This is a genomic window from Streptomyces sp. NPDC048392 (assembly GCF_043200575.1).
Lineage (GTDB): Bacteria > Actinomycetota > Actinomycetes > Streptomycetales > Streptomycetaceae > Streptomyces.
Genome location: NZ_JBICYB010000001.1, coordinates 556,423 through 671,433 on the forward strand (window position 1 = coordinate 556,423; position 115,011 = coordinate 671,433).

The 115,011-nt window shown below is 72.3% G+C and carries 102 protein-coding genes and 2 riboswitches (1 of these 104 only partly in view); of the genes, 67 read left to right on the forward strand and 35 right to left on the reverse strand.

The genetic code is table 11. The features are described from left to right. Positions 1-131 precede the first annotated feature (131 nt). A complete protein-coding gene (locus tag ACGFYH_RS02390; RefSeq protein WP_393801243.1) occupies positions 132-1,652 on the reverse strand; it encodes a hypothetical protein in 1,521 nt (506 codons plus the stop codon). Between the two features lie 107 nt (positions 1,653-1,759). Next, on the reverse strand, positions 1,760-1,969 hold the full coding sequence (locus ACGFYH_RS02395; RefSeq protein ID WP_393801244.1) for a hypothetical protein: 210 nt from the start codon (positions 1,967-1,969) through the stop codon (positions 1,760-1,762). 132 nt (positions 1,970-2,101) lie between these two features. On the opposite strand from ACGFYH_RS02395, the gene ACGFYH_RS02400 reads away from it, so the two are divergent. Then, positions 2,102-3,076 carry a carbohydrate kinase family protein gene (locus tag ACGFYH_RS02400; protein WP_393801245.1) on the forward strand — a complete coding sequence of 325 codons (975 nt, stop codon included), beginning with the start codon at positions 2,102-2,104 and terminating at the stop codon, positions 3,074-3,076. Between the two features lie 159 nt (positions 3,077-3,235). Here ACGFYH_RS02400 and ACGFYH_RS02405 read toward each other — a convergent pair whose 3' ends face one another. Further along, positions 3,236-4,618, reverse strand: coding sequence for a cysteine desulfurase/sulfurtransferase TusA family protein (locus ACGFYH_RS02405; RefSeq protein WP_393801246.1), 1,383 nt, complete (start codon positions 4,616-4,618; stop codon positions 3,236-3,238). Between the two features lie 300 nt (positions 4,619-4,918). Between ACGFYH_RS02405 and coxB the strand changes: the two genes are divergently transcribed. The 4 genes from coxB (at position 4,919) to ACGFYH_RS02425 (ending at position 9,442) form a co-directional block, all read left to right on the forward strand. Further along, positions 4,919-5,911 (forward strand): cytochrome c oxidase subunit II, encoded by a 993-nt coding sequence (gene coxB / locus ACGFYH_RS02410; RefSeq protein WP_393801247.1) that lies wholly within the window; start codon positions 4,919-4,921, stop codon positions 5,909-5,911. Then, complete coding sequence (gene ctaD, locus ACGFYH_RS02415) at positions 5,908-7,644, forward strand: cytochrome c oxidase subunit I (protein ID WP_393801248.1); 1,737 nt, start codon at positions 5,908-5,910, stop codon at positions 7,642-7,644. The genes coxB and ctaD overlap by 4 nt, the downstream gene beginning before the upstream one ends. Beyond that, complete coding sequence (locus tag ACGFYH_RS02420) at positions 7,641-8,039, forward strand: cytochrome c oxidase subunit 4 (RefSeq protein ID WP_393801249.1); 399 nt, start codon at positions 7,641-7,643, stop codon at positions 8,037-8,039. Before ctaD ends, ACGFYH_RS02420 begins: the two co-directional genes overlap by 4 nt. Positions 8,040-8,167: 128 nt before the next feature. Further along, a complete protein-coding gene (locus ACGFYH_RS02425) occupies positions 8,168-9,442 on the forward strand; it encodes an Ig-like domain-containing protein (RefSeq protein ID WP_393801250.1) in 1,275 nt (424 codons plus the stop codon). Between the two features lie 106 nt (positions 9,443-9,548). Here the strand turns inward: ACGFYH_RS02425 and ACGFYH_RS02430 are convergent, their stop codons facing one another. Beyond that, positions 9,549-9,950, reverse strand: a complete 402-nt coding sequence (locus ACGFYH_RS02430; protein ID WP_393801251.1) for a hypothetical protein — start codon at positions 9,948-9,950, stop codon at positions 9,549-9,551. A gap of 189 nt (positions 9,951-10,139) precedes the next feature. On the opposite strand from ACGFYH_RS02430, the gene ACGFYH_RS02435 reads away from it, so the two are divergent. The 6 genes from ACGFYH_RS02435 (at position 10,140) to ACGFYH_RS02460 (ending at position 17,290) form a co-directional block, all read left to right on the forward strand. After that, a complete protein-coding gene (locus tag ACGFYH_RS02435) occupies positions 10,140-10,760 on the forward strand; it encodes a heme-copper oxidase subunit III (RefSeq protein ID WP_393801252.1) in 621 nt (206 codons plus the stop codon). Positions 10,761-10,826: 66 nt separating this feature from the next. After that, on the forward strand, positions 10,827-11,636 hold the full coding sequence (locus tag ACGFYH_RS02440; RefSeq protein ID WP_393801253.1) for a c-type cytochrome: 810 nt from the start codon (positions 10,827-10,829) through the stop codon (positions 11,634-11,636). Next, positions 11,633-12,691, forward strand: coding sequence for a Rieske 2Fe-2S domain-containing protein (locus tag ACGFYH_RS02445; protein ID WP_393801254.1), 1,059 nt, complete (start codon positions 11,633-11,635; stop codon positions 12,689-12,691). The genes ACGFYH_RS02440 and ACGFYH_RS02445 overlap by 4 nt, the downstream gene beginning before the upstream one ends. After that, entirely contained in the window at positions 12,688-14,325 is a 1,638-nt protein-coding gene (locus tag ACGFYH_RS02450; RefSeq protein WP_393801255.1) for a cytochrome bc complex cytochrome b subunit, read from the forward strand. Before ACGFYH_RS02445 ends, ACGFYH_RS02450 begins: the two co-directional genes overlap by 4 nt. 134 nt (positions 14,326-14,459) lie before the next feature. Continuing rightward, positions 14,460-15,524, forward strand: a complete 1,065-nt coding sequence (gene trpD / locus ACGFYH_RS02455; RefSeq protein ID WP_393801256.1) for an anthranilate phosphoribosyltransferase — start codon at positions 14,460-14,462, stop codon at positions 15,522-15,524. Between the two features lie 85 nt (positions 15,525-15,609). After that, positions 15,610-15,726: riboswitch (SAM riboswitch) on the forward strand. Positions 15,727-15,910: 184 nt separating this feature from the next. Then, positions 15,911-17,290, forward strand: a complete 1,380-nt coding sequence (locus ACGFYH_RS02460) for an aminotransferase class V-fold PLP-dependent enzyme (protein ID WP_393801257.1) — start codon at positions 15,911-15,913, stop codon at positions 17,288-17,290. A gap of 112 nt (positions 17,291-17,402) precedes the next feature. On the opposite strand, the gene ACGFYH_RS02465 is transcribed toward ACGFYH_RS02460, so the two are convergent. Together ACGFYH_RS02465 and ACGFYH_RS02470 are read right to left on the reverse strand one after the other, a co-directional pair. Continuing rightward, complete coding sequence (locus tag ACGFYH_RS02465) at positions 17,403-17,684, reverse strand: Lrp/AsnC family transcriptional regulator (protein ID WP_393801258.1); 282 nt, start codon at positions 17,682-17,684, stop codon at positions 17,403-17,405. Beyond that, positions 17,681-18,451 carry a rhomboid family intramembrane serine protease gene (locus ACGFYH_RS02470; protein WP_393801259.1) on the reverse strand — a complete coding sequence of 257 codons (771 nt, stop codon included), beginning with the start codon at positions 18,449-18,451 and terminating at the stop codon, positions 17,681-17,683. Before ACGFYH_RS02470 ends, ACGFYH_RS02465 begins: the two co-directional genes overlap by 4 nt. A 156-nt stretch (positions 18,452-18,607) precedes the next feature. Here ACGFYH_RS02470 and ACGFYH_RS02475 point away from each other — a divergent pair, with 156 nt between their 5' ends. The 5 genes from ACGFYH_RS02475 to ACGFYH_RS02495 all read left to right on the forward strand — a co-directional run bounded on the left by ACGFYH_RS02475 (position 18,608) and on the right by ACGFYH_RS02495 (position 24,068). Beyond that, positions 18,608-18,847 (forward strand): hypothetical protein, encoded by a 240-nt coding sequence (locus ACGFYH_RS02475; RefSeq protein WP_031030820.1) that lies wholly within the window; start codon positions 18,608-18,610, stop codon positions 18,845-18,847. A 62-nt stretch (positions 18,848-18,909) separates the two neighbouring features. Further along, a complete protein-coding gene (locus tag ACGFYH_RS02480; RefSeq protein WP_393801260.1) occupies positions 18,910-20,253 on the forward strand; it encodes an NYN domain-containing protein in 1,344 nt (447 codons plus the stop codon). A 264-nt stretch (positions 20,254-20,517) separates the two neighbouring features. Next, on the forward strand, positions 20,518-21,558 hold the full coding sequence (locus ACGFYH_RS02485; protein ID WP_393801517.1) for an NlpC/P60 family protein: 1,041 nt from the start codon (positions 20,518-20,520) through the stop codon (positions 21,556-21,558). Positions 21,559-21,790: 232 nt separating this feature from the next. Continuing rightward, positions 21,791-22,804, forward strand: a complete 1,014-nt coding sequence (locus ACGFYH_RS02490; protein WP_393801261.1) for an NlpC/P60 family protein — start codon at positions 21,791-21,793, stop codon at positions 22,802-22,804. 70 nt (positions 22,805-22,874) lie between these two features. Further along, complete coding sequence (locus tag ACGFYH_RS02495) at positions 22,875-24,068, forward strand: hypothetical protein (protein ID WP_393801262.1); 1,194 nt, start codon at positions 22,875-22,877, stop codon at positions 24,066-24,068. Here ACGFYH_RS02495 and ACGFYH_RS02500 read toward each other — a convergent pair. Further along, on the reverse strand, positions 24,025-25,293 hold the full coding sequence (locus ACGFYH_RS02500; protein WP_393801263.1) for a glycosyltransferase 87 family protein: 1,269 nt from the start codon (positions 25,291-25,293) through the stop codon (positions 24,025-24,027). The genes ACGFYH_RS02495 and ACGFYH_RS02500 overlap by 44 nt on opposite strands. Before the next feature lie 149 nt (positions 25,294-25,442). Between ACGFYH_RS02500 and ACGFYH_RS02505 the strand changes: the two genes are divergently transcribed. Then, positions 25,443-26,585 (forward strand): glycosyltransferase family 4 protein, encoded by a 1,143-nt coding sequence (locus ACGFYH_RS02505; RefSeq protein WP_393801264.1) that lies wholly within the window; start codon positions 25,443-25,445, stop codon positions 26,583-26,585. Positions 26,586-26,657: 72 nt separating this feature from the next. Here the strand turns inward: ACGFYH_RS02505 and ACGFYH_RS02510 are convergent, their stop codons facing one another. Beyond that, positions 26,658-28,493 carry an AMP-dependent synthetase/ligase gene (locus tag ACGFYH_RS02510; protein ID WP_393801265.1) on the reverse strand — a complete coding sequence of 612 codons (1,836 nt, stop codon included), beginning with the start codon at positions 28,491-28,493 and terminating at the stop codon, positions 26,658-26,660. A 310-nt stretch (positions 28,494-28,803) separates the two neighbouring features. On the opposite strand from ACGFYH_RS02510, the gene ACGFYH_RS02515 reads away from it, so the two are divergent. The 6 genes from ACGFYH_RS02515 (at position 28,804) to ACGFYH_RS02540 (ending at position 33,996) form a co-directional block, all read left to right on the forward strand. Next, positions 28,804-29,601, forward strand: coding sequence for a metallophosphoesterase (locus ACGFYH_RS02515; RefSeq protein ID WP_393801266.1), 798 nt, complete (start codon positions 28,804-28,806; stop codon positions 29,599-29,601). Between the two features lie 136 nt (positions 29,602-29,737). Then, on the forward strand, positions 29,738-30,178 hold the full coding sequence (locus ACGFYH_RS02520; protein WP_393801267.1) for an SRPBCC family protein: 441 nt from the start codon (positions 29,738-29,740) through the stop codon (positions 30,176-30,178). 175 nt (positions 30,179-30,353) lie between these two features. Beyond that, the gene (locus ACGFYH_RS02525) at positions 30,354-31,526 is read left to right on the forward strand and encodes an ArsA-related P-loop ATPase (RefSeq protein WP_393801268.1); all 1,173 of its coding nucleotides are present in this window, start codon (positions 30,354-30,356) and stop codon (positions 31,524-31,526) included. 65 nt (positions 31,527-31,591) lie between these two features. After that, entirely contained in the window at positions 31,592-32,146 is a 555-nt protein-coding gene (locus tag ACGFYH_RS02530) for a DUF5304 domain-containing protein (protein ID WP_393801269.1), read from the forward strand. A 54-nt stretch (positions 32,147-32,200) separates the two neighbouring features. Continuing rightward, on the forward strand, positions 32,201-33,154 hold the full coding sequence (locus ACGFYH_RS02535) for an ROK family glucokinase (RefSeq protein ID WP_393801270.1): 954 nt from the start codon (positions 32,201-32,203) through the stop codon (positions 33,152-33,154). A gap of 77 nt (positions 33,155-33,231) precedes the next feature. Further along, positions 33,232-33,996 (forward strand): endonuclease/exonuclease/phosphatase family protein, encoded by a 765-nt coding sequence (locus ACGFYH_RS02540; RefSeq protein ID WP_393801271.1) that lies wholly within the window; start codon positions 33,232-33,234, stop codon positions 33,994-33,996. Positions 33,997-34,011: 15 nt separating this feature from the next. On the opposite strand, the gene ACGFYH_RS02545 is transcribed toward ACGFYH_RS02540, so the two are convergent. Further along, complete coding sequence (locus tag ACGFYH_RS02545; protein WP_393801272.1) at positions 34,012-34,644, reverse strand: hypothetical protein; 633 nt, start codon at positions 34,642-34,644, stop codon at positions 34,012-34,014. Beyond that, positions 34,637-35,440: an alpha/beta hydrolase gene (locus ACGFYH_RS02550; RefSeq protein WP_393801273.1), complete on the reverse strand. Its 804-nt coding sequence runs from the start codon at positions 35,438-35,440 to the stop codon at positions 34,637-34,639. Before ACGFYH_RS02550 ends, ACGFYH_RS02545 begins: the two co-directional genes overlap by 8 nt. 187 nt (positions 35,441-35,627) lie before the next feature. Here ACGFYH_RS02550 and ACGFYH_RS02555 point away from each other — a divergent pair, with 187 nt between their 5' ends. The 5 genes from ACGFYH_RS02555 (at position 35,628) to ACGFYH_RS02575 (ending at position 40,477) form a co-directional block, all read left to right on the forward strand. Further along, positions 35,628-36,374, forward strand: a complete 747-nt coding sequence (locus ACGFYH_RS02555; protein ID WP_393801274.1) for a lysophospholipid acyltransferase family protein — start codon at positions 35,628-35,630, stop codon at positions 36,372-36,374. A gap of 42 nt (positions 36,375-36,416) precedes the next feature. After that, positions 36,417-37,658 (forward strand): MacS family sensor histidine kinase, encoded by a 1,242-nt coding sequence (gene macS, locus ACGFYH_RS02560; protein ID WP_393801275.1) that lies wholly within the window; start codon positions 36,417-36,419, stop codon positions 37,656-37,658. After that, complete coding sequence (locus ACGFYH_RS02565; protein WP_393801276.1) at positions 37,651-38,328, forward strand: response regulator; 678 nt, start codon at positions 37,651-37,653, stop codon at positions 38,326-38,328. The genes macS and ACGFYH_RS02565 overlap by 8 nt, the downstream gene beginning before the upstream one ends. 52 nt (positions 38,329-38,380) lie before the next feature. Next, positions 38,381-39,409 carry a 6-phosphofructokinase gene (locus ACGFYH_RS02570; RefSeq protein ID WP_393801277.1) on the forward strand — a complete coding sequence of 343 codons (1,029 nt, stop codon included), beginning with the start codon at positions 38,381-38,383 and terminating at the stop codon, positions 39,407-39,409. 72 nt (positions 39,410-39,481) lie between these two features. Next, positions 39,482-40,477: a 2-hydroxyacid dehydrogenase gene (locus ACGFYH_RS02575; protein ID WP_393801278.1), complete on the forward strand. Its 996-nt coding sequence runs from the start codon at positions 39,482-39,484 to the stop codon at positions 40,475-40,477. Here ACGFYH_RS02575 and ACGFYH_RS02580 read toward each other — a convergent pair. Both ACGFYH_RS02580 and ACGFYH_RS02585 read right to left on the reverse strand, forming a co-directional pair. After that, the gene (locus tag ACGFYH_RS02580; protein ID WP_393801279.1) at positions 40,429-42,345 is read right to left on the reverse strand and encodes an anthranilate synthase family protein; all 1,917 of its coding nucleotides are present in this window, start codon (positions 42,343-42,345) and stop codon (positions 40,429-40,431) included. The genes ACGFYH_RS02575 and ACGFYH_RS02580 overlap by 49 nt on opposite strands. A 97-nt stretch (positions 42,346-42,442) precedes the next feature. Then, positions 42,443-42,499 carry a trp operon leader peptide gene (locus tag ACGFYH_RS02585; RefSeq protein WP_133888555.1) on the reverse strand — a complete coding sequence of 19 codons (57 nt, stop codon included), beginning with the start codon at positions 42,497-42,499 and terminating at the stop codon, positions 42,443-42,445. 228 nt (positions 42,500-42,727) lie between these two features. Between ACGFYH_RS02585 and ACGFYH_RS02590 the strand changes: the two genes are divergently transcribed. Further along, a complete protein-coding gene (locus tag ACGFYH_RS02590; RefSeq protein WP_393801280.1) occupies positions 42,728-44,080 on the forward strand; it encodes a class II 3-deoxy-7-phosphoheptulonate synthase in 1,353 nt (450 codons plus the stop codon). 165 nt (positions 44,081-44,245) lie between these two features. Next, a complete protein-coding gene (locus ACGFYH_RS02595; RefSeq protein ID WP_393801281.1) occupies positions 44,246-44,479 on the forward strand; it encodes a bacterioferritin-associated ferredoxin in 234 nt (77 codons plus the stop codon). Positions 44,480-44,492: 13 nt separating this feature from the next. On the opposite strand, the gene bfr is transcribed toward ACGFYH_RS02595, so the two are convergent. Next, complete coding sequence (gene bfr, locus ACGFYH_RS02600; RefSeq protein ID WP_393801282.1) at positions 44,493-44,996, reverse strand: bacterioferritin; 504 nt, start codon at positions 44,994-44,996, stop codon at positions 44,493-44,495. 191 nt (positions 44,997-45,187) lie between these two features. Here bfr and ACGFYH_RS02605 point away from each other — a divergent pair, with 191 nt between their 5' ends. Then, a complete protein-coding gene (locus ACGFYH_RS02605; protein WP_393801283.1) occupies positions 45,188-45,835 on the forward strand; it encodes a sulfite oxidase-like oxidoreductase in 648 nt (215 codons plus the stop codon). A 19-nt stretch (positions 45,836-45,854) separates the two neighbouring features. On the opposite strand, the gene ACGFYH_RS02610 is transcribed toward ACGFYH_RS02605, so the two are convergent. The 5 genes from ACGFYH_RS02610 to thiO form a co-directional block, all read right to left on the reverse strand. Further along, positions 45,855-46,772: a deoxyribonuclease IV gene (locus ACGFYH_RS02610; RefSeq protein WP_393801284.1), complete on the reverse strand. Its 918-nt coding sequence runs from the start codon at positions 46,770-46,772 to the stop codon at positions 45,855-45,857. A 34-nt stretch (positions 46,773-46,806) separates the two neighbouring features. Then, the gene (gene pknB, locus ACGFYH_RS02615; RefSeq protein WP_393801285.1) at positions 46,807-48,795 is read right to left on the reverse strand and encodes a Stk1 family PASTA domain-containing Ser/Thr kinase; all 1,989 of its coding nucleotides are present in this window, start codon (positions 48,793-48,795) and stop codon (positions 46,807-46,809) included. Positions 48,796-49,048: 253 nt separating this feature from the next. Then, on the reverse strand, positions 49,049-49,846 hold the full coding sequence (locus ACGFYH_RS02620; protein WP_393801286.1) for a thiazole synthase: 798 nt from the start codon (positions 49,844-49,846) through the stop codon (positions 49,049-49,051). A 2-nt stretch (positions 49,847-49,848) separates the two neighbouring features. Beyond that, the gene (gene thiS, locus ACGFYH_RS02625; protein ID WP_393801287.1) at positions 49,849-50,049 is read right to left on the reverse strand and encodes a sulfur carrier protein ThiS; all 201 of its coding nucleotides are present in this window, start codon (positions 50,047-50,049) and stop codon (positions 49,849-49,851) included. Next, the gene (gene thiO / locus ACGFYH_RS02630; RefSeq protein ID WP_393801288.1) at positions 50,046-51,308 is read right to left on the reverse strand and encodes a glycine oxidase ThiO; all 1,263 of its coding nucleotides are present in this window, start codon (positions 51,306-51,308) and stop codon (positions 50,046-50,048) included. The genes thiS and thiO overlap by 4 nt, the downstream gene beginning before the upstream one ends. Beyond that, positions 51,306-51,417, reverse strand: a riboswitch (TPP riboswitch). (Overlaps the previous gene by 3 nt.) A gap of 424 nt (positions 51,418-51,841) precedes the next feature. Between thiO and ACGFYH_RS02635 the strand changes: the two genes are divergently transcribed. The 5 genes from ACGFYH_RS02635 to ACGFYH_RS02655 all read left to right on the forward strand — a co-directional run bounded on the left by ACGFYH_RS02635 (position 51,842) and on the right by ACGFYH_RS02655 (position 56,674). Further along, positions 51,842-53,122 (forward strand): NAD(P)/FAD-dependent oxidoreductase, encoded by a 1,281-nt coding sequence (locus ACGFYH_RS02635; protein ID WP_393801289.1) that lies wholly within the window; start codon positions 51,842-51,844, stop codon positions 53,120-53,122. 41 nt (positions 53,123-53,163) lie between these two features. Continuing rightward, positions 53,164-53,529 carry an Rv2175c family DNA-binding protein gene (locus ACGFYH_RS02640; protein WP_393801290.1) on the forward strand — a complete coding sequence of 122 codons (366 nt, stop codon included), beginning with the start codon at positions 53,164-53,166 and terminating at the stop codon, positions 53,527-53,529. A gap of 295 nt (positions 53,530-53,824) precedes the next feature. After that, a complete protein-coding gene (gene thiE / locus ACGFYH_RS02645; RefSeq protein ID WP_393801291.1) occupies positions 53,825-54,484 on the forward strand; it encodes a thiamine phosphate synthase in 660 nt (219 codons plus the stop codon). A 145-nt stretch (positions 54,485-54,629) separates the two neighbouring features. Beyond that, positions 54,630-55,553, forward strand: a complete 924-nt coding sequence (gene metF / locus ACGFYH_RS02650; protein ID WP_393801292.1) for a methylenetetrahydrofolate reductase [NAD(P)H] — start codon at positions 54,630-54,632, stop codon at positions 55,551-55,553. Positions 55,554-55,609: 56 nt separating this feature from the next. Then, positions 55,610-56,674 carry a hypothetical protein gene (locus ACGFYH_RS02655; RefSeq protein ID WP_393801293.1) on the forward strand — a complete coding sequence of 355 codons (1,065 nt, stop codon included), beginning with the start codon at positions 55,610-55,612 and terminating at the stop codon, positions 56,672-56,674. 50 nt (positions 56,675-56,724) lie between these two features. Here ACGFYH_RS02655 and ACGFYH_RS02660 read toward each other — a convergent pair whose 3' ends face one another. Next, positions 56,725-58,245: a phytoene desaturase family protein gene (locus tag ACGFYH_RS02660; protein ID WP_393801294.1), complete on the reverse strand. Its 1,521-nt coding sequence runs from the start codon at positions 58,243-58,245 to the stop codon at positions 56,725-56,727. 435 nt (positions 58,246-58,680) lie between these two features. Next, positions 58,681-59,310 (reverse strand): TetR/AcrR family transcriptional regulator, encoded by a 630-nt coding sequence (locus ACGFYH_RS02665; RefSeq protein WP_393801295.1) that lies wholly within the window; start codon positions 59,308-59,310, stop codon positions 58,681-58,683. Between the two features lie 185 nt (positions 59,311-59,495). On the opposite strand from ACGFYH_RS02665, the gene ACGFYH_RS02670 reads away from it, so the two are divergent. From ACGFYH_RS02670 to ACGFYH_RS02680, 3 genes are all read left to right on the forward strand, one after another. Beyond that, positions 59,496-60,092 (forward strand): SAV_6107 family HEPN domain-containing protein, encoded by a 597-nt coding sequence (locus ACGFYH_RS02670; RefSeq protein WP_393801296.1) that lies wholly within the window; start codon positions 59,496-59,498, stop codon positions 60,090-60,092. A 196-nt stretch (positions 60,093-60,288) separates the two neighbouring features. After that, positions 60,289-61,113 (forward strand): methyltransferase, encoded by an 825-nt coding sequence (locus tag ACGFYH_RS02675; protein ID WP_393801297.1) that lies wholly within the window; start codon positions 60,289-60,291, stop codon positions 61,111-61,113. 278 nt (positions 61,114-61,391) lie between these two features. Beyond that, the gene (locus ACGFYH_RS02680; protein ID WP_393801298.1) at positions 61,392-61,796 is read left to right on the forward strand and encodes a spore wall synthesis complex protein; all 405 of its coding nucleotides are present in this window, start codon (positions 61,392-61,394) and stop codon (positions 61,794-61,796) included. Positions 61,797-61,950: 154 nt separating this feature from the next. On the opposite strand, the gene ACGFYH_RS02685 is transcribed toward ACGFYH_RS02680, so the two are convergent. The 4 genes from ACGFYH_RS02685 to ACGFYH_RS02700 form a co-directional block, all read right to left on the reverse strand. After that, positions 61,951-64,341, reverse strand: a complete 2,391-nt coding sequence (locus ACGFYH_RS02685) for a DUF3488 and DUF4129 domain-containing transglutaminase family protein (protein ID WP_393801299.1) — start codon at positions 64,339-64,341, stop codon at positions 61,951-61,953. A 184-nt stretch (positions 64,342-64,525) separates the two neighbouring features. Next, positions 64,526-65,935, reverse strand: a complete 1,410-nt coding sequence (locus tag ACGFYH_RS02690) for a DUF58 domain-containing protein (RefSeq protein WP_393801300.1) — start codon at positions 65,933-65,935, stop codon at positions 64,526-64,528. Further along, the gene (locus tag ACGFYH_RS02695; RefSeq protein WP_393801301.1) at positions 65,935-67,008 is read right to left on the reverse strand and encodes an AAA family ATPase; all 1,074 of its coding nucleotides are present in this window, start codon (positions 67,006-67,008) and stop codon (positions 65,935-65,937) included. The genes ACGFYH_RS02690 and ACGFYH_RS02695 overlap by 1 nt, the downstream gene beginning before the upstream one ends. A 257-nt stretch (positions 67,009-67,265) precedes the next feature. Continuing rightward, a complete protein-coding gene (locus ACGFYH_RS02700) occupies positions 67,266-67,814 on the reverse strand; it encodes a beta-class carbonic anhydrase (RefSeq protein ID WP_393801302.1) in 549 nt (182 codons plus the stop codon). Positions 67,815-68,242: 428 nt separating this feature from the next. On the opposite strand from ACGFYH_RS02700, the gene rsmH reads away from it, so the two are divergent. The 16 genes from rsmH (at position 68,243) to ACGFYH_RS02780 (ending at position 86,221) form a co-directional block, all read left to right on the forward strand. After that, positions 68,243-69,199 carry a 16S rRNA (cytosine(1402)-N(4))-methyltransferase RsmH gene (gene rsmH / locus ACGFYH_RS02705; protein WP_393801303.1) on the forward strand — a complete coding sequence of 319 codons (957 nt, stop codon included), beginning with the start codon at positions 68,243-68,245 and terminating at the stop codon, positions 69,197-69,199. A gap of 60 nt (positions 69,200-69,259) precedes the next feature. Then, positions 69,260-69,823, forward strand: coding sequence for a septum formation initiator family protein (locus ACGFYH_RS02710; RefSeq protein WP_393801304.1), 564 nt, complete (start codon positions 69,260-69,262; stop codon positions 69,821-69,823). After that, positions 69,820-71,784, forward strand: coding sequence for a cell division protein FtsI (ftsI, locus tag ACGFYH_RS02715; protein ID WP_393801305.1), 1,965 nt, complete (start codon positions 69,820-69,822; stop codon positions 71,782-71,784). Before ACGFYH_RS02710 ends, ftsI begins: the two co-directional genes overlap by 4 nt. A gap of 195 nt (positions 71,785-71,979) precedes the next feature. Continuing rightward, complete coding sequence (locus ACGFYH_RS02720) at positions 71,980-73,500, forward strand: UDP-N-acetylmuramoyl-L-alanyl-D-glutamate--2,6-diaminopimelate ligase (RefSeq protein ID WP_393801306.1); 1,521 nt, start codon at positions 71,980-71,982, stop codon at positions 73,498-73,500. Positions 73,501-73,537: 37 nt separating this feature from the next. Continuing rightward, positions 73,538-74,953, forward strand: coding sequence for a UDP-N-acetylmuramoyl-tripeptide--D-alanyl-D-alanine ligase (murF, locus tag ACGFYH_RS02725; RefSeq protein WP_393801307.1), 1,416 nt, complete (start codon positions 73,538-73,540; stop codon positions 74,951-74,953). Continuing rightward, the gene (gene mraY / locus ACGFYH_RS02730) at positions 74,953-76,044 is read left to right on the forward strand and encodes a phospho-N-acetylmuramoyl-pentapeptide-transferase (RefSeq protein ID WP_393801518.1); all 1,092 of its coding nucleotides are present in this window, start codon (positions 74,953-74,955) and stop codon (positions 76,042-76,044) included. Before murF ends, mraY begins: the two co-directional genes overlap by 1 nt. Before the next feature lie 8 nt (positions 76,045-76,052). Beyond that, positions 76,053-77,477, forward strand: coding sequence for a UDP-N-acetylmuramoyl-L-alanine--D-glutamate ligase (gene murD / locus ACGFYH_RS02735; protein WP_393801519.1), 1,425 nt, complete (start codon positions 76,053-76,055; stop codon positions 77,475-77,477). Between the two features lie 76 nt (positions 77,478-77,553). Beyond that, positions 77,554-78,924 carry a putative lipid II flippase FtsW gene (gene ftsW, locus ACGFYH_RS02740; RefSeq protein ID WP_393801308.1) on the forward strand — a complete coding sequence of 457 codons (1,371 nt, stop codon included), beginning with the start codon at positions 77,554-77,556 and terminating at the stop codon, positions 78,922-78,924. Between the two features lie 6 nt (positions 78,925-78,930). After that, positions 78,931-80,025: an undecaprenyldiphospho-muramoylpentapeptide beta-N-acetylglucosaminyltransferase gene (murG, locus tag ACGFYH_RS02745; RefSeq protein ID WP_393801309.1), complete on the forward strand. Its 1,095-nt coding sequence runs from the start codon at positions 78,931-78,933 to the stop codon at positions 80,023-80,025. 25 nt (positions 80,026-80,050) lie between these two features. Then, a complete protein-coding gene (gene ftsQ / locus ACGFYH_RS02750; RefSeq protein ID WP_393801310.1) occupies positions 80,051-80,845 on the forward strand; it encodes a cell division protein FtsQ in 795 nt (264 codons plus the stop codon). Between the two features lie 287 nt (positions 80,846-81,132). Continuing rightward, a complete protein-coding gene (ftsZ, locus tag ACGFYH_RS02755) occupies positions 81,133-82,335 on the forward strand; it encodes a cell division protein FtsZ (RefSeq protein WP_393801311.1) in 1,203 nt (400 codons plus the stop codon). Next, entirely contained in the window at positions 82,332-83,060 is a 729-nt protein-coding gene (gene pgeF / locus ACGFYH_RS02760) for a peptidoglycan editing factor PgeF (RefSeq protein ID WP_393801312.1), read from the forward strand. Before ftsZ ends, pgeF begins: the two co-directional genes overlap by 4 nt. Positions 83,061-83,066: 6 nt before the next feature. Then, the gene (locus ACGFYH_RS02765; RefSeq protein WP_393801313.1) at positions 83,067-83,786 is read left to right on the forward strand and encodes a YggS family pyridoxal phosphate-dependent enzyme; all 720 of its coding nucleotides are present in this window, start codon (positions 83,067-83,069) and stop codon (positions 83,784-83,786) included. A 130-nt stretch (positions 83,787-83,916) separates the two neighbouring features. Next, on the forward strand, positions 83,917-84,558 hold the full coding sequence (locus ACGFYH_RS02770) for a cell division protein SepF (RefSeq protein ID WP_393801314.1): 642 nt from the start codon (positions 83,917-83,919) through the stop codon (positions 84,556-84,558). A gap of 81 nt (positions 84,559-84,639) precedes the next feature. Further along, complete coding sequence (locus ACGFYH_RS02775; RefSeq protein ID WP_007448661.1) at positions 84,640-84,924, forward strand: YggT family protein; 285 nt, start codon at positions 84,640-84,642, stop codon at positions 84,922-84,924. 55 nt (positions 84,925-84,979) lie between these two features. Further along, positions 84,980-86,221 (forward strand): DivIVA domain-containing protein, encoded by a 1,242-nt coding sequence (locus ACGFYH_RS02780; protein WP_393801315.1) that lies wholly within the window; start codon positions 84,980-84,982, stop codon positions 86,219-86,221. 291 nt (positions 86,222-86,512) lie between these two features. On the opposite strand, the gene ileS is transcribed toward ACGFYH_RS02780, so the two are convergent. Next, positions 86,513-89,659 (reverse strand): isoleucine--tRNA ligase, encoded by a 3,147-nt coding sequence (gene ileS, locus ACGFYH_RS02785; protein WP_393801316.1) that lies wholly within the window; start codon positions 89,657-89,659, stop codon positions 86,513-86,515. A gap of 581 nt (positions 89,660-90,240) precedes the next feature. Between ileS and ACGFYH_RS02790 the strand changes: the two genes are divergently transcribed. The 5 genes from ACGFYH_RS02790 (at position 90,241) to ACGFYH_RS02810 (ending at position 94,866) form a co-directional block, all read left to right on the forward strand. Continuing rightward, the gene (locus tag ACGFYH_RS02790) at positions 90,241-90,975 is read left to right on the forward strand and encodes a TraR/DksA family transcriptional regulator (RefSeq protein WP_393801317.1); all 735 of its coding nucleotides are present in this window, start codon (positions 90,241-90,243) and stop codon (positions 90,973-90,975) included. A 68-nt stretch (positions 90,976-91,043) separates the two neighbouring features. After that, positions 91,044-91,637, forward strand: a complete 594-nt coding sequence (gene lspA, locus ACGFYH_RS02795) for a signal peptidase II (protein WP_393801318.1) — start codon at positions 91,044-91,046, stop codon at positions 91,635-91,637. Positions 91,638-91,758: 121 nt separating this feature from the next. Then, entirely contained in the window at positions 91,759-92,703 is a 945-nt protein-coding gene (locus ACGFYH_RS02800) for an RluA family pseudouridine synthase (protein WP_393801319.1), read from the forward strand. Next, positions 92,700-93,185 (forward strand): GNAT family N-acetyltransferase, encoded by a 486-nt coding sequence (locus ACGFYH_RS02805; protein WP_393801320.1) that lies wholly within the window; start codon positions 92,700-92,702, stop codon positions 93,183-93,185. The genes ACGFYH_RS02800 and ACGFYH_RS02805 overlap by 4 nt, the downstream gene beginning before the upstream one ends. A gap of 94 nt (positions 93,186-93,279) precedes the next feature. After that, positions 93,280-94,866 carry a Na+/H+ antiporter gene (locus ACGFYH_RS02810; protein ID WP_393801321.1) on the forward strand — a complete coding sequence of 529 codons (1,587 nt, stop codon included), beginning with the start codon at positions 93,280-93,282 and terminating at the stop codon, positions 94,864-94,866. A gap of 42 nt (positions 94,867-94,908) precedes the next feature. Here the strand turns inward: ACGFYH_RS02810 and ACGFYH_RS02815 are convergent, their stop codons facing one another. Continuing rightward, the gene (locus ACGFYH_RS02815) at positions 94,909-96,033 is read right to left on the reverse strand and encodes a mechanosensitive ion channel family protein (RefSeq protein ID WP_393801322.1); all 1,125 of its coding nucleotides are present in this window, start codon (positions 96,031-96,033) and stop codon (positions 94,909-94,911) included. Positions 96,034-96,094: 61 nt separating this feature from the next. Between ACGFYH_RS02815 and ACGFYH_RS02820 the strand changes: the two genes are divergently transcribed. Continuing rightward, positions 96,095-96,739: a dienelactone hydrolase family protein gene (locus ACGFYH_RS02820; protein ID WP_393801520.1), complete on the forward strand. Its 645-nt coding sequence runs from the start codon at positions 96,095-96,097 to the stop codon at positions 96,737-96,739. On the opposite strand, the gene ACGFYH_RS02825 is transcribed toward ACGFYH_RS02820, so the two are convergent. From ACGFYH_RS02825 to ACGFYH_RS02840, 4 genes are all read right to left on the reverse strand, one after another. Next, complete coding sequence (locus tag ACGFYH_RS02825; protein ID WP_393801323.1) at positions 96,724-98,394, reverse strand: alkaline phosphatase D family protein; 1,671 nt, start codon at positions 98,392-98,394, stop codon at positions 96,724-96,726. The genes ACGFYH_RS02820 and ACGFYH_RS02825 overlap by 16 nt on opposite strands. Before the next feature lie 482 nt (positions 98,395-98,876). Further along, the gene (locus ACGFYH_RS02830; RefSeq protein WP_393801324.1) at positions 98,877-99,701 is read right to left on the reverse strand and encodes a thioredoxin domain-containing protein; all 825 of its coding nucleotides are present in this window, start codon (positions 99,699-99,701) and stop codon (positions 98,877-98,879) included. An 82-nt stretch (positions 99,702-99,783) separates the two neighbouring features. Beyond that, complete coding sequence (locus ACGFYH_RS02835; protein ID WP_393801325.1) at positions 99,784-100,494, reverse strand: hypothetical protein; 711 nt, start codon at positions 100,492-100,494, stop codon at positions 99,784-99,786. Positions 100,495-100,576: 82 nt separating this feature from the next. Further along, a complete protein-coding gene (locus ACGFYH_RS02840; RefSeq protein ID WP_393801326.1) occupies positions 100,577-101,917 on the reverse strand; it encodes a DUF2252 domain-containing protein in 1,341 nt (446 codons plus the stop codon). 201 nt (positions 101,918-102,118) lie between these two features. Here ACGFYH_RS02840 and dnaE point away from each other — a divergent pair, with 201 nt between their 5' ends. Further along, positions 102,119-105,658 carry a DNA polymerase III subunit alpha gene (gene dnaE, locus ACGFYH_RS02845; RefSeq protein ID WP_393801327.1) on the forward strand — a complete coding sequence of 1,180 codons (3,540 nt, stop codon included), beginning with the start codon at positions 102,119-102,121 and terminating at the stop codon, positions 105,656-105,658. Positions 105,659-105,754: 96 nt separating this feature from the next. On the opposite strand, the gene ACGFYH_RS02850 is transcribed toward dnaE, so the two are convergent. Next, the gene (locus ACGFYH_RS02850; RefSeq protein WP_052841490.1) at positions 105,755-105,922 is read right to left on the reverse strand and encodes a hypothetical protein; all 168 of its coding nucleotides are present in this window, start codon (positions 105,920-105,922) and stop codon (positions 105,755-105,757) included. 224 nt (positions 105,923-106,146) lie between these two features. Here ACGFYH_RS02850 and ACGFYH_RS02855 point away from each other — a divergent pair, with 224 nt between their 5' ends. From ACGFYH_RS02855 to ACGFYH_RS02870, 4 genes are all read left to right on the forward strand, one after another. Next, entirely contained in the window at positions 106,147-107,364 is a 1,218-nt protein-coding gene (locus ACGFYH_RS02855; RefSeq protein ID WP_393801328.1) for an NYN domain-containing protein, read from the forward strand. Positions 107,365-107,531: 167 nt separating this feature from the next. Then, positions 107,532-108,506, forward strand: a complete 975-nt coding sequence (locus tag ACGFYH_RS02860; protein WP_393801329.1) for an ABC transporter ATP-binding protein — start codon at positions 107,532-107,534, stop codon at positions 108,504-108,506. Positions 108,507-108,595: 89 nt separating this feature from the next. Next, a complete protein-coding gene (locus ACGFYH_RS02865) occupies positions 108,596-109,420 on the forward strand; it encodes an ABC transporter permease (RefSeq protein WP_393801330.1) in 825 nt (274 codons plus the stop codon). Between the two features lie 34 nt (positions 109,421-109,454). Beyond that, entirely contained in the window at positions 109,455-110,174 is a 720-nt protein-coding gene (locus ACGFYH_RS02870; protein ID WP_393801331.1) for an AAA family ATPase, read from the forward strand. Positions 110,175-110,392: 218 nt separating this feature from the next. Here ACGFYH_RS02870 and ybaK read toward each other — a convergent pair whose 3' ends face one another. The 4 genes from ybaK to ACGFYH_RS02890 form a co-directional block, all read right to left on the reverse strand. Beyond that, positions 110,393-110,902, reverse strand: a complete 510-nt coding sequence (ybaK, locus tag ACGFYH_RS02875; protein ID WP_393801332.1) for a Cys-tRNA(Pro) deacylase — start codon at positions 110,900-110,902, stop codon at positions 110,393-110,395. Positions 110,903-110,914: 12 nt separating this feature from the next. Continuing rightward, a complete protein-coding gene (locus tag ACGFYH_RS02880; protein WP_393801333.1) occupies positions 110,915-111,655 on the reverse strand; it encodes an LON peptidase substrate-binding domain-containing protein in 741 nt (246 codons plus the stop codon). An 11-nt stretch (positions 111,656-111,666) separates the two neighbouring features. After that, the gene (locus tag ACGFYH_RS02885; protein WP_393801334.1) at positions 111,667-112,704 is read right to left on the reverse strand and encodes a hypothetical protein; all 1,038 of its coding nucleotides are present in this window, start codon (positions 112,702-112,704) and stop codon (positions 111,667-111,669) included. 342 nt (positions 112,705-113,046) lie between these two features. After that, complete coding sequence (locus ACGFYH_RS02890; RefSeq protein ID WP_393801335.1) at positions 113,047-114,624, reverse strand: oxidoreductase; 1,578 nt, start codon at positions 114,622-114,624, stop codon at positions 113,047-113,049. Between the two features lie 200 nt (positions 114,625-114,824). Between ACGFYH_RS02890 and hisD the strand changes: the two genes are divergently transcribed. Further along, positions 114,825-115,011 carry the start of a histidinol dehydrogenase gene (gene hisD / locus ACGFYH_RS02895; protein ID WP_393801336.1) on the forward strand. Its footprint extends 1,139 nt past the window's final position, so only the first 187 of its 1,326 coding nucleotides appear in the window; its start codon is at positions 114,825-114,827; the stop codon falls past the right edge of the window.

The window sequence follows — 115,011 nt, forward strand, 5'->3', positions numbered from 1 at the left end:
CCCCGGGGTGGGGGCGCCGGGGCGGGCCCCCCCCACGGCGGGGGGGGGGGGGGGGGGGGGGGCGCGGCGCGGGGGGGGGGGGGGGCGCGGGGGGCCCCCCCCCCCCCCCCCCTTCTCCCGTGTCGTGGGTGTCACCGGCCCCCGGACGGAGCCGGCAGCCGCGCGCCCGGCTTGTGCACCGGGACCTTGCCGCCGTCCGAGCCCACGACCTTCCGGTCGCCGAGGGGCTCGTCGAGCGGCACCGTCCGCTCGTACTCCTTGGCGATCAGGATGCAGACCTTGTCCGGATGCGGCGTCTCGGTCACCGTGACGGTCACCTGGTCCGCGCTCTCCTTCGCCTTCGCGTCGTAGTCGGAGCACACCCCGCCCGTGAAGTGCACCGTCAGCTCGCCGTCGGCGGCGGTGTAACCGCTCACCCGTACGTCCCGGGGCTCCCCGGGCTTCGTGGCCGGCTCGTCGGACGGGGAGGGAGACGGCGAGGCGGGGGCCGCCGTGGTCAGGTACTTCGGGTCGACCGCCGGATAGGTGACCGTGACGGCGTTCTCCGCGCCCGGTGACCGCACCTCGAACAGCCAGGACGGCACCAGCGTCCGGTGCCCGCGTACCGGATGCGCGGCCAGCCCGAACACCGCGTCCTCGACCGTGGCGGTCCGCTTCCCGGAGTTCTCCGGCGCGCCGGTCGGCGGCTCACAGGCCAGGTCCGCGCGGTCACGGTGCGGTACGGGCCCGGCGCAGCCGCCGGCGCCCCCGACACCCGCGCCGGGTCCGCCGCCCGGCGCGTTCAGCAGCGCCAGCGTCTCCTTCGCGTCCAGGACGGGATACGTGTCGCCCTTGACCGGCGGCTTCACCTGCCCGTTGCCGCCGACCACCTCGCCCCGCGCGCCGACGACGACCCCGGTCGCCCAGCCGTACGTGGGCAGCCCGCCCACCTCCGGTGCCGCGTTCACGGTCCGCCGGGCGCCTACGACCTGGCTCGCGTCCAGCTTGGCGTCGTCCTGGCCCAGCGCCTTCAGTACCGGCGCCGCCGCCTTCTTCGCGGCCGCCTCGCTCACCGTGCCTCCGTCCGCCGGCGGGGCCTTGCAGACGGGGCCCTTCCCGCAGTTGTCGGTGCCGGGCGTGTAGCGGTGGAAGGTCCAGGTGCCCGGAGCCTGCCGGCTCACCGTGAGCAGCGGTCCGGAACCGTCCTTGGCGTTGCCGGCCTTCCACGCCCCGCCCCGGACGCGGGGCGCGCCCTCGATCCCCAGCGCCTCGGCCAGCCGGGCCACCTCGGCCTCGGTGACGTCGCCCTTCGCCCGGTACACGGGCGCCGAGCCGGGACCCTCGGGGAGCGGGCCGTCGGCGCGGTAGACGACGCCGTACGGGTTGGGCTCGCCGGGCGCGATGCCGTTCGGGCCGCCCCCGGAGGAGGCGCCGTGGTCGTCGAGGGGCAGCGCCGGGGGAGTGTCGTCGCCCGACGCGCCGGACGCCGTACCGCCGTCCGCGTCCCCGCCGGCGGCGGACGTGGCCAGGTAGGCGCCGCCGGCCCCCACGAGCAGGACGGCGGCGGCGACCGACGCGACCGCGGCCGCCGTGGGACGCCGCCGGGCGGGACGCCCGGGGCCGGCCTCGTCGGCGGCGGTGGCGTCGTCGTTGTCGGGTCGCTCGGTGTTCACCGCATCGCTCCTTCGGCTGTTGCTGGGGACAGCGATGGGACGCGGCGAGGCGGAATCCGGTTCCCGGGGACGGCACGCGTCGCCCGAACGGCCTCGAAGTCCGACGTTCAGTCGCCGTAGTCCGACATCGCCTCCAGCAGCCGGGCCGACGTCTGCGGCACCCGGACGCCGTGGATGAGCGAGAGGGGCACCGGGCGCAGGGAGAGGTGGACCGGCGCCGACCAGCGCGGGGTCATCCGGGCGCAGTCACCGCGCAGCGACGCCAGGTCGCCGTCCAGGTCGGCCGGGGCGGGGTCGGCGGTCCTCAGGTTCGTCATAACAGAACCGTAGACACGTCCCGTACCGCGAAGAAAGTTGTACTACCGGGTAGTTTCGCCTCCTTCGGCCGGGCGGCCGTCCCGGGTAGCGTGAACTGTCAACCCGCCTCCCTCCAGGAGAGAGTCCACGCCGTGCGCATCGCAGTCACCGGCTCCATCGCCACCGACCACCTCATGACCTTCCCCGGCCGCTTCTCCGACCAGCTCGTCGCGGACCAGCTGCACACGGTCTCGCTCTCCTTCCTGGTCGACCAGCTGGACGTACGCCGGGGCGGCGTCGGCGCGAACATCGCCTTCGGCATGGGGCAACTCGGCACCCGGCCGGTTCTGGTCGGCGCGGCCGGCCCGGACTTCGACGAGTACCGGGCCTGGCTCGACCGGCACGGCGTCGACACCGGCTCGGTCCGCATCTCCGAGACCCTGCACACCGCCCGCTTCGTCTGCACCACCGACGCCGACCACAACCAGATCGGCTCCTTCTACACGGGTGCGATGAGCGAGGCCCGCCTCATCGAGCTCAAGACCGTCGCCGACCGCGTGGGCGGCCTCGACCTGGTCTCCATCGGCGCCGACGACCCGGAGGCGATGCTCCGGCACACCGAGGAGTGCCGCACGCGGTCCATCCCCTTCGCCGCGGACTTCTCCCAGCAGATCGCCCGGATGAACGGCGACGAGATCCGGATACTGCTGGACGGGGCGACCTACCTCTTCTCCAACGAGTACGAGAAGGGGCTCATCGAGACCAAGACCGGCTGGAGCGACGCCGAGATCCTCGGCCGCGTCGGCCACCGCGTCACCACCCTCGGCGCGCGGGGCGTGCGCATCGAGCGGGCCGGCGGGGAGACCATCGAGGTCGGCGTCCCCGACGAGGAGCGCAAGGCCGACCCCACGGGCGTCGGCGACGCCTTCCGCGCGGGGTTCCTTTCGGGGCTGGCGTGGGGCGTCCCGCTGGAGCGGGCGGCGCAGGTCGGCTGCATGCTGGCGACTCTCGTCATCGAGACGGTCGGCACCCAGGAGTACCAGCTGAGCCGGGGGCACTTCATGGAGCGGTTCACCAAGGCGTACGGGGACGAGGCCGCCGTCGAGGTCCGGACGCACCTGGGCTGACTCCGGGTGCGGCGGCCACCCGGCCGCCTCACGAGGAGCATCGCCGGGTGCGGGTGCGGGTGCGGGTGCGGGTGCGGATGCCGGGTGCGGGCGCGTGAGGCCGGTCGCGCCCGCGCGGCGGAGCCGCATTTCGGCACGGCCCCGCGCCCCTTCCCGGCGTCAGCCGGTCCGGCGGACCACGTACGCCGTTCCCCTTTCCGCCGGCTCCTCGCCCACGTACTCCTGCCCCCGCATCTCGCACCACGCCGGGATGTCCAGACGGGCCGCCTCGTCGTCGGAGAGGACGCGGACCGTGCCGCCGACGGGGACGTCGCCGATGACCTTGGCCAGTTCGATCACGGGGACGGGGCAGCGCCTGCCCAGCGCGTCCACGACGAGGTCGGGGCCGGCCGCGCGGACGGCCTCCGTGGCGGCCGGCGCCCCCAGCCTCTCGCGCACCGCGGCCACCGTGCCCGGCAGCACCTCCAGGAACCGCTCGACGTCCGCGGCCGGGGTCCCGGACGGCAGGGACACCCGGACGTTGCCCTCGCTGAGCACTCCCATCGCCTTCAGGACGTGGCTCGGCGTCAGCGTGCCGCTCGTGCAGGACGAGCCGGACGACACGGAGAAACCGGCGCGGTCCAGCTCGTGCAGCAACGTCTCCCCGTCGACATAGAGACACGAGAAGGTGACGACCCCGGGCAGCCGCCGCACCGGATCGCCGACCACCTCCACGTCCGGCACCAGGGCCGGCACCCGGGCCCGGATCCGCTCGGTCAGCTCCCGCAGCCGGGCCGTCTCCGCAGCCGCCTCGGCCCGCACCGCCCGCAGCGACGCCGCCGCGGCCACGATCGCCGGAAGGTTCTCGAATCCCGGCGCCCGACCCGACTCCCGCTCGTCCCCGGCCCCTTGCGGCGCGAACCGGACACCCTTGCGTACGACGAGCAGGCCCACGCCCGAGGGCCCGCCCCACTTGTGGGCGCTGCCCGCGAGCAACGACCAGTCGCCCTCGACCGGCCCCCAGCCCAGCGACTGGGCCGCGTCCACCAGCAGCGGCACCCCCGCCGCCCGGCAGGCCTCCGCCACCCGGGTCACCGGCTGCTCGGTACCCACCTCGTGGTTGGCCGACTGCAGACAGGCCAGCGCCGTGTCCTCCCGCAGCGCCGCCGCGTACGCCTCCGGGTCCACCGCGCCCGTCCGGTCCACGGACACGTGCGTCAGACTCCCGCCGTCGGCCTCGTGCGCCTCGGCCGCATGCAGTACAGAGGAGTGTTCGACCGCTGACACGATCAGGTGACGTCCGACGCGCCGCCTCCCGGCCAGCGCCCCCGCCGTCCCCGTGTGCACCGCCCGCGTCCCCGAAGGGGTGAACACCAGCTCGTCCGGCCGGCACCGCACGCATTCGGCCGCCGCCTCCCGCGCGGCATCCAGCAGCAGCCGTGCCCGCCGCCCTTCCCGGTACAGCCGAGCGGGGTCGGCCCACCCCTCGTCGAGGGCGGCCGACAGAGCCTGCCGGGCAACGGGATGGAGGGGGGCGGCGGAAGCAGCGTCGAAGTAGGCCACACGCCAACGCTAGAACGTCCGGTGGCGAAGCGCCCCGAAGGGGCGCGGGGAACGGCCGCCAACGAGCACGACGCACCGTCAGCGGCGAAACAACCCCCCGGTCCCGCCCCCGTGGGCCCCCGCCCCACCCTCGAAGAGTGACCCCCGGCGCGTATGCCACCCTCCCCGCGACCCCCCGGAGGGCGTCGGCTAGGGTTTGGTCCGCATAAACATCAGACCCCTGCCCGACGCAGGGCGGCGACCGACCAGCGAGAAGGCCGCAGCCGAACAGCGCGGGCGAGACTCTCGGGAAGGCGCTACGTGAGTCCCAACGGCTCCGACCTCCCCCACGCCGCGGGCGGCGCGGGCGGTACCCCCACGCCGCGGCGCCCGATGCGGCGGAAGCTGCTGCAGGCACTGACCGCGGGACTGGTCCTGGCAACCGCCACCGGTTGCACATACGAGGACTTCCCCCGCCTCGGCTTGCCCACCCCCACCACGGAAGAGGCTCCGCGGATCCTCTCCCTGTGGCAGGGCTCCTGGGCTGCCGCGCTGGCCACCGGCGTGCTGGTGTGGGGCCTGATCCTGTGGAGTGTCTTCTTCCACCGGCGCAGCCGCACCAAGGTCGAGGTCCCTCCGCAGACCAGGTACAACCTGCCCATCGAGGCGCTGTACACCATGGTTCCGCTCATCATCGTCTCGGTGCTGTTCTACTTCACCGCGCGCGACGAGTCGGATCTCATGAGCCTCAAGAAGAAGCCCGACGTCACGGTCAACGTGGTCGGCTTCCAGTGGAGCTGGTGCTTCAACTACGTCGAGGACGTCTCCGGTTCCTCCGGTGACGCCAAGACCTCCAAGGAACTGGCCGCCATTCCGGACCGGTTCACGGAGGACTTCCCGGCGAACGCCGGCGGCACCTACGACTGCGGTACCCCGAGTACGCGGAACCCGCAGACCGACAACCCGGGCCCGACCCTCTGGCTCCCCAAGGGCAAGACGGTCCGCTTCGTCCTGACCTCGCGTGACGTCATCCACTCCTTCTGGGTGGTGCCGTTCCTGATGAAGCAGGACGTGATTCCGGGCCACACCAACGCCTTCGAGGTGACCCCCAACAAGGAGGGCACCTTCCTCGGCAAGTGCGCCGAGCTGTGCGGCGTGGACCACTCCCGGATGCTGTTCAACGTGAAGGTCGTCTCCCCGGAGCGCTACGAGCAGCACCTCCAGGACCTCGTGAAGAAGGGGCAGACCGGTTACGTTCCCGCGGGCATCGCGCAGACGAGCCACGAGAAGAACCGGGAGACGAACAACCTGTGAGCATCCTCAACGAACCCCAGGGTGCCTCGGCAGCGGAGGACTCGTACGAGAACGAGCTGCCGGTACGGCGCAAGCAGCCCGGCAACGTCGTGGTCAAGTGGCTGACGACCACCGACCACAAGACGATCGGCACGCTGTATCTGGTGACGTCGTTCGCGTTCTTCGTGATCGGCGGCGTGATGGCGCTGTTCATGCGCGCCGAGCTGGCCCGTCCGGGCCTGCAGATCCTGTCGAACGAACAGTTCAACCAGGCGTTCACGATGCACGGCACGATCATGCTGCTGATGTTCGCGACGCCGCTGTTCGCGGGCTTCACGAACTGGATCATGCCGCTGCAGATCGGCGCGCCGGACGTGGCCTTCCCCCGGCTGAACATGTTCGCCTACTGGCTGTACCTGTTCGGCTCGACGATCGCGGTGGGCGGGTTCCTGACCCCGCAGGGCGCGGCCGACTTCGGCTGGTTCGCCTACTCGCCGCTGTCCGACGCGGTGCACTCGCCCGGGATCGGCGGTGACCTGTGGATCATGGGTCTGGCCTTCTCCGGCTTCGGCACCATCCTCGGCTCGGTCAACTTCATCACCACGATCATCTGCATGCGCGCGCCCGGCATGACCATGTTCCGCATGCCGATCTTCACCTGGAACGTCCTGCTGACCGCGGTGCTGGTCCTGCTGGCCTTCCCGGTGCTGGCCGCGGCCCTGTTCGCGCTGGAGGCGGACCGCAAGTTCGGTGCGCACATCTTCGACGCGGCCAACGGCGGAGCCTTGCTGTGGCAGCACTTGTTCTGGTTCTTCGGGCATCCAGAGGTGTACATCATCGCGTTGCCGTTCTTCGGCATCATCAGTGAGATCATCCCGGTCTTCTCCCGCAAGCCGATGTTCGGCTACATGGGCCTGATCGGCGCGACGATCGCGATCGCGGGCCTGTCGGTGACGGTGTGGGCCCACCACATGTACGTCACCGGTGGCGTGCTGCTGCCGTTCTTCTCCTTCATGACCTTCCTGATCGCGGTCCCGACCGGTGTGAAGTTCTTCAACTGGATCGGCACCATGTGGAAGGGCTCGCTGTCCTTCGAGACACCGATGCTCTGGTCCGTCGGCTTCCTGATCACCTTCGCCTTCGGTGGTCTGACCGGTGTCATCCTGGCGTCGCCGCCGCTGGACTTCCACGTCTCGGACTCCTACTTCGTGGTGGCGCACTTCCACTACGTGGTGTTCGGCACCGTGGTGTTCGCGATGTTCGCCGGCTTCCACTTCTGGTGGCCGAAGTTCACCGGCAAGCTGCTCGACGAGCGTCTCGGCAAGATCACTTTCTGGACACTGTTCGTCGGCTTCCACGGCACCTTCCTGGTCCAGCACTGGCTGGGCGCCGAGGGCATGCCGCGCCGCTACGCCGACTACCTGGCGGCCGACGGCTTCACCGCGCTGAACACGATCTCCACGATCAGTTCGTTCCTGCTCGGCATGTCGCTCCTGCCGTTCTTCTACAACGTCTGGAAGACCGCCAAGTACGGCAAGCCGGTCAACGTGGACGACCCGTGGGGCTACGGCCGTTCGCTGGAGTGGGCGACCTCCTGCCCGCCGCCGCGGCACAACTTCCTCACGCTGCCGCGCATCCGCAGTGAATCCCCCGCCTTCGACCTGCACCACCCCGAGATCTCCGCGATCGACCAGCTGGAGAACGTCGGCCACGGTGAGAAGGCCCTCGCTGGCGGCAAGGAGGCCGGCAAGTGAAGATCCAGGGCAAGCTCTTCATCTGGCTGAGCGTCTTCATCCTCGTCGTGGCGGTCGTCTACGGCTACTGGTCCAAGGAGCCGGCCGGTACGACGGCGCTGTTCCTGGCCTTCGGCCTGGCCATCATGATCGGCTTCTACCTCGCCTTCACGGCGCGGCGGGTCGACGCCGGCGCGCAGGACGACATGGAGGCGGACGTCGCGGACGACTCCGGCGAGGTCGGGTTCTTCAGCCCGCACAGCTGGCAGCCGCTGGCGCTCGGCACCGGCGGTGCGCTCGCCTTCCTGGGCGTGGCGGTCGGCTGGTGGATCATGTACTTCTCGGCACCGGTGATCCTGGTCGGCCTGTTCGGCTGGGTCTTCGAGTACTACCGCGGTGAGAGCCGCACCCAGTAGCACGCGCCGAGCGCAGAGGGGCCCGGACACTCCGTCAGGAGCGTCCGGGCCCCTCTTCCGTCGTATCGCCCTCACTCTTCCGGATTACCCACCGTGCCGCCGTTGACGTCTCTCCCTAGCGTGAGGTCATGAGCAAATCGGTTCACTTCCAGGCGCGGGGGCGTACGGTCGTCGGCTGCACCCTGCTGGTGATCGCGCTCGGCGCGAGCGTCACCGCCTGCTTCGGCGGCGACGACCCGCTGTCCGCCACGCCCTACGACGCGGCCGGCCAGATCTCCTTCAACGGCCCCACGGACGCCGGGAAGAAGGCCGACCCGGACACACCCCTGGAGGTGGTCGCCGAGGGCGCCGACGGGCGCATCACGGACGTCACGGCCATGGACGCGACCGGCCGCTACGTCGCGGGCGAGCTGTCCGCCGATGGCGCCCGCTGGCACAGCACCTCACCGCTGGCCGCCAACGCCAGCTACACGGTGCGCGTCAGCACCGAGGACGGGGACGGGGCGCCCGGCCGCAAGGTGCTCACCTTCGAGACCGGGAAGCCCAGCGGCAAGAAGGCCCTGGGCGTCGTCTTCGGGCCCAAGGCGGGCGCGTACGGCGTCGGGCAGCCCATCACGGCGGAACTGAGCCGGCCGATCCGGGACACCGCCCAGCGGGCCACAGTGGAGCGCGCCCTGAAGGTGGACTCCACGCCCGCGGTGGAGGGCGCCTGGCACTGGGTGGACGACAAGAAGCTCCACTACCGGCCCAGGGAGTACTGGCCCGCCCACGCCACCGTCCAGGTCCACAGCAACCTCGACGGCATCAAGATCGGCGACCGGATGTGGGGCGGCAGGGCCGAGCCCCTGAAGATCACCACGGACGACCGCGTGGTGGCCGTCACCGACGCCGCCGCGCACACGCTGACGGTCTTCCAGGACGGCCAGGAGATCAAACAGCTCCCGGTCACCACGGGCAAGCCCGGCTTCGAGACCCGCAACGGAGTCAAGGTCGTCCTCGGCAAGGAACCCTTCGTACGCATGCGCAGCGCCACCGTGGGCATCGCCGAGGGCTCCTCGGAGTCGTACGACCTGCCGGTCTACTGGGCCACCCGGGTGACCTGGAGCGGCGAGTACGTGCACGCCGCCCCCTGGTCCGTCGGCTCCCAGGGCATGGCCAACGTCAGCCACGGCTGCGTCGGCATGAGCACCGCCAACGCGGAGTGGTTCTTCGACACCGTCCAGGAGGGCGACCTCGTCGAGGTCGTCAACTCCGGCGGCGAGACGATGGAACCCTTCGGCAACGGCTTCGGCGACTGGAACCTGGACTGGACCAAGTGGCGCACGGGCAGCGCCCTGACGGGCGGCAGTGGAAACGCCGCCGGCAACCAGGACACGGCACGCCTGCGCCCGACGGCTGTGTAGCGCCCCGAAAGAGGGCGGCGCCGTGCCGAGGTCCCGTCGCGCGGGCGCGATCGGCCCCCACCGGCCCGCGGTCGCCGGACGACGCGGCCGACGGGTTCCAGGCGCCCTAGACGCCCTGCAGCCTCTTCTCTCGCAACAGCGCCGCCAGCGCGGACGCGAACTCCACCGGCTCCACCGGCAGCGTCACGGCCGCCTCCGCCCGGCTCCAGGTCGCCAGCCAGGCGTCCTGCGGCCGGGCGATGAGCAGCAGCACCGGCGGGCACTGGAAGACCTCGTCCTTGATCTGGCGGCACATGCCCATGCCTCCCATGGGTACCGCCTCGCCGTCCAGGACGCAGACGTCGATCCCGCCCTTGTCCAGCTCCTTGAGCACGGCGGCCGGAGTGGCGCATTCCACGAACTCGACCACGGGCACGTCCGGAGCCGGCCGGCGGCCGGTCGCGAGCCGCACCTGTTCGCGGGTGCTGGAGTCGTCGCTGTAGACCAGCACCGTGGCGGTCGCCTGCATGCTTCCTCCGATACGCGGTGGAGACTGTCGTAGCCCGTTGGGCCGGATGCTACTCCCTCGACCACCCGGCCGACACCGGTTCGTTCGCTGCTTCGACGGGCCGTTCGATGGGCCATCCGGGCAGTACAGACAGGGTGAACACTCCGAACGGCACCCCCCGGGGTGAGGGCGGGATAAGCGACCGACATAATGTCGGTCGTGGCGACAGCAACGACAGTAGAAACCGGGCACGCGCACCCGTCGGTCAACCGGCCGAACCTCACCAGCGTCGGAACCATCATCTGGTTGAGTTCCGAGCTGATGTTCTTCGCGGCCCTCTTCGCGATGTACTTCACCCTGCGATCGGTGACGGGTCCGGACTTCTGGTCCGAGAAGGCCCACGCGCTGAACGTCCCGTTCTCCGCGACGAACACCACGGTCCTGGTGCTCTCCTCCCTCACCTGCCAGCTCGGCGTGTTCGCGGCCGAGCGCGGTGATGTGAAGAAGCTCCGGATGTGGTTCATCGTCACCTTCGTGATGGGTGCGATCTTCATCGGCGGTCAGGTGTTCGAGTACACCGAACTGGTCAAGAAGGACGGGATCTCCCTGTCCTCCGACCCGTACGGCTCGGCGTTCTACCTGACCACCGGCTTCCACGGACTGCACGTGACGGGCGGTCTCATCGCCTTCCTGCTGGTCCTCGGCCGTACCTACGCGGCCCGGAGGTTCACCCACGAGCAGGCGACCGCCGCCATCGTCGTGTCCTACTACTGGCACTTCGTCGATGTGGTCTGGATCGGCCTGTTCGCCACGATCTACCTGATCAAGTAGTCGCGGCACGCACCCGCGCAATACCCAGAAGCATCGACGCAGAAGATCCTGACACCGGGGTAATCCGTGAAAAAGCTCTCCGCACGACGACGCCATCCGCTGGCGGCACTCGTCGTCCTACTCCTCGCGCTGGCATGCACAGGGGGGCTGTACGCCGCGTTCGCACCCGCGAGCAAGGCGCAGGCCGATGAAACCGCCCAGTCCCTCGCCATCGACGAGGGCAAGAAGCTCTACGCCGTCGGCTGTGCCAGTTGCCACGGCACCGGAGGGCAGGGCACCACCGACGGTCCGAGCCTGGTCGGCGTGGGCGCCGCGGCCGTCGACTTCCAGGTGGGCACCGGCCGTATGCCGGCCCAGCAGCCCGGCGCGCAGATCCCGGAGAAGAAGGTCGTCTACTCCCAGGCGGAGATCGACCAGCTCGCTGCCTACATCGCCTCGCTGGGGGCCGGTCCGGCCATCCCCTCGGAGGAGAAGTACGGCCCGGAGGGCGCGGACATCGCCAAGGGCGGCGAACTGTTCCGCACCAACTGCGCGCAGTGCCACAACTTCACCGGCAAGGGTGGCGCCCTGACGCACGGCAAGTACGCGCCGAGCCTCGAGGGTGCCGACCCGAAGCACATCTACGAGGCCATGCAGACCGGCCCGCAGAACATGCCCTCCTTCCCCGACACCATGCTGTCGGAGCAGAACAAGAAGGACATCATCGCCTACCTGGACGCGGTCAACGGCGACGACTCCGAGAGCCCGGGTGGTCTCAGCCTCGGCGGACTCGGCCCGGTCAGTGAGGGTCTGTTCGCCTGGGTGTTCGGACTGGGCGTGCTGATCGCCGTCGCCGTCTGGGTCGCCGCTCGGACCGCAAAGGCCAAGAAGTCATGAGTAGCCAAGACATTCCAGAAGAGAACCTGCCCACCGCGCAGGACACCCCGCACGGTTCGGTGAAGGTCGCGGACGAGAAGAACCCGTTCGCCGACCCGGGCCTGCCGCCCCACGAGCCCCGGGTCCAGGACGTCGACGAGCGGGCCGCCAAGCGGTCCGAGCGCACGGTCGCCCTGCTGTTCACGCTGTCGATGCTGGCCACCATCGGCTTCATCGCCTCGTTCGTGGCGATCGACGTCGACAAGTCGGTCTACATCTTCCCGCTCGGTCACATCAGTGCGCTGAACTTCGCGCTCGGCATGACGCTCGGCGTCGCGCTGTTCGCCATCGGCGCGGGCGCGGTCCACTGGGCCCGCACCCTGATGTCCGACGAGGAGGTCGCCGACGAGCGCCACCCGATCGAGGCGTCCCCCGAGGTCCGTGCCAAGGTCCACGCGGACTTCAAGCAGGGTGCCAAGGAGTCCGTGATCGGGCGCCGCAAGCTGATCCGCAACACGATGCTGGGCGCGCTCACCCTGGTGCCGCTCTCCGGCGTCGTCCTGCTGCGCGACCTCGGCCCGCTGCCCGGGACCAAGCTCCGCCACACCCTGTGGTCCAAGGGCAAGCTGCTCGTCAACATGAACACCAACGAGCCGCTGCGTCCCTCCGACGTCGCGGTGGGCTCGCTCACCTTCGCCAAGCCCGAGGGCCTGGAGGAGCACGACGAGGAGTTCCAGAACGAGATCGCCAAGGCGGCCCTGATGATCATCCGGCTGGAGCCGGAGGCCATCAAGGACAAGCGCGAGCTCGAGTGGTCGCACGAGGGCATCGTGGCGTACTCGAAGATCTGCACCCACGTCGGTTGCCCGGTCTCCCTGTACGAGCAGCAGACGCACCACGCGCTCTGCCCCTGCCACCAGTCCACCTTCGACCTTGCCGACGGTGCCCGGGTCATCTTCGGTCCCGCCGGTCACGCCCTGCCGCAGCTGCGCATCGGCGTGAACGACGAGGGTTACCTCGAAGCGCTCAGCGACTTCGAAGTACCCGTCGGTCCTGCCTTCTGGGAGCGCGGATGAGCACTACAGCAAACGAAGCCCCCCGCTCTCGCGGGAAGGCACCGGCCGGCGAGCGCGTCGCCGACTGGGCCGACGGCCGGCTGGGGATCTACTCCCTGGCCAAGTCCAACATGCGCAAGATCTTCCCCGACCACTGGTCGTTCATGCTGGGTGAGGTCTGCCTCTACAGCTTCATCATCATCATCCTCACGGGTGTGTACCTGACGCTGTTCTTCCACCCGTCGATGACCGAGGTCACGTACCACGGCTCGTACGTGCCGCTGCAGGGCCAGCTGATGAGTGAGGCCTACGCCTCGACTCTGGACATCAGCTTCGACGTCCGCGGTGGTCTGCTGATCCGGCAGATCCACCACTGGGCCGCGCTGATCTTCCTGGCCGGCATGTTCGTGCACATGATGCGCGTCTTCTTCACCGGCGCGTTCCGCAAGCCGCGTGAGATCAACTGGCTGTTCGGCTTCCTGCTGCTCGTCCTGGGCATGTTCACCGGCTTCACCGGTTACTCGCTCCCGGACGACCTGCTCTCGGGTACCGGCATCCGCTTCATGGAGGGCGCGATCCTGTCCGTGCCGATCGTCGGCACGTACATCTCGTTCTTCCTGTTCGGCGGGGAGTTCCCCGGCCACGACTTCGTGTCCCGGTTCTACTCGATCCACATCCTGCTGCTGCCGGGCATCATGCTCGGGCTGCTGGTGGGCCACCTGATCCTGGTCTTCTACCACAAGCACACGCAGTTCGCGGGCCCCGGCAAGACCAACAAGAACGTCGTCGGCATGCCGCTGCTGCCGGTGTACACGGCGAAGGCCGGAGGCTTCTTCTTCCTGGTCTTCGGTGTGATCTCCGCCGTCTCGGCCATCGCCACGATCAACCCGATCTGGGCCATCGGCCCCTACCGGCCCGATCAGGTCTCCACCGGCGCACAGCCCGACTGGTACATGGGCTTCTCCGAGGGCCTGATCCGTGTGATGCCCGGCTGGGAGATCAACGCCTGGGGCCACACACTCGTCCTGGGCGTGCTCATCCCGCTGATGATCTTCCCGCTGGTCCTGGCGGCGATCGCGGTCTACCCGTTCATCGAGTCCTGGGTCACCGGCGACAGGCGCGAGCACCACATCCTGGACCGCCCGCGCAACGCCCCGACCCGTACGGCCTTCGGTGTCGCCTGGCTGACGGTCTACTTCGTGCTGCTGATCGGTGGCGGCAACGACCTGTGGGCCACGCACTTCCACCTGTCGATCAACGCGATCACCTGGTTCGTCCGCATCACCTTCTTCGTCGGACCGGTCCTCGCCTTCATCGCCACCAAGCGGATCTGCCTCGGCCTCCAGCGCCGGGACAGGGACAAGGTGCTGCACGGCCGCGAGTCGGGCATCATCAAGCGTCTGCCGCACGGTGAGTTCATCGAGGTGCACGAGCCGCTCAGCCAGGAGCAGCTGCACACGCTCACGGCTCACGAGCAGTACGAGCCGGCCGAGATCGGCCCGACGGTCGACGAGAACGGCGTCGAGCGCAAGGCGACGGGCGCCGAGAAGCTCCGCGCCAAGCTCAGCGAGGCGTACTACGGCGAGGAATCGCAGATTCCGAAGCCGACCGTCGAGGAGTACAAGGAGATCACGAGCGGCCACGGCCACCACTGACCCCTCAGCGTCGCCACACCACGGTCGAAGGGCCCCGTTCCGGTCTGCGGACGGGGCCCTTCGCCGTGCCCGGTGCTGGATAGGGTGGGCCCCGCACCCCCACTTCGACGACGCACACGAATCAGGAGCGGCTGATGAGCGCTGTGACCCCCGCTGGAGGCGACACCACGGCGGACCGCTCCTGGCCCGTCCTGCTGAACGGACTGCTGGACGGCCGCGACCTGTCCGCGGACGACACCGCCTGGGCACTGGACGTGATCATGCGCGGGGAGGCGACCGACGCGCAGATCGCCGGCTTCGCGGTGGCCCTGCGGTCCAAGGGCGAGACCGTCGACGAGCTCTCCGGTCTCGTGCGCACCATGTACGCCCACGCCAACGTGATCGAGGTGCCGGGGGAGACCGTCGACATCGTCGGTACCGGCGGCGACGGCGCCAAGACGGTCAACATCTCCACCATGTCGGCGATCGTCGTGGCCGGCACGGGAGCGAAGGTCGTCAAGCACGGCAACCGGGCCGCCTCCTCCGCGTCCGGCGCCTCCGACGTCCTGGAGAAACTCGGGGTCAATCTGGAGCTGACGCCGAAGCGGGTGGCGGAGGTCGCGGAGGAGGCCGGCATCACCTTCTGCTTCGCCGTGAGGTTCCACCCGGCGCTTCGCCATGTGGCGGCGGCCCGCGGGCAGCTCGGCATCCGCACGGTGTTCAACTTCCTGGGACCGCTGACCAACCCCGCCCGGGTGAAGGCCCAGGCGATCGGGGTCGCCCACGCCCGGATGGCACCGATCATCGCCGGTGTCTTCGCCGAGCGCGGTCACTCCTCCCTGGTCTTCCGCGGCGACGACGGCCTCGACGAGCTGACCACGACCTCCACCTCCCGGGTCTGGACCGTGCGGGACGGAAAGGTGACCGAGGAGACCTTCGACCCGCGGGACGTCGGTATCGAGCTGGTCCCGGTCGAGGCACTGCGCGGCGCCGACGCCTCCTACAACGCCGATGTCGCCCGCCGTCTGCTGGCGGGCGAGACGGGCCCGGTGCGTGACGCGGTCCTGCTGAACTCCGCGGCGGCGCTGGTGGCCCTGGAGCCCGGCGAGGGGACCCTGGCCGAGCGGCTGCGGGCCGGAATGGACCGGGCGGCCGAGGCGATCGACTCGGGCGCCGCCAAGCGCGCCCTGGACCGCTGGGTGGCCGCGAGCCACGCGTAGCGCGGCGGTGCGCCGATGTGACGTGCGTCCCGCGATCCGGACTCGGGTTGCGGGACGCCGATCACGTCCCATAGATTCTCGGTCAGGTCATGAGTGACAGTCATGAGGCCCCGGCCGACTGTCCGGCAACCCTCCGTCCGTGGCGGGGTGCCCCGGGTGAAGACCAGGCCGTGGACAGCAAGGTCCACGGCAAGCGCGGACCCCTCGCGAAACCAGGGGTCCTGGGTCGTCCGAGGGAGTCTCCCGTGAACCAGCGAATGCGCTAGGGCCGCAGAGCCCCGCCTCCGCATCGCCTTCTCCGCCTTCTCCGCCTTTCCGGGCTTCAGCCACGCCCGAGCCGTTCCGGTTCGGGTGGTGATGCCCGCTGCCTTCACGGGAGTACCCCCATGTCCGTCTCCACCCTTGCCGCCGACCAGGCCCTCCGCGCCCCGCTGCCCGTTCTCGGCCGGGACGTCACCGTTCCGCTCGTCACCGGTGGGGAGGTCGCCTACGCCGCGCTCGACTACGCCGCAAGCGCGCCCGCGCTCCAGCGGGTCTGGGACGACGTGGCCGCCTACGCCCCGTACTACGGCAGCGTCCACCGCGGCGCCGGGTACCTCTCGCAGCTGTCGACCGACCTGTTCGAGAACGCCCGCGGGACCGTCGCGGAGTTCCTCGGCTGCCGGGAGGAGGACCAGGTGGTCTTCACCCGGTCCACCACCGACTCCCTCAACCTGCTCGCCGCCGCGCTGCCCGCGGGCTGCCGGGTCTTCGTCTTCGAGACCGAGCACCACGCCTCACTGCTGCCCTGGCGGGACGCCGACGTGACCTGCCTCGACGCCCCGCGCACCCCCGCGCAGGCCGTCGGCACCCTTCAGCGGGCCCTCGCCGCCCGTGAGCCGTACGGGCCCGCCCTGGTCTGCGTCACCGGCGCCTCCAACGTCACCGGCGAGCTGTGGCCGGTGCGCGAACTGGCCGCCGCCGCGCACGCGCACGGCGCCCGGATCGTGCTGGACGCCGCCCAGCTCGCCCCGCACCGCCCCGTCTCGGTGACCGACCTGGACGTGGACTGGGTCGCCTTCTCCGGGCACAAGCTGTACGCCCCCTTCGGCTCCGGGGTGCTGGCCGGGCGCGCCGACTGGCTCCGTGAGGCCGAGCCGTACCTCGCCGGCGGCGGCGCCAGCCGCAGTGTCTCCCGGCGGGCCGACGGCGGCGTGGACGTCCAGTGGCACGACAGTGCCGCGCGGCACGAGGCCGGGTCGCCCAACGTCATCGGCGCCCACGCCGTCGCCTCGGCCTGCAGGGCGCTCACCGAGGCCGGGTTCGACACGCTGGTGGCCCGCGAGGAGTACCTGATCGGGAAGGTCAGGGAAGGCCTCGCGGAGGTGCCCCAGGTGCGGATCCTCTCCCTCTTCGGCGACGACGCGCCCCGCGTCGGCGTGCTGTCCTTCGTCGTCGAGGGCTGGAACAGCTCGCACTTCGCCGCCGCGCTCTCCGCCGAGTACGGCATCGGCGTGCGCGACGGCCTGTTCTGCGCCCACCCCCTGGTGCGCACCCTGCTCGGCAGCGCCCCCCAGACGCAGGGCGCGTGCGGCGCCCCCGAGGCGGTGCCCGGGGAGAAGTCCCTGAACGCCGTCCGCGTGAGCTTCGGCGCGGGCACCCCGGACGAGCACGTCGAGCGGTTCGTGAGCGCCGTCCGGGAACTGGTGAGCGAGGGGGCCCGCTGGAACTACCGCACCGAGGACGGGCGTTGCGTGCCCGACACGACCTCCGCCGCCGACGCCTGAGCAGACCGGGCCGCCCGGCCCGGCAGCCGGGTGCACCTGCTGGCCGGGGCCTTGCCGCGCGGGCTCCCGGTGGTCCCGGTGCCTCCCGCACGGGGAACCCTTCACGAAGGGGTCAGTTGTCGAGCCCGATGGCGAACGCCGCCTCCAGGTCGTGCTGCGAGTAGGTCCGGAACGCCACGTGGGTGTCCGTGCCCTCCACGCCCGGGATCCTGCTGATCCGGCCGGGGATGACCTCGGCCAGGTCCTCGTGCTGATGCACGCGCACCATGGCGATCAGGTCGTAGGTGCCGGTGACGGAGAAGACCTCGCTGACACTCTCCAGCGCGGCGATCTGCTCCGCGATCTCGGGAATGCGGTCCACGCTGGTCTTGATGAGGACGATCGCACTGATCACGGCTGGTTCTCTCCCTCGGGCGCCGCCACTGGAACGCTCTTCACTCTAGTCGTACGTCCAAACCGCACCCAGGCGAAGACGAAGCCCAGTGCGAAGCCCACCAGATGCGCGAGGTACGCCACCCCCGGGCCGTCACCGGCCCGCCCCGCCGCCATCCACTGCAGGGCCGCCCAGAACGGCAGCACGAGCCAGGCGGGGAAGCGCAGCGGCAGGAAGAAGAGGAAGGGCAGGAGGCTGGTCACCCGGGCCCTGGGGAAGAGGAACAGGAACGCGCCGAGGACCGCGGAGATCGCCCCCGAGGCGCCGACCAGGGACTGCTGGGAGTGATCGTTGGCGCCCGCGTAGCCGAGCAGGGCCAGGTAGCCGCAGCCGAGGTAGAACAGGGCGAACTGGAGCCGGCCCATCCGTTCCTCGGTCATCGCGCCGAAGACGCAGAGGAAGAGCATGTTGCCCAGCAGGTGCACCCAACTGCCGTGGACGAACAGGGCCGTGGCCGGGGTGAGGGCGGACCCGGGGGAGTCCTCGAACAGTTCTGCGGGGATCACGCCCCAGCGGCGGAAGTAGGCGCGCTGCGCGGCGAGCAGCTCGTCCCCGCCGCCGTACAACGGATTCAGACCCGCCGCCGGGCTGATCAGGAACAGCAGGCAGCACAGCGTGATCAGTGTGTACGTCACCGGTGCCGCCCGGCCCCGCGACGGGCGGGCCGGTCCGAGCGCCCTGACCGTTCCGACCGTTCTGCGGGCCACCGTGCTCCAGTTGCGGATCATGGGCACAGAGCATGACGCAACGGGCCCAGGGGCTCGTAGCGCCTCGCCGCCGTGGACACGCGGGCGTCGGGTACCCGCCAGGCCTTAGGGTTACGAGCCACACGCACCGGGGCGGCCCGGCGCGTCACCGACACTGGAAGAGAGTGAACAGCCACGATGACGGTTCCCCTGCCGACCGACACGACGCGGTGGCGCTGCACCCTCTGCGGCAACCTCACCCGCTTCGACGTGACCCGGGCCTCGAAGGTCGTCGAGTACGTGCACCTCGATCTGGCCGGCGAGCCGAAGGTGGAGGAGCGCGAGGTGCTCAGTGAGACCATCGAGTCGGTGCGGTGCCGCTGGTGCAACGCCGTGGACCAGGTGGAACTCGTGGACAGGCCGGGTGCCGCCTCCTGAGCGGAGCGGCCCCGCACAAGGCGATTCCGGCCCGGGATCGCCCTGAGACATTGGGGTGACGGATGGTGGAGACACACGGCGGGGGGCCGGGCGACGGCGCCGCTGAGGTGCTCGACCGCCCGCTGCCCGACGGAGTGCGCCGCAGGGTCGTGCAGATCGTGTCCGACGGCTTCGGCTCACTCACCCTCGGTGAGCTGCCCGCGCAGCTGAGGCAGTACGCCAGGTTCGCCCCGAACCGCAGGGCCAAGTTCGCCGGCAACGCCATGGCAGCGGCCGTGGAGACCGATCCGCTCTTCCGGCAGCGCATCGGTGACAGGTTCCGCGACGCCCAGCCGGAACTGGCCGGCGCCCTCGACGCCGGGTCCGCGCTCCCGGCCGCCGACCCGCTCGACGTGGCAGCCGCCGCCTACGTGCTGCGCCCGCACGGCTGGGCGAAGCTGGTGACCGCCGCCGGCGAGGAGGCGCAGCGCGCGGACGCCGAGCGCGCCGACGAGGAGAGCCGCGCCGAGCTGGAGCGGCTGCGCGAGGAGCTGGCCCGGGCCCGGGAGCAGACCAGGACGGAGACCGAGCGGCTGCGCGCCGAGCTGGAGTCGGCGAAGCGGGAGACCGAGTCGCTGCACCGCAAGCTCCGCTCCGCCCTCAGCGACGTCAAGCGCGGCGAGGCGGCGCTGCGCAAGATCCAGGCGGAGATGGACGCCGCCCGCGCCGAGGGGCACACCCAGGTGTCCGCGGCCGAGAGCGAGACCCGGCGCCTCAGGACCCGTCTGGGGGAGGCGGAGGCCGCCCTGGAGGCCACCCGCAAGGCCGCCCGCGAGGGGCGCAGCGTCGAGGACATGCGCGTACGGCTGCTCCTGGACACCCTGCTGGACGCCACCCAGGGGCTGCGCCGCGAGCTGGCGCTGCCTCCGGTGTCCGTGCGGCCCGCCGAGACCGTGGACGCGGTCGAGCCCGGCCGGATGACGCCGAAGGACATCGCCAACCGGGCCCTGTCCGAGAACGACCCGGCCGTCCTCGACCAGTTGCTCGCGCTGCCCCAGGCGCACCTGGTCGTCGACGGCTACAACGTCACCAAGACCGGCTATCCGCAGATGCCGCTGGAGAAGCAGCGGCTGCGGCTGCTCGGCCAGCTCTCCCAGCTCGCCGCGCAGACCGGCGCCGAGATGACCTGTGTCTTCGACGGCGCCGAACTCGTGGCGCCCGTACTGCTCGCGCCGCCGCGCGGGGTGCGGGTGCTGTTCTCCAAGCCCGGCGTCACCGCCGACGAGCTGATCCGCCAGCTGGTGCGGGCCGAGCCGCCGGGCCGGCCGGTCATCGTCGTCTCCACCGACCGCGAGGTCGCCGACGGCGTGGCACGCGCGGGCGCGCGCCCGGTGGCGTCCGTGGTCCTCCTCAAGCGGCTTCCCTAGCGAGCGGCTTTCCCCGGTGCGCGGCTTCCCTCGCCCCCCATTCACTTCCGCCCCGACCGTAACGTTGGCGCGCTATGACCGAATTGACGGAAGCGTCACACAACGTAGCGTCAGTCGAGGGTCACCGCAGGTGAGTTGTGGCAAAGAACGCAGTGCGTCACCGTGATTTTTCGGCGCAGGATTTGAACTGATCACGAGTGGGTCACTAGGGTCACCCTTCGAACCCTCGAACGGGTGATCCCTCTCAAGAAGGAGCTCGTCTCCGTGGCGTCCCACCGTCGTCCCAAGCAGCCGAGCCGCACGCGCGTGACCGTGCTCACCACCGCTGCCGCCGCCGCTGTCGCTCTCAGCTCCCAGGCCGCCAACGCCGCCCCGAGCGAGAAGCCGGGCAAGGACGAGGTCAAGGCCAAGGTCGACAAGCTCTACGAGGAGGCCGAGCAGGCCACCGAGAAGTACAACGGCGCCAAGGAGAAGCAGGAGAAGCTCCAGAAGGAGATCTCCACCCTCCAGGACAACGTCGCCCGCGGCCAGGAGGAGCTCAACGAGCTGCGCGACGGCCTCGGTTCGATGGCCAGCGCCCAGTACCGCTCCGGCGGCATCGACCCCTCCCTCCAGCTCTTCCTGTCCGCCGACCCGGACGACTACCTGGACAAGGCCTCCACCCTCGACCAGCTGAGCGGTCAGCAGGTCGAGGCGCTGAAGAAGATCCAGGAGAAGCAGCGCGACCTGTCCCAGCAGCGCTCCGAGGCCTCCGAGAAGCTCAAGGACCTCTCCGCCACCCGCACCGAACTGGGCAAGAAGAAGAAGGAAGTCCAGGGCAAGCTCTCCTCCGCGCAGAAGCTGCTCAACACGCTCACCGCGAAGGAGAAGGCCGCCCTCCAGGAGGAGCAGCAGCGCTCCACCCGCAGCAGCGAGCGCCAGGTGCTCTCCGGCTCCAGCACCCCCGCCTCCGGCCGGGCCGGGGCCGCCTTCGCCGCCGCCCAGGGCAAGATAGGCACGCCGTACGTGTACGGCGCCACGGGCCCGTCCTCCTTCGACTGCTCGGGCCTGACCTCCTGGGCCTACGCCCAGGCCGGCGTCGGCATCCCGCGCACCTCCCAGGCACAGGCCAACTACGGCACGCGCATCTCCTCGATGGGCGACCTCCAGGTCGGCGACCTCGTGTTCTTCTTCGGCGACCTGCACCACGTCGGCCTCTACGCCGGCAACGGCCAGGTCCTGCACGCGCCGCGCACCGGCACGAACGTCCGCTACGAGTCGATGAACACCATCGGCGGTCCGTTCATGTTCGGCGTACGGGTCTGACCACGTTCGGCGTACCGGGCTGACCCGAGGCCCCCGCCGCCGAAGTCACCCCCGCCATACCCCCCGTACGGGCGAATCACGGTCGGGGCTTGTGACCCCCGCCCCGCCGGTGACCTGCGTCAGCGGCGGGGCGTCGCGCTGCGCGGCCCCGGAGGTCGTTGGCCGGTGCCCCGTCGCGGGGTTACTGTCTGCCGCGTTTCCCTGTCCGCCAGCGGAAGGAGTGCGGCTTCCCGTGGGGTCCCATCGCCGCCTTGCACCATCCGGGTTCGACCGTGGCTCCACCGCCGCCGTCGGCCTGCTCTCCGTAGCCGCCGCCCTCCTGGGCGCCGTACCGGCCACGGCCGCCCCGCACGACGACCGGCGGGCGGAGGTGGACCGGCTCCACACCGAGGCGGAGCAGGCGACCGAGGCCTACAACAAGGCCGACGCGCGCACCGACGCGCTGCGCGAGGAGGTCACGACCGCGCAGGACTCCATCGCCCGGCAGCAGCAGCACGTCAACACCCTGCGGGACGCCCTCGGTTCGCTGGCCGGCGCCCAGTACCGCTCCGGCGGCATCGACCCGTCGCTGGCGCTGCTGCTCACCGCCGGCCCGGACGACTACCTCGACCGGGCCTCCGTGCTCGACCGGATCACCACCCGCCAGGCGGGCGAGCTGAAGGAACTCCAGCAGGCCATGCGCGACCTCGCCCAGGACCGTGCCGAGGCCGCCCGCAAGCTCGCCGGGCTGGAGAAGGGCCGCAGGGCCGTCGCCGCCCACAAGAAGACCGTGGAGCGCAAGCTCGCCAAGGCCCGCGCGCTGCTCGACTCCCTGCCGGACGACGAACGCGCCGACTACCACCGCGGGTCCCGCTCCGGGCGCGAGGACCTGACCGCCCTCGGCGGCGCCGCTCCCGCCTCCGGCCGCGCGGCGGCCGCCTTCGCCGCCGCCCGCTCCGCCCTCGGCAAGCCGTACGTCTGGGGCGCCAACGGCCCCTCCGGCTTCGACTGCTCGGGCCTGACCCAGTGGGCGTACGCGCAGGCCGGGGTGGGACTGCCGCGCACCTCGCAGGCGCAGTCCGGCGCCGGGCGGCGGGTGTCCCTGGCCGAGGCGCGGCCCGGCGACCTGGTCACCTACCGGAACGACGCCAGCCACATCGGCATGTACGCCGGCAACGGCCAGGTGATCCACGCGCCCTACCCCGGCGCGCCGGTGCGCTACGACCCGGTCGGCATGATGCCGATCTCCTCGGTCAACCGCGTGTGACCGGCGCGGTCGCGGAGGCCGGGCCGCTCGCCCCGCGAGCCGCCCGGGCCCGCCCCCGTACGATCGGGACGTGGCTGGTCGAAGGCGGGTGCCGGGTTCCTCGGTGGTGGCGCTGTGCCTGCTGCTCGTCGCGCTCGTGGCCTGCGGCGGCCGGACGGCGGCCGATTCCGCCCGGGCCGATGTCCAGCGGGTCCTCGACCGGCGCGCGGCGGCCGTCCTCGCCCACGACGCGGCCGCCTACGCGCGCACCGGCACCGGCACCGGCTTCGGCCACCTGAGCGCGATACCGCTGGCCGCCTGGTCGTACCGGGTGCGGGACGTGGACCGCACCGGCGACACCGCCACCGCAGACGTCGAGCTGCGCTACCGCGTCGAGGGCTACGACCGGGGCCCCGTCACCGCGGGCCGCACCGTGCGGCTGAGCCGGGACGGGGCGGCCGGGAAGTGGACCGTCGCCTCCGACCGCCCCGCCAAGGAGTCCGGCCAGCAGCCCTGGGACCAGGGCCCGGTCCGGATCGTCCGGGGAACGCACAGCCTCGTCCTCGGCGTCGGTCAGTCCACGCGGGTCCTGCGCCGCTTCGCCGACCTGGCCGACCGTGCGGTGCCCGCCGTCTCGGACGCGTGGGACGGCGACTGGTCCCGTCGGGTCGTCGTGGTCGTCCCCCGGTCGCTGGAGGGCATGGCGGGCCTCCTCGGTTCCCCCGCCTCCTCCTACCGGGGCATCGCCGCGGTCACCACCGGGGAGACGGGCGGCCGGGAACACGCCCCGGCGGACCGGATCATCGTCAACCCCGACGCGTACGCGCTGCTCGGCACCCTCGGCAGGCAGGTCGTGCTCACCCACGAGACGACGCACGTCGCCACCCGCGCCGACACCACCACCGCCACGCCGCTGTGGCTCTCCGAGGGCTACGCCGACTGGGTCGGCTACCGCGACAGCGGACGCACCGCCGCCCAGGTAGCCCCGGAACTGGCCGGCGCGGTCGCCGAGGGCCGGGTGCCCGCGCGGCTGCCGACGGACGGGGACTTCGGGTTCACCGCCGACGCGGAGGAGCTGGCCCGGGCCTACGAGAGCGGCTGGCTGGCCTGCCGGATGATCGCCGAGCAGTGGGGCGAGGACCGGCTGGACGCGTTCTACCGCTCCGCGGGCGCCCACGACGAGCGCGCCGGCGCACTCGAGGACGCGATGAACGAGGTGCTCGGGACGGCACCGGAGAACTTCACGGCGCGCTGGCGGGAGTATCTGCGGGCGCGCCTCGGCTGAGCCGCCCGGACTCGCGGGCCGGGCCCCGTGTGCCGCCGTGGCCCGCCGTGTCCCGCCACAGGGCCCGGGCGCCGGCGAGGGCGGCGGCCACCAGCAGGCCGTTGCGGACGGCCAGGAGCGCGATACCCAGGGGGGTGCTCGCCACGACGTCGGCGAACAGGACCGGGAACTCCAGCACCGTCACCGGGGCCGCCGCCAGCACGAGGGCGGCCGGCACCCGCATCCGGCTCGCCCGGAAGCACCGGCAGACCGCCGCGAGGCCGATCAGCCACACCATGTACTGCGGGCTGATCACCCGGCTCGTCACCGTGAACATCAGCACCGCCACGAAGGCCGCGTCCGCCGCCGTGTGCGCCGCGCGCCGCGGGGCCGCCTGCCGCGAGGACATCAGCCGCCACAGCAGCAGCCAGCCGAACGCCGCCGCGCTCAGCCCCAGCGAGACCGTGCTCACCACGCCCACGTACGGGCCCAGGAACTCCATCGAGCCGTAGTTCAGCACCACCCCGCCCGCCCAGCCGAAGTGCCGGGCGACGTGGAAGACCAGCGAGCCCAGCGACTCCACCTCGGTGCCCCGCTCGCGCTGGAACGTCAGGAACGCGAACGCCCCGGGCATCGCCACGGCCGACAGCGCGGCCAGTCCTGCACCGCTCAGCGCGGCCGCGGCCCACGGCGCCCGTCCCCGCATCCCGACGAGCACCAGCGCCGGCCACACCTTCAGCAGCGCCCCGACGGCCGCCAGGGCCCCGGCTGCGCGCGGATGCCGCCCGGCGGCGAGCAGCGCGGCCACCGCGACGGCGGTGGCCATCACGTCGTAGCGGGCGTACACCGTCGGACCGAGCAGCGGCACACCCGCCACCCACACCCACGCACCGCGCGGCGAGCGCCCGGGCCCCCGGCCCGCGCGCCACAGCAGCGCCAGCACGGCCAGGTCGGTGGCCGAGGCCAGGACGAAGAAGGCCGTGGCGTACTCCAGGAAGGGCAGCAGGGCGGGCGAGAGGACCGCGAAGGCCGCCGCCGGCGGGTACTGCCAGGTGACGTCGTCCAGCGGAAACGTTCCGGCGCGCAGGACGTCGGACCAGTCCCGGTAGATCACGGACACGTCGCCCGTGACGTCCGGACCGGGGAAGACCAGTACCTTCAGCACGCACAGCAGCAGCACCAGCCGCGTGGTGCCCCAGGCCGTCAGCGGCCACACCGGTGACCGCCCCGCGTCCCTCGTCTCCACGTGCTCCCTGCCCGTCCGCGCCCGTCTGCCGCGCCTGTCCGTCCGCGCCTGCCCCGTCGGTGCGGCCATGATGACCCGGACACCCGCGGCCCTGCCACAGGACGCGGCCCGTCCCGGCGCCCGGCGGACGGTTCGGTAGGGTCGGCCGCGTGCGCAAGACCCTGATCGTGACGAACGACTTCCCGCCCCGGCCGGGAGGCATCCAGGCCTTTCTGCACAACATGGCGCTGCGCCTGGACCCCGAGCGGCTGGTCGTCTACGCCTCCACCTGGAAGCGGAGCCGCGAGGGCGTCGAGGCCACCGCCGCCTTCGACGCCGAGCAGCCCTTCACCGTCGTAAGGGACCGTACGACGATGCTGCTGCCGACGCCGGGCGCGACCCGGCGGGCGGTGGGACTGCTGCGCGAGCACGGGTGCGCCTCGGTGTGGTTCGGGGCGGCCGCGCCGCTCGGGCTGATGGCCCCGGCGCTGCGCAGAGCGGGGGCCGAGCGGCTCGTCGCCACCACCCACGGCCACGAGGCGGGCTGGGCCCAGCTGCCCGCGGCCCGGCGACTCCTGCGCCGCATCGGGGAGTCGACGGACACCGTCACCTACCTCGGCGAGTACACGCGCTCCCGCATCGCGGGCGCGCTCACGCCCGGGGCCGCCGCGCGGATGACGCAGCTGCCGCCCGGCGTCGACGAGAAGACCTTCCACCCGGGCAGTGGCGGCGACGGGGTCCGGGCCCGTCTCGGACTGACCGAGCGGCCCGTGGTCGTCTGCGTCTCGCGGCTGGTGCCCCGCAAGGGCCAGGACACCCTGATCCGGGCGATGCCGCGCATCCTCGCCGCCGAGCCGGACGCCGTCCTGCTGATCGTCGGCGGCGGCCCCTACGAGAAGGACCTGCGCCGCCTCGCCCAGGACACCGGCGTCGCCGCCTCCGTCCGCTTCACCGGCGCCGTTCCCTGGTCCGAACTGCCCGCGCACTACGGCGCCGGTGACGTCTTCGCCATGCCGTGCCGCACCCGCCGGGGCGGCCTCGACGTGGAGGGCCTCGGCATCGTCTACCTGGAGGCCTCCGCGACCGGCCTGCCCGTCGTCGCCGGCGACTCGGGCGGCGCGCCCGACGCCGTACTGGACGGCGAGACGGGGTGGGTGGTGCGGGGCGGTGACGCGGACCAGGCCGCCGACCGCGTCGTCACGCTCCTGGCCGACCCGGAACTGCGCCGCCGGATGGGCGAGCGGGGCCGGGCCTGGGTGGAGGAGAAGTGGCGCTGGGACCTGCTGGCTGGGCACCTGAAGGCGCTGCTGTGACACGGGGAGCCCCCGAGGCGAGGGGTGCCCGTATGCCGCCGGGGACGCGGGGCGCGCGTCCCACGGGGCGCCCTACTTGGAGTAGATCGCCTCGATCTCGTCCGCGTAGTCCTTCGCCACCACATTCCGCTTCAGCTTCAACGACGGGGTCAAGTGCCCCGAGTCCTCGGTGAACTGGGCCCCCAGCACCCGGAACCTGCGCACCGACTCCGCCTTCGACACCGCCGCGTTCCCGTCGTCGACCGCGTCCTGGATCGTGGCCAGCAGATCCGCGTCGTCCCGCAGCGACACCGCCGTCGAACCGGCCGGCTTGCCGTGCTCCGCGCACCAGCGGCCCAGGAACTCCTCGTCCAGGGTGACCAGCGCGCCCACGAAGGGCCGCCCGTCGCCGACCACCATGCACTCCGCCACCAGGGCGTGCGCGCGGATGCGGTCCTCTATGACGGCCGGGGCGACGTTCTTGCCGCCGGCGGTGACGATGATCTCCTTCTTGCGGCCGGTGATCCGCAGATAACCGTCCTCGTCGAGGGTGCCGATGTCACCGGTGTGGAACCAGCCGTCGGCCAGCGCCTCCGCGGTGGCGCCCGGGTTGTTCCAGTACTCCTTGAACAGGTGCTCGCCGTGCAGCAGCACCTCCCCGTCGTCCGCGATGCGCACCACCGAGCCCGGCAGCGGCTGGCCGACCGTGCCGATCTTCTGCCGGTCCCAGGGGTTGAAGGCGGTGGCCGCGCAGGACTCGGTCAGGCCGTAGCCCTCCAGGACCGTGAAGCCGATGCCCCGGAAGAAGTGGCCGAGCCGCTCGCCGAGCGGGGCACCGCCGGAGATGGCGTACTCGCCGCGTCCGCCGAGGACCGTGCGGAGCTTGCCGTAGACCAGCTTGTCGAAGACCTTGTGCCTGATCTTCAGGCCGACGGACGGGCCCGGCGGGGTGTCCAGGGCCTTGCTGTACGCGATGGCGGTGTCGGCCGCCCGGTCGAAGATCTTGCCCTTGCCGTCGGCCTGCGCCTTGGCGCGCGCCGAGTTGTAGACCTTCTCGAAGACGCGCGGTACGCCGAGGATCAGCGTGGGCCGGAACGCGGCCAGCTCGTCGGTGAGGTTCCTGACGTCCGGGACGCAGCCCAGCTTGATCGGCGCGATCATCGGGGCGACCTGGACCAGACGGCCGAAGACGTGCGCGAGCGGGAGGAAGAGCAGGACGGAGCACTCGCCCGTGCGGAACAGGGGGCGCAGGCGCTCGACGACGTTCCCGCACTCGGCGAAGAAGCTGCGGTGGGTGAGGACGCAGCCCTTGGGGCGGCCGGTGGTGCCGGAGGTGTAGACGATGGTCGCGGGGTCGTCGGCCTTCGCGATCGAGCCGCGTTCCTCGACGGTCCGGTCCGAGACGTCCTGGCCCAGGCGCCCCAGCTCCTCCACGCCCCCGGCGTCGATCTGCCAGACGTGCTTGAGGGCGGGCAGCCGCTGACGCACCGACTCGACGGCGGCGGCGTGCCCGGCCGACTCCACGACGCACGCCGTGGCACCCGAGTCGCCGAGGATCCACTGCACCTGCTCCGGCGAGCTGGTCTCGTACACCGGCACGGTGATCGCGCCCGCGCTCCAGATGGCGAAGTCCAGCAGGGTCCACTCGTAGCGCGTACGGGACATCAGGGCGACCCGGTCGCCCGGCTGGACACCGGAGGCGATGAGGCCCTTGGCGGCGGAGTGCACCTCGGCGAGGAAGGCGCGCGCGGTCACGTCCTGCCAGGCGCCGTCCCCGGACTCCGTCCGGGGGGAATCCCCTTCCGCTTCGCTCACCTTGCGGGCGATGACGGCGACGTCCGGATGCTGCGCGGCGTTTCTGCGGACGATGTCGGTGAGGTTTCCGTCCGTGGGGACCTCGTACAAGGCCGGAAGGCTGAACTCGCGCAAGACTGCTGCTCCTCATAGGGCGCCGGCGCCACGACACTGTGTGATGCGACGGTGCGGTCCAAGGCTCGGGCAAGTGCTCGGGAGAACTCATGCGCGATTCACATGTTGAACTCCGGAGCACGACTGGACTGCCCGGACGTTACCCGCCGGTATGCGTTCTCCGACAGGGGGTCCCCGCGAGATGTTCGCTGCGTCACACGGATGGGGTCTGCTTCGCGCACAGTAGTCGACGGATCAACCGACCAGCCAGTAACCGCAGGTCCGACCGCCACTGTTCACATCAGGCGCGCGCTGCCTACGCTTGATCGCCATGGCACCCACACCGCCCCGGAACACGAGCACGCGCGTCCACGTGGTCAGCGACGTCCATGGCAACGCCCGCGACCTGGCCAGGGCCGGCGAGGGCGCCGACGCTCTGGTCTGTCTCGGGGACCTGGTCCTCTTCCTCGACTACGCCGACCACTCGCGCGGCATCTTCCCCGACCTGTTCGGCGTCGCGAACGCCGACCGCATCGTCGAGCTGCGCACCGCCCGCCGCTTCGCCGAGGCGCAGGACTTCGGCAGGCGGCTGTGGGCGGAGGCCGGCGGGGAACCGCGGGAGCTGATCGAGCGGGCGGTGCGCAAGCAGTACGCCGAGCTGTTCGCCGCGTTCCCCACCCCGACGTACGCCACCTACGGCAACGTCGACGTGCCGCCTCTGTGGCCCGAGTACGCCCGTCCCGGCACCACCGTGCTCGACGGGGAACGGGTGGAGATCGGCGGCCGGGTCTTCGGCTTCGTCGGCGGCGGCCTGCGGACCCCGATGCGCACGCCCTACGAGATCAGCGACGAGGAGTACGCCGCGAAGATCGAGGCCGTCGGCGAGGTGGACGTGCTGTGCACGCACATCCCGCCCCAGGTGCCGGAACTGGTCTACGACACGGTGGCGCGGCGCTTCGAGCGGGGCAGTCGCGCGCTGCTGGACGCGATCCGCCGCACCCGCCCCCGCTACGCCCTGTTCGGGCACGTGCACCAGCCGCTGGCGCGGCGGATGCGCGTCGGGGCGACCGAGTGCGTGAACGTCGGCCACTTCGCGTCGACGGGACGGCCGTGGGTGCTGGAGTGGTGAACGGGTGCGGCCCACCCGCGCAGGTGGGTGGTGGCATGCGACGGGCCCGTGCGCGATAGCCTTCACGCGGCACACACGTGCGCGCCACGGGCGCACGACGACCTCAGTACGGCCCGCATCCGGAGGAGCCACGGCGATGGCGGAACACACCAGCTCGAGCATCACCATCGAGGCGGCACCGGCCGAGGTCATGGCGGTGATCGCCGACTTCGCCCGCTACCCGGACTGGACCGGCGAGGTGAAGGAGGCGGAGGTCCTCGCGACCGACGCGCAGGGGCGTGCCGAGCAGGTCCGGCTCGTCATGGACGCCGGGGCGATCAAGGACGACCAGACGCTGGGCTACACGTGGACCGGCGAGCACGAGGTGTCCTGGACGCTGGTGAAGTCCCAGATGCTGCGTTCCCTCGACGGCTCCTACCTGCTCCGCCCGGCGGGCACCGGCACGGAGGTCACCTACCGCCTCACGGTCGACGTGAAGATCCCCATGCTCGGCATGATCAAGCGCAAGGCGGAGAAGGTCATCATCGACCGAGCGCTGGCGGGCTTGAAGAAGCGCGTGGAATCGGGACCGAAATAGCGCAGCCGCAGCCGCAGCCGCAGCCGCAGCCGCAGCCGCAGCCGCGGGCAGGCGTCCCGCTGCGGCGGCACGGGCGGGCGTGGCGGCACGCTGCGGCGCCGGCTGGGCACCCCGGCCCCCGCACCCGCGCCCGTCAGGAGCCCGACCGGCGGCGCCCCGGGTACCGTTCACCCCCATGCGCACCCTCCTGATCACGGGCCCCGGCGGCACCGGCCGCACCACCGTCGCCGCCGCCACCGCGCTCGCCGCAGCCCGGCAGGGCACCCGCACCCTGCTCCTGGGCGCCGACCGCGACGACACGCTCGGCGCCGTGCTCGGGGTGCGCACCGGCCCGGCGCCGGCCCCCGTCGAACCCGGGCTCACCGTCTGGTGCCCCGACGCCGCCCAGGGGTTCCGCGACGGCCTCGCCGCCCTCCAGAACCGCGCCTCCTCAGCTCTCGACCTCCTCGGCGCCTCCCGCCTCGACCCCGGGGAACTCACCCCGTTGCCCGGCGCCGACGACCTGGCCCTGCTGCGCGCCCTGCGCGAGGCCGCCCTCGCAGAGGCGCACGACCTCCTCGTCGTCGACCTCCCGCCCGCGCCGCGTGCCCTCGCCCTGCTCGCCGCGCCCGAGGAACTGCGCCGCTGTCTGCGCCGCCTGCTCCCGCCCCAGCGGCAGGCCGCCCGCGCCCTGCGGCCCGTCCTCGGCCGGCTCGCGGGCATCCCCGTGCCGACCGAGGCGCTGTACGAGGCCACCGCACGCTGGGACCTGGAACTCGCCGCCGCCGAAGCCGTCCTGTCCGACCGCGACACCGCCGTACGGCTGGTCGCCGAGCCCGGACCGGCCGGTGCCGACGCCGTCCGCGCCACCGCCCTGGGCCTCGCCCTGCGCGGCCTGCGCACCGACCTGCTGGTCGCCAACCGCGTCCTGCCCGAGGACGCCCCGGCGGACAGCTGGCTCAGCGGCCCCCTCGCCCAGCAGCGCAAGACACTGGAGGAATGGCGGGGAACGTACGACGTCCGCGCCGTCGCCCATCTCGGCCGGGACCCGCGCGGCACGGACGACCTCGCCGCCCTGGACGTGCCGGGCGTCAACCCGGACGCCTCCCCGGTCGAGTGGCCCGTCACCGACCGGCTGGCCGAGGACGGCGTACTGGTCTGGCACATCCCGCTGCCGGGCGCCGTACGCGAGGAAGTCGACCTGGTCCGCCGCGGTGACGAACTGGTCGTCACCGCCGGGCCGTTCCGCCGCGTCGTCCCGCTGCCCTCCGCCCTGCGCCGCTGCACCGTCGACGGAGCCGCGCTGCGGGACGGCACGCTCGCCGTCCGGTTCGCGCCGGACCCGGGACTGTGGCCGCGGGGGCGCTGACCCCCGGCGGGACCGGTGACCGTTCGGGTAACGTCGTAAGAACGAACCGTAGTCAGGAGTCCGTCATGAGCGAAGAGCTCCCCCCGTCCGAGGCACCCCGCCCCGACGAGGCCGACGCGGTCGACGAGACGCGTGCGGCCGACGAGACGCGTGCGGCCGACGCCGACGCCTGGGCGACGGCGTGCGCCGAGGACCTGGAGGCGGAGAAGGCCCGTCGCCGTGCCGAGTACGGGCCGCCGCCCGGTTCGGCCGCCGAGGAGCTGCGCCGGCTCGTCGACACCGTCGCGGACAAGCTGTCCGGTCTCCAGTCCCCCCTGCTCGGCCAGGTCGCCGGACCCGCCGCCCAGCAGGTGGTCCGGCAGGTCGTCCAGCAGGCCAGGGCCGCCGTCGAACCGGTGATCGAGCGCAACCCGGACGTGTTCGACCATCTCGCGGCCGCCGGCGGTGAACTCCTCGCCGCCTACCGCTCCGCCGTCCAGAACCAGGAACGCCGCTGGACCACCGGCGACACCCCGCCCGAGGACCCGCGCGACCCCCGCGACCTGGGCGAACCCGGCGCCGGGGGCGACGACGAGGGCGACGAGGGCACCGGCCCGGGACAGCGCATCGACCTGGACTGAGCCCCGCCTCGGGTACGGTTGCCCTTAGCGGGGCTCGACCGAACTGAGGGATTCATGGGACTCACCATCGGCGTCGACATCGGCGGCACGAAGATCGCGGCCGGCGTGGTCGACGAGGAAGGCAACATCCTCTCGACCCACAAGGTGCCGACCCCCAGCACGCCCGAGGCCATCGTGGACGCCATCGCCTCCGCGGTGGAGGGTGCACGCGTGGGTCACGCGATCGTCGGAGTCGGCATCGGTGCCGCCGGCTACGTCAACCGCCAGCGCTCCACGGTCTACTTCGCGCCCAACATCGACTGGCGCCAGGAGCCGCTCAAGGAGAAGGTGCAGGCCCGCGTCGGCCTCCCCGTCGTCGTGGAGAACGACGCCAACGCCGCGGCCTGGGGCGAGTACAGGTTCGGCGGCGGCAAGGGCCACCGCAACGTCATCTGCATCACCCTCGGCACCGGCCTCGGCGGCGGCATCATCATCGGCAACAAGCTGCGCCGCGGCCACTTCGGCGTGGCCGCCGAGTTCGGCCACATCCGGATGGTGCCCGACGGCCTGCTGTGCGGCTGCGGTTCGCAGGGCTGCTGGGAGCAGTACGCGTCGGGACGGGCGCTGGTGAGGTACGCCAAGCAGCGCGCCAACGCCACGCCCGAGCGCGCCGAGGTCCTGCTCGCGCTCGGCGACGGCACCCCCGACGGCATCGAGGGCAAGCACATCTCCGTGGCCGCCCGCCAGGGCTGCCCGGTCGCCGTCGACTCCTACCGGGAACTGGCCCGCTGGGCCGGCGCCGGCCTCGCCGACCTGGCCTCGCTCTTCGACCCGTCCGCCTTCATCGTCGGCGGCGGCCTCTCCGACGAGGGCGACCTGGTCCTCGACCCGATCCGCAAGTCCTACAAGCGGTGGCTGGTCGGCGGCAACTGGCGTCCGGTCGCCGACGTGATCGCCGCCCAGCTCGGCAACAAGGCCGGCCTGGTGGGAGCGGCCGACCTGGCCCGGGAGCCCGACCCGATCATGTAGCGCCGCGGCGCCTCCCGTACGACCGAGCCCGTCGAGCCCCGGCCGGGGACGACGGGCATCGTCGTATCTTGATCCACATGGCAACGTCCTTTCTGTCTCCCCTCCCCAACTCCCGTACCGAACCCGACGGTTCCGCGGTCGTCCGCGTCCTGAGCTACAACGTCCGCTCGATGCGCGACGACACCGCCGCCCTCGCCCGCGTCGTCAAGGCCTGCGCGCCCGACCTCGTCCTCCTCCAGGAGGCCCCCCGCTTCTTCCGCTGGCGCAAGAAGCTCACCCGGCTCGCCGCCGCCACCGACCTGGTCCTGCTCTCCGGGGGCGGCACGGCCGCCGGACCCGCGCTGCTGTGCTCCCTGCGGGCCACCGTGGAGCGCACCGAGGACGTGCTGCTCCCGCTCACCCCCGGTCAGCACCGCCGGGGGCTCGCCACCGCCGTGGTCGGGATCGGCGGCGCCCGTCTCGGCGTACTCAGCTCCCATCTGTCGCTGCGGCCGGACGAGCGCTTCGAGCAGGCCGGCCTGCTCCTCGACCAGCTGGCCGCACTGGGCGTGCGGCACGCCGTGGCGGGCGGCGACCTGAACGAGCGCCCCGGCGGCCGCACCTTCCGGCGGCTCGGCGACGGTCTGCGCGACTGCTGGACCGCCGCGCCCTGGGGCGGCGAGTACACCTTTCCCGCGACCGGCCCGGACCGCCGTATCGACGCGGTCTTCGTCACCGAGGGCGTCGAGGTGCTCGGCTGCGGGGTGCCGTCGGGACTGCCCGGGGTCGCCGAGGACGACCTGAGGGCGGCCACGGACCACCTCCCGGTCCTGACCGCCCTCCGCGTACCCGCGACCACCTGACCGGGGCCCGGCAGGTCACACCACCGCGCCCCGCCCCGGATCGTCGTCGTCCTCGTCGCCCGTCCGCATCCGCACGACCAGGGTGGCGAAGCCGCCGAGGAAGCCGCCGATGCTCAGGGTCGTCAGCCACCAGGTCATGTCCCAGCCGAGCACCACCGCCAGCAGAAGCAGCACCGGACCGCCGAGCACGCCCAGCCAGGCGAACTTCGAGGTGGGATCCGCCTCGGGCAGCGGTGGCGGCTCGGGAGGCACGAAGTGGCCCTCGTCGTCCTCGCCGAGGTCGTCGTCGGACGGCTCGGCGGGCGTGTGGTCGCGGGGACCGACCCCGGGCGCGAACGCGACGGAGCCGCCCAGCGGCCGGGCCGGGGAGGGCCGGTCCGCCGAGGGCTTCTCGTCGTTCACCTCGGGCTCCAGGAGCGCCAGGTCCTCCACCGACTTGAACGGCTTCGCACCCGGCGGATCCGGGGGCTCCTCCCCGTACCCGGCGACGATCGCGGCCCAGGCGGCGTCCTCGTCATAGGACACGTCCTGCTCCTCGGGACCGCCGTCAGCCGCGCGCTCCCGTCCCTCGCGGTGCTCCCGCTCCCGCTCCGGTTCCCGCTCCTCGCGCTCCTCGCGGTCCTCGCGGTCGGAGTCGTGCTCAGCCACCTGCGGTCGTCCCTTCCTTGCCGAGACCGGACTCCGGTTCCCCGACGGAACCGGGCGCGAGCCGGCCGATGAACGCGACGCTCTCCGCGAAGATCCGGTCCGCATCGTGGTCCAACGTCGCCACGTGGTAGCTCTCTTCCAGCAGGATCTCCGTCACGTCCGTCGACGACACCCGGCCGAGGATCCGGGCCGAGTCGGCCGGCGGCACCACGTGGTCCTGCGGACTGCGCAGCAGCAGCAGCGGCTGGGTCACCTGCGGCAGGTCGCCGTCGGCGAGACGGAAGAAGGCGCGCAGCGAGTGCGCCGAGTGCAACGGCACCCTGTCGTACCCCAGCTCCGCGCTGAGCGGCTTGGCGATGTCGCTGGCGATGCCTTTCGCCGCGGGCACGAGATGGCGCAGGACCGGGAGGGCGTGCTGGGCCACGCCGTGCATCCGGTTCGCCGGGTTGACGACCACGACGCCCGACACCGCGTCCCCGTGCCTGGCGGCGAGCCGCAGCGCCAGCGCGCCGCCCATGGACAGGCCGGCCACGAAGACCCGCGCGCAGCGCTCGCGCAGGACGCGCAGCTCGCGGTCCACCTCCGCGTACCAGTCCTGCCAGCCGGTGACCTGCATGTCCTGCCAGCGCGTGCCGTGCCCGGGCAGCAGCGGCAGCGCCACGCTCAGGCCGCGCGCGGCCAGGTACCGCGCCCAGGGGCGCAGCGACTGCGGGGAACCGGTGAAGCCGTGGCAGAGGAGGACGCCGACCTCCCCGCCCTCGTGGCGGAACGGCTCGGCTCCGGGCAGGACCGGCACGTCTCGGTCTCCTGTCGTCGGGGGCCGGCACAGCCGGCACGTCGGGTGCGGTGCTCGTGGGTACTTGCGGCTACTTCACCGTACGCGACCGCACTGACACCGACCAGGGCCGTCGGGGCCATTGACGGTGCCCCGGGTTAAGGTCTGAGCCACAGACACAGGAGGCACTCGGTTGTTGTACGGCGCGATGAAGGTCACGGTGGGGGGTTCGCTGAAGCTCGCCTTCCGGCCCTGGGTGGAGGGGCTGGAGCACATTCCGGCCGACGGCCCCGCCATTGTGGCGAGCAACCACCTGTCGTTCTCCGACTCGTTCTTCCTGCCCGCCGTCCTCGACCGCAAGGTGACCTTCATCGCCAAGGCCGAGTACTTCAACACCCCCGGGGTCAAGGGCAGGCTGACGGCCGCCTTCTTCAAGAGCGCGGGCCAGCTCCCGGTGGACCGCTCCGGCGCGCGCGGCGCGGGGGAGGCCGCCATCAGGAGCGGCATGCAGGTCCTGGAGCGCGGGGAGCTGTTCGGCATCTACCCCGAGGGCACGCGCTCCCCGGACGGCCGCCTCTACCGCGGCAAGCCGGGCGGCCTCGCGCGCGTGGCCCTCGCCGCCGGCGCGCCCGTCATCCCGGTCGCCATGATCGACACCGAGAAGATCCAGCCGCCGGGGCAGGTGATGCCGAAGCTGATGCGGCCCGGCATCCGCATCGGCAAGCCGCTGGACTTCGCCCGCTACCAGGGCATGGAGCACGACCGCTTCGTGCTCCGCGCGGTGACCGACGAGGTCATGTACGAAATCATGAAGCTCTCCGGCCAGGAGTACGTCGACATGTACGCGACCGCCATGAAGCGGCAGCTCGCGGAGGCGGCGAGGGCGGAGAAGGAGGCGGGCAGGGCGGCGAGGGCCGCGCTCGCCCAGGCGGAGCGGGACCGGACCGGGACGTAGCCGGCACACCGGCACCGGCACCGGACTCGGGGGAGGGGGAACATGACCGGGCGCGAGAGGGTCATGAGGATGTCGGTCGAGCAGCCGCTGTGGCGCGCGCTCGCCGGCTACCGCGTGCTCACCATGCTGTACGCGATCGGCTTCTTCGCCACCGCCTGCTCCGGCTTCGCCCGCCCCTGGCTCGCCGTCGCCTACTACGCCGTCCTCCTCGTCTGGACCCTGGCCACCCTCCCCAGGGTCGCGAACGCGGCGAGCTGCACCAAGCGGTTCCTCGCCGCCGACCTCACCGTCGCGCTGACCGGCATCATGCTCACGCCCCTCGCCGACGCCCACGCACGCGTCATGGACGGCGGCCCGACCCTGCCGTCGATATGGACCGCCGGTTCCGTGCTGGCCTTCGCCGTCAAGGGCGGCTGGCGCTGGGCCGCCCTCGCCTCCACCCTCGTCGCCGTCGCCAACCTGGTCGAACGCGGCACCCCGGCCCGCGACACCGTCCACAACGTCGTCCTCGTCTGGGTCGCCTCCATCGCGATCGGCTACGTCGTCGAGGTCGCCCGCGCCTCCGAGCGCACCCTCGCGCGCGCCCTGGAGATCGAGGCGGCGACCAGGGAGCGGGAGCGGCTGGCCCGGGACATCCACGACAGCGTCCTCCAGGTGCTGGCGATGGTGCAGCGCCGGGGCGCCGTCATCGGCGGCGAGGCGGCCGAGCTGGGCCGGCTGGCCGGTGAGCAGGAGGTGGCGCTGCGCACCCTGGTCTCCGGCGGCCTGGTGCCCGTCTCCCGCGTGTCGGAAAACGCCGCCGAGGGCGCGGTCGTACGGGTGGTCGAGGAACCGGAGGGAGGGGCCGCGACGGGTTTTGTCGACCTGCGCGCCCTGCTCGCCCCGTACGCGGGCTCCCTCGTGAACCTCGCCGAGCCGGGCGCCCCGGTCCTCCTGGCTCCGGCCGCCGCGCGGGAGCTGGCGGCCGCCGTGGGGGCCGCCCTGGACAATGTCCGCGAGCACGTCGGCGGGCAGGCGCGCGCCTGGATCCTGGTGGAGGACGAGCCGGACGAGGTGCTCGTCACCGTCCGCGACGAGGGGCCCGGCATCCCGGACGGGCGGCTCGCCGAGGCCGAGGGCGAGGGGCGGCTCGGCGTGGCCCTGTCGATCAGGGGCCGGCTGCGCGACCTCGGCGGCACGGCCGAGCTGATCTCGGTGCCGGGACAGGGCACCGAGGTGGAACTGAGGGCACCGAAGCAACCGGCGGCGGCGCCGCGCGGGCGAAAGGCAGCGGACCATGAGTGAACGACAGGGCCCGATCAGGGTCATGGTGGTCGACGACCACCCGATGTGGCGCGACGCAGTCGCCCGGGACCTGGCCGAGTCCGGCTTCGACGTGGTCGCCACCGCGAGCGACGGCGACCAGGCGGTGCGCCGGGCCCGGGCCGCCGCGCCCGACGTCCTCGTGCTCGACCTCAACCTGCCGGGCAAGCCCGGCGTCCAGGTCTGCAAGGAAGTCGTCGGCGCCGACCCGCGGCTGCGCGTCCTCGTGCTCTCGGCGAGCGGTGAGCACGCCGACGTGCTGGAGGCGGTGAAGTCCGGCGCGACCGGATACCTGCTGAAGTCGGCGTCCACCGAGGAGTTGCGGGACGCGGTGCACCGCACGGCCGCCGGCGACCCGGTCTTCACCCCGGGCCTGGCCGGTCTGGTCCTCGGCGAGTACCGCCGCCTCGCCTCCGAACCGGCCCCCGCCGCGGGCACCGACGACCCCGGCACGCCCCGGCTCACCGACCGGGAGACCGAGGTGCTGCGCCTGGTCGCCAAGGGTCTGAGCTACAAGCAGATCGCCGAACGCCTCGTCATCTCCCACCGCACCGTGCAGAACCACGTCCAGAACACCCTGGGCAAGCTCCAGCTGCACAACCGGGTGGAGCTGGTGCGGTACGCGATAGAACGAGGTCTGGACGACGCCTGACCCCACGCGGGACAGTGGCCTCAACCACTCACCCTCGCAAAGGGGTTGTGCGATGAAGGTCGGAGTACTGACCGGAGGCGGCGACTGCCCCGGGCTCAACGCCGTCATCCGGGCCGTCGTCCGCAAGGGCGTCCAGGAGTACGGCTACGACTTCACCGGCTTCCGGGACGGCTGGCGCGGCCTCCTGGAGGGCGACACCGTCCGTCTCGACATCCCGGCCGTCCGCGGCATCCTGCCCCGCGGCGGCACCATCCTCGGATCCTCGCGCACCAATCCGCTCCAGCGGGAGGACGGCATCCGGCGCATCAGGGAGAACCTCGCCGGACTCGGCGTCGATGCCCTGGTCGCCATCGGCGGCGAGGACACCCTCGGCGTCGCCACCCGCCTCGCGGACGAGTACGGCGTGCCCTGCGTCGGCGTCCCCAAGACCATCGACAACGACCTGTCCGCCACCGACTACACCTTCGGCTTCGACACCGCGGTCGGCATCGCCACGGAGGCCATCGACCGGCTGCACACCACCGCCGAGTCGCACATGCGCGTACTGGTCGTCGAGGTCATGGGCCGGCACGCCGGCTGGATCGCGCTCCACTCGGGCCTGGCCGGCGGTGCCAACGTCATCCTCATCCCCGAGCAGCGCTTCGGCATCGAGCAGGTGTGCGCCTGGGTGACCTCGCGGTTCCGGGCGTCCTACGCCCCGATCGTGGTCGTCGCCGAGGGGGCGATGCCCCGCGACGGCGACCTGGTGCTCAAGGACGAGTCGCTGGACTCCTACGGGCACGTCCGGCTGTCCGGGGTCGGCGAATGGCTGGCCAAGCAGATCGAGAAACGCACCGGCAAGGAGGCCCGCACCACCGTCCTCGGCCACGTCCAGCGCGGCGGCACGCCCAGCGCCTTCGACCGCTGGCTCGCCACCCGCTTCGGCCTGCACGCCATCGACTGCGTACGCGACGGGGACTTCGGCAAAATGGTCGCCCTGCGCGGCACGGACATCGTCCGCGTCCCGATCGCCGAGGCCACGGCCCGGCTGAAAACGGTCGACCCGGCGCTGTACGAGGAGGTCGGCGTCTTCTTCGGCTGACCGGGCGCCGACCGGCGACGGTGGGCCGAGGGCCGTATATTCGGCCCGGAGCCCACCGGAACGGGAGCGGTCATGGAGATCCTTGCCTTCGGCGTCCAGGCCGACGAGAAGCCCCTGATCGAGCGGGCCTTCCGCGATCACGGGGACGTCCGCTGCCTGGACGTCTTCCTCAACGCGGACACCGCCCCCATCGCGGCCGGCCACGAGATCGTCTCCACGTCCGTCAACGCCGACCTCGGCGCGGAGGTGCTGGAGATCCTCGCGGCCGGCGGCACCCGGATGGTGGCCCAGCGCTCCACCGGCTTCAACAACGTCGACCTGGACACGGCCGAGCGGCTCGGCGTGACCGTGGCCAGGGTGTCGTACTACTCGCCCCACTCGGTCGCCGAGTTCGCCTGGACCCTCGCCATGGCCGTCAACCGGCGGATCGTGCGCGCCTCCATCCGCACCCGCGACTTCGACTTCCGCCTGGACGGCCTGATGGGCCGGGACCTGCACGGCCGCACCGCCGGCGTCCTCGGCACCGGCAGGATCGGCGAGGCCTTCGCCCGGATCGCCCACGGCTTCGGCATGCGGCTGCTCGGCTGGGACGTCGCCGAGAACCCGGCCTGCGCGGAACTCGGCATGCGCTACGTCCCGAAGGACGAGCTGCTCGCCCGGTCCGACCTGATCAGCCTGCACGTCCCGCTGATGGCCGAGACCCGGCACCTGATCGACGCGGCCGCCCTGAAGTCGATGCGCGACGACGCCGTCCTCGTCAACTCCAGCCGCGGCGGCCTGATCGACACCGCGGCCCTCGTCGGCGAGCTGCGCGCCGGCCGCTTCACGGGCGTGGGCCTGGACGTGTACGAGGCGGAGGCGGGCCTGTTCTTCCTCGACAGGTCCCTGCAGGCCGTCGAGGACGACACCCTGGCCCGCCTCGTCACCTTCCCGAACGTGCTGGTGACCTCGCACCAGGCGTACTACACCGAGGACGCCGTCGGCCAGATCGTCGGCGCGACGGTGCGCAACGTCCTCGACTACCGGGAGGGCCGCCGCTCGGAGAACGTACTCGTCCCGCGCAGCTGACCGGTCAGCTCCCGCACGATCGCGGCGCCGTTCAGCGTGAGCACCGACTCGGGGTGGAACTGGACGCCCCCGAAGCCCGGCCCGCGCAGCGCGTGCACCTCGCCGCCCGCCGACCGGCTCACCTCGATGCCGTGCGCGGCCAGTTCACCGGCCCTCGCGTCGTCGCAGCGCGCGGTGAAGCTGTTGTAGAAACCGACCGTCTCCCGCCGCCCGAACAGGTCGATCTCCGTCTGCGCGCCCTGGTACGGCACCTCCTTGCGGACGATGTCGAGGCCCAGTTCCGCCGCGATCAGCTCGTGCCCGAGGCAGACACCGAGGACGCCGTGCCGGTGCGCCCCGACCACCTCGGCGGTCAGGGCCCGCAGGAAGCGCATCTTCCAGTCGGCCGGATCAGACGGGTCGCCGGGGCCGGGCCCCAGTACCACCGGGCCCCCGTGCCCGAGCACCGCCTCGCGCAGCCCCGGCTCGTCGTACCGCCGCACGCTCACCGTCAGTCCCGACGAGCGCAGCACGTGCGCGAGCATCGCCGTGAAGGTGTCCTCCGCGTCGACGACCAGGGCGTGCCCGGCGAGCGCGGCCGACCGCTCCTGCATCCGCAGCCAGAACGGGGCCAGCGAGGCGCGCCGCCCGTCCAGCGCGGCCCGCACCCGGGGATCGTCGGCGAGCCCCGGCCGCTCGGCCTCCGCGCCCGGCCGGGACGGCCGTACGCCCAGCGCCGCCAGCACTCCGGCCGCCTTGGCGTGGGTCTCCGCGACCTCGCCCGCCGGGTCCGAGCCGCGCACCAGCGTGGCGCCGACCGGCACCCGCAGCCGCCCCTCCGTGTCGATGTCCGCGGTACGGATCAGGATGGGGGAGTCGAGCGTCTGGGCGCCGGCGGTCTGCCCCGGTCCGTCACCCGGATCCCGCCCGAGCAGCGCCAGCGCGCCCGCGTAGTAGCCCCGCCCCCCGGCCTCGTGCCGCTCGATGACCCGGCAGGCGTTCTGCACCGGCGAGCCGGTGACCGTCGCCGCGAACATCGTCTGGCGCAGCACCTCCCGCGCGTCCAGCGAGGAACGGCCGCGCAGTTCGTACTCGGTGTGCGCGAGGTGCGCCATCTCCTTCAGCCGCGGGCCGACGACCACCCCGCCCATGTCACCGACGGCGCACATCATCTTCAGCTCCTCGTCGACGACCATCGACAGCTCCTCGATCTCCTTGCCGTCGGCGAGGAAGCCCAGCAGGTGCTCGGGGGTCGGTCCCTCGGCGGGGTAGCGGTAGGTGCCGCTGATCGGGTTCATCACCACCGTCCCCCCGGACATGCGGACGTGCACCTCCGGGCTGGCGCCCACCAGCGTCCGGTCCCCGGTGTGCACGACGAACGTCCAGTACGCGCCCCGCTCGCCCTCGAGCAGCCGCCGGAACAGCGCCAGCGCGTCGGCCCGCCCGAACCCGGGAATCCGGCCCTCGTAGGTCCGCCGGATCACGAAGTTGGCGCCCTCGCCCCGCCCGATCTCCTCGTCCAGCACCCGCCCGACGATCCGCGCGTACTCCTCGTCGCCGACGTCGAAGCCGCCGCCCTCGACCCGGACCTCGTGCGCGGGCAGTTGCGCGAGGGCCTCGGCGAGCGGGATGCCGTACCGCTCCTCGGGGGTGAGCACCAGCAGCGGTGTGCCGTCGTCGCGGACGTCGAAGCCGCGCTCGCGGATCTGCCGGAAGGGGACGAGCGCCAGCCCTTCGTCGGGCAGGGCGGCGAGTTCGTCGTGCTCCGCGACCGGGCCGAGCAGCAGTTCCACGAGGTCGTGGTCGTGGCCGGGGGCACGGCGGCGGAGCAGGGCGAACGGGCGGGGGTCGGCCAGGAGGCGGTCGAGCGGTGCCGTGGGCGGTGTCATGGACGGTGTCCCTCTGTCGAGGAGGAACGGACCCGGTCGCGAGAACACCGAAGGCCGCCCCTCGGGCGGCCTTCGCGAAGTCTTGCGTAACGCGCAGTCAGTGGGCCGCCGGACGAGCGGTCCACCACCAGTTCTGGGTCGAGTGCGCGAACATGCCGCCGACCCTAGCGCATCCGCGCGCGGCGCCGCGGTCACTTTCCGTCGGTGCCGCTCCGCGCCCGACGCCCGCACCCCGATATGCGCCCGATACGTAGATGAGCACCGCGTGATTCCGATGTGATGGCGCGGGAGAGTCCAATGCGGCCACGGGGTCCGCACCGGGTCCCGTCTCACCTGTCGAGCCACGCGAAAACCGCGTGACGCGACCCCGTAGTGTTGAGGGGTGACCGTGAACGCTAAGACCAGCCCGAGCGCTGGCAACACCTGGCGAGACTTGCCCGCGGCGCAGCAGCCCGAGTACCCCGACCTTGAGGCTCTGCGCGCAGTGATCGCGGACCTCGAGTCGTATCCGCCGCTCGTCTTCGCGGGCGAGTGCGACCAGCTGCGCGCCCGGATGGCGGCCGTCGCCGAGGGAGAGGCGTTCCTCCTCCAGGGCGGCGACTGCGCCGAGGCCTTCGACGGGGTGTCCGCGGACCACATCCGCAACAAGCTGAAGACCCTCCTCCAGATGGGCGCCGTGCTCACGTACGCCGCGTCCGTGCCCGTGGTGAAGGTCGGCCGGATCGCCGGCCAGTACTCCAAGCCGCGCTCGAAGCCGACCGAGACCCGCGACGGTGTGACCCTGCCGACCTACCGCGGCGACTCCGTCAACGGCTTCGACTTCACCGAAGCGGCCCGCATCCCGGACCCCGAGCGGCTCAAGCGCATGTACCACGCCTCGGCGTCCACGCTGAACCTGGTGCGTGCCTTCACCACCGGTGGCTACGCCGACCTGCGGCAGGTGCACGCCTGGAACCAGGACTTCGTGAAGTCCTCCCCGTCCGGTCAGCGTTACGAGCAGCTCGCCCGGGAGATCGACAACGCGCTGAACTTCATGCGGGCCTGCGGGACGGACCCGGCCGAGTTCCAGACGGTCGAGTTCTTCTCCTCGCACGAGGCGCTGCTGCTCGACTACGAGTCGGCCCTCACCCGCGTCGACTCCCGCACCGGGCAGCTGTACGACGTCTCCGGGCACATGGTGTGGATCGGTGAGCGCACCCGCCAGCTGGACCACGCGCACATCGAGTTCGCCTCGCGTATCCGCAACCCGATCGGCATCAAGCTCGGCCCGGCCACCACGGCCGAGGAGGCGCTGCAGTACATCGAGCGCCTCGACCCCGAGCGCGAGCCCGGCCGGCTGACCTTCATCGTCCGCATGGGCGCGGACAAGATCCGCGACAGGCTTCCCGAGCTGGTGGAGAAGGTCACCGCCTCCGGCGCCACCGTCGCCTGGATCACCGACCCGATGCACGGCAACACCTACGAGGCGGCCTCCGGCCACAAGACCCGCCGCTTCGACGACGTCCTCGACGAGGTCAAGGGCTTCTTCGAGGTCCACAAGTCGCTCGGCACCCACCCCGGCGGCATCCACGTGGAGCTGACCGGCGACGACGTCACCGAGTGCGTGGGCGGCGGCGACGAGATCTTCGTCGACGACCTGCACCAGCGTTACGAGACGGCCTGCGACCCGCGGCTCAACCGCAGCCAGTCGCTCGACCTGGCGTTCCTGGTGGCGGAGATGTACCGGGACCAGTGACGGTCCGTCCCGGGGCGGGCGGGTGAAATGGGGCGCGGGTCACACGGCATCCGCGCCCCTCCCACTTTTGCCGGCCTCGTGTGGTGGGTAAGGTTAGGTTTGCCTCACCGATCAGTCGGGCTCTCCGGTCGTCGGTACGGCACGACCCTGTACCCCGTCCGGGAGGTGAACCGCGTGTTCGTCTGCAGCTGCTTCGGTGTGACCGAGGAACAGGTGAGGAGCCACGCGGAGACCGGCGCGTGCACGCCCCGGCAGATCGCCTCCGCCTGCAAGGCGGGCACCGACTGCGGGGGCTGCGTACGGCGCATCCAGGCCCTCCTCGGCCGCGGCGCCTGCCCCCGCCGGGAGCCGGCCGACCAGGGGGCGCCCGTCCTCGCGGAGCTTCCCGAGGCGGCCTGAGACCAGGGCCTCTCTAGAGCGGGCCCGGTCCCGAGGAGTCCGGCTGGGTCTGCTCGATGACCGTCGACAGGTAGAGCGGCTCGCCCAGCTTCTCGACCAGCTCCAGCTGGGTGTCCAGGTAGTCGATGTGCTGCTCCTCGTCGGCGAGGATCGCCTCGAAGACGTTGGCCGACGTGATGTCGTGCTTGGCGCGCATCACCTCGATGCCCCGGCGCAGCCGGTCGATCGCCTCCACCTCGATCTCCCGGTCGGCCTGGAACATCTCGGTCACGCTCTGGCCGACCCGCACGTGGAAGAGCCGCTGGTAGTTCGGCAGGCCGTCCAGGAGCAGGATGCGGTCGGTGAGCATCTCGGCGTGGCGCATCTCGTCGAAGGACTCCGCGCGCGTGTACTTCGCGAGCTTCGTCCAGCCCTTGTGGTCCTGCAGCTTCGCGTGCAGGAAGTACTGGTTGATGGCCGTGAGCTCGGCGGTCAGCTGCTCATTGAGGAACTCGATGACTTCCGGGTCGCCCTGCATCGCTTGACGCTCCTTCGAACGGGAACAGGCGTGTTGCGCGGCATGATTGCACCGGCGTTGAAGATCGTCCAGTAAGTGTTGACTTAGTAAGTAAGTACAGGCTTAGTCGTCTTCGTCATTCTTGTGACTGTTTACCCGAATGTAAGTGAGGTGGGTCAGGGGCATCGGTCCGGGTCTGTCAGGATGGAGGCATGGGTCAGCCGGTGGAACACGGATCGGGAGCGGACGGTTCGCAGGGAGCCTCGCGGTTCGAGCTCCCGCCCGGGCAGCGACTGCAGCGCGGCTGGCCCGTCACGCACTACGGACCGGTCCCCAAGTTCCGTCCCGAGCGCTGGGAGTTCCGGGTCTTCGGCGCCACCGCCGACGACGAGAAGCACGGCTGGACCCACGACGAGTTCACCGCCCTGCCGTACACCACGGTCGTCGCCGACCTGCACTGCGTCACCAAGTTCAGCATGCTCGGCTCCGAGTGGGGCGGCGTCCCGGCCACCATGATCCTGGACCTCGCCCCGCCCGCGCCCGGCGTCACCCACGTGATGGTGTGGGCCGAGTACGGATTCAGCTCCAACCTCAGGCTGGCCGACTTCGCCGCCGAGCGCACCCTGTTCGCCACCCACAAGGACGGCGAACTGCTCACCGCCGAGCACGGCTTCCCGCTCCGGCTGGTCGTCCCGCACCTGTACGCCTGGAAGGGCCCGAAGTGGGTCCGCGGCATCGAGTACATGACCGCCGACCGGCGCGGATTCTGGGAGGAGCGCGGCTACCACAACATCGGCGACCCGTGGCGTGAGCAGCGCTACTCCTACCAGGAGAAGCCCGGGGACGGCCCCGAGCTCTGACCGGCCCGCCCCTTCGGGGTCAGCCGTCGCGCAGCTTCTTCAGCCGCTCCACGTCCGCCGCGTGTCCCTCCTTGCCGCCCGGCGTCTCGATGACCAGCGGCACGCCCTCGGTCGCCGGATGCGTCATCAGCGCACGGAACGGGTCCTCACCGATGTGTCCGGCGCCGATGTTCTCGTGCCGGTCCTTGTGCGCTCCGGCCACGTCCTTGGAGTCGTTGGCGTGGATCAGCTTCAGCCTGCCCTCGCCGACGGTGTCGACCAGCAGGTCGAGGGTCCGGTGCATGCCCGACGGCCCGGTCAGGTCGTGGCCGGCGGCGAAGATGTGGCAGGTGTCCAGGCACACGCCCAGTTTCGGATGGGCGTCCAGCGCCTCGAAGTACGGCCCGAAGTCCCAGGTCCGCGAGCACAGGGAGGCGCCCTGGCCGGCGGTCGACTCCAGCAGCAGATACGGGTCGTCGTCGTGGGTCAGCTCGTCGAGCAGCGGCAGCATGTGCTCCCGCACCTGCTTCAGCGCCACCGACCGGTCCCGTCCGCCGGTCGCGCTCCCGGTGTGCACCACCACGCCGAGCGCCCCGATCGCCCGCCCGCGCCGCAGCGAGTGCCGCAGCGACTCGACCGACCGCTCCACCGTCGCCTCGGTGTGCGAACCGAAGTTGATCAGGTACGGCGCGTGCACGTACGCCGGGACCGGCCCGGCCGCGCAGGCCTCACGGAACGCCTCGTCCTGCTTCGGACTGCCGGCCGGCGTGGCCCAGCCGCGCGGGTTGGCGACGAAGACCTGCACGGTCTCCGCCTTCAGCTCACGGGCATACGACAGCCCCGCGGAGTGCAGTCCGCCGGCCACGGGGACATGGCCGCCGACGGGATTGCGGGGGAGGACGGGTGAGGCGGGTGAGGTGGCGGAGGCAGGTGAGGGGGCGGACTGTTGACTCTTCACCCTTCCAGGGTGTCATGCGACGGACGGTGTCCCGTCACCTGATGGTGATCTTGATGGTGGAGCCCTCGGGAGCGGTGTCCCCGCCGTCCACCGACTGGTCCTCGACGGTGTCGCCGAACAGCCCGAGCAGACCCCGGTCCTCGTCCACCTCGAAGCCCGCGTCCTCCAGCCTGCCCCTGGCGTCGTCCACGCTGTCGCCGACCACGTCCGGGACCTCGACCATCCGGGGGCCCTTGGACACCGTGAGGGTCACCGTGTCCCCCTCGGCGGCCCGGCCGCCCGGGCCCGGCGTCTGCCGGGCCACCCGGCCGCTGTCGTACTCGGAGTTCACCCGCGCGTCGGCGACCCTCACCTCCAGGCCGAGCTCCGTCAGCTCGTCCTTCGCGTCGTCCAGGTCGTCGCCGGTGACGTCCGGGACGTCGATCGGGCTGCCCTTGCTGACGACCAGCGCGACCGCCGAGCCCGCGCGGACCGTGGTGCCCGACCCGGGCTCGGTGGATATCACGAAGCCCTTGGCCGCCTCGTCGCTGAACTCCTCGGTCACCATGCCCGGCTCCAGGCCCTCGTCCTTGAGCAGCGTGCGCGCCCGGTCCAGCCCGTAGCCCGCCACGTCCGGCAGCTTCACGGTGTCGGGGCCGTCGGAGACCGTGAGCGACACGGAGTCGTTCTTCCGGATGCGCTCGCCCACCCCGGGGTCGGTGCTGACGATCTCGCCGCGCTCCACGGTGTCGCTGTAGGCGTGCCGCACCTTGCCGACGTCCAGCCCGGCGTCGTCCAGCCGGTCCCGGGCCTGCTCCTCGGTCTTGGACAGCAGCGGCGGCACCTTGGTGAACTGGCCGGAGTTGATGTACCAGACGCCCGTGCCGACGCCGAGCACCAGCAGGACGGCCACGACGACCGTCAGCGGGCCGCGCCGCAGCCGGGGCCGGCGGGACCCGGGTGCGGCCGGCGGGGGGACCGCCAGCCGGCTGGTGCGGTCGATCCCGTCCGCGGCGGAGCCGACACGCCTGCCGTCGCGTTCGTCCTCAACGACGGGCAGCGGCCCGGACGGGGGCCCTCCCGCGCGGGCGAAGCCGGGCGCGGGGGAGGTCAGCGCGCGCGGGATCACGCTCGTACGGTCCTCGGCGTTGTCGTGCGCCGCGGTGAGCGCCTGCGGCGGCACCGCGTCCAGCTGGCCCGCGCTCAGCGCCTCGCGCGCCTCGCGGGCCCGCGCGAGCAGCGCCACGGCGTCGTGCGGGCGGATCTCCGGGTTGCGCGCGGTCGTCGCGGCGACCAGCTCGTCCAGCTCGTACGCCATCTCCGGCACGGCGGCCGACGGCGGCGGCACGTCCTCGTGGAGGTGCTTGTAGAGCACCGCGGCGGCCGAGTCCCCGTCGTGCGGCCTGGCGCCGGTCAGCATCTCGTACAGCACGACACCGCACGCGTACACGTCGACCCTGGGGTCGGCGGTGCCGTGCTCGATCTGCTCGGGGGCCAGGTAGGAGACGGTGCCGAGGACGGCGCCGCTGGTGCTGGTGACGGTGTTCACGGCGCGGACCAGGCCGAAGTCGGCGACCTTGACCCGGCCGTCGTCCCCTATGAGCACGTTCTCCGGCTTCATGTCCCGGTGCACGAACCCCGCCCGGTGCGCCGCGCCCAGCGCGGCCAGCACCGGCTCCAGGATGTCCAGCGCGGCCCGCGGCCGCAGGGCCCCGCGCTCGCGCAGCACGTCCCGCAGGGTGCAGCCCGCGATGTACTCCATGGCCAGGTAGACGTACGCCCCCTCGGCCCCCTGGTCGAAGACCTGGACGACATTGGGGTGGTCGAGCCGGGCCACCGACTTGGCCTCGCGGATGAACCGCTCGACGAAGGTGGCGTCGGTCGCCAGAGCCGGGTGCATCACCTTCAGCGCGAGCATGCGGTCCAGGCGGGTGTCCACGGCCCGGTAGACCGTGGCCATCCCGCCGACCGCGATCCGCGCCTCGACGCGGTACCGGCCGTCGAGCACCTGCCCGACGAGAGGGTCCTGAAGGGTCGTGTCCACGCAGGTGAGTGTACGAGCCGGCACCGACACCCCGCGGCGCCGCCCGGAATCGGGGCGCTACTGAAGCGGACCTGTGACGAAGGCGCCGCGCACCCGGGCACGGGCCGCCGACCGTCCGGACACGACCCACCGGCCCGCCCGGCGACGGCGGGCCGGCCGCCGACGGCGAGCGACTCCCACGAGCGAGGCCCCCCTCATTGTCCGGCCGGGACGGGTGGTCCACGGAGGGGCAAGCCCCCAGGACAGCGCCGGGTTACCGAAAGGCGGGCCGCTCCGGATCGAGATCGGCCAGGCCTTCCGCGGGAGAGGACGCCGCGGCGAAATGCCGTCGGGGGATCCGTCCCGCCCGCCGTGCCAGCCGCCCCGCCTCCACGGCGTGCCGCATGCCCTCCGCCATCAGAACCGGCTCCTGCGCCCGCGTCACCGCCGAGGCCAGCATCACACCGGCACATCCCAGCTCCATCGCCAGCGCCGCGTCCGACGCCGTACCGGCCCCCGCGTCCAGGATCACCGGCACCCGCGCGTGCTCCACGATCAGCTGGAAGTTGTGCGGGTTGCGGATACCGAGCCCGGACCCGATCGGCGAGCCCAGCGGCATGACCGCCGCGCACCCGACGTCCTCCAGCTTCCGCGCGAGCACGGGGTCGTCGTTCGTGTAAGGCAGCACCGTGAACCCGTCGTCGACCAGCGTCTCCGCCGCGTCCAGCAGCTCGACCGGGTCCGGCAGCAGCGTGCGCTCGTCGGCGATGACCTCCAGCTTGACCAGGTCCGTGCCGAGTGCCTCGCGTGCGAGCCGCGCGGTGAGCACCGCCTCCCCGGCGGTGAAGCAGCCGGCCGTGTTCGGCAGTACGCGAATGCCGAGCCGGTCGAGGACGGACAGCACGGACCCGTGCACCGAGGTGTTCACCCGCCGCATCGCGACGGTCGTCAGCTCCGTGCCGGAGGCCACCAGGGCGTGCTCCAGCACGTCCAGGCTGGGCGCGCCGCCCGTACCCATGATCAGGCGGGATCCGTACGACGTGCCGCCGAGGACAAGGGAATCGTCGGCCATGGTCAGCCTCCCTGGACGGCGGTGAGCACTTCGACGCGGTCGCCGTCGGCCAGGGCGGTGGCGGGCCACTGTGCGCGCGGGACGACGGTCTCGTTCAGGGCCGCGGCCACTGCGGACGGCGCCGGGGTGAGCGTGCCCACCAGAGCGTCCAGGGCCGTGCCGGGAGCCACCTCGCGCGGCTCGCCGTTGACGGAGATCTTCATGCGGGCTGCTCCGAGAGTTCCGGGAGTGCGGGTGCGGCACCGAAGCGCAGGGGGGTGAAGGGGCGGGCCTCCTCCGGCAGCTCTCCGGTGGTCAGGGCGTGCGCCATGACGTCACCCGTGACGGGGGTGAGCAGGACGCCGTTGCGGTAGTGCCCGGTGGCCAGCAGCAGACCGTCGAGGCCGGTCGGGCCGAGCAGCGGGGCGTTGTCCGGGGAGGCGGGGCGCAGACCCGCGCGGGTCTCCGTCAGGGGCAGCTCCGTGATGCCGGGGACCAGCTCGTGGGCGTCGCGCAGCAGCTCGTAGACACCGCCCGCGGTGACCGTCGTGTCCCAGCCCAGCTCCTCGCTGGTGGCGCCGACGACCAGCTCGCCGCTCTCCCGGGGCACCAGGTAGAGGGGGTTGCCGCGCACCACGGCACGCACCGTCCGGCTCAGCAGCGGCCCGTGCGTCCCCGGCATGGTGAGCCGCAGCACCTGGCCCTTCACGGGCCGCACCGGCGGCAGTACCGCTTCCGGCACGCCCGTGAGCCGCCCGCTCAGGCTGCCCCCGGCCAGCACCACCTGCCCGGCCTCCAGCGCGGTCCCGTCGGCGGTGACGACCCCCGTGACCCGGTCACCGCGCCCCACGGTGAGCCGCTCGGCCCACACCCCATGGAAGACCACGCCCGCGTTCTCACAGGCGGCCACCAGCGCGCGGGCGAGGCGCCGGGGGTCGATCTGGTGGTCGCCGTCCACCCGGAGCCCCCCGCGCACGCCCGGCGCGAGCATCGGCTCCAGACGTCGGCACTCGCGCCCCGAAAGCCACTCCGACTCCAGGCCGGAGCGCTGCTGGAGCGCGTGCAGTTCGCGCAGGTGGGCGCGGTCGTCGGCGTCCAGCGCGACGGCGAGTGTGCCGCAGCGGCGGTAACCGAGGTCGCGCCCGGTCAGGTCGGTCAGCTCGGCCGCGAACTCCGGGTAGCGGCGGGCCGAGGCGAGGTTCAGCGCGAGCAGCGTCTGCTCGCCGTGGTGCAGCTCCGTGACGGCGGCCAGCATCCCGGCCGCCACCTGGGCCGCCCCGCCGCCCGGCTCGGGGTCCGCGAGGGCCGTGACCAGCCCGCGCTGCGCGGCCCGCCAGGCCGTGACCAGCCCGACGATTCCGCCGCCGACGACGAGCACGTCGGGCGTACGGGACGTGTGCGACCGGTGCGGTGCGGCGGTGGACGGGATGTGCGGCGTACACGGCGTGTGTGGCGCGGACGGCGTGTGCGGTGAAGACGACATGGGCGTCCAGCCCCTCCCTTCGCCGGCATGACCCGGATCAGGTTCGTACGGTCGGAGGCCGCCAGCCTCCCTCTCAGCCCGGTGCGTCCGGGCTCCCGCGAGTGCTTTACGTGGGCCACCCTAGCCCGCGGCGCATCGCACGTGTAGGGGAACCTCCGCCCGTGGTGCGTTCACTCGGCGCTCTCGCCCTCGCCCCCGTCGCCGGCCGGGTGGGCACACTCACCCGGTCCACCTGCCACGAACGGGACGGTGCCGTGTGGGCCGAGTACCCCGGCGGTGACGTCGTCCGCGGCCGCCCGGTGGGCACCGGGGAAGGCGACCGCCTCGACTCGCGGTACGTGTGGTCCGGGACCGACGGCAGCACGTCGTCGGGGCACCGCGTGTCCGCGGTCGTCGAGCTGCCGGACGGGCGTGTGCGACTGGACGGGGGCCTGGGTGCGGGAGTCGCAGCCGGGCAGCGGAACGCGCGTTGTGGATCAGCTCACCGCGCACGAGCGCTGACTGACCCTCTGCCAGATGTCTATGGTGATCAGGTGAGCGAGCAGACGCGGGAACGGGGACGGGGACCGGCGGCGGACACGGAGCGCCGTGCGGTCGTGGTGGGCGCCGGGATGGCGGGCGTGCAGACCGCGGTCGCCCTGCGGGAACAGGGCTTCACGGGCGCCGTGACCCTGATCGGTGCGGAACCGCACCCACCGTACGACCGTCCTCCGCTGTCCAAGGCCGTCCTGCTCGGCACCGCCGAGGGGTCCGCCTTCGACGTCGACTTCGAGGCACTCGGCGTCACCCTGCGGCTGGGCTGCGAGGCCCTCGGCGTCCACCCCGGCGCGCACGTCCTGGACACCTCCCAGGGGCCCGTGCCGTACGACGCCCTCGTCCTCGCGACCGGCGCCGAACCGGTCCGGCTGCCCGGTGCCGAGGGCGTGCCCGGCGTACACCTGCTGCGCACCCTGGACGACGCCGAACGGCTGCGCCCGGTGCTCGCCGAACAGCACGACGTCGTGGTCGTCGGGGCGGGCTGGATCGGCGCCGAGTTCGCCACCGCCGCGCGCGAGGCGGGATGCGCGGTGACGGTGGTGGAGGCCGCCGACCGTCCCCTCGCCGGCGTGCTGCCCGCCGAGGTCGCCGCGCCGATGACCGCCTGGTACGCCGACGCGGGCGCCGAACTGCGCACCCACGCGCGCGTGGAACGCGTCGAGCCCGGCGGACCCGGCGAGTCCGGCCGGGTCGTCCTCGACGACGGCACGCGGCTGCCCGCCGGCGCGGTCGTCGTCGGGATCGGCGCCCGTCCGGCCACCGCCTGGCTGGCGGGCTCCGGCATCGCCCTCGGTCCGCACGGCGAGGTCCTGGCCGACGACCGCCTGCGCACCTCCGCACCGGACGTCCACGCGGTCGGCGACTGCGCCTCGTTCCCCTCCGCCCGCTACGGCGAGCGGCTGCTGGTGCACCACTGGGACAACGCCCTCCAGGGTCCGCGCACGGTCGCCGCGGACATCGTCGGCGCACCGGGCGGTGAGGCCCCGGCGGCCTACGACCCGGTGCCGTACTTCTGGTCCGAGCAGTTCGGCCGCTTCGTCCAGTACGCCGGTCATCACACGGCCGCCGACACCACCCTGTGGCGCGGCGGGCCCTCGCTCCCGGCGTGGACGGTCTGCTGGCTGCGCGAGGGCCGCCTGGTCGCTCTGCTGGCGGTGGGCCGCCCCCGTGACCTCGCACAGGGCAGACGGCTGATCCAGGCGGGTACGGCGATGGACCCGGACCTGCTGACCGACCCGGCGAGGCCGCTGAAGGCGGCCACGGCGGCCACGGCGTAGTCCGGTTTCCGACTGTCAGCGCCAGATGGCAGGCTTGAGGCGTGACCGAGATTGACGCAAAGACCGAGGCTCTCGTGCCTGCCTGGCTCACCGTTCCCGACATCGCCGAGATGCTCGGCGTCGAGGTGACCCGCGTACGCCAGCTGATCAAGGAAGGCCAGCTCATCGCCGTACGCCGCGGTGAGAACCGCGCGCTGCACATCCCCGCGGCCTTCATCGACGAGGACAAGGTCGTCAAGGGCCTGGTCGGGACCCTGACGCTGCTGCGGGACGACGGCTTCACGGCCGAGGAGATGCTGGAGTGGCTCTTCACGCCCGACCCGAGCCTGCCCGGCACCCCCGTCCAGGCCCTGAGTGAGAACCGTGGTACGGAGGTGAAGCGCCGCGCCCAGGCGCTCGCCGTCTGACCCGGCCCACCGCCGGCCCGCCACACCTCCCGGCCCGCCACACCTCCCGGCCTGCGCGCCGCGGGCCCACGGGCGCCGGGGACCCGCACGGTCCTCAGCGCTGTCCAGCAGGGTCCGCGGCTCGCAGGCCACGGCCGCGACGTGCTGCCGCCGCCGTACCGTCGGCGGCGGGCCGTCCACGGCCCGTCGCCGACGGCCGGCCGCCGCCGGGGCCGGCCGGGGGCGCGCCGCTGCCCGTATGCCAAGATCGCGCGGCCCGCAGTGGGCCCACGCCACCGAACCGGGGGACCGCCACATGCCCGACACCGCTCCGACCACCGCCCGCGCCCGGCTCGCCGACGCCCGGCTCTACCTGTGCACGGACGCCCGCCGGGACCGGGGCGACCTGCCCGGTTTCCTGGACGCCGTGCTGGCCGGCGGCGTCGACATCGTGCAGTTGCGGGACAAGGGCATGGAGGCCGCCGAGGAGCTGGAGCACCTGGAGGTCTTCGCCGACGCCTGCGCCCGCCACGGCAAACTCCTCGCGGTCAACGACCGCGCGGACGTCGCCCACGCCGCCCGTGCCCACGTGCTGCATCTCGGGCAGGGCGACCTGCCGGTGCCCGCCGCCCGGGCGATCCTCGGCGACGACGTCCTCGTCGGCCGCTCCACGCACGCCGAGTCCGAGGCCGCCGCCGCAGCAGTCCAGGAGGGCGTGGACTACTTCTGCGCCGGCCCGTGCTGGCCGACCCCCACCAAGCCCGGCCGCCACGCACCCGGCCTCGGCCTGGTCCGCCACACGGCGGCACTGGGCACCGACCGCCCCTGGTTCGCGATCGGCGGCATCGACCTCGGCAATCTGGACCAGGTGCTGGAGGCGGGCGCCCGGCGCGTGGTCGTCGTCCGCGCGATCACCGCCGCCGACGACCCGGGTGCGGCGGCGGCCGAGTTCGCGAAGCGACTGCGGCGGGCCTGAGCCCGGAGTGCCAGGGATGTCAGGGGCACCCGACGGGTGTCCAGCGCTGTCCAAGGGTGTCCAAGGGGTGGACAACAACTCGACAATGTGGACAAATGTCCCGCATCCGGTTGGGTGGCCGCCGCACCCTGGCTAACCTGCCCATATGGCCCTCGGAACCGCAAGCACGAGGACGGATCGCGCCCGCACGGTGCGTGACATCCTCGCCACCGGCAAGACGACGTACTCGTTCGAGTTCTCGGCGCCGAAGACGCCCAAGGGCGAGAAGAACCTGTGGAGCGCGCTCAGGCGGGTCGAGGCCGTCGCCCCGGACTTCGTCTCCGTGACCTACGGGGCCGGCGGTTCCACCCGTGCGGGCACGGTCCGCGAGACCCAGCAGATCGTCGCCGACACCACGCTGACCCCGGTGGCCCACCTCACCGCCGTCGACCACTCCGTCGCCGAGCTGCGCAACATCATCGGCCAGTACGCCGACGCCGGGATCCGCAACATGCTGGCCGTGCGCGGCGACCCGCCCGGCGACCCCAACGCCGACTGGATCGCGCACCCCGAGGGCCTGGCCTACGCCGCCGAACTGGTCAGGCTCATCAAGGAGTCGGGCGACTTCTGCGTCGGCGTCGCGGCCTTCCCGGAGATGCACCCGCGCTCCGCCGACTGGGACGCGGACGTCACGCACTTCGTCGACAAGTGCCGGGCCGGCGCCGACTACGCGATCACCCAGATGTTCTTCCACCCCGAGTCCTATCTGCGCCTGCGTGACCGGGTCGCCGCGGCCGGGTGCGACACCCCGGTCATCCCCGAGGTCATGCCGGTGACCAGTGTGAAGATGCTGGAGAGGTTGCCGAAGCTCAGCAACGCCTCGTTCCCGGCGGAGCTGAAAGAGCGGATCCTCTCAGCGAAGGACGATCCGGCGGCTGTACGCTCGATCGGCATCGAGTTCGCCACGGAATTCTGCGCGCGGCTGCTGGCCGAAGGTGTGCCCGGACTGCACTTCATCACGCTCAACAACTCCACGGCGACGCTGGAGATCTACGAGAACCTGGGCCTGCACCACCCACCGCGGGCCTAGACCGGCCGCACGTATTTGCGACACACTGCGTAACGGCCACTGGGAGAGGGGCGTACATGGGCTGGACGGTCCTCTACATCGCGTTCGGCGGCGTCGCGCTGTGGCTGCTCGGCGAGGTGCTGCTGCAGTACAAGGCGCGGCTGCGCTGGCGGCTCCTCGCCTTCGGCGGCTTCGTCGGAGTCGTGGCCGGTGTGCTGATGTCGAACGTGCTCGTCATCGGTCTCGGCGCCGCCGCCTTCGCGGTCGGCCAGACCTACGTCACCCTGTCGTTCCGCCGCGGCTTCGAGGCCGGCTGGGCGGTCAACGCCCCGGCGAGCCTCGTCGGCAAACGCAAGCGTCCCGAACGGGGCCGCCAGGAGCCGACGTTGGAGGTCTCCGGGCCCGAGCCCGCCGAGCGCGGCGCCGACCACCACGACGGCCCCGACCACCACGACGGCTACGCGGACCACGACGGCTACGCGGACCACGCAGACCACACCGGCTACCCGGACCACGACGGCTACGCGGACCGCGGCCAGGGCCGCGCCCCGGGCCAGGACGGCCCGTCGTACGGTCACGACGACTACGACCGCGACGACGTCTTCACCCCGGCCCGCCCCGCCGGCCCCGCGGCCGCGGAGACCACCGCCGTCTACGCACCGCAGCCCCTGCCGGACGACACCGGCTCGTACGGCGTCTACGCCGACACCGGTCACGACACCGGCCGGCAGCAGGCAGCGCCCGCGCCGGGCACCGACCAGGCCTACGCCTACGACTACTCGGGCTACGGGCAGCAGCAGGGCTACGGCTACGACACCGACGCGCAGCAGCAGTACGCCGCCTACTCCGACCCGTACATCGGCACCCACACCTACGGCGGCGGGGCGTACGACACCGGCGGCTACGACACGACCGGTGGGCAGCAGTACGGCCAGCAGGGCTACGGGCAGGACCAGTACGCCACCGGCGCGCCGGGCAGCTACGGCGGCGAGACCCCGGCCGGCGGAGTGTGGGTGCCGCAGCAGCGCAACACCGACGACCCCTACGGGGGCGATCTCCCGCCCGAGCAGCCGTACCCCTACCAGGACGACGGCCGGACGCAGGACCAGAGCCAGGGCTACGACGAGCAGTACCGCTTCTGAGGGAGCCGCGGCCGATGGGCCCTCCGGCGCCCGGTGGGCGGCCCGGCCGTTCACCGGGAGCCGCGGAACTCCGGCCCCTCGACCACGAGTCCGGCGACCAGCGCGCCTGACATGCCCGCGTGCGGGAGGCCCCCGCCGGGGTGCGACCAGCCGCCGACCGTGAACAGGCCGCCCGTGCGGGTGCCGTTCGCCGGGTGCAGCAGCCGTCCGGCGGCCCCCGCCAGTGCCGGCACCGGAACAGCGCCGTCCGCCGCACCGGTGGCCGCGGCGACGTCGGCCGGGGTGCACACCTCGTGCCACAGGAGACGGTCCCGCAGGCCGGGCAGCGCCCGCTCGGCGACGTCGATCAGCCGCTCGGCCCGGTGGGCGTACGTCTCGGCCGTGGTCCGGTCCGGCTCGCCGTCCAGGGCGGGCACCACCGCGGACAGCGTGACCGCCTCGTGGTCCGCGTCCGGTACCAGCGCCGGGTCGTCGGGCCGCAGGACGGTGACGGTGGGCCGCGCGGCCATCCCGGGTGTGGCACCGAACAGGCAGTCCAACTCGGCCTCGGAGTCCCGCGCGTGCACCACCGTCCGGTGCGCCGCGCCCTCGGGACGGCCGCCCCGCAGGGCCAGCAGCACCGTCAGCCGGCTCGCCCCACCGCGCTGCGGCGGCACCTCGCCCTCGCCCCGCACGGGCGATCCACCGCAGAGCCGGTCCAGCACGTCCGGCGTCACCCCGGCGACCACGAACTCGGCCTCCGTCACGGCCCCTTCGGCCAGCTGCACACCCGCCACCCGGCCGTCCTCCTCGACGATCCCGGTGACCTCGGCCTCGAAGCGGAACTCGACCCGGCGGGCCAGGCACCGCTCGTACACCGCCCGCGCCAGTTCCCGCAGGCCGCCGCCGCGCACGTACCAGACGCCGAAGGCGTACTCCATGTAGGGCAGCACGGCGGTGTTCGCCGGGGCGGTGCGGGGATCCAGGCCGTACGCGAGGGCGTGGCTCTCCAGCAGGGCGGCGAGCCGGGGCTCGCGCAGCTCCCAGGCGCCGACCTCGGCGAGCGTGCCGGCCCGGCGGGTGCGCAGCAGCCGCTTGTGCGGGACCGACGGATAGGGCTCGCGCCCGGCCAGCACCTCCCAGTTCGGCCACAGCGGCTCCTCCAGGAGCGGGCGGCGCGTCCGGTCCCAGGTCTCCCGGGCCCGCACCAGGAAGTCGCCCCAGCGCTGCCCGGCGGCCGCGCCGAGCGCCGCGTCCAGGGCGGCGACGACACCCGCGCGTGAGGCGTTCGGCAGCGAGACCTCCGTACCGTCGGCGAACACGTGCCGGGACGACGGGTCGACCTGGACCAGCTCGACGCGGGACTCCAGCGGCTCCTTGCCGGTCTTCACGAACAGATCGCGCCAGACCGCTGGCAGCGGCAGCAGGCCGGGGCCGGTGTCGAAGGAGAAGCCGTCCCGCTCGAAGCGGCCCAGGGCGCCGCCGTAGGTCCGCGTCCGCTCGTACACCACCACCCGGTGGCCCGCGACGGCCAGCCGGGCGGCGGCCGCCATCGCGCCCATCCCGGCGCCGATCACCGCAATCCGTGCCATGCCAGGGACTTTATCCGCCCCCACCGGCACTCGGTCCCAAGGGCTGAGTACCGCGACGGACGTACAGGTGACCGGTCGGCGGCACCTCGTCGTGAGGCGGGGTGCGCAGGGCTGAGTAGGAGTACCTGGTCCGGGAGATGAGTACGCGCGCGGATGGGCCCCGACCGGCGATGACGAGAGAGTGGAGACACGGAGAGGGGAACGGCTCCGGCACCGGCGGCACGGGGCGCCGGAACGGAACCGGACCCGCGATCCGCTCCTTCCGCCGACCGCGGTCGGCGGGAGCGAGGCAGGGGGAGCCCGGAGGAACGGCCGGCGACGGAGGTTCCGACGAGGGGACGTACGGGGGAGCAGGAGAAGGCGCCGGTCCGACGGCGGCCCGCGGGGGACGCGGCCGCCACGGACCGGCGCTCTCCGCGCCCGGCCCGCGTCGGCTCAGACCCGGCCGCTCACGCGTCCCTGGAGCAGCCGCGACAGCGCGGCGTGCACGTCGTCCAGGGAACGCCCCGGCTGGAACGACTTCCAGTCCAGCGCGGCCACCAGAACCATGCCGACCAGCGCGGCGGCGGTGAGCGGCACGTCGATCTCCTCGCTGAACTCACCGCTCGCCGTGCCCTCGCGCAGTACGCCCTCCACCACGGCCACGGCCTGCTGCCGGACCACCAGCAGGGTGGACTGCCAGGCCCGGTTGGTGCGCCACAGCTCGGCCACGTACAGCTGGGTGAAGGCCGGGTAGCGGTCGATGAAGACGAGCCCCGCGCGGATCATCGCGTCCAGGGCGTCGACCCGGCCGCGGCCCTCCCGGGCCGTCCGTTCCGCGGCCTCCCGCAGCGAGGCCGTCAGCAGGCCGACACCGTGTCGCAGCAGCTCCTCGAAGAGGACGGACTTGCTGGCGAAGTTGTAGTAGACCGTGCCCTTCGCGACCCCGGCCCGCTCGGCGATCTCGTCCACGGTGGTGGCGGAGAAGCCCTGCTCGGCGATGAGGGTGACCGCCGCCTCGTAGAGCTTCTGCCGAGTGGCCTCGCGACGGCTGCCGCCCTGCGGGGCGGTGCTGCTGCTTTCCATGGTCCCGATTCTCACAGCACCCCGCGAGGCGATGTCACCGCAGGGCCCGCGCACCAGCCGAACCGAACGTCCGATCGAAACAAAAGTCCAGGTCAGAACGGATTGTCAGTGCCATACCTCACGATGGGCGCATACGGCACCTCCTGTCCGGAGTGTGCCGTCACGGAGACGACAGGAGGATCGTCATGGCCCACTCGTCCGCAGCCGCCGCCCGGCGGCGCCGCGCAGCCGGCCCTGCACCCTCGCCGACCGGGCCCGCGAGCGACGTGCACCCCGTGCTCCGCCGGTCGACCGCCCCGCCCGCCGCCCTCGACCTGCTCGCCCAGGCCCGGGCCGGACTGGAGGAGGCCACCGTCCTCGAAACGCCGAACGAGCGGTACGCGACGGCTCATCTGGCCGCCCTGCGCACCGCCTCCGCGGTGCTGGCCGCACGGGGGCGCCCGGAGACCACCCCGCGGGCCCGTGCCCGCATCCGCAGCGCCTGGGAAGTGCTCCCGGAGATCGCGCCCGAGCTGTCCGACTGGAGCGCGCTGTTCGCCTCCGGAGCGCGTCGGAGGGCGCGGGCCGAGGCGGGCATCCAGGGCGCGGCGGGCAGCCGGGACGCCGACGACCTGATACGCGACGTGGCGATGTTCCTGCGCCTCGTGGAGCGGATGCTGGTCCTCCAGCCGGTCCTGCCCCAGCCCCGCCCCGACTCGGACCCGCCGGGGCAGGAGGGCCGGGAGCGCTCCGACCGTCCCGGCGCCGTTCACCGGGGCCGGGGCCTGCCGGACGCCGGGTGAGCGCGCCGGCCTCCCGGCGCCCCGCGGGTGCGTTGCCACCGGCTCCGGGGCCGGTGGCACGGGGTGACCGGTGGAGACACCGGAGGCAATAGGGTGGGAGGCGCCTGAAGCCTCCCCCTTCCCGCAGCGGGCGGGGGCGGCAGCCCGTTCGCTCCGCCCGTGTCCGGGGCGGTGCCGCGCCGAGGAGTCAACTGCCGTGTCGGACCCGATGCGCCCGCCCGTCTCCCACCGCCCGCACCCGGCGTCGCCGCGCTCCGAGCCCTCCCGCTCCCGGGCCGCTCTTCGCACCGCCGTGGTCTGGGACGTCCTCCAGGACGCCCTCGACCGCCGGGTCAAGGCCACGGGCCGCCAGACGCTGGACGTCCTCGACACCGGCGGCGGCAGCGGAAACTTCGCGGTGCCCGTCGCCCGTCTCGGCCACCGCGTCACCGTCGTGGACCCGAGCCCCAACGCCCTGTTCGCCCTGGAGCGCCGCGCCGCCGAGGCCGATGTCGCCGACCGCGTGCGAGGTGTCCAGGGCGACGCCCGCGGCCTCTTCGACGTGGTCGAGCGCGGCGGCTACGACGTGGTGCTGTGCCACGGCGTCCTGGAGTACGTGGACGACCCCGCGGAGGGGGTCCGCAACGCGGTGGCCGCCCTGCGCGCCGACGGCGTCCTCAGCCTGCTCGCCGCGGGCCTGGGCGGGGCCGTGCTCGCGCGTGCCCTCGCCGGCCACTTCACCGAGGCCCGGCAGGCCCTGGACGACCCGGACGGCCGATGGGGCACGGGTGATCCCGTGCCGCGCCGCTTCACCGCCGATCAGCTCACCGGACTGGTCGAGGCCGCCGGGCTCGGGATCGGCGCCGTGCACGGTGTACGGGTCTTCGCCGACCTGGTTCCCGGCGTGCTGGTGGACACCGAGCCGGGCGCCATGGACGCCCTGCTGGAGCTGGAGGCCGCGGCGGCCGAACTGGCCGCGTTCCACTCCGTGGCCACCCAGCTCCATGTGCTCGGTGAGACCCGCGGGGCCATCGAGGCCTGAGCCACCGATGAGGTACGGCGCTGATCAGGGGCGCGACTGCAGATGGAGTACGCCACAGGCCCCCCGAACGGGGGCCGGTCGCCGTATGATCGAGGGAGACCGCCCGGCATGACGGGCCGGCCGCTGGGGAATGGGAATCTCAGCGAGCCGGCGCGGCCATGACGGAGTCCGGTTGGCCAATTGGCGCAGAGGGGCGGGTTTCACGGGGGCGATTCCCTGCCTATCCTGAAGGGACCCCCCCCGGGTCGCCCCGGCGACTGCACGATGAGGAGGACTCCGTGCCGCTCTCGGAGCACGAGCAGCGCATGCTCGAGCAGATGGAGCGAGCGCTGTACGCCGAAGATCCCAAGTTCGCGACAGCGCTCGAGGGAAGCGGGCTGCGTACGTACACCCGGCGACGGGTCTACCAGGCGGTCGCGGGCTTCCTCGTGGGTATTGCGCTCCTCATGGCCGGTATGGTCGCCCAGCAGGTGTGGCTCAGTGTGGTGGGCTTCCTCGTCATGCTCGGCTGCGCGGTTCTCGCCGTGACCGGCTGGCGCAAGGCCCCCAAACCGGGCGAGCAGCAGGCGGCCGGTGCCGGTCCGCAGGCGGCGCGCCGTCAGGGACGACCGAAACGCTCCATGATGGACCGCATCGACGAGCGCTGGCAGCGCCGCAGGGACGAGCAGCAGGGCGGCCAGTAGCGCCAGTCCGCCGCTCACCAGGACCTTCGCGTGAGGGGGTGACCACCGTCCGGGTGGTCACCCCCTCACGCGTACTCATGAGCCCGGCGCCACTGCCCGGTGTGCCGCCCCGCCGGGGGCTCGGCCGCGCGGCTCCGACGCGCCCGCCGGGGGCTCAGCCCCGCTGGTCCGATGTCTTCCGGAGTACCGGCCGGGCCGCCGCCACCCGCCGTTTCAGGACCGTCCACCGGGCCAGAACCGCCCATGTCACCCGTATGGCCGAACGCGGGGCGAATCGTGCGCGCAGCCGCGTGCCGCGGCCGGCCGCGGCACGCAGACCGGCGCTCGCCAGCCGGACGTCCTCCGTCAGTCCCGCCGTCAGGCGCGGGCTGGGCGCGTAGAGAACCTGCTCCACGGCGTCCGCCACCCGGTGCACGGCCGCCGCGGCCGTCGGGTCGAGCCGTCCCAGCCGGACGGTGCGGGCCGCCGCCCTGCGCGGGGTCCGCGACTCCTCCGGCAGGATCCCGAGGTCCCACGCCGTGTCGATCAGCTCCTGCCAGACCGCGAGGGTGTGCGGGCCCGTGTCCGCCTCCCCGCGGCCGTGCGCCCCGAGCCGTACCGTCCGGACGCGCAGCCGCCACAGCATCGGTGCGAGCAGGATCACCAGCACCACGAATCCGGCCAGGGCCCAGGCCAGCAGCGCATACCACTTCGGTCCGTCGCCGCCCGTGACGGGCACGGCCGCCGCGGACTCGGTGGAGCAGGCGTCCAGCTTCTTGTCCTGCGCCGAGCAGGTGTCGCTCGCCGACGGCGCCGCCGACGGCTCCGTCTCCGTGTCCCGCGACGGCAGGGCCGGGTCCGGTACCGAGCTGCCCGGCCGGTCCGTGACGGTGTACGCCGGGGCCGAGCCACGCGTCGGCGTCGGCTCGAAGCGGGTCCACCCCACGCCCTCGAAGTACACCTCGGGCCACGCGTGCGCGTCCCGCAGGCCCACCGACACCGAGCCGTCCGCCTGCGGAGAGCCCGGCGCGAAGCCGACCGCCACCCGGGCCGGAATGCCCAGGGAGCGGGCCATCACCGCCATGGCGAAGGAGAAGTGGACGCAGAAGCCCTGCTTGTCCTTCAGGAACCGGGCGATCGCCTCCGAACCGCTGCCGACCTTGACCTGGGTGTCGTACTCGAAGCCGCCGTTGATGGCGAAGTACTCCTGGAGCCGGACCGCCTGCTCGTACGGGTTCGCGGCACCGGCGGTCACGTCGCGGGCGGTCCGGGAGACCACCTCGGGAAGTGAGTCCGGCAGCTCGGTGTACTCGCGCGTGAGTGCCGCCGAGGGCCGCGGCGCCGCGGCGAGCTGCTCCGCCGTCGGCTGCACGTTCAGGCTCCGTACCTCGTACTTCAGCCCGCGGGTGTTCTGGCCGTGGTCGCCGACCAAAGTCATGCCGACGGGTTCGTAGCGCCAGTTGCCCGCGACGCGCACTCCGCTGGGCGGGTAGGGCATCGGCAGCCAGTCCTGGGCGTACCAGTCCGCGGCCGAGACGAGGGTCCGGGTCTCCGTGCGCCTGACGTCCGGGCCGAGGCCGGCCGGGGTGGGGAACGTGCCGTCGGGCACGGCGGTGATGTGTCGCTTGGAGGGCTTCCAGGTGGTGCCGTCGAAGTCGTCCAGGGACACGATGCGCAGATAGAGGCCGGACAGGTCCTCGGAGTCGGTCTGGACGGAGAGGACCTGCCGGTTCTCGTCGACGTTGAGGCTGTCCCGCAGGGAGACCAGCGGGTTGACCGCGGAGATCGTGCCGCCGCCCCCGGTGCCGGAGCCGACGCCCGTCCCGGCACCGTCCAGAAGCCCGCCGTCCATCGCGGGCAGGGCGAGCGGCACCACCAGGGCGATGCCCAGCGCGAAGGCGCCGATGCGCCGTCCGGCGCGGACCGGGGCGACCGCGCCGCCCTGCCCCCCGTCCGGGGTGCGCGGCGAGCCGCCGAAGACCCGGCCCCACCGCGCGAGCCGGTCCCGTCCCTCGGCCAGCAGCAGCATCAGATAACCGGCCGCCGCCAGCAGGAACCACAACCAGCCGGCGCCGCCCTCGGACAGCCCCGCGGCCACCGAGTAGAGCGCGAGCAGGGGCAGACCGGCCGGGGCGGCACTGCGGAAGGTCACCGCGAGGGTGTCGACCAGCAGCCCGATCACCAGGACGCCGCCGACGAGCATCAGCCGGATGCCGTCGGACTCCAGCGGGGCCGGAATCGCGTACCGGGCGATGTCGTCACCGCCCTGCTGGAGCAGATCGGCGAAGCGCTGGAAGGCCCGCGGCCCGGGGACCAGCCCGGCGAGCGCCTGCCGCCGGGCGAAGACCAGGGTCAGCAGCATCAGCGTGACCACGGCCTGGGCGGCGATGGTCAGCGGGCGGGCCAGCGGCACCCGCCGCGCCGCCGCGCCCACCCCGGACTGCACCGACAGCAGCACCGCCGCCTGCAGAATCCACGTGGCCGGATCGACCAACGGCAACAACGCGCACGCCGCCATCAACGTGGCCGCCCACGCCCACAACGCCAACCGCGCCCGCCCGCTCATCGCGTCCCCTCCCGGCCGTCGGCCGTGGTGCCAGGACGGGCGTGCCCGGGCCCGGCCGGTCGACCGTGCGGTCCGGAGGCCGCCGTGCCCGCGTGCGGCGCGAGTCGTGCCTGCCCGCGCGTCCGCGCCTCCCGGGCCCGCCCTCCGCTCGTCGGCGCACACCTCGCCGGCCGTCCCCGCCCGCTCATCGCGTCGCCCTCCCGCCGGTCGCCGGTGCGAGGGTGGTGCGTTCGCGGTCCGCCAGGCGCCACAGCTCCTCCACGGTGGCACCGTGTGGCACGGTCACGACGGTCCAGCCCGCCTCGCGCAGCATCCGCAGCCGTTCCCCGCTCACGTCCAACGGGCCGGGGCCGTCGGCCGGTTCCCGTGCCCAGGTCTCGCTGTCCAGGACGAAGGCGACGGCGCCGCCGCTGCGCTGACGCATCTTCGCGGCCACCGTGGCCTGCTCCTGGTCCAGGTCACCGAAGAACGCCACCAGCAGCCCCTCGTTCCCACCGCGCAGCATGTCGTACGCCCCGGACAGGCCCGTGCCGTCGGAGTGGTCGATCACGGCGAGGGTGTCCATCATCAGTCCGGCCGCGTCGGCCGTTCCCTGGCTCGCGCCCGCGAAGCCGTCGGCGCCCTCGCCCGGCACCGAGTTGCCCGTGTCGGTGAGCAGCCGGACCGAGAAGCCCCGCTCCAGCATGTGCACCAGCACGGACGCCGTGCCCGACACCGCCCACTCGAAGGCCGAGTCGGGGCCCGCGCCCTCGAACGCCACGCCCCGGGTGTCCAGGAGCACCGTGCAGCGGGCCCGCTGCGGTTGCTCCTCGCGGCGCACCATCAGCTCGCCGTGGCGTGCGGTGGAGCGCCAGTGCACGCGGCGCAGGTCGTCGCCGTGCCGGTACCCGCGAGGGATCACGTCGTCGTCGCCGGCCAGGGCGAGCGAGCGCTGCCGGCCCTCGCCGTACCCCCTCGCCTCGCCGCTCAGCCGCACCGGCGGCAGCGCCTCCACGCGCGGGATCACGGTCAGGGTGTCGTGCGTCGAGAAGGACCGCGTCAGCTCGCACAACCCGAACGGGTCGGTCAGCCGCAGCTGCAGCGGGCCCAGCGGATAACGGCCGCGCAGGTCGGAACGGACCCGGTAGGACACCTCGCGCCGCCCGCCCGGCTCCACCCGGTCGAGCACGAAGCGGGGCCGCGGGCCGAGCACGTAGGGCACCCGGTCCTGGAGCATCAGCAGACCGGTGGGCAGCCGGGAGACGTTGTCGACCCGCAGATGGACCCTGGCCTCGCTGCCGGCGGGGACCCGCCCGGGGGAGAGCCGGCGGCTGCCCGCGACCCGGTACCGCGTGCGGTGGAGCACGGCCGCGCAGACCAGGGGCAGCACGCCGAGCAGCAGTCCGACGCGCAGCAGATCGCTCTGCCCGAGGACGTAGGCGCAGACCGCGGCCGCGATGCCGGCGGCCAGGAAGGAACGCCCGCGGGTGGTCAGACCGGCCAGGGCGGTCCGGATGCCGCCGCCTTCGCCCCGGCCGCCTTCGCCCCGGCCGTCCTCACCTCGGCCGTCCTCACCGCGGCCGTCCTCGGACCGGTCCGTCCCCCCGGCCTCCATCACAGCCTCCGCGGCACTTGCCGGCCGTAGTCCGACGTGCCGCGGCCCATGCCGAAGCCCGTCTGCTGCTGGGGGGCCGCGGGCACCGGGGTGCGCCGCAGGATCTCCTGGACGACCTGCTCGGCGGTGCGGCGGTTGAGCTGGGCCTGCGCGGTGGGCAGCAGGCGGTGGGCCAGGACGGCGACCGCGAGGGCCTGCACGTCGTCCGGCAGCACGTACTCCCGGCCGCTCAGGGCGGCGGACGCCTTCGCCGCACGCAGCAGATGGAGCGTGGCGCGCGGGGAGGCGCCGAGTCTGAGGTCCGGGTGGCTCCGGGTCGCCGCCACCAGGTCCACGGCGTACCGCCGGACCGGTTCCGCCACATGGACGCCGCGGACCGCCTCGATCAGCTTGAGGATCTCGTCCGCGTGCGCCACCGGCTGCAGGTCGTCCAGCGGACTCGCCCCGCCGTGCACGTCGAGCATCCGCAATTCGGCGTCCGCGCTGGGATAGCCGATGGAGATCCGGGCCATGAAGCGGTCGCGCTGAGCCTCCGGCAGCGGGTAGGTGCCCTCCATCTCGACCGGGTTCTGCGTCGCCACGACCATGAAAGGGCTGGGCAGCTCGTAGGTCTGGCCGTCGATCGTGACCTGGCGCTCCTCCATCGACTCCAGCAGCGCCGACTGGGTCTTCGGCGAGGCGCGGTTGATCTCGTCGCCGATCACCACCTGTGCGAAGATCGCACCCGGCTTGAACTCGAAGTCCCGGCGCTGCTGGTCCCAGATGGACACGCCGGTGATGTCGGAGGGCAGCAGGTCCGGCGTGAACTGGATCCGGCGCACGGAACAGTCGATCGACCGCGCCAGCGCCTTGGCCAGCATGGTCTTGCCGACTCCCGGGACATCCTCGATCAGCAGGTGCCCCTCGGCCAGCAGCACGGTCAGCGAGAGCCGTACGACCTCGGGCTTGCCCTCGATCACGTCCTCCACCGAACCGCGGACCCGCTCGACCACAGCGGTCAGATCATCCCCCACGCCCGCATACGCTCGCGAGGGGACACCCCCATGGCTCGCCCGATCGTCATAGGTCGTCACCGGCCCTCCTCGGCCTTTCCCCGCACTCTCTGCGAAGTGGGGGTACCCCAGCTTGCCGGGCCGGCCCCGCACCGCGGACCGGCCCACCCCGAATCACGGACACCGCCCGGACGAAGCTCCGGGCGGCACCGCTTCCCGCATTCTCCCTGCCGTTACCGATTCGTGTCACTCGCCTGTGGACAACTGACCGCGATATGTCGGCGCCTACGCCCTTTGCGGCGCTCGCCCGGCGGGAATCACCCGGGCGGGCACCCGGATCAGGCGGGCCCGACCTCGCGCAGCAGGCCCGTCTTCACGTCGAAGACGAAACCGCGCACGTCGTCGGTGTGCGGCAGGAACGGAGAGGTGCGCACCCGCTCGATGGACTGCCGGACGTCCTGGTCGGCGTCCCGGAAGGCCTCCACCGCCCATGCGGGACGCTGGCCGACCTCCAGCTCCAGGTCGTGCCGGAAGTCCTCGGTGATGGACTCCATGCCGCAGTTGGTGTGGTGGATGAGGGCCACGCTTCGCGTGCCCAGCGCCCGCTGGCTGATGGTCAGGGAACGGATCACGTCGTCCGTGACGACACCGCCCGCGTTGCGGATCGTGTGGCAGTCACCGAGCTTCAGGCCGAGCGCGGCGTGCAGATCCAGGCGTGCGTCCATGCAGGCCACGATGGCGACGCGTTGTACGGGCCGCGCGTCCATCCCGGGGTCGGTGAACGCGGCGGCGTAGCGTTCGTTCGCCTCGACGAGCCGGTCGGTGACGGTGTGCTCGCCGTCTATGGCGGATTCGGAGCCGGTGGGTACCGATGCAGAAGTCGTCATAGCCATGACGTTACTGGCCGTCCCCGCCCGCGGCCCGCTGTGAAGCGGGACAAAGAACCTCATCGGGGCTTGTTGTGAGCCAACCCACAAGGCGGCCGGAAAGCGGCCGTACGAGTGAAAAGCCACGCGGCACCGGTTTGCGGACGCCGGCGTCCGCGACGCGCAGGCCGGTTGATTGACCGGGCGACACGGTGGACTAAAGTGACGCGAAGCGGGAGGCGAGGGTCTCCCTGCTGGACTGAATACCCCGGAGACCTGGGCGACGTTCCGCCAGATCTCCCCACGTGCGCGGCGCGTACGTACGGCTCGGCCTCCTCCCGCTCCCGGCCGGCCGACGCTTTCGGCGCCGGCAGGCCTCCCCTTCACGAGCGAGCAGGAGAGGACCCGGCGGTGCGTGACGCCGCACCGGACCCGAGAGGCCGCCCCACTTGAGCCAGAGTCGACACGTCCCGGTGATGCTCCAGCGGTGTCTGGACCTGCTGGCGCCCGCCCTCCAGGAGCCGGGAGCCGTGGTCGTCGACTGCACGCTGGGACTCGGCGGGCACAGCGAGGCGCTCCTCGAGCGCTTCCCCGACGCCCGGCTCGTCGCGCTCGACCGGGACAAGGAGGCCCTGCGCCTGTCCGGCGAGCGGCTCGCCCCGTACGGCGAGCGCGCCACCCTCGTGCACGCCGTCTACGACCAGCTGCCCGACGTGCTCGACCGGCTCGGCGTCCCCCGCGTCCGGGGCGTGCTGTTCGACCTCGGCGTCTCCTCCATGCAGCTCGACGAGGCCGGCCGGGGCTTCGCCTACGCCCAGGACGCCCCGCTCGACATGCGGATGGACCAGACGACCGGCATGAGCGCCGCCGAGGTCCTGAACACCTACCCGCCCGGCGAACTCGTCCGCATCCTGCGTGCGTACGGCGAGGAGAAGCAGGCCAAGCGGATCGTGTCCGCCGTCGTGCGCGAACGCGAGAAGGAGCCGTTCACCGACAGCGCCCGGCTGGTGGAGCTGATCCGCGCGGCGCTGCCGCAGGCCGCCAAGCGCACCGGCGGCAACCCGGCCAAGCGCACCTTCCAGGCCCTGCGCATCGAGGTCAACGGCGAGCTGTCCGTGCTGGAGCGGGCGGTCCCGGCCGCCGTCGAGTCGCTCGCCGTCGGCGGGCGGATCGCGGTGCTGTCGTACCACTCGCTGGAGGACCGGCTGGTCAAGCAGGTGTTCGCGGCCGGCGCCGCGAACACCGCGCCGCCCGGACTGCCGGTCGTCCCCGAACGCTACGCGCCCCGGCTCAAGCTGCTCACGCGCGGTGCCGAACTTCCCACCGAGGAGGAGATCGCCGAGAACCGGCGGGCGGCACCCGCACGGCTGCGCGGAGCCGAGCGCATCAGGGAGTCCATCGGGTGAAGCGAGTGAGGCAGGCCAGGAGCGGGTGCGGACGGCCCACCCGGGCCGAGGGGAGGGCGAATGGGTAGGAAACCCGAACCGAGGGGGAGGGCGGCCCGGCTCGTCCGGCTCCTCCCGACGGGCGGCGGCCGCGGTCAGGCGGCCCGTGCCCCCTTCGTCCTCCTGGTCGTCGTCCTTCTCGGGGGCGGCCTCATCGGGTTGCTGGTGCTGAACTCCGCCCTGAGCGAGGGCTCCTTCCAGCTGGACGACCTGAGGCAGGAGACCAAGAGCCTCACCGACGAGGAACAGGCGCTCCAGCGGGACATCGACGCCTACTCCGCCCCCCGGGCCCTCCAGCGCCGCGCCCGCGAACTGGGCATGGTGCCCGGCGGCGACCCCGCCTTCCTGGAACCCGACGGCACCGTCAAGGGCTCGCCCAGCCCCGCGCCCGCCGCTGCCGCCCCGCTCGTGCTCGCTCCCGAGGCGCTGACCGCGACGTCCGGCAGCGAGTCCGCGGCCACACCGTCCCCCTACAGCCGGCCGCCCGGCCCGGCCCCCACGCCCCCCGTGGCGGCCACGCCCGGCACCGCCGCCACACCCCCCGCAGCGGCGACGCCCACCCCGACCCCGACTCCCGGCAGGTGACGGAAGTGTCCGACAGGGAACCGCCGCGCCGCCGTGTGCCCGGACCCGCGAGGCCCGTCCGTCCCGGCGGACGGCGGCAGCCGGGGCCCGGCGCCCGGCCGGCCCGCAGGCCCGGCCCGCCCCGGCCCGCCCCCCGCGCCTTCCGGCTGGGCAGCCCGCGCCCCCGCCTGCGCATGATCGGCCTCGCGCTGACCCTGGTGCTGTCCGCCTTCGTCGTACGGCTCCTGCAGGTGCAGGCCGTCGACGCCGGCACGTACGCCGCGAAGGCCGAGCAGAACCGCTACGTCGTGCACACCCTGCCCGCCGAACGCGGCGGCATCACCGACCGCAACGGCGTGGCCCTCGCGACCACCGTGGACTCGTACGACATCACCGCCGACCCCACGATGTTCACCCGGGAGCAGCTGAAGGCCGGCGACGGGCCCGAGCAGGCGGCGGCGCTCCTCGCGCCGATCCTCGGCGAGGACCAGGAGGACCTGGTCGACCGGCTCCGCCCGGAGAACAGGGAACTGCGCTACGTCCGCCTCGCGCGCCGGCAGACCCCCCAGGTGTGGAACCAGATCAAGGACCTGAAGACCGCGCTCACCACGAAGGCGGAGACGGACAAGTCGGTGGTCAACGTGCTCGCCGGGGTCTTCGCCGACCCCAGCAGCAAGCGCGTGTACCCGGGCGGCGACCTTGCCGCCGGCATCCTGGGCTGGGTCGGCGCCGACGGCAAGGGCGGCGGCGGCCTGGAGCGGAAGCTGGACAAGACGCTCGCCGGCGAGGACGGCAGGATCCGCTACGCGCAGTCCGGTGGCCGTCAGGTGCCCACGGCCGGTTCGACCGAGACGCCCGCCGTGCCCGGCAGCGACGTCGAGCTCACCATCGACCGCGACATCCAGTGGGCCGCCCAGCACGCCATCAGCGAGCAGGTGGAGAAGTCCAAGGCGGACGGCGGCTACGTCGTCGTCCAGGACACGACCACCGGCGAGATCCTCGCCATGGCCAACTCGCCCGGCTTCGACCCGGGCGACCTCGCCCACGCCGACCCGGACGCGCTGGGCAACGCCGCCCTCCAGGACGCCTTCGAACCGGGCTCCACCGCCAAGGTGCTGTCGATGGCGGCCGTGCTGGAGGAGAACGCCGCCACTCCGGGCACCCACATCACCGTCCCCAACCGGCTCAAGCGCGGCGACCGGCTCTTCAAGGACGACATCGACCACCCGACCTGGTACCTCACGCTCAACGGCGTGCTCGCCAAGTCCAGCAACATCGGCACGATCATGGCCACCGGCGAGCTGGGCACAACCCAGGCCGAGGCCAACAAGGTGCTCTACTCCTACCTGCGCAAGTTCGGCCTCGGCGGCTACAGCGGGCTCGGGTTCCCCGGCGAGACCAAGGGCATCCTCGCGCCGCCGGACCAGTGGTCGACCTCGCAGCAGTACACGATTCCATTCGGCCAGGGCGTCTCCGTGAACGCCCTCCAGGCGGCCTCCGTCTACTCGACCGTCGCCAACGGCGGCGTCCGCGTCGAACCCACGCTCGTACGCGGCACAAAGGGTGACGACGGACGCTTCACGCCGGCCCCGGAGCCCAAGAAGACCCGCGTGACCAGTGCGGAGACCGCGAAGACCCTCGCGCGGATGCTGGAGTCCGTCGTCGACGACGAGGAGGGCACCGGCAACAAGGCCCGCATCCCCGGCTACCGGGTGGCGGGCAAGACGGGCACGGCCAACCGGGTGGATCCGGCCACCGGCAAGTACCACGGCTACACCTCGTCGTTCGCCGGGTTCGCCCCCGCCGACAAGCCCCGCGTCACCGTCTACTGCGCCATCCAGAACGCCACCGCGGGCAGCTACTTCGGCGGTCAGATCTGCGGGCCCATCTACAAGCAGGTCATGGAGTTCGCCCTGAAGACCCTTCAGGTACCACCGACCGGGGCCGACCCCGCGAACCTCCCGGTCACCTTCAAACCCTGAGCCCCACCGAGTCCGTACCGAGTCAGCGCCGATTCCGTACCGAGCCACCAGGAACCACCCGTGACGACGATCACCCCCGACCCCGGGAACCAGAACGCCCCCCGCGCCTCGCTTCGCCCGGAGGCGGGTACTGCCGGTACGCTCACCGCCGTGCCACACCCTGATCAGTCCCAAACCACCCAGAAGGGCCACCCCGTGACATACCCGGGACCGCCCCGGCCGGTGCGGATCTCCGCCACACCCCTCGCGGAACTCGCCGATCAGCTGGGTGCCGCCGCGCCGGACCGCTCCGCCGACGTCACGGGCATCACCCACGACTCGCGCGCCGTCCGCCCCGGCGACCTCTACGCCGCCCTGCCCGGAGCCCGCGCCCACGGCGCCGACTTCGTCACCCAGGCCGCGGGCCTCGGCGCCGCCGCCGTACTGACCGACCCGGCCGGCGCGGAGCGCGTCGCCGCCACCGGACTCCCGGCGCTCGTCGTCGCCGACCCGCGCGCACGGATGGGCGAGCTGGCGGCCACGATCTACGGCCACCCAGGCCGCGACCTGCTCCAGATCGGCATCACCGGCACCTCCGGCAAGACCACCACCGCCTACCTCGTCGAGGGCGGCCTGCGCACGGCGAAGTCCACCGGGCTCATCGGCACGGTCGAGATGCGCATCGGCGACGAGCGCATCAAGTCCGAGCGGACCACGCCCGAGGCCACCGACCTCCAGGCCCTGTTCGCCGTGATGCGCGAGCGCGGCACCGACGCGGTCGCCATGGAGGTCTCCAGCCACGCCCTGGTGCTCGGCCGGGTCGACGCCTGCGTCTTCGACATCGCGGTCTTCACCAACCTCAGCCCGGAGCACATGGAGTTCCACTCCGGCATGGAGGACTACTTCCAGGCGAAGGCGCAGCTGTTCACGCCGGAACGCAGCAGACTTGGCGTGGTCAACGTCGACGACGAGTACGGGCGGCGCCTCGTCAACGAGGCCACCGTCCCGGTCGTCACCTACTCCGCCGAGGGGCACCCCGACGCCGACTGGCGCGCCGACGGGGTCGAGGTCGGCCCGCTGGACTCCACGTTCACCGTGCTCGGGCCCAAGGGCGAGCGCGTCGCCGCCAAGTCGCCCCTGGCCGGACCGTTCAACGTGGCGAACACCCTCGCCGCGATCGTCGCCCTGGCCGCCGCCGGATTCGACCCGCAGAGCGCCGCCGACGGTGTCGCCGCCGTACCGGGCGTGCCGGGCCGTCTTGAGCGCGTGGACGAGGGCCAGCCCTACTTCGCGGTGGTCGACTACGCGCACAAGACCGATGCCGTCGAGTCCGTCCTGCGTGCCCTGCGCAAGGTCACCGAGGGCAAGCTGCACGCCGTGCTCGGCTGCGGCGGCGACCGTGACACCACCAAACGGGAGCCGATGGGCGCCGCGGTGGCCCGGTTCGCCGACACCGCCGTACTGACCTCCGACAACCCCCGCTCCGAGGACCCCCTCGCGATCCTCGCCATCATGCTCCAGGGGGCGGCGTCCGTGCCCGCGCACGAGCGCGGTGAGGTGCAGGTCTTCGAGGACCGGGCCGCCGCGATCGCCGCCGCCGTCGCCCGGGCCGAGCCCGGGGACACCGTGGTGGTGGCGGGGAAGGGCCACGAGCAGGGCCAGGACATCGCCGGGGTCGTCCGTCCCTTCGACGACCGCCAGGTGCTTCGCGAAGCCATCAAGAAGACCCAGGGATGAGATCCCGAATGATCCAGATGATCCAGGGGATGAACTTGTGATCGCCCTCTCACTCGCCGAGATCGCAGAAGTCGTCGGCGGGCGGATGCATGACATACCGGACGCGTCCGCGCAGGTCACCGGGCCGGTCGTCCGGGACTCCCGGGAAGCGGGGCCGGGCAGCCTCTTCGTCGCCTTCGTGGGCGAGCGGGTGGACGGCCACGACTTCGCCGCGCAGGTCGTCGAAGCGGGTGCGGTGGCCGTCCTCGGCTCCCGGCCCGTCGGCGTGCCCGCGATCGTCGTGGAGGACGTCCAGGCAGCCCTCGGTGCCCTCGCCCGGCACGTCGTACGCCGCCTCGGCGCCACCCTCGTGGCGCTCACCGGATCGGCCGGCAAGACCAGCACCAAGGACCTGATCGCCCAGGTGCTGCGCCGCAAGGCGCCCACGGTGTTCACGCCGGGCTCCCTCAACAACGAGATCGGGCTGCCGCTCACCGCGCTCACCGCCACCGACGACACGAAGTTCCTCGTCCTGGAGATGGGCGCCCGCGGCATCGGCCACATCCGGTACCTCACCGAACTCACCCCGCCGCGGGTCGGTCTGGTCCTCAACGTCGGCTCCGCGCACATCGGCGAGTTCGGCGGCCGGGAGCAGATCGCCCAGGCCAAGGGCGAGCTCGTCGAGGCGCTGCCGCCGGCCGAGGAGGGCGGCGTCGCGATCCTCAACGCGGACGACCCCCTCGTACGGGCCATGACCTCCCGAACGAAGGCGAAGGTACTCCTTTTCGGAGAGTCCGACGAAGCGGACGTCTCTGCCGAGAACGTGCGACTCACGGACACCGGACAGCCTTCCTTCCGTCTTCGCACACCCTCCGGTGCAAGCGATGTGACCATGCGCCTGTACGGTGAGCACCACGTGTCGAACGCGCTCGCCGCGGCCGCCGTCGCCCACGAGTTGGGCATGTCCGCAGACGAGATCGCCACCGCGCTCTCCGAGGCGGGCTCCCTCTCCCGCTGGCGGATGGAGGTCACCGAGCGCCCGGACGGCGTGACGGTCGTCAACGACGCCTACAACGCGAACCCCGAGTCCATGAAGGCCGCACTGCGTGCGCTGGCCGCCATGGGGAAGGGACGCCGCACGTGGGCGGTGCTCGGCAAGATGGCCGAGCTCGGGGACGAGGCGCTCGCCGAGCACGACGCGGTCGGACGGCTCGCCGTCCGGCTCAATGTCGGCAAGCTCGTCGCGGTCGGGGGCAGGGAAGCCCAATGGCTGCAACTGGGCGCATATAACGAGGGTTCGTGGGGTGAGGAGTCGGTGCACGTGTCCGACGCACAGGCGGCGGTCGACCTGTTGCGCAGCGAGTTGCGCCCGGGGGACGTCGTGCTCGTGAAGGCGTCCCGTTCGGTGGGTCTGGAGAGTGTCGCGACGGCGCTGCTCGAGACCGGCGCCGAGGGTGAGGTTTCCGCCCGATGATGAAGCAGATCCTGTTCGCGGGAGTCATTGGCCTCTTCCTGACGCTGGTCGGCACCCCGCTGCTGATCAAGCTCCTGGCCCGCAAGGGCTACGGCCAGTACATCCGCGACGACGGCCCGCGCGAGCACGCCAGCAAGCGCGGTACGCCGACGATGGGCGGTATCGCCTTCATCTTCGCGACGGTCGCCGCGTACTTCCTGGCCAAGGTGATCACCAGTTATCTGGACCCGAGGACGAACACGGGGCCGACCTTCTCGGGCCTGCTGGTGCTCGGTCTCATGGTCGGCATGGGTCTGGTCGGCTTCCTCGACGACTACATCAAGATCGTCAAGCGGCGTTCGCTGGGCCTGCGGGCCAAGGCGAAGATGGCCGGCCAGCTGATCGTCGGCATCAGCTTCGCCGTGCTCTCGCTGCAGTTCGCGGACAACCGGGGCAACACCCCGGCGTCCACGAAGCTGTCGTTCATCACCGACTTCGGCTGGACCATCGGCCCGGTGCTGTTCGTCATCTGGGCGCTGTTCATGATCCTCGCGATGTCGAACGGCGTGAACCTCACCGACGGCCTGGACGGCCTGGCCACCGGCGCCTCCGTCCTGGTCTTCGGCGCCTACACCTTCATCGGCGTCTGGCAGTTCCAGGAGTCCTGCGCCAACGCGCTGACCCTGACCAACCCGGGCGCCTGCTACGAGGTGAGAGACCCCCTGGATCTCGCGGTGGTCGCGTCCGCGCTGATGGGCGCCTGTCTCGGCTTCCTGTGGTGGAACACCTCCCCGGCCAAGATCTTCATGGGCGACACCGGTTCGCTCGCGCTCGGCGGTGTGCTCGCGGGTCTGGCGATCTGCTCGCGCACCGAACTGCTGATGGCCATCCTCGGCGGCCTGTTCGTCCTGATCACCATGTCGGTGGTCATCCAGGTCGGCTCCTTCCGCCTCACCGGCAAGCGGGTCTTCCGGATGGCGCCACTCCAGCACCACTTCGAACTCAAGGGCTGGTCCGAGGTCCTGGTCGTGGTCCGTTTCTGGATCATCCAGGGCATCTGCGTGATCGTCGGACTCGGCCTCTTCTACGCGGGATGGGCAGCGGACAAGTGACCTCCTCGGTGCCCTCGGAATTCACGGGCAAGCACGTCACCGTCGCGGGCCTCGGCGTCTCGGGCGTCCCGGCGGCCAAGGTGCTGCACGGGCTCGGCGCGCACGTCACCGTCGTCAACGACGGCGACGACGAGCGTGCGCGGACGCAGGCGGCGGAGCTGGAGGCGCTCGGCGTCACCGTCCGCCTCGGCGACGGCGACACCCTGCCCGACGGCACCGAGCTGATCGTCACGGCGCCCGGCTGGAAGCCCGCCAAGCCGCTGTTCAAGGCCGCCGGGCGGGCCGGCGTCCCGGTCTGGGGCGACGTCGAACTGGCCTGGCGCCTGCGCGGCCGGGACGGCAGGAAAGCAGCTCCCTGGCTGGCCGTCACCGGCACCAACGGCAAGACCACCACCGTGCAGATGCTGGCGTCGATCCTGGAGGCGGCCGGTCTGCGCACCGCCGCCGTCGGCAACATCGGCGTCTCGCTGCTGGACGCGGTCACCGGCGAGACGGAGTACGACGTCCTCGCCGTGGAGCTGTCCAGCTACCAGCTGCACTGGGCGCCCTCCCTGCGCGCCCACTCGGCCGCCGTGCTCAACCTCGCCCCGGACCACCTCGACTGGCACGGCTCCATGGAGGCCTACGCGGCCGACAAGGGCCGTATCTACGAGGGCAATAGCGTGGCCTGCGTCTACAACGTCGACGCCACCGACAAGCCGTCCACCGAGGACCTGGTCCGCGCGGCCGACGTCGAGGAGGGCTGCCGGGCCGTCGGGTTCACGCTGGGCACGCCCGGCCCCTCCCAACTCGGCGTCGTGGAGGGCATCCTGGTCGACCGCGCCTTCGTCGAGGACCGGCACAAGACCGCCCAGGAGCTCGCCGAGGTCTCGGACGTCAACCCGCCGGCCCCGCACAACGTCGCCAACGCCCTTGCCGCCGCGGCCCTCGCCCGTGCCTTCGGCGTGCCCCCCGCCGCCGTACGGGACGGGCTGCGCGCCTTCACGCCCGACGCCCACCGCATCGCGCACGTCGCCGACGTGGACGGGGTGGCGTACGTGGACGACTCCAAGGCCACCAACACCCACGCCACCGAGGCCTCTCTGGCGGCGTACGAGTCGATCGTCTGGATCGCCGGCGGGCTGGCGAAGGGCGCGACCTTCGACGCACTGGTCACGGGCGCGGCCAAGCGGCTGCGCGGCGCCGTCCTCATCGGCGCCGACCGCGCCCTGATCCGCGAAGCCCTGACGCGACACGCCCCCGAAGTACCCGTGGTCGACCTCGACCGGACCGACACTGGTGCGATGCTCCAGGCCGTCCAGGAGGCACGGCGGCTCGCCCGGCCCGGTGACACGGTGCTGCTGGCCCCGGCCTGTGCCTCCATGGACATGTTCACCAACTACAACCAGCGCGGTGACGCGTTCGCGCAGGCCGTTCGCGAACTCGGCGCCTGACCCGGCCGCCTCCCGCGCCGGGTGGACTCGGGAGGACACGTGGGACGGTCCGTGCCGACGTACAGCGGAGGCAGCGATGCCCGGTAGCCCCCAGAGCCGCACCGGACGCCCGCCCGTGCAGCGGGCCGTCAAGCGGCCCGCCACGCCCAGGCCGCCGCACGAGAACCCCGTGCTCGGCCTCTACCTGCGCCTCCGCCGGGCCTGGGACCGGCCGCTGACCGCCTACTACCTGATCTCCGGCGGCAGTCTGCTGATCACCGTGCTCGGCCTGGTGATGGTCTACTCGGCCTCCCAGATCACCGCGCTCCAGCTGTCGCTGCCCGGCTCGTACTTCTTCCGCAAGCAGGCCCTGGCGGCGCTGATCGGCGCCGGCCTCCTGGTGGCCGCCATGAAGATGCCGGTGAAACTGCACCGGGCGCTGGCCTACCCGATCCTCGCCGGTGCCGTCTTCCTGATGATCCTGGTGCAGGTGCCGGGGATAGGAGTCGCGGTCAACGGCAACCAGAACTGGATCGCGCTGGGCGGTTCCTTCCAGATCCAGCCCAGTGAGTTCGGCAAGCTGGCCCTGGTGCTGTGGGGAGCGGACCTGCTCGCCCGCAAGCAGGACAAGAGGCTGCTCACGCAGTGGAAGCACATGCTGGTGCCGCTGGCGCCCGCCGCGTTCATGCTGCTCGGGCTGATCATGATCGGCGGCGACATGGGCACGGCGATCATCCTGACGGCGATCCTGTTCGGTCTGCTGTGGCTGGCCGGCGCGCCCACCCGGCTGTTCGCGGGCGTGCTGTCGGTCGCCGTGCTGCTCGGCTTCATCCTCATCAAGACCAGCGAGAACCGGATGGCCCGGCTCAACTGCCTCGGTGCCACCGACCCGGGGCCGGGCGACTCCTGCTGGCAGGCCGTGCACGGCATCTATGCCCTGGCCTCGGGCGGACTGTTCGGTTCCGGGCTCGGCGCCAGTGTGGAGAAATGGGGTCAACTCCCCGAAGCGCACACCGACTTCATCTTCGCCGTCACCGGTGAGGAACTGGGCCTGGCGGGGACACTGTCGGTGCTCGCCCTCTTCGCGGCTCTAGGCTATGCGGGTATCCGCGTGGCCGGACGCACGGAGGACCCCTTCGTGAGGTATGCCGCGGGAGGCGTGACCACCTGGATCACGGCCCAGGCCGTGATCAACATCGGTGCGGTCCTCGGGCTGCTGCCGATCGCCGGTGTCCCGCTCCCGCTGTTCTCCTACGGGGGTTCCGCCCTGTTGCCGACCATGTTCGCCATCGGTCTGCTGATCGCCTTCGCGCGTGACGAACCCGGTGCGCGGGCGGCGCTTGCGCTGCGGCAACCTCGCTTTGGTAGAAAGCGGGGAGCCAGGGGCCCCGGGTCCAAGCGGAACCCCCGGAGTTGGAACACGATGCGACGGCGTGCCTCGGCGGCGCGCTCGTCCGGAGAGCGGTGAATTTCGGTGCATGTCGTACTCGCCGGCGGAGGAACCGCGGGCCACATCGAGCCCGCGCTCGCCCTCGCGGATGCCCTGCGCAGGCAGGATCCGACCGTGGGGATCACGGCCCTGGGCACGGAACGCGGCCTCGAGACCCGTCTCGTACCGGAGCGCGGTTACGAACTGGCGCTGATCCCGGCCGTACCGCTGCCGCGCAAGCCCACCCCCGAGCTGATCACCGTCCCGGGCCGGCTGCGCGGCACCATCAAGGCGACCGAGCAGATCCTGGAGCGCACCAAGGCGGACGCCGTGGCCGGCTTCGGCGGTTACGTGGCGCTGCCCGCCTACCTCGCGGCCAAGCGGCTCGGCGTGCCGATCGTCGTGCACGAGGCCAACGCCCGCCCCGGCCTGGCCAACAAGATCGGCTCGCGTTACGCCGCCCAGGTCGCCGTCTCCACCCCCGACAGCAAGCTGCGCAACTCCCGCTACATCGGCATCCCGCTGCGCCGTGCCGTCGCCACCCTCGACCGTGCCGCCGCGCGTCCCGAGGCCCGCGCGATGTTCGGGCTCGACCCCAACCTGCCGACGCTGCTGGTCTCCGGCGGTTCGCAGGGCGCCCGCCGCCTCAACGAGGTGGTGCAGCAGGTCGCGCCCTGGCTGCAGCAGGCCGGCATCCAGATCCTGCACGCGGTCGGGCCCAAGAACGAACTGCCGCAGGTCCACCAGATGCCGGGAATGCCCCCGTACATCCCGGTAAGTTATCTGGACCGGATGGACCTCGCGTACGCCGCCGCCGACATGATGCTCTGCCGCGCGGGCGCGATGACCGTCGCCGAACTCTCCGCCGTCGGGCTCCCGGCCGCCTACGTCCCGCTGCCCATCGGCAACGGCGAACAGCGGCTCAACGCACAGCCGGTGGTGAAGGCCGGCGGCGGACTGCTGGTCGACGACGCGGAGCTGACGCCCGAGTGGCTCCAGCACAACGTCCTGCCCGTGCTCGCCGACCCGCACCGGCTGTACGAGATGTCCCGCGCCGCCGCCGAGTTCGGCCGCCGGGACGCCGACGACCTCCTCGTCGGCATGGTGTACGAGGCGATCGCCGCCCGTGCGCATCGCTAGACACGGATGACGGAAGGCAGGGAGCGTGGCCGGACCGACCACCGCCGAGCGCGGTGAACGCCAGCAGGAGTCGTCCGGCCCGCCCCGTGCGCGCCGGTTCGGCCCGCCCCGTCTTCGTACGATCATCATCATGGCCGTCTCGCTCGTGCTCGTCGCGGGCGGAACCGTCTGGGTGCTCTACGGCTCGAACTGGACGCACCTGGAACACGTGTCCGTCTCCGGAACCCGTGTTCTGACGCCCGCGCAGGTGCGCGAGGCGGCCGACCTGCCGGTCGGGGACCCGCTGGTCTCGGTCGACACGAAGGCGGTCGAAGCGCGACTGCGCCGGGAATTGCCCCGCATTGACGAGGTCGACGTGGAGCGTTCCTGGCCGCACGGAATCGGACTGGAAGTGACGGAGCGTACTCCGGTCCTGATCGTCCGAAAGGGCCGAAAGTTCGTGGAAGTGGACGATGAAGGCGTCCGATTCGCCACGGTTTCCCGCGCTCCGAAAGGTGTTCCGGAGCTGGAATCGGACCCCGCGCGTTCCGGTACCGCCGCGGCGAGTCTGCGCCGCTTCGACGAGGACCGCCTGGTGCGGGAGGCGGTGCGGGTGGCCGGACGGCTCCCGGACGCGGTCGCCCGGGCCACGCGGCTCGTCAAGGTCCGTTCCTACGACGACATCTCGCTGGAGTTGAGCGACGACCGGACCGTGGCGTGGGGCAGCGGTGAGCGGAGCGTCGGCAAAGCCCGGGCGCTCGCCGCGTTGATGAAAGCGACGCCGGATGCGCGGCACTTCGACGTCAGCGTTCCCACCGCCCCCGCGTCATCCGGGAGTTGACGGGTATACGTGCAGGCCAGCACCCTGGTTGGGCAGCGCTACGGCTGATCACATAGGGTGAAAAGAAAAACGGGAGGTTCGGCGTGTTCGTTGAACGTGCGCCACTTGTCGACTTAGTGTCCTGTTCAGAAGACTCCAAGGAACAGACACACTGGTAACCCTAAACTTCAGCGTTAGGGTTCGGGTCGGCGCTACGGACCGTCCCAATCGGCATCAGTCGTCGGGTCGCGGGGCAGCAGTGCTCCGGTGATTCGGCGACACGTAACTCGAGGCGAGAGGCCTTCGACGTGGCAGCACCGCAGAACTACCTCGCAGTCATCAAAGTCATCGGTGTCGGCGGCGGTGGTGTCAATGCCATCAACCGGATGATCGAGGTCGGTCTCAAGGGCGTCGAGTTCATCGCCATCAACACCGACGCGCAAGCTCTGTTGATGAGCGACGCCGACGTCAAGCTCGACGTCGGCCGCGAACTCACCCGCGGACTCGGCGCCGGAGCCAACCCGGCCGTCGGCCGCAAGGCCGCCGAGGACCACCGCGAGGAGATCGAGGAGGTCCTCAAGGGGGCCGACATGGTCTTCGTGACAGCCGGTGAAGGCGGTGGCACCGGCACCGGCGGCGCACCCGTCGTGGCCAACATCGCCCGCTCGCTGGGCGCCCTCACCATCGGTGTGGTCACCCGCCCGTTCACCTTCGAGGGGCGGCGCCGGGCCAACCAGGCCGAGGACGGCATCGCCGAGCTCCGCGACGAGGTCGACACCCTCATCGTCATCCCCAACGACCGGCTGCTGTCCATCTCGGACCGCCAGGTCAGCGTGCTCGACGCGTTCAAGTCCGCCGACCAGGTGCTGCTCTCCGGCGTACAGGGCATCACCGACCTCATCACCACGCCGGGCCTGATCAACCTGGACTTCGCCGACGTCAAGTCGGTCATGTCCGAGGCCGGTTCGGCGCTCATGGGCATCGGCTCGGCCCGGGGCGACGACCGCGCGGTGGCCGCGGCCGAGATGGCGATCTCCTCGCCGCTGCTCGAGGCGTCCATCGACGGCGCCCGCGGGGTGCTGCTCTCCATCTCCGGCGGCTCCGACCTCGGCCTGTTCGAGATCAACGAGGCCGCCCAGCTGGTCAGCGAGGCCGCCCACCCGGAAGCCAACATCATCTTCGGAGCGGTCATCGACGACGCCCTCGGCGACGAGGTGCGGGTCACCGTGATCGCGGCCGGCTTCGACGGGGGCCAGCCGCCGTCCAAGCGGGACAACGTCCTCGGGTCCTCCTCGGTCAAGCGCGAGGAGCCGACCCCGGCCCGGCAGTCCGAGAGCCGCCCGTCCTTCGGGTCGCTCGGGAGTGTCAAGCCCAAGGAGGAGGCGGAGCAGGTTCCCGCGCCGGAGCCGGTGAGCGAACTGCCGCCGGTCACGCCGCCGCCGGTGCCGCCGTCGCGGACCTACTCGGACAGCGCCGCCGAGGAACTGGACGTGCCGGACTTCCTGAAGTGATAGGACAGCGCGACACCGTGAACGGCGCGCACTTCGGCTTCACCGACCGGTGGGGCGGAGTGAGCGCCGTTCCGTACGAGGAGCTCAATCTCGGCGGCGCGGTCGGCGACGACCCCGGCGCCGTCACGACCAACCGGGAGCTGGCGGCCGGGTCGCTGGGCGTCGACCCGGCCCGGGTGGTCTGGATGAACCAGGTGCACGGGGCCGGCGTCGCCGTGGTCGACGCGCCCTGGGGGGACCGCCCGGTCCCGCCGATCGACGCGGTCGTCACCGCCGAACGAGGTCTCGTCCTCGCCGTCCTCACCGCCGACTGCGTGCCCGTCCTGCTGGCCGACCCCGTCGCCGGTGTCGCCGCCGCGGCCCACGCGGGCCGGCCCGGCCTGGTCGCCGGGGTCGTACCCGCCGCGGTACGGGCCATGACGGAACTCGGCGCCGACCCCGCTCGCATCACGGCCCGTACCGGGCCCGCCGTGTGCGGCCGGTGCTACGAGGTGCCCGAGGAGATGCGCGCCGAGGTGAGCGCCGCCGAGCCGGCCGCGTACGCCGACACCGGCTGGGGCACACCGGCTCTCGACGTGAGCGCCGGAGTGCACGCGCAGCTCGGACGACTCGGCGTGCGCGACAGGGCGCGCTCGCCGGTGTGCACCCGGGAGTCGAAGGACCACTTCTCGTACCGACGCGACCGCACCACGGGGCGGCTCGCGGGCTATGTGTGGCTGGACTGATGGGGCATGACGGACCGTAAGCGGGAACTCGCCGAGAACCTGGCGAAAGTGGAGGAGCGCATCAGCGCCGCGTGCGCGGCCGCAGGCCGCCCGCGGGAGGAGGTGACCCTCATCGTCGTCACCAAGACCTACCCGGCGGACGATGTGCGCTTTCTCTCCGAACTCGGGGTGCGCCACGTCGCGGAGAACCGCGACCAGGATGCGGCACCCAAGGCCGCCGCATGCTCGGATCTGCCGCTTTCGTGGCATTTCGTCGGTCAGTTGCAGACCAACAAGGTGCGTTCGGTGGTCGGTTACGCGGATGTCGTGCAGTCCGTCGACCGGGCCCGGCTCGTCACGGCCCTGTCGAAGGAGGCCGTACGGGCCGGTCGGGAGGTGGGCTGTCTCCTCCAGGTCGCGCTCGACGCGGGGGAGAGCGGGCGCGGGGAGCGCGGTGGCGTCTCGCCCGCCGGGGCCGAGGAGTTGGCCGATCTCGTCGCCGGGGCGCGGGGGCTGCGGTTCGACGGACTGATGACCGTGGCCCCGCTCACCGGCGAGTACGCGGGACGCCAACAGGCGGCGTTCGAGCGCCTCATGGATTTGTCGACCTACGTGCGCCGAGCCCATCCGGCTGCGAACATGGTCTCCGCAGGGATGAGTGCGGACCTCGAACAGGCTGTGGCCGCCGGAGCGACACATGTGCGCGTCGGTACTGCGGTACTCGGAGTCCGCCCCGGGCTCGGGTAACGTCGCCAAGAAGTCGGACCACAGCAGAAAATATGGTCAATTACCGCCGAAAGGCGGACGCAACGACCTCGTGGATCGCGGGCATCTGGCAGTCGTCAGCCGATCCACCACAGAGCGGAGGACTCAGAGCATGGCCGGCGCGATGCGCAAGATGGCGGTCTACCTCGGCCTCGTGGAGGACGATGGGTACGACGGCCGGGGGTTCGACCCCGACGACGACTTCGAACCCGAACTGGACCCGGAACCCGAGCGCGATCACCGGCGCCACGAACCGGTGCACCAGTCACATGGTTCACATCAGTCCCAAAGGGACGAAGAGGTACGAGTCGTACAACCGCCCGCGCAGCGCGAGCCGGTGCCCCGTTCCGCTTCGCTCGCGGCGGAATCGGGCCGTCCGGCGCGGATCGCGCCCGTGGCGTCCATCACACAAGAACGCGCAAGCCTGGAAAAGAGCGCACCGGTCATCATGCCCAAGGTCGTGTCCGAACGAGAGCCCTACCGAATCACCACGCTTCACCCCCGGACCTACAACGAGGCCCGTACCATCGGGGAACACTTCCGTGAGGGCACGCCGGTGATCATGAATCTCACTGAGATGGATGACACAGATGCGAAGCGACTTGTCGACTTTGCGGCCGGTTTGGTGTTTGGTCTTCACGGCAGTATCGAGCGGGTGACGCAGAAGGTGTTCCTGCTGTCTCCTGCTAACGTCGATGTCACGGCGGAGGACAAGGCCCGCATCGCGGAGGGCGGGTTCTTCAACCAGAGCTGAGACGCACCACCGGTACAGAGCAAGAACACGGGCCCGGGAAAGGGCCCGAGAGACGGTTCAGGGGAGAGGGAAGCACAAGTCATGAGCGTGGTCCTGGATGTCGTCTACATCGCGCTGATGTGCTTCCTCATCGTGCTCATCTTCCGGCTGGTCATGGACTATGTCTTCCAGTTCGCCCGCTCGTGGCAACCCGGCAAGGCGATGGTGGTCGTACTGGAGGCCACTTACACTGTCACCGATCCACCGTTGAAGCTTCTGCGGCGGTTCATTCCGCCGCTGCGTCTCGGGGGCGTGGCGCTCGACCTGTCCTTCTTCGTACTGATGATCATCGTCTACATCCTGATCTCGATCGTGAGCCGGCTGTGATCGATGAGAGAGATACGGGCTTGCCGAATGCCGACGACAACGTTGAGGTGAAGAGATGCCGTTGACCCCCGAGGACGTGCGGAACAAGCAGTTCACGACCGTCCGCCTCCGAGAAGGCTATGACGAGGACGAGGTCGATGCCTTCCTCGACGAGGTCGAAGCCGAACTGACCCGGCTGCTCCGCGAGAACGAGGACCTGCGCGCCAAGCTGGCCGCGGCGACGCGCGCGGCAGCGCAGAACCAGCAGAACATGCGCAAGCCCCCCGAACCGCCGCAGGACCAGCAACCGCCGCACCAGCAGGGGCATCCTCCCCAGCAGGGCGGTATGCAGCAGCAGGGGCATCCTCCGCAGCAGGGCGGTATGCAACAGCAGGGCGGCATGCAGCAGCAGGGCGGCATGCAGCAGCAGGGCATGCGAGGTCCCGGCGCTCCGGTGCCCGCCGGCATATCGGGCCCGCCGCAGCAGCAGATGGGCGGCCCCATGGGTGGTCCGCCCCAGCTGCCGAGCGGTGCCCCGCAGCTGCCCGCCGGCCCCGGCGGACAGGGAGGCCCGCAGGGTCCCGGCCCGATGGGCCAGGGTCCGGGGCCGATGGGCCAGGGCCCGATGCAGGGGCAGATGGGTCCCGGTCCGATGGGCGGCCCCATGGGCGGCCCGCAGGGCCACGGCGGTCCCGGCATGCCCGGTCAGGGCGGCCCCGGTGGCGACAGCGCCGCCCGTGTCCTCTCGCTGGCCCAGCAGACCGCCGACCAGGCGATCGCCGAGGCCCGTTCCGAGGCCAACAAGATCGTCGGCGAGGCGCGTTCGCGTGCCGAGGGTCTCGAGCGGGACGCCCGTGCCAAGGCGGACGCCCTGGAGCGGGACGCGCAGGAGAAGCACCGCGTGGCGATGGGCTCCCTGGAGTCCGCCCGCGCCACGCTGGAGCGCAAGGTCGAGGACCTGCGCGGCTTCGAGCGCGAGTACCGGACGCGGCTGAAGTCGTACCTGGAGTCGCAGCTGCGTCAGCTGGAGACTCAGGCGGACGACTCGCTCGCCCCGCCGCGTACGCCCGCGACGGCCTCGCTGCCGCCGTCCCCGGCGCCCTCGATGGCACCGGCCGGCGCCAGCGCCCCGTCCTACGGCGGCAACCAGTCGATGGGCGGCGGTCCGGGCCAGTCCGGTCCGTCCTACGGCGGTCAGCAGCAGATGTCGCCCGCGATGACCCAGCCGATGGCGCCGGTGCGGCCGCAGGGGCCGTCGCAGATGGGGCAGGCGCCTTCGCCGATGCGAGGGTTCCTGATCGACGAGGACGACAACTGACGGGTTGACGAACGGTAGTACGGCGTAAGCGTCGGCAGCGTTCAGGGCGGGCCCCGGGTTTCTGACCCGGGGCCCGCCCTTTGCCGTGCGCGGGGCCGGTACGGGCCGGGATGGGTGAGCAGCCGGCGTGGCGGGGCGCCGCCGCGCCCTCGTGCCGCCCTCAGGGGGCGCTTCGCGGGTCTCGTCCAGGCAGACGGGGAGGCGCGACTGCCCCCGCGCCGCCGCGGCGCGGCATGACGAAGGGCCCGGACCTCCCTCAGCCGGAGGGGCCGGGCCCTTCGTCGGGGTCCGTTACCGCTTGCGCAGGCGGAACGTCAGGGACAGGCCCTCGTCCGTGAACGGGGCGCCGTACGTGTCGTCCGCCTCTCCCGGTGCGAAGTCCGTCGCCAGGACCTCGTCGGCGATCAGGCCCGCGTGGTCGGTCAGGGCCGCGATCGTCGCCGGGTCCGTGGCCGTCCAGCGCAGCGCGATCCGGTCGGCGACGTCGAGGCCGCTGTTCTTGCGGGCCTCCTGGATCAGGCGGATCGCGTCCCGGGCGAGGCCCGCTCGGCGCAGCTCCTCGGTGACCTCCAGGTCCAGCGCCACCGTCGCGCCCGAGTCGGAGGCGACCGACCAGCCCTCGCGCGGAGTCTCCGTGATGATCACCTCGTCGGGAGCGAGGGTGATCGTCTCGCCGTCGACCTCCACGGAGGCCGTGCCCTCACGCAGGGCGAGGGACAGGGCGGCGGCGTCCGTCGCCGCGACGGCCTTCGCGACGTCCTGGACGCGCTTGCCGAACCGCTTGCCCAGCGCCCGGAAGTTGGCCTTCGCGGTCGTGTCGACCAGGCTGCCGCCGACCTCGCTCAGCGAGGCGAGGGACTCGACGTTCAGCTCCTCCGTGATCTGCGTGTGCAGTTCGGGGGAGAGCGCGCCGAAGCCCGCGACCGCGATCAGCGCGCGGCTGAGCGGCTGCCGGGTCTTGACACCGGACTCCGCGCGGGTGGCGCGGCCCAGCTCGACCAGGCGGCGGACCAGGGCCATCTGCTGAGACAGCTCCGGGTCGATCGCCGACAGGTCGGCCTCCGGCCACGAGGACAGGTGCACCGACTCGGGCGCGCCCGGGTCGACCGGAACGACCAGGTCCTGCCAGACCCGCTCGGTGATGAACGGCGTCAACGGCGCCATCAGCTTGGTGACCGTCTCGACGACCTCGTGCAGGGTGCGCAGTGCCGCCTTGTCGCCCTGCCAGAAGCGGCGACGGGAGCGCCGCACGTACCAGTTGGACAGGTCGTCGACGAACGCGGACAGCAGCTTGCCGGCGCGCTGGGTGTCGTAGGCGTCCAGCGCCTGCGTGACCTGGTCGGTGAGCGCGTGCAGCTCGGACAGCAGCCAGCGGTCCAGCACCGGGCGGTCGGCCGGGGCCGGGTCGGCCCCGCTGGGGGCCCAGCCCGTGGTGCGGGCGTACAGGGCCTGGAAGGCGACCGTGTTCCAGTAGGTGAGGAGCGTCTTGCGGACGACCTCCTGGATGGTGCCGTGGCCCACGCGGCGGGCCGCCCAGGGCGATCCGCCCGCCGCCATGAACCAGCGGACCGCGTCGGCGCCGTGCTGGTCCATCAGCGGGATCGGCTGCAGGATGTTGCCCAGGTGCTTGGACATCTTGCGGCCGTCCTCGGCGAGGATGTGGCCGAGGCAGACCACGTTCTCGTAGGACGACTTGTCGAAGACCAGGGTGCCGATCGCCATCAGCGTGTAGAACCAGCCGCGGGTCTGGTCGATGGCCTCGGAGATGAACTGCGCCGGGTAGCGGCTCTCGAACAGCTCCTTGTTCTTGTACGGGTAGCCCCACTGCGCGAACGGCATCGAACCCGAGTCGTACCAGGCGTCGATGACCTCCGGCACGCGCGTGGCCGTCTTCCCGCACCCGTCCTGCGGGCAGGCGAAGGTCACGGCGTCGATGTACGGGCGGTGCGGGTCGAGGGCGGACTGGTCGGCGCCGGTCAGCCCGGTCAGCTCCGCGCGGGATCCGACGACCGTGAGGTGGTCCTCCTCGCAGCGCCAGACCGGCAGCGGCGTGCCCCAGTAGCGGTTGCGGGAGAGCGCCCAGTCGATGTTGTTGTTCAGCCAGTCGCCGTACCGGCCGTTCTTGACCGAGTCCGGGAACCAGTTGGTCTTCTCGTTCTCCTGGAGGAGACGGTCCTTGATCTCGGTGGTGCGGATGTACCAGGACGGCTGCGCGTAGTAGAGCAGCGCGGTGTGGCAGCGCCAGCAGTGCGGGTAGCTGTGCTCGTAGGGGATGTGCCTGAAGAGCAGACCCCGGGCGTCCAGGTCCTCGGTCAGCTTCTCGTCGGCCTTCTTGAAGAAGACACCGCCGACCAGCGGGACGCCCTCCTCGAAGGTGCCGTCCGGGCGGACCGGGTTGACCACGGGCAGGCTGTAGGCGCGGCAGACCCTGAGGTCGTCCTCACCGAAGGCGGGGGACTGGTGGACGAGGCCGGTGCCGTCCTCGGTGGTGACGTATTCGGCGTTCACCACGTAGTGCGCGGGCTCGGGGAACTCGACCAGCTCGAAGGGGCGCCGGTACGTCCAGCGCTCCATCTCGGCGCCGGTGAACGACTGCCCGGTGGTCTCCCAGCCCTCGCCCAGGGCCTTGGCGACCAGCGGCTCGGCGACGACGAGCTTCTCCTCGCCGTCGGTGGCGACGACGTAGGTGACCTCGGGGTGCGCCGCGACCGCGGTGTTGGAGACCAGGGTCCACGGGGTCGTGGTCCAGACCACCAGCGCGGCCTCGCCGGCCAGCGGTCCCGAGGTCAGCGGGAAACGGACGTAGACGGAGGGGTCGACGACCGTCTCGTAGCCCTGGGCCAGCTCGTGGTCGGACAGGCCGGTGCCGCAGCGGGGGCACCAGGGGGCCACGCGGTGGTCCTGGACCAGCAGGCCCTTGTCGAAGATCTCCTTCAGCGACCACCAGACGGACTCGATGTACTCGGGGTCCATCGTGCGGTACGGGTCCTGGAGGTCGGCCCAGTAGCCCATGCGCGTCGTGAGCTCTTCGAAGGCGTCGGTGTGGCGGGTCACCGACTCGCGGCACTTGGCGTTGAACTCGGCGATGCCGTACGCCTCGATGTCCTGCTTGCCGGAGAAGCCCAGCTCCTTCTCCACCGCCAGCTCCACGGGCAGGCCGTGGCAGTCCCAGCCGGCCTTGCGGCCCACGTGGTAGCCGCGCATGGTGCGGAAGCGGGGGAAGACGTCCTTGAAGACGCGCGCCTCGATGTGGTGGGCGCCTGGCATGCCGTTGGCGGTGGGCGGGCCCTCGTAGAACACCCACTCGGGGCGGCCCTCGGACTGCTCCAGACTCTTGGCGAAGATCTTCTGCTCGCGCCAGAAGTCGAGCACCGCGTGTTCGAGCGCGGGCAGGTCGACCTGGGCGGGCACCTGGCGGTACTGCGGCTGCGTATTCAACGAGCTTCCTCCGGCGGACGTGCTGCCTTCCGTCGGAGGGACGAGAGCTGCGCTCCCGCGGTACCACCCTCCTTGGCCCGCCGGCGCGTCGTGTGCTCCGGTGAGCCCCCTCATTGGGGTCGCGAGCCGGTTCTACTCGCCCCCACGGTGCTGCGGGGCTTTCCTCCGGCGGCTCCGGGGTGATCTTCACGTCGCGCTCGCCCCCGGGCTCACACCGTCCCCGGGTCGCTCTGGGCTGCTGACGCCGCTACTCGTCCCCATCCACGCTTTTCGCTCCGCCCAGTGTACGGCGCCGAGCGGACAGCGGCCGACCGGTTTCGGCGTCGGGGGGAGCGGGACGGCGTACGGCCGTGTGTGACCCGAATGCCACCGGCGGGCATCCGGTCACCGGCGGCCCCGGCCGGAGGCCGTTCCGGCGGATTACCGGGCGGGGAGCTGGGCACAACGCATGCATGCTCGCCGCGTGGCGCACGGTGGGCGGGCGAATCGGGCGGCGTGCCCCGTTGCCGCGGGACCGGAGTCGATTTATCGTCCCAGCATGATTCGCGCGCAAGATCACAATATGTGAAGGGGCCGCGGCCATGGTGGCGAAGAAGAAGACGACGGCCGCGAAGCAGGGTGCCGCCGAGGAGAGCACCACGGAACGGGACCCGGTGAAGAAGACCGCAGCGAAGAAGACCGCAGCGAAGGAAACCGCAGCGAAGGAAACCGCGGCCGAGAAGGGTCCGGCGAAGAGGGCCGCAGCGAAGAGGACCGCGGCCAAGAAGAGCACGGCCAAGAAGAGCACGGCGAAGAAAGTGGGCGCGGCCGAGGCCGCGGAGCAGACGGGAGCCACGACGGTGGTTGCGAAGAACACTCCTGGCACGGCCACGGCGGCCAAGACCGCTGTTCCCAAGGCCCGCGGCGTCGCCGCGGACCCCGGCGACCTCGCGGTGCGCCCCGGCGAGGAACCCTGGACCCCGCAGGAGGCCGAGGAGGCGCGCGGCGAGCTGCAGTCCGAGGCCGACCGCCTGCGCACCGAGATCGACGCCTCCGAGCGGTCTCTGCAGGGCATGATGCGGGATTCCGGCGACGGTGCGGGCGACGACGAGGCGGACACCGGCAGCAAGAACATCACGCGCGAGCACGAACTCGCGCTGGCCGCCACCGCGCGCGAGGTGCTCACCCAGACCGAGCGTGCCCTGGACCGCCTGGACGCGGGCACCTACGGCCTGTGCGAGAACTGCGGCAACCCCATCGGCAAGGCGCGCATGCAGGCCTTCCCGCGGGCCACCCTGTGCGTCGAGTGCAAGCAGAAGCAGGAGCGCCGGTACTGAGCAGCAGCCGGGACGGTAGGCGTGACGTACCCTCGTCCTCAGTCAAGGACCTAGGCTGAGGGACTCACGTGGCAGAGGCGGAGCGCATCATCGGTACTCCGGAGACTCCGGACACGGCGGGGGACGGGCAGGAGCGGCCCGACGCCGAGCAGGAGCAGGCTTCGCAGCGCCCTCGGGGCGAACGCCGGGTCGCCGTGCTGTTCGCGGTCGCCGTGTTCGCCTACCTTCTCGACCTGGTCAGCAAGATGATCGTGGTCGCCAAGCTGGAACACCACGAGCCGATCGAGATCGTCGGGGACTGGCTGAGGTTCGCGGCGATCCGCAACGCGGGCGCGGCCTTCGGCTTCGGCGAGGCCTTCACGATCATCTTCACCGTGATCGCGGCGGCCGTGATCGTCGTGATCGCCCGTCTCGCGCGCAAGCTGCACAGCCTGCCGTGGGCGATCGCGCTCGGCCTGCTGCTCGGCGGTGCCCTCGGCAACCTCACCGACCGGATCTTCCGCTCGCCCGGCGTCTTCGAGGGCGCGGTCGTTGACTTCATCGCGCCCAAGCACTTCGCCGTCTTCAACCTCGCCGACTCGGCGATCGTCTGCGGCGGCATCCTGATCGTGATCCTCTCCTTCCGCGGTCTGGACCCGGACGGGACCGTCCACAAGGACTGACCGTCCACTGGCCGTCCACGGGCACTGACCGTCCACAGGAGCCGGCCGTCCACGGGGCCTGGCCGTCCACGGGACTGAGCGCGTGTTCGGGAGTGTCCGAGCCGTCCGGCATACTCGACGGGTGAGCACGCTTCCCGAGATCCGTACCCTGCCCGTGCCCGACGGCCTGGAGGGCGAGCGCGTCGACGCCGCCATCTCCCGCATGTTCGGCTTCTCCCGTACCAAGGCCGCGGAACTCGCCGCGGCGGGCAAGGTGCAGGTCGACGGATCGGTGGTCGGCAAGTCCGAGCGGGTGCACGGCGGCGCCTGGCTCGAGGTCGAGATGCCGCCCGCGCCCGCGCCCGTGCAGGTGGTCGCCGAGCCCGTCGACGGCATGGAGATCGTGCACGACGACGAGGACGTGGTCGTGATCGTCAAGCCGGTCGGCGTCGCCGCCCACCCCTCCCCGGGCTGGAACGGCCCGACCGTCATCGGTGGCCTGGCCGCCGCCGGGTACCGCGTCTCCACCTCCGGCGCCGCCGAGCGCCAGGGCATCGTGCACCGTCTCGACGTCGGCACCTCCGGACTGATGGTGGTGGCCAAGTCGGAGCGCGCGTACACCTCGCTCAAGCGCCAGTTCAGGGAGCGCACGGTCGACAAGCGCTACCACACGCTCGTGCAGGGCCACCCCGACCCGACCAGCGGCACCATCGACGCCCCCATCGGCCGCCACCCGCAGCACGACTACAAGTGGGCCGTCACCGCCGAGGGCAAGCCCTCCGTCACGCACTACGACCTCATCGAGGCCTTCCGCGCCGCCTCCCTGCTCGACGTGAAGCTGGAGACCGGCCGCACCCACCAGATCCGCGTCCACATGGCCGCCCACCGCCACCCCTGCGTCGGCGACCTGACCTACGGCGCGGACCCCACCCTCGCCAAGCGGCTGCGCCTCACCCGCCAGTGGCTGCACGCCGTGCGGCTCGGCTTCGAGCACCCCGGCGACGGCCGGTGGGCCGAGTACGCCAGCGACTACCCCGAGGACCTCCAGCAGGCCCTCGACCTGGTCCGCGAGGAGACCTACGGATGAGCGCCCCGGCCGGGGCACCGGCCTACGAGGTGCGCGTCGCCGAGGACCCCGCCGACCGGGAGGCCTGCTTCGCGGTGCGCAAGGACGTGTTCGTCGCCGAGCAGAACGTCCCCGAGGACATCGAGTACGACGCCCACGACGCGGGCGCCGTGCACGTCCTCGCGGTCCGGGAGGACGGCGTGCCGCTCGGCACCGGCCGGCTGCTGCACGGCGAGGCGGGCGCCGCGAAGAACGGCGACGGCGACCCGTCCGTCGGTTCCCTGGGCCGGCTCGCGGTGACCGCGGGGGCCCGCGGACTGGGCGTCGGGGCCGCGCTGGTGCGCGCCGTGGAGGACGCGGCACGCGCGCGTGGGCTCACCGCGGTGGACCTGCGCGCGCAGACCCACGCCCTGGGCTTCTACGAGCGGCTGGGGTACCAGGCGTACGGACCCGAGTTCCCGGACGCGGGGATCCCCCACCGCGCGATGCGGCGCACCCTGTAGCCGGGGGCGCCGAACCGGCTGGTGGGGCCGGTGGCGTGGCAGGCTTGGGGTCCGCCGTGAGTATGCCGAGACCGACCCCAACGGAGCGGTGACCGTGGATCAGCTGGCCCTGTTGTTCATGCTGTTGCTCGGGGCCCTGCTGAGCGTCCCCGTCGGTGTCCGGCTCGGGCTGCCGGCGCCGGTGCTGATGACGCTGCTCGGCATCGTCCTGGCCCTGCTCGACTTCGTGCCCAACGTCGACATCCCGCCCGAGCTGATCCTTCCCGCGCTGCTCCCGCCCCTGCTGTACGCGGCGGTGCGGCGCACGTCCTGGCGGCAGTTCGCGGCCAACAAACGCCCGATCTTCCTGCTGGCCGTCGCGCTGGTCTTCGTCACCATGGTCTGCGTGGCCTCCGTGGCCCACGCGATCGTCCCGGGGCTGCCGGTCGCCGCCGCCTTCGCCCTCGGCGCGCTGGTGGCGCCGCCCGATCCGGTCGCCGCGACCGCCGTCGCCGGGCAACTGGGGCTGCCGCGCCGCCTGGTGTCCATCCTGGAGGGCGAGGGACTGTTCAACGACGTGACGGCCATCGTCCTCTACCACGTGGCGATCGCCGCGGCGGTCGGCGGTTCCTTCTCGCCGTGGCGGGCCGGGCTCGACCTGGTGCTGTCCGCCGTCGTCGCCGTGGCGATCGGGGTCGCGCTGGGCTGGGGCTCCAACAAGCTCCTGACCGTCCTGGGGGACCCGACGCTGCAGATCGGGCTGACCCTGCTGGTGCCGTTCGTGAGCTACGTCGCGGCCGACGAACTGCACGGGTCGGGTGTGCTCGCCGTGCTCACCACGGCGATGTTCCTCGCCGAGTACGCCTCGGACGCCGACGACGTGGTGACCCGGCTCGGCGGCCACACCGTCTGGGACGTGGTCGACACCCTCGTCACCGGGGTGGCCTTCGGGCTGATCGGCCTGGAACTGCACAATGCCATCCGCACGGCCTCCGGCCGATGGACGGACCTGCTCGGCTGGGCCGCGGTGATCACCGTCGTGGTCGTCCTGGTCCGGCTCCTGTACCTGCTGCCGGCCACTTGGCTGACCCGGCGGCTGCACGCCAGGCGCGACCAGGACGAGGACATCCCGACGAGCTGGCGGGAGACCGTGGTCATGTGGTGGGCGGGGATGCGGGGTGTGGCGTCGGCCGCGCTGGCCCTGGCGATCCCGCTGGAGACGGAGAACGGAGCCGCCTTCCCCAACCGGGAGGAGATCGTCTTCATCGCGTTCGGGGTGATCATGGGCACACTTCTGCTGCAGGGCCTGACGCTGCCCTGGCTGGTGGGCCGGCTCGGGGTACGGGCTGACACCGAGCGGGAGCAGGCGTACGAGAGGGACCTGGCGATGCGGGCGGCCAGGGCGGCCAAGCAGCGCCTGAAGGAGATCGAGACGGTGGAGGAACTGCCGGAGGAGCTGTCCGAGCAGATGCTGCGGCGCGCCCACGACATCGGCGTACGCATCAGCCCTGACCTCGGGGACGAGGAACGGCGGGAGGCGCAGGAGCAGCGGGCGCGGCGGATCAAGCGGGTCCGGCGCATCCAGGGCGAGATGCTGAGCGCCGCGCGGCACGAGGTGCTGGCCGCCCGAAGCGAGCCCGGCGCCGACCCGGAGATCGTGGACCGGGTCCTGCGCCACCTGGACGTACGCAGTCTGCGATGAGGCCGGGGACGTTGACGGCCCCCGGCCCGTGCGGACCGGCGTTCACAGGCTCTTCGTCGGCCGCCCCGGGAAACGGCGGGCCTCCCCGTCGGGGGAGCGGCGGGCACGCGGGAAGCCGTCGCGGGCCGGGCGCGGGGCCGCCTCCGCGGTGTTGACCCGCGGCAGCGCGTACGGGTGCTCCTCGGCGAGGAAGCGGATCATCCCCTCGCGGACCGCGACCCGCACCGTCCAGATGTCGTCCGCGTCCTTCGCCGTCACCAGGGCCCGCACCTGCATGGTGTTCGGGGTGGTGTCCGTGACGGTCAGGTTGTAGCTGCGCCCGTCCCAGGCCGGGCACTGGCGCAGCAGGTCGCGCAGCCGCTCCCGCATCGCGTCGAGCGGCGCCGTGTGGTCCAGGTGCCAGAAGACGGTCCCGGTCATCTGCGCGCTGCCGCGCGACCAGTTCTCGAACGGCTTCGAGGTGAAGTACGACACCGGCATCGTGATCCGGCGCTCGTCCCAGGTGCGCACCGTCAGGTACGTCAGCGTGATCTCCTCGACGGCGCCCCACTCACCGTCCACCACGACCGTGTCGCCCATGCGCACCATGTCGCCGAAGGCGATCTGGAACCCGGCGAACAGGTTGCCCAGGGTGGACTGGGCGGCCACACCGGCGACGATGCCGATGATGCCGGCCGAGGCCAGCAGCGAGGCGCCCGCCGCGCGCATCGCCGGGAACGTCAGCAGCATCGACGACACGGCGACGACGCCGACGATCGCCGTGACCACCCTCATGATCAACGACACCTGGGTCCGCACCCGCCGTACCCGGGCCGGATTCCGCTCGGCGTGGACGTGCGCGTAACGGGAGTAGGACGTCTCGACGACGGCCGCGGCGATCCGGATCACCATCCAGGACGCCGAGCCGATCAGCACCAGGGTCAGCGTCCGGCCGACCCCCTCCCGGTGCTGGGGGAAGACCTCCGCCTCGATGTAGGACCCTCTCAGCAGAGCCGAGCACAGGAGGAGCTGGTAGGGGATGCGGGCACGGCGCAGCAGCTCCCAGAGAGGTGTCTCGGGGTGCCTTCCGTCGGCCTTGCGCAGCAACAGGTCGGTGGCCCAGCCGATGACCAGGGTCAACAGGACGGAGCCGCCGACCATGATCAGCGGGCGGAGTACGGTCTCCATGCCCTCGAACCTAACCGCCAAGGCCACGCGGTGAACCTGTGACTTATGTCCTGCCCCGGGTATCGCCGCGTGCCGCGTCGTCACACCCGGCTGGCACCATGGCCTCATGAACATCGTGCTCTTTCACTCGACCCTCGGCCCGAGGCCCGCGGTGCGGCAGGCCGCCGACCGGCTGCGCCACGCCGGGCACCAGGTGTGGACCCCGGACCTCTATGAGGGCCGCACCTTCGACACGGTCGAGGAGGGCATGGCCCATCAGGACGGGATCGGCCGGGAGGAGCTGCTGAAGCGGGCCGTGCTGGCCGCCGCCCCGTATTCCGAGCGGGGACTGGTGTACGCCGGGTTCTCGCTCGGCGCCTCCATCGCCCAGACCCTCGCCCTCGGCGACCACCGGGCGCGCGGACTGCTGCTCCTGCACGGCACCTCCGACCTCGCGCCCAACGCCTCGGTCGACGACCTGCCGGTCCAGCTGCACGTGGCCGAGCCCGACCCCTTCGAGACGGACGACTGGCTCAGCGCCTGGTATCTCCAGATGGGCCGGATCGGGGCCGACGTGGAGGTGCACAGATACGCGGGGGCCGGCCACCTCTACACCGACCCCGAGCTGCCGGACTACGACGCGGAGGCGGCCGAGGCCACCTGGCGGGTGGCGCTCGGCTTCCTCGAATCGCTGGGGGACGCCCAGACCCCTCAGACCGGCGCGTAGACGCGCTCGACGCGCTGGGTGCCGCTGCGCGTGCGGTAGGAGCGGGCCCAGGAGGACGTGGCGCCCGGGTCGGTGCGGTCGGAGACGACGTAGTAGTCCATCTGGGCCCGGTCCGCGGTGACGTCCAGCACGCCGTAGCCGTGCCGGTCGGTGTCGACCCAGTGGACGTGCCGGTTCGCGGCCCGGACGACCGGTGCCGCGATCGCCGAGACGGTGCCCTCGGGGACCTTCACGATGTCGTCGAGGTTGTCGGAGGTCACCGAGGTGACGACGAACTCCGTGGCCGCCGAGGCGGACAGCGGGTACGTGCCGGCGTTGTACGGCACGTCGTTGGCCCACGCCATGTGGATGTCGCCGGTGAGGAACACCGTGTTGCGGACCGCGTTCGCGCGCAGGTGGGCCAGCAGTTCGCGGCGGTCGTCGGTGTAGCCGTCCCACTGGTCGGTGTTGAGGGCGAGGCCCTCCTTCGGCAGCCCGAGCAGCTCGGCGAGCGGCCCGAGCAGCGCGGCGGGGAGCGAGCCGACCGCGAACGGCGAGATCATCACCGGGTTGCCGACCAGCCGCCAGGTGGCGTCGGAGGCCTTGAGGCCCGCCTTGAGCCAGTCGAGCTGGGCGCGGCCGGTGACGGTGCGGTCCGGGTCGTCGACCTCGCCCTCGCCGAGCGCCACCTGCTGCGAACGGAAGGAGCGCAGGTCGAGCAGCGACAGGTCGACGAGCTTGCCGAACCGCAGCCGCCGGTAGGTGGTGCCGGCGATCGCCGGCCGCACCGGCATCCACTCGAAGTAGGCCCGCTTGGCGGCGCTCTGACGTGCTGCCCAGCTCCCCTCGGTGCCCTCGGTGTGGTTCTCGGCGCCCCCGGACCAGGCGTCGTTGGCGATCTCGTGGTCGTCCCAGATCGCCACCACCGGCGCCGTGGCGTGCAGCGCCCGCAGGTCGGGGTCGGTCTTGTAACGGCCGTGCCGTATCCGGTAGTCGGCGAGGGTGAGGATCTCGTGGGCCGGCGCGTGCGGCCGTACGACGGTGTCGCGGGTGCCGTACTCGCCGGTGCCGTACTCGTAGATGTAGTCGCCCAGGTGCAGCCAGGCGTCCAGGTCGCCGCGGGCCGCGAGGTGGCGGTACGGGGAGAAGTACCCGGCCTCCCAGTTGGCGCAGGAGACGACGCCGAAGCGCAGGCCCGTGACGGCCGCGTCGGCCGCGGGGGCGGTGCGGGTGCGGGCGACGGGTGAGTCGGTGGGGCCCGCGGAGAAGCGGTACCAGTAGTCCGTGGCGGGGGCGAGACCCCGGACGTCCGCCTTGACGGTGTGGTCCGCGTCGGCCGTCGCGGTGACGGAGCCCTTGGCGACGATGTTCGTGAGCGCCGTGTCCGTGGCGAGGATCCAGCTCACCTCGGTGTCCGGGCCGGCCCCGGAGCCGGGTATGGCCTCGGGCACCGGCGTCACCCGGGTCCACAGCAGGATGCCGTCGGGCAGGGGGTCGCCGGAGGCGACGCCGTGGAGGAAGGCGGGGGCCGGGTCGGCCGCGCCGGCGGGCGGGGCGGCGGCGAGCGGGGCGGCCAGCACGGCGCCGGCCGCCGCGGCCTTGACGACCGTACGGCGGCTCGGGGCGCGGGGGTCGGCCGGGCGGGTGCTCTCTGGGGATCTGTGTCGACTGGTCACGGACGATCAGATTACTGATGGGTACGACCGCGGAGCAGGCGAACGGGCAAAAGTTCACCGGCTCTTCGTGGCAGCTCGCCGTCGTCGTGCCCTGAACCACGCAAGCGCGCGGACGGCGCGGCGGGAGCCCGATCCCGCGCGTCCCGGCCGTTCCCCCCGGACGGGGTCCGTCGTCGGCGCCCCGCCGTGCCGGCTCCGTCTCACCCGTGTGCCCCGGAGACCGGACGGCTCGCTCGTACCGCGGTCCGAACCGCACCGCCCGCTCCTGCCGGTGGCACTGCGACGCAGACGCCGGGCCCGTCCGTCCTCCGACAGCACGGCGACCGTCCGGCGCAGGCCGCGTCGGCGCGCACCCGGCGTCACGGCAAGTACCCGCGCCTCGACCAGGAACCCGCGAGCGCCGCAGTGGGGCCACCGTGTCCCCTCAGCAGCCTCCTTCCTGAGGGGACACGTCCTCCTGGGAGCGCGCGTCCTCGGTCTTCTCAGCCCTTCAGCGCCGCGTCGATCGCCTTCGTGTAGTCCTCAACGGTCCCGGGTGCGCTCTTGCCGTCGCTCCCCGTGACCTTCTCGCCGTCCATGAGCAGCGTCGGCGTACCGCCGAAGTCGTACTTCTTGCCGTCCGCGTCGAACTTGTCGTCCATCAGCAGCGCCCACTTGTCGTAGGTGCCGTCCTTCACGGCCTTCTGGAACGCCTTGTTGCCCTTCAGGGCGTCGACCGTGTCCGCCACCTCGATCAGGTAGTCGTCGTTCTTGAACTTGTCGTCGGTCTCCGTGGGGTGGTACTTCGTCGAGTAGAGCGCCGTCTTGAAGTCCAGGAACGCTTCGGGGCTCACGTCCAGGGCAGCGCCCATCGCGCTCAGGGCGTTCTTGGAGCCTTCCCCGGGGATGTTGTCGTCGATGAAGGTCGCGCCGACGTACTGAAGCTTGTACTTGCCGTCCTCGACGTCCTTGTGGACTGTCGAGCCGAGGGTCTGTTCGAACTGCGCGCATGCCGGGCAGCGCGGGTCCTCGTACATGACGAGGGTCTTCTCGGCGCTGTCCTTGCCGATGACGACCGTCGTGCCGTTCTCGCCCGAGGTGTTGGCCGGCTTCACGAGCCGGCTCTTCCTCGCGGCCTCCCAGCCCGAGGGCTTGTTGGCCTGGGTGATCGCGTAGCCGATGCCGCCGGCCGCCGCCAGAACGCCGACGATGGAGGCGACGACGATGACCTGCCGCCTGGCCTTGTCGCGCTTGGCCTGGCGCTCGCGCTCCTGGCGCAGGCGCTCACGGGCCGCCGTCTTCGCCGTCTGACTGTTCCGCTTGCTCATGATGATCTCTCCGGGGACGCGCACACGGGGGTGCGGACGTACGTATGGGGGACTGCCGTGCTCGGTGCCGCTCGGTGACGGGTCACCCGAGGGCGACCACCGGGCAGGGCGGTCCGCGGCGTCCGAGGGAGTGCGTGAGGATCCGCTCGCGGGCGCCCGCGGTGCGGCGGGCCGGAAGCGCCGGGCGGCGCACCGCCGGGGCGCGGCGCACGCCCACGGCCGCGACGGCCAGCAGCAGCGGTCGGAAGGTGGTCGCGGCCACCGCGCCGAGCAGCTGGGCCAGCGCCCGCTCGCCGCGCCGCAGCCAGGCCGCCGCGAGCAGCCCGACCCCGACGTGCGCGGCCAGCAGCAGCCAGGCGGTGCCCGGATCGGCCTGGGCCAGCACGGACGCCATCCGGTCGGTCTCGGCCCCCGTCACCCGGGTCAGCGGCGCGGTCACGCCGGCGTGGATGCCGGTCCCGTCGCCGCACAGCACGTCGAAGCCGACGGAGCGCAGCGGGCCCGCGACCGGGCCGCCCGCCCGGCCGTAGCAGACGTGCTGGCCGGTGGTGAAGACCGTGTCGGCGGCCAGCTCCAGCGGGATCAGCAGGGCGGCGATCCGCCCGAAGCCGCGCTCGCGGCGCCCGGCCAGGGCGTACGCGATCAGGAACACGGCGGCGGCGACCGCGGCCACCGTGCTCAGCGGCAGCGGCACCCCGGACAGCAGCACGTGCGACGCGGTGCTGAGGGTCACGGCGAGTGCCGTGAACAGCGCCGCGCGGACGGCTCTGAGCGTGGTCCCGGATATGTCCATAGCAGTAGAAGAGTGTGTCACGGGGTCCGGTAAGGGACCCCTAAAAGGTTCCTGTGAGAATGCCGACGGTGGGAGCCGACCGCTACAGGCCCGGAATCCGGCCGTTGCGGAACAGGTCGACGAAGGTCTGGTGATCGGCACGCGCGCGTGCGCCGTACCGGTGCGCGAAGTCGACCAGCAGGGGCGCGAAGCCCTCCTCGTCGGCCGCGATCGCCGCGTCGATGGCCCGCTCGGTGGAGAACGGCACCAGGGACTCCCCGGACTGGTCGTCGGCCGCCGCGTGCATGGTGGCGGTGGCCCGGCCCAGGTCGGCGACGACCTCGGCGATCTCCTCGGGGTCGTCGATGTCGTCCCAGTCCAGGTCGACGGCGTACGGCGAGACCTCGGCGACCAGCTGCCCGGCGCCGTCCAGCTCGGTCCAGCCCAGCCACGGGTCGGCGTGCGCCTGGAGGGCGCGCTGGGAGATCACCGTGCGGTGGCCCTCGTGCTGGAAGTAGTCCCGGATCGCCTGGTCGGTGACGTGCCGGGAGACCGCCGGGGTCTGGGCCTGCTTGATGTAGATCACGACGTCGTTCTCCAGGGCGTCGCTGTTGCCCTCCAGCAGGATGTTGTACGAGGGCAGACCGGCCGAGCCGATGCCGATGCCCCGGCGGCCGACGACGTCCTTCACGCGGTAGGAGTCCGGACGGGCCAGGGAGGACTCGGGGAGCGTCTCCAGGTAGCCGTCGAAGGCCGCGAGCACCTTGTAGCGCGTGGCGGCGTCCAGCTCGACGGAGCCGCCGCCGGGGGCGAAGCGGCGCTCGAAGTCACGGATCTCGGTCATCGAGTCGAGCAGCCCGAAGCGGGTCAGCGAGCGGGCGACCCGCAGCGCGCCCAGCAGCGGGCCCTCCGCGGTGTCCAGCGTGAAGGGCGGCACCTCGTCGCTCTTGGCGCCGGTGGCCAGCGCGTGGATCCGCTCGCGGTACGCGCCCGCGTACACCCCCACCAGCTCGGTGATCTGCTCGTCGCTGAGCGCCTTCGCGTACCCGATCAGCGCGACGGAGGCGGCGAAGCGCTTGAGGTCCCAGGTGAAGGGGCCGACGTACGCCTCGTCGAAGTCGTTGACGTTGAAGATCAGCCGGCCGGTGGAGTCCATGTACGTGCCGAAGTTCTCCGCGTGGAGGTCGCCGTGGATCCACACCCGGGAGGTCCGCTCGTCCAGGTACGCGCCGCCGGGCTGATCACCGAACTCCGGGTCCTCGGTCAGATCGCGGTAAAAGAGGCCGGCGGTGCCGCGGTAGAACGCGAAGGCCGAGGCCGCCATCTTGCGGAACTTCACGCGGAACGCCGCGGGATCCGCGGCCAGCAGCCGGCCGAAGGCGGTGTCGAAGACGGCGAGGATCTCCTCGCCGCGGTGCTCCTCGTTGAGCTGCGGGACCGACATGCCTGGTGCCTCCTGGTGCGGGTGGTGCCTGACGACTGGAGCGGATCTCCACTCGGGCCAACGTGCGAAGGGGTGCGGGAGTGCCCGCCCCAGAAGGTACGCGTGGTGGGCCTCGGAGTGTCAGTGGCGAGGCATAGACTTCGACGCTGACCCCGGACTGACCGCAGCCAGTCGCCCCGCAGTTCTCCCAGGAGGCCGCACGTGTCCAAGCCGCCGTTCACGCACCTGCACGTCCACACCCAGTACTCGCTGCTGGACGGTGCCGCGCGGCTCAAGGACATGTTCAACGCCTGCAACGAGATGGACATGACGCACATCGCCATGTCCGACCACGGCAATCTGCACGGGGCGTACGACTTCTTCCACTCCGCGAAGCAGGCCGGAGTCACGCCGATCATCGGGATCGAGGCGTACGTCGCCCCCGAGTCCCGCCGCAACAAGCGGAAGATCCAGTGGGGCCAGCCGCACCAGAAGCGGGACGACGTCTCCGGCTCGGGTGGCTACACCCACAAGACCATGTGGGCGACCGACAGCACCGGCCTGCACAACCTCTTCCGCCTCTCCTCCGACGCGTACGCCGAGGGCTGGCTGCAGAAGTGGCCCCGGATGGACAAGGAGACCATCAGCCAGTGGTCCGAGGGGATCGTGGCGTCCACCGGCTGCCCCTCCGGCGAGGTGCAGACCCGGCTGCGTCTGGGCCACTTCGACGAGGCCCTGAAGGCGGCCGCCGACTACCAGGACATCTTCGGCAAGGACCGGTACTTCCTGGAGCTGATGGACCACGGCATCGACATCGAGCACCGGGTCCGCGACGGCCTCCTGGAGGTCGGCCGGAAGCTCGGCATCCCGCCGCTGGTCACCAACGACTCGCACTACACCTACGCGCACGAGGCGACCGCCCACGACGCCCTGCTGTGCATCCAGACCGGCAAGAACCTCTCCGACCCGGACCGCTTCCGCTTCGACGGCACCGGCTACTACCTGAAGTCCACGGACGAGATGTACGCCATCGACTCCTCCGACGCCTGGCAGGAGGGCTGCGCCAACACGCGCCTGATCGCCGAGATGATCGACACCACCGGCATGTTCGAGAAGCGCGACCTCATGCCGAGGTTCGACATCCCCGACGGCTTCACCGAGGTCACCTGGTTCCAGGAGGAGGTCCGGCGCGGCATGGCGCGCCGCTTCCCCGGCGGTGTCCCCGAGGACCGGCAGAGGCAGGCCGAGTACGAGATGGACGTCATCATCCAGATGGGGTTCCCGGGCTACTTCCTGGTGGTCGCCGACTTCATCATGTGGGCCAAGAACCAGGGCATCGCGGTCGGTCCCGGCCGAGGCTCCGCGGCCGGTTCGATCGTGGCGTACGCGATGGGCATCACCGACCTCGACCCCATCCCGCACGGCCTGATCTTCGAGCGGTTCCTCAACCCCGAGCGCGTCTCCATGCCCGACGTCGACATCGACTTCGACGAGCGCAGGCGCGTCGAGGTGATCAGGTACGTGACCGAGAAGTACGGCGCCGACAAGGTCGCCATGATCGGCACCTACGGCAAGATCAAGGCGAAGAACGCCATCAAGGACTCCGCGCGCGTGCTGGGCTACCCGTACGCGATGGGCGACCGGCTGACCAAGGCCATGCCCGCCGACGTCCTCGGCAAGGGCATCGACCTCAACGGCATCACGGACCCCACGCACCCGCGCTACAGCGAGGCCGGCGAGATCCGCGCGATGTACGAGAACGAGCCGGACGTGAAGAAGGTCATCGACACCGCCAAGGGCGTCGAGGGCCTGGTGAGGCAGATGGGCGTGCACGCCGCCGGCGTGATCATGTCCAGCGAGCCCATCGTCGACCACGCCCCGATCTGGGTGCGGCACACCGACGGCGTGACCATCACGCAGTGGGACTACCCGCAGTGCGAGTCGCTGGGCCTGCTGAAGATGGACTTCCTCGGCCTGCGCAACCTCACGATCATGGACGACGCCGTCAAGATGGTGAAGTCCAACAAGGGCGTCGACCTCGACCTGCTGTCGCTGCCGCTGGACGACCCCACGACCTTCGAACTGCTGCAGCGCGGCGACACGCTCGGCGTCTTCCAGTTCGACGGCGGGCCGATGCGCTCCCTGCTGCGGCTGATGAAGCCCGACAACTTCGAGGACATCTCCGCCGTCTCCGCGCTCTACCGCCCCGGCCCCATGGGCATGGACTCGCACACCAACTACGCGCTGCGCAAGAACGGCCTGCAGGAGATCACCCCGATCCACAAGGAGCTGGAGGAGCCCCTCCAGGAGGTCCTCGCGGTCACCCACGGCCTGATCGTCTACCAGGAGCAGGTGCAGAAGGCCGCCCAGATCATCGCGGGCTACTCGCTCGGCGAGGCCGACATCCTGCGCCGCGTGATGGGCAAGAAGAAGCCCGACGAACTGGCGAAGAACTTCGTCCTCTTCCAGGCCGGGGCCAGGAAGAACGGCTACAGCGACGAGGCCATCCAGGCCCTGTGGGACGTGCTGGTCCCCTTCGCCGGCTACGCCTTCAACAAGGCGCACTCGGCCGCGTACGGGCTGGTCTCGTACTGGACCGGATACCTGAAGGCGAACTACCCGGCCGAGTACATGGCCGCCCTGCTCACCTCGGTCAAGGACGACAAGGACAAGTCGGCCGTCTACCTGAACGAGTGCCGGCGGATGGGCATCAAGGTGCTGCCGCCCAACGTCAACGAGTCCATGTCGAACTTCGCCGCGCAGGGCGACGACGTGATCCTCTTCGGCCTCTCCGCCGTCCGCAACGTCGGCACCAACGTCGTCGAGTCGATCATCAAGTGCCGCAAGGCCAAGGGGAAGTACGCGTCCTTCCCCGACTACCTGGACAAGGTGGAGGCGGTCGTCTGCAACAAGCGGACGACGGAGTCGCTGATCAAGGCCGGTGCCTTCGACGAGATGGGGCACACCCGCAAGGGCCTCACCGCGCAGTACGAACCGATGATCGACAACGTGGTCGCGGTCAAGCGCAAGGAGGCCGAGGGGCAGTTCGACCTCTTCGGCGGCATGGGCGAGGAGCAGAGCGACGAGCCCGGCTTCGGACTCGACGTCGTCTTCGGCGAGGACGAGTGGGACAAGACCTATCTCCTCGCCCAGGAGCGGGAGATGCTCGGTCTCTACGTCTCCGACCACCCGCTCTTCGGCCTGGAACACGTGCTGTCGGACAAGGCCGACGCGGGGATCTCCCAGCTCACCGGCGGTGACTTCGGCGACGGCGCGGTCGTCACCATCGGCGGCATCATCTCGGGACTCCAGCGCAAGATGACCAAGCAGGGCAACGCCTGGGCCATCGCCACCGTCGAGGACCTCGCCGGCTCCCTTGAGTGCATGTTCTTCCCGGCGACGTACCAGCTGGTGTCCACGCAACTGGTCGAGGACGCCGTGGTGTTCGTCAAGGGGCGCCTCGACAAGCGGGAGGACGTGCCCCGGCTGGTCGCGATGGAGCTGATGATTCCCGACCTGTCCAACGCGGGCGCCAACGCGCCCGTCGTCCTCACCATCCCGGCGACCCGCGTCACCCCGCCGATGGTCAGCAGGCTCGGTGAGATCCTCACCCACCACCGGGGCGACAGCGAGGTGCGGATCAGGCTCCAGGGGCCGACGAGGACGACGGTGCTGCGCCTGGACCGGCACCGGGTGAAGCCCGACCCGGCCCTGTTCGGCGACCTGAAGGTGCTGCTCGGGCCGTCCTGCCTGGCGGGCTGAGCGGAACCTCCGGATCGCGGAACGCACGAGGGGCGCACCGGTTGCCGGGTGCGCCCCTCGCGTCCGCGCGGGCCGCGACGGCCCGGTGCGCGGATGTCAGTTGTGGCCGAAGCGCTTCTGCCGCTTGCGGGATGCCGCGTCGCCGGGCGTCGTCAGCTGCGGGGAGTGCTGCTCCTCGCGGTCCAGCACCGCCGACTCGGCGGCCTGCGGGGAGCGCTCGGCCTGGGGCTGCTTACGATCACGGTTGTTCTTGTTCTTGGCCATGGTGATCTGCCTCCTGAGGGGGATCTGGGGACCAGGACCGATGTCAGATTCACATAGGCCGACAAAGAACGCATATCGAGCAATTACCGTCCGTGACGCGGTCCGACGGGCCGCGGGGCGCCGAAACGCCACGCCGAAGATCGAGTTCGGGCCGTTAACCTCTGCGTGGTCGGGCAGACTCGAAGCAAGCCCGAAGCAAACCTCCCGGAAAGAGGGTGGATCGCGTGGACCGCTGCATCGTCCTGGTGGACGCCGGGTATCTGCTGGGGGCCGCCGCGAGTCTCCTGGCCGGAGAGCCCTCACGTTCGCGCATCACCGTCGATCACGCCGCCCTCATCCAGGGGTTGCGCGACCGCGCCGAGTCCGACACGCAGCAGCCCCTGCTGCGCATCTACTGGTTCGACGGCGCCCCCGACCGCGTCCCGCAGCCCGAACACCGGCGGTTGCGCGTGCTGCCGCGGGTCACCGTCCGGCTCGGCGCCCTCACGCGCAGTGACGGACGCTGGGCGCAGAAGGGCGTGGACGCCGCCATGCACGCCGAACTGACCGAGCTGGCCCGCAACCGCGCCTGCTCCGACGTCGTCCTGGTGACCGGCGACGGCGACCTGCTGCCGGGCATGATGGCCGCCAAGGAACACGGCGTCGCCGTCCACCTGTGGGCCGTGCAGGCCGCCGACGGCGACTACAACCAGTCCGAGGACCTGGTCGCCGAGGCCGACGAACGACGCGTCCTCGACCGTACGTGGATCACGAAGGCCGTACGCGCCAAGGAGCTCGGCGGTGTCTGCGCGCCGCCGCCCGTGCCCCGGCCCGAGATCGCCGCGATCCTCTCCGCGCCGCTGCCCGAGTCCGCCCTCCCCGCCGCCGTCCAGCGGCCCGCCGAGGAGCCCGAGCACCCCACCACGGCCGGCGCGGGGCGCAACGGCGCCGAGGAGCGCGTACCGCCCGCCAAGGGCGTCCCCACCCCCAAGGACCTCGCCGCCCTGCGCGCCCCCGGCGCCCACCCCGCCCCGCAGCAGCCGACGAGCGCCACCCTGCGCTGGTCCTCCGACAAGGGCTGGGTCGACCGGACCGCCGCCGAGCCGTCCGAAGCCGCCTCCATGCCGACCCTGGCCCAGCTCACCACGGCCGAGCAGCGCTGGGCCGACCGCGAGGAGGACATCACCACGGTCGGCGGCGACCCGTACGAGGTCGGGCAGGTCTTCGCCCGCCGCTGGCTGGAACGTCTCGGGGACCAGGGCCACCTGCAGAAACTGTCCGGGATGTACCCGCGCGTCCCGCACCGCGTCGACGGCGAGCTGCTGCGCTACGCGGCCCGCTTCGGGCTGCTCGCGCACAAGGACGACCAGATCGACGAGCACGACCGGTACGCCATCCGGGCCGGGTTCTGGCGGGAGATCGACGTGCGGACGGCGACCGAACGCGCCCCCGCGGCGGAGTGAGGCACCGCCGGCACGCCCTTGGCGCGCCACCTTGCCCGCCCCCTGCCCGCTCCGGCTGAATCGACACTTATGGGCGGACCCGGGAGCGGGGCCGGGGGACCGACCCCGTAGTCTCGTGCCTTGTGAGTACGCGCGCGGCACAGGCACCTCGGCCCGGTGGCGATGCCGTGTGTGCGGTGCGCGCGCTGACCAAGACCTATCCGGCCCTGCGCGGCAGGCGCGGTGTTCCCGCCACACCCGAGGTACGGGCCACCGACGACGTGACCCTGGACATCCGCCGCGGTGAGATCTTCGGGCTGCTCGGACCGAACGGTGCCGGCAAGTCCACCCTCGTGCGCCAGCTCACCGGGCTGATGCGGCCCGACAGCGGCAGTGTGGAGATCCTCGGGCACGACATCGTGCGCCATCCGGAGCGGGCCGCGCGGATCCTCGCCTATCTGGGGCAGGAGTCCAGCGCCCTGGACGAGCTGACCGTGTCGCTCGCCGCCGAGACCACCGGGCGGCTGCGCGGACTGGAGGTGCGGCGGGCGCGCGCCGAGCGGGACGCCGTCCTCGAGGAGCTGGGCCTGACGGGCCTCGCCGCCCGTCCGATCAAGAAGCTCTCCGGCGGCCAGCGCCGCCTCGCCTGTTTCGCCGCCGTCCTGGTGGGCGCGCGCCCGCTGCTCGTCCTGGACGAGCCGACCACCGGCATGGACCCGGTGGCCCGGCGCGCCGTGTGGTCGGCCGTCGACCGGCGGCGCGCCGGACACGGCACCACCGTGCTGCTCGTCACCCACAACGTCATCGAGGCCGAGACAGTCCTCGACCGGGTCGCCGTCCTCGACCGGGGACGCGTGATCGCCTGCGACACGCCCTCCGGGCTCAAGGAGAAGGTTGCCGGAGAGGTCCGCGTCGACCTGGTCTGGCGCGAGAGCGCGCCGCTGAACGTCCCGGAGGTCGCCGCCCTGCGCGACCGCGCCGTCGAGTCGGGGCGCCGCTGGACCCTGCGGCTCGCCCCCGAGGAGGCCCGCGCGGTCGTCGCCACCGTCACCGGCGGCGCCGCCTTCGCCGCACTGGACGACTTCATCCTGGCCACGCCCAGCCTGGAGGACGTGTACCTGGCGCTGGGCGGCGCCGCACGGCAGGGGCTGGTGAGGGCTTGAACACGCGCGTGGTGAGAACACCGGCCGCCGCGTCCGTACCCTTCAGGGCGACCGCTTCGAACGACCCCAGCGAAGGGGAGCAGCACGACGTGAGTGTGGTACCCGCCGACGCCGTGCCGGGCGCAGCCCTGGCCGTCGAGGAGCAGCCCGTGGCCGGCCCGGCCGAGCTGGGGCCCCGGGCGCGGCTGTGGCCCGCCCTGGTGGCCGTGTACCGGGCGCAGCTGTCCCGGGCGCGGGTCGCGCGCATCCCTCTGCTGTTCGTGGCGACCTTCCAGTCGATCGGCATCATGGTCCTGATGCGCGGCGTCGTGGACGGCGGCGGCGAGGCGCGGGCCGTGGTCGCCGGGGCGGCAGTGCTCGTCGTGGCCTTCGTCGCGCTGAACCTCCTCGCGCAGTACTTCGGCCAGCTGCGCGCGAGCGGCGGCCTCGACCACTACGCGACGCTGCCGGTGCCGCCCGCGGCGGTGGTGCTGGGCGCGGCGGGCGCGTACGCGTCCTTCACCGTGCCCGGGACCGTGGTGACGGCGGTCTTCGGCTGCCTGCTGTTCGGGCTGCCGATGACCCATCTGTGGGTGCTGGTGGCCGTGATCCCGCTGGCGGGCGCCGCACTCGCAGGACTGGGCGCGGCGCTGGGGCTGCTCGCCCCCCGGCCCGAGTTCGCCACTCTGCTGGGCCAGCTCGGCATGTCGGCGGCGCTGCTGCTGGGCGTGCTGCCGCCCGAGCGGATGCCGCAGGTGGTCCGCCTGGCCCGGGACCTGCTGCCTTCCACGTACGGCGTGGAGGCCTTCGCGCGCACGTTCGGCCGGGAGCCCGACTGGGGCTTCGTCCTCGGCGACCTCGCGGTGTGCGCCGCGGTAGGTGTGGTCTCGCTGGCCGTGGCCACCTGGGCGTACCGCCGGGCCGCCGTCCGGTGACGCGCCGCACAGGCGGGTTTGGCACGATGGCGAGGTGACCGCACCCTTGACTCCGCCACCGCCGCCGAACGAACGCCCGTCGTACCGGGGCGGGCCGGTGCCGCCGCCCGTCGGTGCGCACGCGCTGGGGGCCGCGCCCGGCGCCCCTTACGACCCTTACGGCGAACAGGACGGCCCCGGGATGTTGACCGAAGTGCGGCAGGCCGCCGCGACCGTGGTGGCGGTCGCGCTCTCCGGTGCGCTGCTGGGCGTGCTGTGGTGGAAGCTGGCACCGAGTGTGCCGCTGGTCGGCGGTCTGGTCGACGACAGCTGGGTCGTCTACCTCAAGGACTCCGAGGGCGAGCAGGCGATCGGCGTCGACGGAACGTTCACGCTGCTCGCGCTGGCGTTCGGGGCGCTCAGCGCGGTCGTGGTCTTCCTGCTGCGGCGGCGCGGCGGCGTGCCGCTCGTGGTGGCCCTGGGCGTCGGCGGGCTGCTCGGGTCGCTGCTGGCGTGGCGGCTCGGGGTGTGGCTCGGGCCCGCGCAGGACGTGATCGCGCACGCCAAGGAGGTGGGCAAGGGGGTCACGTTCCCGGCGCCGCTGAAGCTGGGGGCGAAGGGTGCGCTGCTGGCCTGGCCGTTCGGGGCGCTGGTGGTCCATCTGGGCCTGACCGGGCTGTTCGGGCCCCGGGACCCGGAGGCCGACCCCTGGCCGGCGCCGCGGTATCCGTCGGCGCCGTACGGGGACGGGCCGGCCCAGACGGAACACCACTGACTCAACGGCGCGCGAGCCTTTGACCTGTGACAGTGTCCTCACTCGCGGGCCGATGTCCTCACCGGAGGGCTCTGGAAGGCCGCGAAGTCGGTGGCATCGGGCCTGGACCGGGCGGCGGCGTGCTGCGCCCCGCCCTTTTTCCGGTGCGCCACCGGCGTTCGGGCGTCCGCTTCGACCTGTCCTGTCCGATCGGCCGGGAACGAGTCGCCCGCAGCGGGTCAGGCGCGCCCCACCGGGGCCAGGACCGCGCCCGTGAGCGTGGCGAGGTCGTCGGGGGAGAGTTCGACCTCGAGACCGCGGCGGCCGGCCGAGACGCAGATCGTGGCGTGGCCCGACGCCGACGCGTCCAGGACCGTGGCGAGCCTTTTGCGCTGGCCCAGCGGGGAGATACCGCCCCGCACATAGCCCGTGGCGCGCTCGGCCAGAGCCGGGTCGGCCATCGCCGCGCGCTTGCCGCCCACCGCGGCCGCCAGCGCCTTGAGATCCAGCTGACCCGCCACCGGCACGACCGCGACCGTCAGGGCGCCGTCGACGTCCGCCACCAGCGTCTTGAACACCCGCGCCGGGGAGACGCCCATCGCCTCGGCCGCCTCCTCGCCGTAGGACGGGTGGGCCGGGTCGTGCTCGTACGCGTGGAGCGTGTACGTCACCCCGGCCGCCGTGAGCGCCACCGTCGCGGGCGTCCCGCCGGACTGCTGCTTCTTCCCCTTGCCGGGTTTCTTCGCCATGCGCGCGGTACCTCAGTTGAGACTCGTCGGGCCGCGCGTCAGTTCCGACGCCGGCAGGGAGGGCAGCGTACGGATGATGGAGGTCTCGGAGCGAAGGAGTTTCAGCTCGTCCCGCAGGCGCGAGGCGGTGTCCGGGGCCTGGAGCAGACGCTGCTTCGTCGGCGTGTCCAGCATCATCGCGGCGGCGACCAGGTAGGAGACCACGCCCGGCTCGTCCGGCAGGTCGGCGCCGGTCGCCAGCGACCGTTCACGGGCCCCCGCCAGCCGCTTCTGGTACTGCCGGAAGGACCGCAGCACGCCCTCGGCCAGCGCGCCCGCCTCGTCGCCGGGCTCCTCGGGCAGCGGTTCCAGCTCGGCCGTCAGGAAGGGGCCGGAGGCCTCCACTGAGGCCAGGCGCACCCGGTTGGTGCCGGTGGCGAGCACCTCGAAGGTGCCGTCGGCCCGCTCACGGATCGTCGCCGCGTCCGCGATGCAGCCCACCTTGTGGAACGCCTTGGCCGGGTCGGTCCCGAACCCGGCCGCCGGCCCGCGTTCCGGGGTCGCGGTCGGATCGGGCAGCCCGGGGGCGCTCTGGGCCACCTCGTGGCCGTCACGGATCGCCACGACGGCGAACCGGCGCGGTCCGTCCTCGGGGGTCTTCAGCAACTCGCGCATCATGGCGCGATAGCGCTCCTCGAAGATGTTGAGCGGGAGCACCAGCCCCGGGAACAGGACGGAGTTCAGGGGGAAGAGGGGGAGCCGGACGGTGGTCACGACGCAGAAGCCTAATGGTCGCCGGGGCCGACGCGTCCGCCGTGCCCGTTCCGTGGCCGCCCGGGGCCCGTCGTACCGGACGCGAAGGCCACCCGCGCACGGACGTCCGCCCGCACCCGGAGGAAGCGGCCGAGGGGGTCGTCCGTGTGCCGGTCCCACGGGAAGGACGTGACGTACGGGCCGGTCAGCCGCAGTTGCTCCGCCGCGTCCCGGTGGCGTTCCAGGCGTACGAGGACGTACACCAGCAGGTTCCGCAGCTCCGCCGCCCACGGGTCGGCGGCCGGGTGCGCCGCCGAGAGGGCGATCGCACGGTCGGCCGCGGCGTCCAGGCGGGGGCGGTGCGGGCGTACGGCGGTCGCGGCGCCGGTGGCGCCGGCGGCGGTCGTCAGGCAGGTGAAGGCGGCGCGCAGGGGCAGTGCCCGTACGAGCGCGTCCACGGGGGCGTCCTGAGCTGCCGTCTCCGCGAAGTCGAGGCACTCGCCGTGCGCGTCGGGCGAGGCGGCGGCCAGATAGTCGAGGGCGGCGACGTGACAGCCGTGGTGGTGCGCGGAGCGGCGGACCGCCTGCTCCCACAGCCGCTCGAACTCGGCGTGTCCGGCGCGTGCGCCCCGCGCGGCGTCCAGCGCGGTACGCCACGGCACCGGGTCGGCACCGGCGGCCTCGGCGGCGGTGACGACCGTGGGGATCACCTGGCGCAGGAGTTCGGTGCGGGCCGGTGAGTCCCAGCGGCGGTGGACCGACAGGCGGGCCGCGACGAGCAGGGCGTCGGGGTCGTCCGGGGCGGTGGCACGCCAGTCGTCGAGCCACTCGGAACGGGAGCGGGCGAAGGCGGCGAGCCGGGTCGCGTAGCGGTCGCGGTGGTCCCATGCGGCGCTCGCGCGGGTGCCGGCGAGGAGGCCGGCGGCGGGACCGTGCTCGCCGCGGGCGGCGGCGACGAGGGCGGGGGCGAGGCGGTCGTCGGGGGCGTCGAGGAGCACGTCGTCGTCCGGGGCGGGCCGTGGCGGCCGGGAGCGGACCCGGGCGGCGGTCCGCAGAAACGCGCGCAGCATGGCCAGTACGACGGTCGAGGGTTCGGGATGGTTGTGCGACCTCGGCCTCGCCTTCGGCCGGTTGTGCGCGCGTCCGCGCCACCCGTGCGGCACGCGTCGTCGGGTGCGGGCGGCCGCGGCGGGCCTTCCCGCGGCCGGCGGCACTGGGAGGGGCCGGGGGAGGCTCGGTCAAGGCCCCGCCGGGCAGGCACCGAGCGAGTCGTGCCGCTCCCGGGCGGCGCCGCGCTCTCCCGGGCAGGTGGCGCGCCGCCCCGGCCGGGCGCCGAACCGTCCCGCCGGGACATGTGGTCGGGAGGCGGTGCCGCCGTGTGGGAGAGAGGAGCCCCGCCGAGCCCGCAGGGGTCAGCTTCGGCGGAGGAGGCGGGTCGCGCCCGCCGCCACTGTCGTGGCCAGGACCCAGCCCAGCAGGACCAGGGCCGTTGCCAGCCACTGCCAGCCGTCGTGGAGCTGCCAGGAGCCGGCCTGGCCCAGGTCGATCACCGGGAGGAGGAGGTCGAGGGCGAAGAGGGCGGGATTCCAGTCCGGGTGTTCGCCGCTCTTGAGCGGGGACGGGCCGGCGCGGGCGAAGGCGAGGGAACCGGCCGCCCACAGGACCGCCATCCACACCGCGGCCCGCCCCGGCCGGTAGCCGTAGGCGACCGTCCAGTCCTGCGCGTACCCCACCAGCTTCGCCGCGAGCGGTTGGCTCTCGCGGCGTCGCCGGTGTTTGGCGAGCAGGACCTCGCGGGCGTCCTCGTCCTCCCCACCGGCCCGCAGCACGGCGGCGAGGCGCTCGTACGGCTCCGGGTGGTACTCGGCGGTCGCGGCGCCCACCCACCGCAGCCGCTTCTCCAGCGGGAACGGCCCGCGCGGCACCAGGTTCTCGTAGCAGAAGCCGCCCATGTGCAGCCGGCCGGGGCCCGGCCAGCTGTCCGCCCGGTCCATCAGGTTGACCACCCGCGCCCCCGACAGCACCACCCGCCCGCGCGCCGGCCGCTCGCCCAGGAAGCGCAGCTCGGGCGTCTGCACCCGGCGCAGCGACAGCTCCTGGTCGTCGGTGAAGGTGAACCGGGCGTGTTCGAGGTCGAGGGCGTCGCCGAACCGCCCGTCGTCAAGGCGCACCCCGCCCTCGCACTCGAAGCGCTGGACGCGGGTGCCCTGGGCGGGAGTGGTGCCCCGCAGCAGCGGGCTGCCCAGCCCCGCCGGGGTCAGGTACAGCGTGCGCTCCACCGTCAGCTGCGGGGCGTTCAGCGCGTGCCGCCCGTCCGGGTTGAGGAGCCGGGCGCCGCGCAGGCTCAGCGAGACGCCGACCTGGGCGCTGCGCAGACTCACCTCGCCGTGCGACTCCAGCATCTCGGCCTGGAGGTCCTGTCCGACCGTCATGCCGTCCGCCGCGATGGAGCGCCCGCTGCGGTCCCGGTGCACGATCGCCTGGTTGAGCAGCAGGTCGGTGCCTATCTGCGCGTCCGTGAGCCGGATGCCGCCCGGGAAGCGGGAGCGCGGCAGGTGCAGGTCGCCCTCGGTGTGCAGCCGGGCCGCCTCCAGCCGCGGCACCGAGCAGTCCACCAGCCGTACCGTCGCGAAGCGGGCCTCCGGCAGCAGGACCTCCCGCTCGAAGCGGCAGCCCCGCAGCTCCACGTAGGGCACCACCGTGCCGCCGGCCAGATCCATCGTGTCGCTGATCCGCACGCCCACGAGCTGCAGCGAGGACACCCGGCCCGCGAGCGCCGGCGGACCGTCGAGAAGCAGCCAGCACACGATGCGGGCCCGCACACTCCGCTCCGCCCCCCACGGATGCCCGCCGTGCGGGTCGTCGACGAGCGCGTCGCCGCTGCGCAGGTCGTACACACTGCCGTTGCGGAAGGCCTGCCACATGCCGGCCTCGGCGGCGGTCAGGTCGTCCGGCAGCTCTCCGTCACGATGGCCGGCCCCCTCGGTCACGGTGCTTCCCTCCTTCCTCGACTACTCGTCGGTCGCTCACCCTTCGTACAACCGTTCATGCCCGCTGAGTGACACACCGAACACTCAAAGTGAGCATCGATCGCGCGAGTTGACCCTGGGGTGCGAGAGCCCGCGGCGTTCTGTATCAGCCATTGATACGCGCGGACCGTGCCCGACGCGGGTCTGAGAGAATTGGTTCCGTGATCTCCCGAATCGATCTGCGCGGCGACGCCCTCCCCGAGGGCCCCGCCCTGCGCGACCTGCTGCCCCGAGCCGACTTCGACGTCTCGGTCGCCCTGGAGAAGGTGCGTCCGATCTGCGAGGCCGTGCATCATCGTGGCGACGCGGCGCTGATCGACTTCACCGAGCAGTTCGACGGCGTCCGGC

Excerpts from the sequence above, each read along its gene's own strand:
- ACGFYH_RS02395 (WP_393801244.1), bottom strand. The coding sequence starts at position 1,969 with ATGACGAACCTGAGGACCGCCGACCCCGCCCCGGCCGACCTGGACGGC.
- ACGFYH_RS02425 (WP_393801250.1), top strand. The coding sequence starts at position 8,168 with ATGAGCAAATCGGTTCACTTCCAGGCGCGGGGGCGTACGGTCGTCGGC.
- ACGFYH_RS02430 (WP_393801251.1), bottom strand. The coding sequence starts at position 9,950 with ATGCAGGCGACCGCCACGGTGCTGGTCTACAGCGACGACTCCAGCACC.
- ACGFYH_RS02435 (WP_393801252.1), top strand. The coding sequence starts at position 10,140 with ATGTCGGTCGTGGCGACAGCAACGACAGTAGAAACCGGGCACGCGCAC.
- ACGFYH_RS02445 (WP_393801254.1), top strand. The coding sequence starts at position 11,633 with ATGAGTAGCCAAGACATTCCAGAAGAGAACCTGCCCACCGCGCAGGAC.
- ACGFYH_RS02450 (WP_393801255.1), top strand. The coding sequence starts at position 12,688 with ATGAGCACTACAGCAAACGAAGCCCCCCGCTCTCGCGGGAAGGCACCG.
- trpD (WP_393801256.1), top strand. The coding sequence starts at position 14,460 with ATGAGCGCTGTGACCCCCGCTGGAGGCGACACCACGGCGGACCGCTCC.
- ACGFYH_RS02460 (WP_393801257.1), top strand. The coding sequence starts at position 15,911 with ATGTCCGTCTCCACCCTTGCCGCCGACCAGGCCCTCCGCGCCCCGCTG.
- ACGFYH_RS02470 (WP_393801259.1), bottom strand. The coding sequence starts at position 18,451 with ATGATCCGCAACTGGAGCACGGTGGCCCGCAGAACGGTCGGAACGGTC.
- ACGFYH_RS02475 (WP_031030820.1), top strand. The coding sequence starts at position 18,608 with ATGACGGTTCCCCTGCCGACCGACACGACGCGGTGGCGCTGCACCCTC.
- ACGFYH_RS02480 (WP_393801260.1), top strand. The coding sequence starts at position 18,910 with ATGGTGGAGACACACGGCGGGGGGCCGGGCGACGGCGCCGCTGAGGTG.
- ACGFYH_RS02515 (WP_393801266.1), top strand. The coding sequence starts at position 28,804 with ATGGCACCCACACCGCCCCGGAACACGAGCACGCGCGTCCACGTGGTC.
- ACGFYH_RS02520 (WP_393801267.1), top strand. The coding sequence starts at position 29,738 with ATGGCGGAACACACCAGCTCGAGCATCACCATCGAGGCGGCACCGGCC.
- ACGFYH_RS02525 (WP_393801268.1), top strand. The coding sequence starts at position 30,354 with ATGCGCACCCTCCTGATCACGGGCCCCGGCGGCACCGGCCGCACCACC.
- ACGFYH_RS02530 (WP_393801269.1), top strand. The coding sequence starts at position 31,592 with ATGAGCGAAGAGCTCCCCCCGTCCGAGGCACCCCGCCCCGACGAGGCC.
- ACGFYH_RS02535 (WP_393801270.1), top strand. The coding sequence starts at position 32,201 with ATGGGACTCACCATCGGCGTCGACATCGGCGGCACGAAGATCGCGGCC.
- ACGFYH_RS02540 (WP_393801271.1), top strand. The coding sequence starts at position 33,232 with ATGGCAACGTCCTTTCTGTCTCCCCTCCCCAACTCCCGTACCGAACCC.
- ACGFYH_RS02555 (WP_393801274.1), top strand. The coding sequence starts at position 35,628 with ATGAAGGTCACGGTGGGGGGTTCGCTGAAGCTCGCCTTCCGGCCCTGG.
- macS (WP_393801275.1), top strand. The coding sequence starts at position 36,417 with ATGACCGGGCGCGAGAGGGTCATGAGGATGTCGGTCGAGCAGCCGCTG.
- ACGFYH_RS02565 (WP_393801276.1), top strand. The coding sequence starts at position 37,651 with ATGAGTGAACGACAGGGCCCGATCAGGGTCATGGTGGTCGACGACCAC.
- ACGFYH_RS02570 (WP_393801277.1), top strand. The coding sequence starts at position 38,381 with ATGAAGGTCGGAGTACTGACCGGAGGCGGCGACTGCCCCGGGCTCAAC.
- ACGFYH_RS02575 (WP_393801278.1), top strand. The coding sequence starts at position 39,482 with ATGGAGATCCTTGCCTTCGGCGTCCAGGCCGACGAGAAGCCCCTGATC.
- ACGFYH_RS02580 (WP_393801279.1), bottom strand. The coding sequence starts at position 42,345 with ATGACACCGCCCACGGCACCGCTCGACCGCCTCCTGGCCGACCCCCGC.
- bfr (WP_393801282.1), bottom strand. The coding sequence starts at position 44,996 with ATGCAGGGCGACCCGGAAGTCATCGAGTTCCTCAATGAGCAGCTGACC.
- ACGFYH_RS02605 (WP_393801283.1), top strand. The coding sequence starts at position 45,188 with ATGGGTCAGCCGGTGGAACACGGATCGGGAGCGGACGGTTCGCAGGGA.
- ACGFYH_RS02620 (WP_393801286.1), bottom strand. The coding sequence starts at position 49,846 with ATGGCCGACGATTCCCTTGTCCTCGGCGGCACGTCGTACGGATCCCGC.
- thiS (WP_393801287.1), bottom strand. The coding sequence starts at position 50,049 with ATGAAGATCTCCGTCAACGGCGAGCCGCGCGAGGTGGCTCCCGGCACG.
- thiO (WP_393801288.1), bottom strand. The coding sequence starts at position 51,308 with ATGTCGTCTTCACCGCACACGCCGTCCGCGCCACACACGCCGTGTACG.
- thiE (WP_393801291.1), top strand. The coding sequence starts at position 53,825 with ATGCCCGACACCGCTCCGACCACCGCCCGCGCCCGGCTCGCCGACGCC.
- metF (WP_393801292.1), top strand. The coding sequence starts at position 54,630 with ATGGCCCTCGGAACCGCAAGCACGAGGACGGATCGCGCCCGCACGGTG.
- ACGFYH_RS02655 (WP_393801293.1), top strand. The coding sequence starts at position 55,610 with ATGGGCTGGACGGTCCTCTACATCGCGTTCGGCGGCGTCGCGCTGTGG.
- ACGFYH_RS02660 (WP_393801294.1), bottom strand. The coding sequence starts at position 58,245 with ATGGCACGGATTGCGGTGATCGGCGCCGGGATGGGCGCGATGGCGGCC.
- ACGFYH_RS02665 (WP_393801295.1), bottom strand. The coding sequence starts at position 59,310 with ATGGAAAGCAGCAGCACCGCCCCGCAGGGCGGCAGCCGTCGCGAGGCC.
- ACGFYH_RS02670 (WP_393801296.1), top strand. The coding sequence starts at position 59,496 with ATGGCCCACTCGTCCGCAGCCGCCGCCCGGCGGCGCCGCGCAGCCGGC.
- ACGFYH_RS02685 (WP_393801299.1), bottom strand. The coding sequence starts at position 64,341 with ATGAGCGGGCGGGCGCGGTTGGCGTTGTGGGCGTGGGCGGCCACGTTG.
- ACGFYH_RS02690 (WP_393801300.1), bottom strand. The coding sequence starts at position 65,935 with ATGGAGGCCGGGGGGACGGACCGGTCCGAGGACGGCCGCGGTGAGGAC.
- ACGFYH_RS02700 (WP_393801302.1), bottom strand. The coding sequence starts at position 67,814 with ATGACGACTTCTGCATCGGTACCCACCGGCTCCGAATCCGCCATAGAC.
- ACGFYH_RS02710 (WP_393801304.1), top strand. The coding sequence starts at position 69,260 with ATGGGTAGGAAACCCGAACCGAGGGGGAGGGCGGCCCGGCTCGTCCGG.
- mraY (WP_393801518.1), top strand. The coding sequence starts at position 74,953 with ATGAAGCAGATCCTGTTCGCGGGAGTCATTGGCCTCTTCCTGACGCTG.
- ftsW (WP_393801308.1), top strand. The coding sequence starts at position 77,554 with ATGCCCGGTAGCCCCCAGAGCCGCACCGGACGCCCGCCCGTGCAGCGG.
- ACGFYH_RS02765 (WP_393801313.1), top strand. The coding sequence starts at position 83,067 with ATGACGGACCGTAAGCGGGAACTCGCCGAGAACCTGGCGAAAGTGGAG.
- ACGFYH_RS02770 (WP_393801314.1), top strand. The coding sequence starts at position 83,917 with ATGGCCGGCGCGATGCGCAAGATGGCGGTCTACCTCGGCCTCGTGGAG.
- ACGFYH_RS02775 (WP_007448661.1), top strand. The coding sequence starts at position 84,640 with ATGAGCGTGGTCCTGGATGTCGTCTACATCGCGCTGATGTGCTTCCTC.
- ACGFYH_RS02780 (WP_393801315.1), top strand. The coding sequence starts at position 84,980 with ATGCCGTTGACCCCCGAGGACGTGCGGAACAAGCAGTTCACGACCGTC.
- ACGFYH_RS02790 (WP_393801317.1), top strand. The coding sequence starts at position 90,241 with ATGGTGGCGAAGAAGAAGACGACGGCCGCGAAGCAGGGTGCCGCCGAG.
- ACGFYH_RS02805 (WP_393801320.1), top strand. The coding sequence starts at position 92,700 with ATGAGCGCCCCGGCCGGGGCACCGGCCTACGAGGTGCGCGTCGCCGAG.
- ACGFYH_RS02815 (WP_393801322.1), bottom strand. The coding sequence starts at position 96,033 with ATGGAGACCGTACTCCGCCCGCTGATCATGGTCGGCGGCTCCGTCCTG.
- ACGFYH_RS02830 (WP_393801324.1), bottom strand. The coding sequence starts at position 99,701 with ATGAGCAAGCGGAACAGTCAGACGGCGAAGACGGCGGCCCGTGAGCGC.
- ACGFYH_RS02835 (WP_393801325.1), bottom strand. The coding sequence starts at position 100,494 with ATGGACATATCCGGGACCACGCTCAGAGCCGTCCGCGCGGCGCTGTTC.
- ACGFYH_RS02840 (WP_393801326.1), bottom strand. The coding sequence starts at position 101,917 with ATGTCGGTCCCGCAGCTCAACGAGGAGCACCGCGGCGAGGAGATCCTC.
- ACGFYH_RS02850 (WP_052841490.1), bottom strand. The coding sequence starts at position 105,922 with ATGGCCAAGAACAAGAACAACCGTGATCGTAAGCAGCCCCAGGCCGAG.
- ybaK (WP_393801332.1), bottom strand. The coding sequence starts at position 110,902 with ATGGCGAAGAAACCCGGCAAGGGGAAGAAGCAGCAGTCCGGCGGGACG.
- ACGFYH_RS02885 (WP_393801334.1), bottom strand. The coding sequence starts at position 112,704 with ATGCTGCGCGCGTTTCTGCGGACCGCCGCCCGGGTCCGCTCCCGGCCG.